The following is a 115343-nucleotide window of genomic DNA, read 5'->3' as shown; positions in this document are numbered from 1 at the left end:
AAAGATACCAATTGAATGAGTGCAATATCAGTATGCCCCAATTCATCACGTAATAATCCACTTTCTTCAAGTGGTAAATCCGGAACGATCAATCCGGCGATTCCACTAGCTTCACACTCCTCAACAAATTCTGTGATGCCCATTCTTAATATCGGATTCAAATACAGCATCAAGACAAGTGGCACTTTCACTTCATCGCGGAATAAACGAAGTTCTTTCAACACTTTGCGCAACGTCACGCCTTGCGCAAGTGCCCGTGCGCCTGCTTGCTGGATCACCGGTCCATCCGCCACCGGATCTGAAAATGGGATACCGAGTTCAATCGCGGTGACACCCGCTTGTTGCAGAAATAGGATCTGCTCTTTCAATGTACCGATGCCGCCGTCGCCTGCCATCATATAAGGGACAAATGCTTGATCGCCACGCTCGACACATGTACGAATCGCATTTTCCAACACCTTTTTAGTCATTGGTTACACCTCCAAGTGCATCCCGTACTGTCTGCACATCTTTATCGCCGCGTCCTGATAAACAAATGACGACGATTTCATCTTCTTGCATTTTCCCGGCCAGTTCAACAGCATAGTGTACAGCATGCGAACTTTCCAAAGCAGGAATGATCCCTTCCGTTTTTGCCAGTAACTGCAAACCTTCCAACGCACCTGCATCCGTGACGGAAGTATAGGTGACACGACCGATATCATGCAAATGGCAATGTTCAGGGCCGACCGCCGGATAGTCCAGGCCGGCTGAGATGGAGTGTGCTTCCTGGATGAATCCATCTTCATCTTGCAAAATATACATCTTCGCCCCGTGCAGAACCCCTTCTTTTCCTCCTGCAATCGCCGCGGCATGCAGCCCTGTTTCAATGCCGCTTCCTGCCGCTTCCACGCCGTACAAAGCGACACCCTCATCTTCTATGAACGGATGGAACATGCCAATCGAATTGCTCCCGCCGCCGATACAAGCGACAACCGCATCCGGCAATCTTCCTTCTTTCTCCATGATTTGCTTTCTCGTTTCCACGCCGATTACGCGTTGGAAATCACGGACGATTCTTGGGAATGGATGTGGACCGAGTGCCGAGCCTAAAATATAATGCGTGTCTTCCACATTGGCGACCCAATAGCGCAACGCTTCGTTGACCGCGTCTTTCAGTGTCCCTGCGCCTTGATCAACCGAAACGACCTTCGCCCCTAGCAATTCCATCCGGAAAACGTTCAATTCCTGCCTGCGTACATCTTCCTTGCCCATGAAAACGATGCATTCAAGGCCGAACAGCGCACAAGCCGTCGCTGTAGCCACACCATGCTGACCTGCCCCGGTTTCTGCTACGATTCTCTTTTTACCCATCCGCATAGCCAACAACGCCTGACCGATCGCATTATTGATTTTATGGGCACCGGTATGGTTCAAATCTTCGCGCTTCAAATAAATCTTCGCGCCACCCGCCGCCTTCGTTAAACGCTCTGCAAAAAAGAGTGCTGTTTCCCGTCCGACAAAATCCTTTAAATAGTATTCCACTTCTTCGTTGAAAGCCGGATCTGCAATCGCTTCCTCATATGCTGCTTCCAATTCGATCAATGCCGTCATCAATGTTTCCGGAACGAATTGCCCACCGAACTTGCCATAGCGTCCTGCCTTCTGCTCCACATTTTGCACCATCAGTTTTCCTCCTCTTTCACCGCTTGCACAAAGGCACGGATCAATTGCTCATCTTTTCGTCCATCCAGTTCCACACCACTCGAGACATCCACCATATAAGGCTTCACGCGCCGAATGGCCTCACCGACATTGTCCGGTTTCAATCCCCCCGCCAATATGACTTTATCCGTCGATACACCGGCACCGTTCATCAATTCCCAGTCAAACGTCAATCCGCTTCCGCCTCTAAATTCCGTCCCCGGCGTGTCGAATAAATAATAATCCGCCTCATATTGGCTGGCGCGTTCGACATCTTCAACGCTGCGAACCGATAATGCTTTAATGGAAGGTAGTCCGGCTTCTTGTATGAGTTCGGCATTTTCATCCCCATGTAATTGGACAAAGTCGAGCGGCACTTCCCGATAGGTCTGTTGCAATTCTTCGATCGACGCATTGACAAAGACACCAATTTTCTCCACATGAGAAGGAATATCTTTTGCCAATTCCTTTGCTTCCTGAATGGAGATGCGGCGCTTACTCGGTGCAAAAACAAATCCGATGGCATCCGCGCCTGCGTCCACCGCCACTTTCACATGTTGGGATTCCATCAATCCACAAATCTTCACTTTCGTCATTGGACTACCTCCGAAAATGTTACTTGCAAGGAGCGTAATGTTTCATCGGCATTTCCGCTGCGCATCAATGATTCCCCAACAAGAATCGCTTTTGCCCCGGCATTCGCTACGAATTGGGCATCTTCCGCTTCCCAAATCCCACTTTCACTAATCAACACCCGCTCTTCATGGAATGGGAAAAGGGCTGCAATTTCTTCTGTCTTTTTCAAATCCACTGTAAACGTACGAAGATCGCGGTTATTGACGCCGATCAGCTTGGCATCGATGGCCAATGCCCGTTGCAACTCCTCGACGTCATGCACTTCCACAAGCACTTCCAATCCAGATGCAGTAGCATAGGCATGGAGTTCCGCAAGTTCTTGATCAGAAAGTGCCGCCACGATGAGCAAGATGACAGAAGCACCGGCATGTTTAGCCCGGTCGATCTGCACTTGATGGATGATGAAATCTTTACACAGCAACGGGATGTCAACATGGTTCGCGACTGCCGCCAAATCATCGAATGAGCCTTTGAAGAAAGGCGTATCCGTCAGTACAGAGATGGCCGCCGCACCCGCGTTCACATAAATTTCTGCCTGTGCGACAGGATCGGCTCCTTCTGCGATCAACCCTTTGGAAGGCGATGCACGTTTGATTTCTGAAATGACTTGCAAATGTTCCGCCTCGTAAAATGTTTTAAACAAAGATGGGCGTGATACCGTTTCACTCCGCAAGTCGATGTTTTGTTCCAATAGACGCTCCACTTCTACTCGCTTCTCTGCGATGATCTTATCTAAAATCGTCATCTCGCCACCGCCTTCTGGTTGATTTTTTCACTAAATGCTACGACAGCCTCTAATTTCTGAAGCGCTTTTCCAGATAAAATGCAATCGGTCGCCCGTTTGATTCCTTCTTGAATCGTCGTCACATGGCCATTGGCGAACAAGCCAATCCCTGCATTGAAAGCGACCGTGTCGAAATGCGGGCCACGTTTCCCTTGGAAAATGGAGCGGATAATCGCAGCATTTTCTTTCGCATCTCCGCCGCGGATAGCAGATGCGGGAGCGTGATCAAGCCCGACTTCGTCCGCTGTCAAAGAGAACGGGATGAGGTCCCCTTTATCCAATAAAACAAACGTGTTTTGCCCCGCCAGTGATGCCTCATCCATTCCGCCCGCACCGGATACAACGATAGCGCGCTCCCTGCCAAGCATGCGCAGAACCGATGCATAATCCATGACAAAGTCCGGACGGTTAATGCCTGTAAATTGCGTTTTCAGCGGCAATGGATTAGTCAAAGGGCCGACAAGATTGAAAATGGTCGGCTTGCCGATTTGCTGACGGATGGCACCGATCCGTTTCATTTTCGGATGGACCTTTTGGGCAAATAAAAACGTGATACCTTCCTGATCAAGCATGGCCATCGATTCTTCCTCACTGAAATCGGCATGAATGCCAAGTGCTTCTAACACATCAGAACTGCCTGCCGCACTGGAGATTTTCCGATTGCCATGCTTGGCAACCGCCACTCCTGTACCAGCAAGGACAAAGGCAGATGCCGTACTGATATTAAAACTGTTGGAACCGTCCCCGCCTGTTCCACAGTTATCCATATAAACACCTTCCGGAACATCCAACTGCACCGCGTACGATTTCATGACATTAGCCAGTGCAGCCACTTCCTGCGCCGTCTCCCCTTTGCGGGAAAGCGCTACAAGAAAATCGATGATCTCCTGCGAATCCGTCCGTTCATCGAAGATGTACTTGGACGCTTCCAACATTTCTTCGTATAATAGGTGATTTTTCTTTTTCACTTTTTCGATGTATTTTCTCATCCTGATCTCTCCTCTGCTCTTCTAATCTACTTGCTTACTCGTCTTCTCGTTGCACAACTTCCAACAAGGAGCGTGCTTTGTTCGCCGTTTCCATATATTCCGCAGTTGGATCGGATGCTGCCACGATTCCTGCACCTGCCTGCACATAGGCTTTTCCGTCTTTCACGATCATCGTGCGGATCGTCAACGCAAAATCCATATTGCCGTTAAAACCGATATAACCGATCGCACCACCGTAAATACCTCGATCCATCTGCTCCAACTCATCAATCAATTTCATCGCCCGCTGTTTCGGCGTCCCACTCACCGTTCCTGCTGGAAGAACAGCCGTCAAGGCATCCAATGGGTGAAGAACCGGCAATAATTTCCCTTCCACTTCCGACACGAGATGCATGACATGTTCATAACGGACCACTTGCTTATAATTCCTCACCTGAACGGAATCTGTCTCACAAATGGTATTCATATCGTTGCGTCCCAATTCCACAAGCATGTCATGTTCTGCAAGCTCTTTCGGGTCTGCCAGCAATTCTTGTTCAAGCGCTGCATCTTCCGCGGCATCTTTCCCACGTCTTCGTGTCCCCGCAATCGGGTTGGTCATCACGGTGCCGTCCGATACACGGACTAAGCTTTCCGGTGACGTTCCCACGACGACATGATCATCAAATTCCATGTAATACATATAAGGGGATGGATTCTGCTTTCTCAACTTGCGATACAAGGAAAACGGATCGCCTTTGAAATCTGCAACCAACCTTCTAGACAATACGATTTGTTCGATTTCCCCCGCTTCAATATGGCGCTTCGCCTCTCGCACAAGCTCTTCAAATTGCTGTTGCGTCACGGGACAAGAATACTCGCCCAGTTCAATGCCACCGTCTTCTTTTTCCCGCCCAGTTAACAATTGATCAACGAATGCGTCCAAATCAGGCGTCTTTTGCACTTCACTGATTTCCGTATGCAAGATCGTCACTTCATTTAACACATGGTCAAACACGACAATCGTTTCATATATATTAAAATGGACTTCAGGGAATCCAAGATTGTCTTCTGAATGCTTAGCGTCGTCTCTTCCTGCCCCGTACCCGACATAGCCGACTGCCCCGCCCGTGAATGGAAAATCGAGGTCATCCGAAATCCGCGGCATCAGCCGTTTCAACAGAACAAACAGATCTCCCTCATGCTGATACGTCTTCCCCGTCTTAAAGATGTACTCCTCAATCTTGCCATCCTTGCCGCTATACGACTTCAACGGATCCATCCCGATGAACGAATAACGTCCCGACCCCTCATGCTTGGAGGAACTTTCCAGCAAAAACTTCCGTTTGCCCTGCATCTTTCTAAAAATCAAAATCGGGGTAAGCGAATCACCATTCAACTTCTTCACCGTCGTCCGTAAACTCTTCTGCTCTATACTCATCTCAACTCAACTCTCCTATTCTATGGGGAAAATAAAAAAGTCCCCTGCAAAAGGACATAGAAGTCCGATTGCAGAGGACGGAATTGACCGCGTTGCCACCTCTGATTGAAGCATTACTGCTTCCACTTAGCGTGCCGAATCATCAGCACTTCCCGTAACGTGGGATCTACGTCTGCCTTGAACCATCCAAAAAAGGTTCGAAACAGCTCTCATAAGCCCATTCACAAAGGTCGCGTATCAGTTTCCACCAACCACTGACTCTCTTAAAATCGCAAACCATTGCTACTCTTCTTATTCAACAATTTCTCAGCTATTCTCATCTCGTCTAAGCTCATCTGTTCCGTGGGCGGCACCGCTCCCGGTACCTCCTGCCCGTCTTCGAACATAAAAGTTGTTACTAGCATAGTACAAATAAAACCAATCGTCAACCTTTTCGGAATTAAATAAGTCTTTGGATTGGGTGAAGGTATGACAATTTGAGGAAGGGGATTGCCTTGCTTATGAGCGCGGAGGGGGATTGAATGAGCGCGAAGATTGAAGTTTGAGCGTTGGTGGGAGTTTTTGAGCATGCGGACCGCACTTTGAGCGTTCCGCGAACTTTTTGAGCGCGAAGATAATTATTGGCGTCCGCGATCTAGATATTGGCGTTAGTTCACAAGTTATTAGCGCTTGCAGGCAAATTATTGGCGCTTGCAGGCAAATTATTGGCGCTTGCAGGCAAATTATTGGCGCTTACCAATGAGTTATTGGCGAATCTACTATCAACGCGCTACAATGGAGGAAAGCAATTTCGCGGATAGGGTGACAACTCATGAGAATCAATAAATATTTAAGCGAAGCGGGTATCGTATCGCGGCGTGGCGCGGATAAATGGATTGAAGATGGGCGCGTTACGATCAATGGGCAACCCGCCGAACTCGGCAGCAAAGTCGAAGATGGTGACAATGTACAAGTCGACGGAAAACCGGTGAAAACGGAAGAGCAACTTGTCTACATCGCCCTCAACAAACCCGTTGGCATCACCAGCACAACAGAACGTCACATCGCAGGGAATGTCGTCGATTTCGTCAATCATCCCTTGCGCATTTTCCATATCGGTCGGCTCGATAAAGACTCAAATGGACTGCTCCTCTTAACGAACGACGGCGATATCGTCAATGAAATCCTGCGCGAAGAACACGGCCACGAAAAAGAATATATCGTCACCGTCGATCATCCGATCACGCAAACCTTCATCGACAAAATGGAATCCGGCGTCAAAATTTTAGGGACGGTCACCAAACCTTGTAAAGTGAAAAAGCTCGGTCCACGCACCTTCAACATCACTTTAACCCAAGGACTGAACCGTCAAATCCGCCGCATGTGCTCCGCCCTTGGCTATAACGTCCGCAAACTGCAACGGACCCGTATCCTCAATATCCATCTCGGCAATTTACCAATTGGTCAATGGCGCGACTTGACAGAGGAAGAACTTGCGGAACTGTTCCGGACACTGGATTATCAGCCAAAACGATAGCACAACAAAAACAGTACTGTGTCCAATTCATTGGACATGGTACTGTTTTTTCTCTAATACACAAATCGAAGCATTAACTAAAGTTGAATAGAATGAACTAGGGCTTGGTGATAACGCGATTTGGGAAGTTTAGTGGATTGGCACAATGACAACAAAGTTGTTTAAAAATCTAATTTTTATTCCGTAAGGTAGAGAAAGCACAAATGTTTAATGGAATTTGAATATGCTAAGTGCAATTAAGTATACTCCCTTTTCTTTTCTCTCTTTATTATCCTGAGATACTTTTCTAAATTGACTTATTCCTCGGCGCAAACCAACCAATTAAGGCAATACCGACTAATACTCCATAGAAAATCAAAGTCCAAGCTGTACTGTGTGGAAAGTTATGGTTTAAGACACCAATATCCTCATGAGCAAGGGTAATTACAGCAAGTTTGACACCGACCCAGGCAACAATTGCATATGCTGTTGTTTCCAATGCTGGACGTTTTTCAAGAAGTTGCACAAACCAAGTTGCTGCAAATTTAATTAAGACAAGGCCGGCAATACCTCCCAGAACAACAACAATGAACTGTCCTCCGTCCATACCACCGAAATTGCCTAGCGGTGAATCTGGAAGACCCAAGGCAAGTGCAACCGCAGCTAGTATCGAATCAATTGCAAAAGCAAGATCAGCTAATGCTATCTTCCCTACTGTGCTCCAGTAGCCTTTACCTGCCGATTCCTTTTCATCGTCCTTATGAATATTCTTATTGTCTTTTCCGAATCGTGCCCGAATGATATGCTTTAGCCCTAGGTAAAGAAGATAAGCTGCGCCTATTGCCTGTATCTGCCAGACATTCGCAATAAATGAAATGGCAAAAAGGGCAGCAAACCGGAAAGCAAAAGCCATAATGATTCCGTAATTGATAGCTCTTTTTTTCTGATCTTCGGGTAAATGCTTGGCTATAACTGCTAGTACAAGGGCATTGTCAGCCGATAACAATCCTTCTAATCCGATTAAAATTAACAATGTCCAAGCATACTCTAGCCATATTGACTCCATTCACCTCTCTCCTTTCTAAAGCTAAAAAATCAGGTAAAAGTTTTGTTAATAATAGAATTTCCCACTATTCCAAATGAATACCTAAAACCTCTCAAATCAAAATACTCCTTTAAAACTAACAAGCACTGTTAATTCTGTATAGCCACTGCAACATTAGCCCAAATAGGTTCCTCCCCAGTCTCCTCTATATGTTTTTAATATAAATATCCAGCTCAAGGATGGAGCCGCCGTTCATTCCAACCGAACATCCACAAGCGCCACTACGATGCCATCCACGACTTCATGAATCGATTCACTCAAATAATTATTGATCATAATCGAAAAGATTAGTGTTTCACCCTCTTTGGTTTCAATATACCCCGACAGCGCAGTTACTCCATTCAGCGCCCCTGTTTTCGCCCGGACATTGCCTGCGGCGGCTGTCCCTTTCATGCGGTTGCGCAATGTACCGCCGATTAGTCGCTCGTCATGGCCTGCGACTGGCAATGCTTGTAGAAAGGTCGGGTACCATGGTTTGGACCGCGCCACGTATAGCAAGTGGGTCACTTCGTTGGCTGTGACGAGGTTTTTATGAGACATACCTGATCCGTCGCGGAGCTGCATGTTTTTCGTATCCAGTCCCATGGACGCGAGTTGATTGTCCATGACGGCCAGTCCCTTTTCCCAACTGCCTGCGCCGCCCGGCAGACGCCCCATCTCTTTGACCAACACTTCCGCATGCCCATTGTTACTCAGTTTTATGAAGGGGATGAGTAATTCTTTCAATGGGATCGATGATTTATCTGCCACTAATACGGCGCCTTTCGGAACTGTGCTGCTCCCGACTTTCGAGGCAGGGGAAACAGCGATGCCTTGGTCTTCCAAGACATGTTTGAATACGTTAACGGCATAGTCCGTCGGTTCCCAAACCGATGACCAAGAACGAGCCTTAGATGCACCGATTGGGATGGTTCCCGATACAATCACGGTGTTCGTCCCATGCTGACGTTCCACTTGGATGTTCTTCTTTCCTTTTTTCGCTACGGTCTTCGTATTGTTGACGATTGTCAAATAGCTATTGGCAGGAACCATACGAATCTTGCCGGCTTGGCCCGATTTTTTGCCCGGCTGTACCTCGACGATCACTGTTCCCGCGTCATAGTCCTCATTTGGTGAAAGGGTCAGCGCAGATACTTGCGCACCCGTGTAAAAGGGTTCATCGGACCAATTCAAGTCTTGAGAAAGCCGTACTTGATCATACCAACTATCATCCCCAAAAATTTGACCATTGATTGTACGAACGCCCTTCGCCTTCAGCTCGGCAGCGAAGGCTTTCAAGTCTTTCATCATGAGCGTCGGATCCCCCAGCCCCTTCAAATAAAGATCGCCATCGAGCACGCCATTTTGAATCTTCCCATCCATATACAACTCTGTTTTAAATCGGTGATCCTCGCCAAGCGTTTCGAGCACCGCCGCTCCTGTGAATAGTTTCATGACGGATGCCGGATGGACGCGTGTATTGCCTTGATGCGCATAAATGACTTCCCCGCTTACTGCATGGCGCACACTTATCGCAGTAGTCGCGCCCTGTAATCTTGGATCCTTCAGCAACTTGTCTACTTCCGGGAATTCTTGAGTGTCAGAGAGAGGCTCAGGCAATGATTGTTCAAGTTCGGCAGAGACGGTAATCATCTCCTTGACGCTTGCTTCCTCTCCCTCCTGATTGAAGGCGATCATCATCCCTCCAACGAACACAATCATTCCAATAAGAATCCCTATTTGCCAAGCACGCCTTTGTTTCATTTCACGATCGTCTCCTTGTTTTTTCAGTATAGCGATTATCCTTGTATGTTTTCCGGTAAATAAATAAGGGGAATACATAGAGAAAGTGAGGTGTATTCCATGGTTCCTAAAGTTGCTGAAAACGATATTGCACGTGCCATCATTCAAGTTTTGAAAGAAGGAAAGCAAGATACCTTTCATGAAATCATAAAAGAATTGAAGCCATACGACATAGCCGTCCAATATAAATGTTTGCCCGTTAAACATCATCCCCTCTTTCTAGATTGGTTATCGATGGAGGAGTTGACAGGTCTATTACGTCATCTGTCGCGCGATGCACAACTGCATATCCTGCGCACAATCGATCCGAACCGGTCGACCGATATTTTGGAAATGATGAAAAACAATGATCTCGCCTTTCTATTATCGGGGTTGTCCAAAACTGAAATTGATGCCCTGATTTCGGAGATGAAACAAGACGAAATGACCGTCATCCGGCATATTATGGACTATCCACCGAAAACAGCAGGCAGGGCAATGACAAACCGTTATATTTGGGTCCACACTTCCTATACGGTGGAACGTGCGATAAAAAAACTAAAAAGCTTTGCGACACTCGCAACGTACTTAAATTATTTATATGTCATTGACGATGATAAAAAACTTGTAGGCGTCGTTTCCTATCGCGACCTGCTCCTGGCAGATCCTTTTGCGGGAATTGAAGACATCATGTCGCGCAATTTGATCCAAGTGAATGTGTTGACCAAACAGGAAGAAGTCGCAAAAGTAATCGGCCGCTACGATTATGTGTCCATTCCGGTTGTGGATGCGGATGGTGTTCTCCTTGGCATCGTCACGGTGGATGATGTGCTCGATATCGTTGTCCGGGAAGCGAACGAAGATATTGAAATGTTGCTCGCTTCCGGAAAAGAGATCGATTTTAAAACGAAGCCGACCGTCGCCACTTACCGTCGTCTGCCTTGGCTGATTCTGTTGCTGTTCATCGGTTTGATTTCCGGGAGCATCATTTCCCGTTTCGAAGCCACGCTTGAAACTGTCGTTGCGCTCGCCTTTTTCATGCCGATGATCGCTGGCATGACTGGCAACACCGGCACTCAATCACTCGCTGTTGTCGTTCGCGGTCTTGTCTCTGAAGACATGGATATGAAAAAGATGTTGAAACTATTATTTCGTGAGTTGCTGGTCGGTATAATGATCGGGCTCATCTGTGCCGTTCTTATTTTTATCATCGCCTTTATTTGGCAAGGCAGCTTTGTGCTTGGTCTCGTCGTGGGCGCCTCGCTCTTTGCCACCTTGATTATCGGAACATTGGCCGGAACGGTCATCCCGCTCATTTTGCATAAATTCAATGTGGATCCTGCCGTTGCATCCGGTCCACTTATTACAACCATCAACGATATTTTGTCGCTATTGATCTATTTCGGCATTGCCACGATGTTCATTTCAAAATTGATGTGAATGTTTTTCCAAAATAGCTTGCCCGAAAAAAAGTGGTTTGTATACGAATTTTTAAAACAAAGATGATCAATTACGCCTCGGCGTAATTGCGTCCAGATTTTTTTCGAGCTTGCTCGCATCTAGCTCCGGGCGCCAGGAGCTCGGGTCATGCAACCGTTGCTGCAGGACGCAGCGAACTTAGGTTGCCTTCTACTCTTCGTTCAGCGGGCGTTTGAACACCCACTAAACAGGAAACAAAACTGCATTCATCCCGACACCTATGGAGGTGGGAGTCTTCTGCTGAATGAAGATAAAGTGCTTCGCATGAATTTCATCATTCTGCGTAAGTTGTAGAAATGCCAATGATCCGATGGAAAAGGAGGATTTGCGATACGCGCAAGGGAGTATCACAATCAAAAAACGGTGAGCTTTGTACAACGGGGGATTGGTTTCGGAACTTGTCTTGCGATGGTCATTTCCTATACCGCCTACCAGTCTATTGGATGGGCAATCATCCATGGTTGTTTAGGTTGGCTTTACGTCATCTACTACTACCTTGTCCATGCACCCAGTCTATTTTAAAAATGAAAAAGAGCTGATACGACAATCTATGCCGTTTCAGCTCTTCCCATTCTTTTATACGAACTTTGCAACCCGGTCGCGCATGGAGCCATGTTGCATTAAATTTGTATGCCATGAAAAGGCTTTTTCCAGTACATGAGGTGTCTGACCGCCTCTTTCAAGTGCTTCGCTGTAATAGTCACGCAGTTGTTCACGATACATCGGGTGGGCGCAGTTTTCGATAATGAGACCTACGCGCTCACGTGGCGCCAATCCACGTAAATCCGCATATCCTTGCTCCGTGACGATGACATCGACGTCATGTTCCGTATGATCCACGTGGGAGACGAATGGAACGATACTCGAAATATCGCCGCCTTTGGCGATCGACTTCGTAACGAAGATGGCTAAACGTGCATTGCGGGCAAAATCTCCTGAGCCGCCGATGCCATTCATCATTTTTGTCCCGGTCACATGCGTTGAATTGACATTGCCGTAAATGTCCAGCTCAAGAGCTGTATTGATGGAAATCAAACCGAGACGACGGATGATTTCCGGATGATTCGAGATTTCCTGTGGACGCATGATCAGTTTATCCCGATACTGCTCGAAATGATTGAACACGCGGTCCATCTTCTCTTCCGATAAGGTAATGGATGCGCAAGAAGCAAAACGGACCTTCCCTGCGTCGATCAAATCGAATACCGCATCCTGCAATACTTCCGAATACACTTCCAAGTCCTCAAACTCCGAGTTCACCATGCCATGAAGCACCGCATTGGCAACGGAACCGATACCTGATTGCAAAGGTGCAAGGCGCTCTGTCAAACGCCCCGCCTGAATTTCCGTACGTAAAAACGCTAATAGATGCTGTGCCATAATCTCTGTTTCATGATCCGGTTCTTCAATGGTAGAGGGGGAATCCAATTGATGTGTAAAGACGATCCCTTTCACCTTTTCTACATCGACCGGAATACCAATTGTACCGATACGGTCATCCACTTTTGTAAGCGGGATCGGTCCGCGCTCCCCTTGTTTGCCCGGATCATACAGATCGTGAAGCCCTTCCAGTTGCGGCGGTTGCGCCGTATTGATCTCAATGATGATGGACTTCGCATGTTGGGCAAACGTCAAGGAGTTGCCAACAGATGTCGTGGGGATGACCATTCCGTCTTCCGTAATGGACACCGCTTCCAAAATGGCAAAGTCGATCGGTTCGATGACTTCTGCACGGATCAGCTCCGCTGTATGTGATAAGTGATGATCGACAAATAAATGATCCCCGTTATTAATTTTCGAACGCATCGTGCGATCTGCTTGGAAAGGCAGCCGCTTATGTACGATATCCGCTTCCGCAAACAGGCGGTCAATTTCCGACCCGAGAGATGCTCCTGTAAAGACGTTCACTTTGAAACGTTCTGTTTCCGCTCTTTTCACCAATGCCAATGGTACCGCTTTCGCATCACCTGCCCGTGTAAATCCGCTCAATCCCAATGTCATGCCATCTTCAATCCATGATGCTGCCTCTTCAGGGGAAACAACGACATCACGCAATTGATGATTTTTAATACGATCCAGTTGATTTGTCATCTATTTCACGCCCCTTTTTCATAACCTTAAGATAACTATAACTGAAGCGCTTACATAGAAGGGGATTTAGGGATTGGTCAAGAAAAAGCTCGATAAAGCAGGGATTTTGGCGAATAAAACAGCAATTTTCAGAATCCCAATAATTTACGGAAATAACTTGAATACGATTGGCTCACGGGTATTCGGGAACCGTCGTTCATTTCCAATACAAAAGTGGAGTGCGTGTCCGGATAGATTTCTTTAATATGATGGACATTGACGATAAAAGAACGGTGACAACGGACAAAAGCATCACGAGGCAATAAATATTCGAACTCTTGCAAAGTGTTTTTGTGCGTACCCGAAACGTCATCCGTCATGACATACGTTTTCCGTTCTTTCACTTCAATATAATGAACATCGGAAAAAGGAATCGGTTTCCAGCCATCTTGCGTCTTCACAGTCACAACCGATTTGCCGTCCGTGTAAGCGGGATAGATGGCCGTCACGCACCCGTCCACCTGTCCATCACTGTAAAAAGGGACAGCCATTCCATGATAAGGAATGCCGAAAACATCCCGATTGATAAATTCCGATACTTTCTGCCGATCCTTGATCGCCTTATGCGCAATCGTTCCCTCTTTCACTGGATCGCCCGGTCTGATCTTCAAGTCCACGCGCTTACTCGGGCGATAATAAAAATACGTTTCCTTATTCGATACAGCAATTGAAACTTCATCTGAAAACAATTCGCCCATCACATCCAACAGGGCATCGAGACTTAACATCGCCATCCGAATTTCTCCTTTACCAAACGTTTATTACCTTCATTATACTACAATGAAAAGAAAGCCCCAAAACAAGCAAAAGAAGACCCGTTTTCACAGGGTCTCCCTTCAACTTGTTTTCGCATCTGGTTCTGGCACTTTGGCAAGAAAAGCAATACCGATGATAAACAGGATAATGAGGCTGAATACGCCGTATGCGGAATTCCCCGTCAAATGGGCGGTCACCCCTAATAGCAATGGACCCATGACCGATGCAAACTTCCCAAAAATATTATAAAAACCAAAAAACTCATTCGCTTTTTCCTTCGGTACAAGTCTCGCAAAATAGGAACGGCTAAGCGCCTGAATACCGCCTTGCGACGTTGCCACCAGCATCGCCAACACCCAAAAGTCCATCGTCGTTTTCATGAAAAAAGCGTAAATACAGACAATCATATAGACAAATATACCGACGTATAACATCTTTTTACCCGTGAACTTCTGCGCCAGTTTCCCATAAATGATCGCAAATGGCGCCGCCACGACTTGAGTGACGAACAAGATGATGAGAAGATTGGTTGAGCTAATCCCTAAATCCGTTCCATACGCTGTCGACATCGAAATGATCGTCCCAACGCCATCAATATAAAAGAAATAAGCAATTAGAAATAAAAACACAGTCCGGTATTTGCGGATTTCCCGAAACGTTCCACCAAGCCGTCTAAAGCTGCCGACCAACAATTGCGGTTCCCGTTTAACGCCATGAAGTTGATGCACATTTTTCAGCATCGGAACCGTGAACGAAAACCACCAAATCGCTGTAATGACAAAAGCCAATTTACTAGCCATCGATGTCGCAAGGGGGATCACCCCTTTTCCTGCCAATAAAATGATGGCGATACTGATAATGAACGGAATTGTACTCCCGATATACCCGAGCCCAAAACCGCGGGCGGAAATATGGTCCATCCGTTCCTCAGGCGTTACATCAACAAGAAAAGCATCGTAAAATATATTTGCCCCATGGAAACCGACAGCCGTAATCGTATAAATGATCAATAAAGCCAACCAATTATCGCCTGGAACAAACGCTAAAGAAAGGGTCGCTAGTGAGCCCAATAAGAAAAAGAATAAGAAAAACTTCTTTTTCAACCCTTCATAATCCGCTATCGTTCCTAAAATAGGCCCGATCATCGCCAAGATGAATGTCGCAATGGCGACCGTATATCCTAAATACGCTGTTGAGTTCGACAGACTGACACCAGCTTCTGTCGCAACCGCTTTGTAGTACAGCGGGAAAACGGCAGTCGTGATGATGATGGAATAAGCCGAATTCGCCCAATCATAGAACATCCAGCTATTTTCCGCACTGCTGTACTTCTTCATTGCCCCACCTCCAACTTTACTTTTCTATAGTGTACAGTACAAACCATCGAAATATTTATAAAGAATGTCCCATTTCCTCTCAATTGTTCTTTTCGAGAAAATAAAAGATTTTCCCTTTATTTCCTCTTGAAATCGATTCCTCCCTCATAATTGGTTGTTGGAATTCACAAAAAAGAGGAATTAATAAAAAATGTTTCACGTGGAACAAAAAAGCGTGAGGAGCTCGTTCGAACTCACCACGCTTAGACAGTATTATAACTCCTGATAATCCCGCTGATATTTGCCACCGTCTTTGACGTCTGAATGGTATAGTGCCTTCAATGCAAAGCTTTTTTCCAAATCATGTTCCTTCATGATCTGTTTCAGCTTTTTCGTCAGTTCCGCATCGTTTTTCACCAGTTGTTCCATCTTCGGCTTCGAGTATTGCATACTTCATCGCCTCCCTTCATACTCTATCTGTCTCTCCAGTATAACACCGATTCACCCTCAACCATTCCTTTCAGATTTGATATACTAATCGGTACAACAAGATTGGAATTGAGGTGACATCATGTATAAGACCATTGGAATTCTCGCGCATGTGGACGCAGGGAAAACGACTTTTTCAGAGCAATTGCTTTATCATACGAACAGCATCCGGCAGCGTGGACGCGTCGATCATAAAGATACTTTTCTCGATCATCACGCCATCGAAAAACAGAGAGGCATTACTGTCTTTGCAGAGCAAGCGGTGATTTCCTATAACGGGTCCACCTATACCCTTATCGATACACCGGGCCACGTCGACTTTTCCCCGGAGATGGAAAGGGCCATCCAAGTGATGGACTATGCTGTGCTGATCATCAGTGCCGTGGACGGCGTAGAAGGGCATACGGAAACCGTCTGGCAGTTGCTGCGCAAACACCAAGTCCCGACCTTTTTCTTTATCAATAAAACCGACCGGGAAGGCACGGATATCAAGAACATCCTCTCCGAAATGCGTACCCAATTATCGGCAGACATTTTTGACTTTACGTCCTCTTTTACTGAAGAAGTCATTGAATTTATCGCAGAACGGGATGAAGAACTTCTTGAAACCTATATGGAATCCGGCTTTGAGCAGGCGCTTTGGCTAAAAACGTTGAAAACGATGATACACGACAACAAAGTTTTTGCCTGTACTAGCGGTTCCGCACTAAAAGACATCGGTGTCATGGACTTCTTTGAAATGCTAGACCAATTGACGGAGACCACTTATAACGAAACGGACGACTTTGCTGCACGGGTATACAAAATACGGCATGACGATAATGGCAAGCGAATCACATTCCTCAAGGCCCTCAGCGGGACGCTACGTGTGCGGGAGGAAGTGCTTTACGGAGGGAAGTCCGAAAAAATCACACAGATTCGAGTCTACAGTGGCAATAAGTACAAAGCCGTGGAACAGGTTCATGCGGGGGAACTATTTGCGGTAACCGGCCTGACCGAAGCGTCCATAGGAGATGGCATCGGGTCCCTTCAGGAACAAGCTATCTTTAACTTGATTCCCACGTTGAAATCGAAAGTCGTCTTTGATCCGTCGCTCCATGTCAAAGATGTGTTAAGTTGCTTCAGACATTTGGATGCGGAAGACCCCTCTTTACGCGTTTATTGGGACGAACACTTTCAGGAAATCCACGTCCATGTTATGGGCGTCATCCAACTGGAAGTGTTGCAAGAGGTCGTGAAAGAACGTTTTCAAATGGACGTGGCCTTTGAGGATCCTAAAATACTCTATAAGGAGACGATTGGAACTCCCGTAATCGGCTACGGCCATTTTGAACCGCTCAAACATTACGCGGAAGTCCATTTGAAAATAGAGCCGGGCGAACGGAATAGCGGCATCACCTTTGAAAATGCCTGCCATGCGAATGATCTTTCCATCGGCCATCAAAATTTAGTTCGCACACATCTATTTGAGCGTGATCATCATGGTTTATTGACCGGGTCGGCCCTCACCGACGTGAAAATCACCTTGCTGACAGGACGAGGACATAACGAACATACAGCTGGCGGTGACTTCCGTGAAGCAACATACCGTGCCTTACGACAAGGACTGGAACAAGCGGAAAACATCCTGCTTGAACCGTATTATGATTTTAAAATCAAAGTCGCGACCGAACAGATTGGCCGTGTCCTATCCGATATCCAACAGGCATCCGGAAACTTCGGACCTCCTGAAACGGTTGGAGATACGGTCATTATTAGTGGCAAGGTGCCCGTCGCCACCTTCATGAACTACAGTACGACATTTGCCTCCTTCACCCATGGCAAAGGAGCTCTCAGCCTCCTCTTCGGCGGATACGACCGTTGCCATAACGAGGAACAAATTATCGAGGAAATCGGTTACGACAAAGACGCGGATCCTGAATACACATCGACATCCATCTTCTGCGCCAAAGGAAAAGGCTATGCCGTTCCTTGGCAAGAAGCCGAACAAGCCATGCATTGCTAAAAAACGTTTTAAAGAACAAACACCCCCGCAAACCTACTGATCTATTCAGCTACGTTCCAAGTTGAACGTAGTTTTTTCTTTTTCCCCTTAAAAACTCTTGATATAAAACTAAACTTCTTTTTAACCTTGAAACTTTCCACAAGCGGAAATATAAAGTATAATTAGTATTAATGGCATAAACAAATTACCCAAAATAAACATTTATGCCTATATCTTATTGATTAATTACACACTTGTCCAAATTTCACTAATAATACTTTTGACCCTCCCGACAATTCGATTACTCTATAATATAAAGCTTACTTGTAAGAAAGGAATTGTTCATTTGTGTTGACCGACCTTAAAAATATTTCACCGATTGCTGCTTTGCTGGAGGAGAATTTCTGTCTGTCCATCACCGATTGTAATGGCATCATCACATATGTCAATCAACCCTTTTGCGAGCTATCCCAATATAGTGAAGAGGAGTTGATCGGGCAGCATTACGGAATGTTGAACCCGGAATACACCGCCAAAAGCTTTGTGGAAGAAATGCAGCAAGAACTTGCCGAAGACAGAGTATGGCAACAGCAAATCAAAAGCTTTGCCAAAGATGGCTCTCCTTACTGGGTGCAAGCAACTATTTTCCCTACCTATGATGAAGACGGGACAATCACTCAGTATGTCTCCCTTGATATCGATATTACTTCCAAAATCCAAACGACCCAAAAATATGAAAAGACACTGGAAACACTTCGGAATATAGAAAATGCACTCGATCAATCCTCTGTTGTCGCCATCACGAACCAGAGAGGGATCATTACGTATGTAAACGATAAGTTTTGTGAGCTGTCCCAGTATTCTGCAGAAGAGCTGATCGGCCAGACACACCAAATTGTCAATTCCGGGTTCCATCCAAAGTCCTTTTTCAAAAACATGTGGAAAACGATTGGGAACGGAGGCATTTGGCAGGGGGATATAAAAAACCGGGCAAAAGACGGCTCGGATTATTGGGTAAACACAACCATTGTCCCCTTCCTCAACAAAAAGGGGAAGCCTTTCCAATACATTGCTATCCGAACCGATATCACCGACCGTATAGATGCAGAAAAGTCTCTTGAAATCGCTTTGAAAAACGATTTCCGTCAAACAGTAAAAAACTTGCAAAATATTATATTCACCTATACAACCGATGACGATGGGAATTTCATGTTTACGTTAATTGAAGGGAAAACAGCGGAAAAAATCGGACTTACTGATGATCTGGTCACCCTCAACCAACTTCAGCATGCGTTCGAAAAGGATGAATTCAAAAAGTTAGAAAGGCATTTCAGACGCAGTATGCTTGGGGAAGAAGTGCAATTTGAGCTCAAACACTCATCCGACACCTACCTTCTCTACTTATCCCCGATTTTTGACAATGGGACTGTTGTAGAAGTTGTAGGAACAGCAACCGATATTACGCAGCGTAAAGAAGCGGAAGAGCTTGTGAAACATATGGCTTACTATGACTATTTGACGGGTTTGCCGAATCGACGTCTTTTTCAAATGAAAACCAATGAAGCGATTGAACAAGCGCAAAAGAATGACGAATCTTTCGCCTTGCTATTCATCGATCTGGATCGGTTTAAAAATGTCAACGATACGATGGGACATGCAGTCGGCGATGAATTATTGAAAGTAGTCGGCCAAAGATTGAAAGACTGTATTCAGGAAGAGGATATTGTTGCTAGGCTTGGCGGCGATGAGTTTGTCATTCTGTTGGCCTCGAAGCCAATTGCCGAAATCGAAGCAATCGCGACATGTATTCTTGAAGAGATCTCCCGCTCTTTCCATTTCAAAAATCTGGATGTTTTCGTCACGCCGAGTATCGGGATCAGCATCTTCCCTGACGATGGGCAGGATTACGATACATTAATGACGAAAGCAGACACAGCTATGTACTTGGCGAAGGAAAATGGGAATCGGACCTTTCAATTTTTCACACAAGAAATCAACCATAGCTTAGTCGAAAAAAAGACGTTGGAGACAGAGCTCCGACAAGCCCTTCTGTCCAATCAATTTATGCTCCATTACCAACCGCAAATCGATATGGCGACGGGGCATATTACAGGACTCGAAGCGCTGATCCGTTGGGTCCATCCGACAAAAGGGATGATTTCCCCTGCGCAATTCATTCCGCTTGCGGAAGAGTCTGGGCTCATCATCCCACTTGGGCAATGGGTACTCGAAACCGCTTGCGTCCAAGTCAAAAAATGGCTTGATGAAGGTCTGCCGCCTATCCAAATCAGTGTCAATGTCTCGCCTTACCAATTCAAACAGACCGCGTTTGTAACGATGGTGACAGAAACGTTGGCGCAATCCGGATTACCTGCTCATCATCTCAACTTGGAAATCACCGAAAGCATGACATTCGATACCCAACATTGCCAGTCGATTCTTCAACAATTGCGCGAGATCGGCATCAATGTCAGTATCGATGATTTCGGAACCGGCTATTCTTCACTGAGCTACTTAAGCAAATTGCCGCTCACACATGTCAAAATTGACGGGGCATTTATCCAAGGATTGGACAAGAGGAATGGCGCAATCGTCAAAACCATTATTACACTCGCCAAAAACTTGGACTTGAATGTCATTGCGGAAGGCGTCGAAACAGAAGAACAAGCCCGCTTCCTACAAAGCCTTCACTGCGATGAAGCACAAGGCTATTTGTATTCCAAACCGCTGAATCCAGAGCAGACAGAAGAACTGCTTCAACAAGCCAACAAGCTGTTCAGTCGTATTTAATCATTGAATCTCAAAAGGCGTCCTCGATCCAAAGGACGCCTTTTGATTATAAACGGAACACTAAAAAAATCTCATTGTTATTCTCTTCATAAGAGCCGGGTATGGTCACCCCTTTTATCAGTTCAAAAGGGGTGCGCATGTCTAAAAACTCGATATACTCACTCGTCGGATAATACAAAATGACATCAACCGAGCGCGGATGCTGTTCAACGGATTGCAAAATGGACTGGACAACCTTTGTGAAAACCTGCAGGGAAAACGGATTAAAGAAATAAAATCGATTATCTCCTTCTTCCACCCCATATTGCTCCGCCAAACAATGCTCAAAACGGATGGTCCCGTTCTTCCTTTTCGCTTTGCGCATATAACTGGCTTGGTTTTCAAGCGCTTCCTGATACAATTGTCCACTCATTTCAATACCGGTGATCGATACTTGAAAACGGTCATGCAAGTAAAACGCCAAGCGCCCTTTCCCGCAACCGAAATCGACTACACTATCTGTTGTCGTTAATTCGTATTCCGTAAAAAAGACATTCAACGCTTCATAAGGCGTAGCTTCGTATCGATTATAATGGGATGACTGATGTTGCCATTCCCTCATCCCAGTCGTTTGGATACGCAACTGCCGATCATAGTCTCTTTCCTCCATCAAAGTCCCTCCCCGCCCCTAGTATAACTTTTCTGATGCCAAAATCAATCACGCCTCGGCGTGATTGCGTCCAGATTTTGAATTGCGAATCGAACAGCGAAGGGTTCGATTTGCCGTATTTCTGCGATCTTTGCAGAAATTAAGGCACTTTCCTTTCAGGACGTCGCGCACTTAGACTGCACTCCATTATTCATTTAGCGGGCGTTTGAACACCCGCTGAACAGGAAGTCAAAATGCATTCATCTCGCCACCTATGGAGGTGGGAGTCTTCTATAGCTGACGCTTCGCTTTCAGTACAAAAACATTTGCTGAATGAAGATAAAAAAAACAGGCAGTTCCAGCACCCATTACGGTTTGCCAAACTGCCTGTTTTACTATTCGAATGACGGATTTACGCCATTTTTTCAACTGATTCCAAAGGTTTCTTTCCTGTTTCTGTACCAAAACGGCCTTCCCATTTTGACATGACAACTGTCGCCAATGCGTTACCAAGTACGTTGACAACTGTACGACCCATATCAAGGAGTCGGTCGACACCAGCGATGAATGCAAGGCCTTCAAGTGGAATACCGACAGTACCCAATGTCGCCAATAGGACGACGAAGGAAACGCCCGGTACACCTGCGATACCGTTAGATGTAATCATCAGTACCAATACAAGTGTCACTTGCTCCATGATGCTCAAGTCGATCCCGTACATTTGCGCGATGAAAATCGCCGCAAGCGCCTGATACAATGTGGAACCGTCCAAGTTAAAGGAATAGCCCGTTGGAACAACAAAAGCCACAATATCTTTCGGAGAACCGAATTTCTCCATCTTTTCCATCAACTTTGGCAGAACCGATTCTGAACTCGATGTAGAATAAGCTAGAATCAATTCTTCTTTCAATTCCTTAATGATAGCGAAAATGCTTGAACCAACCATCTTCGCGATTCCACCAAGTACAACAACAACGAAGAAAATCATTGTCGCATACACAAGAATCATCAATTTACCAAGCGGTATTAAAGAAGATAGACCAAATTTTGAAACAGTTACACCGATAAGACCGAAAACGCCAATCGGTGCGAACTTCATGATAAAGTTCGTAACCCAGAACATCGCATCCGCCGTTCCTTGGAAAAACGCAAGGACCGGTTTTCCTCTTTCACCGACCGCTGCAACACCTAATCCGAATACAACGGAGAAGAAGATGACTGCAAGCATATCTGCATTTGCCATCGATTGGATGACGTTGCTCGGTACGATACCGACAAGAACATCCATGAAAGTTTCATTTTGCTTACTTTCAGCCGTCCCAACATACGAATTGATATCCGTTTTCGTAAGTTGTGACATGTCCACGCCTTCGCCCGGCTTGAAAATGTTCGCCGCGGATAAACCGACAATGATGGCAACAAGGGAAACGATTTGGAAGTAAATCATCGTCTTACCGCCAAGTTTACCTAACTGCTTTAAATCACCTGTACCTGCGACTCCCACGATAAGTGAGGATACAATAATCGGTACAACGATCATTTTAATCATGTTCAAGAAGATCGTGCCGAGCGGTTGTAGATACGTTTCTATATGAGGATTTCCGTAAAATATTGCTCCGACAATGATCCCTAAAATTAATCCGACAAGGATCTGATACGCCAAAGGAATTCTAAATTTCTTTTTCATCAAATAAGCTCCCTTCTTCACGACTATTGAAAGCGTTTACTCAAAATACGAATTAGCTTGTAATCAATAGTCTAAGGTGAACCTATCGAATCCGACGGAAACCGACAAATCGAAAATAAAATAATTTTTTTCGTGAAAGATTTGAAATAGTACTAACTCACGCCTTATTATAGTTTTCCATCGTTTCAAGGTAAAGCACTTGCAAAAACTTTTTACTATTCACTTTCACTTTGATCGGCAACTCGTCATTTTCTTCCATCTGTTTCATACGGCTCCGGATTTCTTGAAAATCAAAATAACGAGGGGCATAATACTCAAACTCCGGGTTTGTATAGTCAATGACCCCTAACGCAGCCAAGTTATTAATCGCCGTCAAGATCAAACGGCGAATCCGCTGTTCAATCGCCTTGCTTTCCTTCAGTACTTCCGTCTCCGCTTCTTTTGTTTGACGCGCGACCGCTTCATATAGTTCCTTCAATGAAGGTAATTGTTCAACATTGTTTGTGCGATGGATCAAGAGCTCCATCATCGTTAGGACGTCTTCACTCCCCGCCTCACCGGCAATGCCCATCGCATTCAAGATCGGCAATACAATCTCCTTAACACTACGCTTCCGTTGCGTCGTTTCCACAGATTCAAAGTGGGCCAAAGATTGCCGGATCGCCATGATGGAGTCTTTCAAACGGTATTGCTCTGCCACTTTTTTCAAAATGCTACGTACCTCAATTCGATTGATCGGCTTATGGATGAAAAACTCGATGCCTTTTTCATACGCTTCGCCCACCATCTCTTTATTGACAACTTGGGAAATCATGATGAACTGCCCTTCAAACCCTTGAAGCCTTAATTGTTCAATCGTTTCAATCCCATCTAGCTCAGGCATCAATAAATCGATCAACACAACATCGGGATTCGTTGAAGTGATACGTTGAAGCGATTGCACACCGCTTTCCGCCTCCCCGATCACGTCTCCGAGGTTCCCTTCCGTTATAATTTTCTCCAACATTTTACGACTTGCAGCATCATCGTCTACTATAAAATAACGCAGATTCCTTCAACTCACTTCCGAATATTGTTCGTCGGGATTTGGATGATGAACAACGTCCCCGTAGGCAAGGCTTCAATAGCCACTTGCCCTTCCAACTGTGAGACGATTTCTTGGACATGTGAAAGGCCAATGCCCGTCGCCGCCACTCCCGCATGATTAAATTTAGTCGTATAGCCCGGTTCAAAAATGAGGGCCCGGTCATCTTCCGGAATCCCTTCCCCTGTATCTTCAACCTCAAAATAGAGCATGTCCGATTTCTCAAATACATTGAACGAAATGCTCCCCTTCTTCGGAATGGCTTCCACCGCATTCGCAGTAATATTGTTCAACAAGGCGAGCAGGGGGATTTGTTGGTCCGTTTCAAATTGCTGGGACAACGATAGTTGAAAATGGATATTTTTCTGTAACAGCTCACTGTACTTCTTATTGGCGGAGATCACCAATTCCAGCACATCCGACAAATAAAATATATCGTTTCTTTTTGGATTTGTCAGTTTGGATAAACCGGAGTAAATCCGCTGGGAATCCTTTTTCACTTCATGGATCTCCTGCGCAATAAGCAAGGCTTGTGTACTCAATTCACGCAAATTTTCCTTCTTTAACTTTCGATACAGTTCATGGCTCGATGCAGTGATTTGTTCAATATGATTCATCGACTTTTGCAGATACAATGTCTCCGCATACAATTCAGAGCCGATTCCAAGCAATTCCTGCATTTGTCTTTTTTGTTCCGAAACGGTTATCGTACTATATAATCCAACAACAAAGTAGGAACGTAATATGGCTACCCCACTCACCAATGCCCAGTCCCGAAACCCCACATTTTCCGAATGGGAAATTAAAGAGCGAAACAAGTACTCTGAACCATTACCGATAAACTCAAACAACGCGGCCCATGCACCCAAAAGAAGTGGATACGTCTTCACCTTTTCCACCTGTATACACTTCAGCCCTAATGCAAAGACAAAATAGAATAAAAATGCAGGGGAATGATTACTAAATGACTCAAATAATTGCCCTCCAAAGAGCAGTAGATCTTCAATTAGGCGAATACTGACGACCGTTACCCCCGTGACAAATCCCGTTAAGATCAAAGATGCCGGAGGACGTACTAAAATAAGCAGAAAGAATGTAATACTCCCTAGTCCGAAACGGAATGCATCCCCGTTAAACGGTACGACTTTGATCTCACTGGCAATGGCAGTCAACAGAGCCGTTAAGATGAGGGTGACACCATCCGTTTTATAAAAATTGCCGTTCATTCGTTTTTCCATCGATTTTCCCTCACAGTCGTTCCGTTAGACATTCCTGTAGCACAACGGCTTGGTTATGCCGAACGTCCTTAGCTCCGTAGACGAGTGTCACAATCTTTCCGTCCGTTCGAACCATTGCTTGCAATCGTTCGAGCTGCTCGATTTTCGTTGGATCCAGCTGTAATTCCTGCTTATATTTCTTTGTGAACTCTTCGAATTTATCCGGCTCATGATTGAACCATTTGCGCAAATCATTCGATGGTGCTATCTCTTTCATCCAATGATCGATTTTTAAAGATTCTTTTGACATCCCCCTTGGCCAGAGCCGGTCGACAAGAATCCGAACTCCATCATCGCTTGAAGCATCATCGTATGCACGCTTAATACGGATAGACATCCCCTCCACTCCTTCCTCCACTTTATCGTATCAAATGATTGAGTCGCCTCGCATCTACAATCCCCCTTCAATCAGTTCCACGAATTTTGTGGATGCCGGCGAAAGAGGGACGGTTTTTAAATAACAGACGCCTATGCTTCTCGGTGGGATTTTTTCAAGAGTCTGCACTTCCCGCAACAACCCGTTTGTTAAAAATGGTTGGGAAAATTCCTTTGTGACACAGGCGACGCCTAAGTTGATTTTAGCAAAGTCCAACAATAACTCATGCGAACCTAATTCAAATTCAGGCGCAATCTGAATCCCCTTCGACTGAAGATAGTCCTCGACATATCTTCTGGAATTCGAATTGGATTCCAAAAAGATTAGCGGCAATTTGACCAACTCTTGTAAGCTGATCGGTTTGGCCAATATCTTTTTAAAGCGCTCGCCGTAAACGAAAATATCCTGGATTTCAAAACAAGGTCGGAGTTCCAATGTCGGATCATCGATGGGCAAATTACAAATGGCAATATCAACGCCGCCCGATTTCAAAATGGCACACAGTTCAGATGTCGTCCCATTGGCAATCGTAAATTTGATATTCGGATAACGCGTGTGAAAGGCCTCCAGATAGGGTAATAAAAAATAGCGGGATATCGTGTCACCTACACCGATTTTCAATTCGCCAACCGTTAAATTTTTAAATTCCGAAATTTTTTCTTCCCCAACACCTATTAAATTCATGGCGGAATTCACATACTCATACAACAGGCTTCCTTCATCGGTCAGCGATACGCCTTTCGGTGTCCGGATAAACAGGCGTGTGTCCAGTTCCTTTTCCAATTGCATGATGGATTGACTCACTGCCGGCTGTGTTAAAAACAGCTCCTTTGCCGCCCTTGAAAAGCTTTCATTTTTCGCAACTGTACAAAAAACATGATACAAATCCAATTTACTAACCATATAACCACCCCTTATACCCGGCATTTGAACTATTAATTTTACTTATACCATGACCACGTTGTATAGTACAAGAAGATACTTCCGGATACCGGGTGAGAACCTGGTACCTGAGACAATAAGGAGCGATTAGATTGGAAAGAGTTGTGGGTACCGTCGTAAGAGGACTTCGCTGTCCCATCATCAACGAAGGCGATAATATTGAACAAATCGTTTTGGATAGTGTACTAAAAGCTTCGGAAGTGGAAGGCTTTACGATAAATGATCGAGATATTGTGACGTTAACCGAGTCAATCGTCGCACGTGCTCAAGGGAATTATGCAACCATCGACCATATTGCAAAAGATATTAAATCCAAATTCGGTGACGATACAATCGGTGTCATCTTCCCGATTTTGAGCCGGAACCGTTTTGCCAACTGCCTTCGCGGCATCGCAAAAGGGGCAAAGAAAATCGTCATCATGTTGAGCTACCCTTCTGACGAAGTCGGCAACCACTTGATCAGCTTAGATTTACTCGATGAAAAAGGCATCAATCCTTGGACGGACGTATTGACAGAAGATGAGTTCCGCCAACACTTCGGTTACCAAAAGCACACATTCACAGGCGTGGACTACATTGATTACTACAAATCATTGGTGGAAGAGTTCGGTGTGGAGTGTGAATTTGTCTTCTCCCAAAAACCGAAAACCATTTTAAAATATACCAAAAATGTGTTAACTTGCGACATTCACACACGTTTCCGGACAAAACGCATTCTGGAAGAGAACGGTGCTGAAAAAGTCTATACATTGGATGATGTATTATCCGAATCAATCGACGGCAGTGGCTATAACGAGGAATACGGCCTTCTCGGTTCCAACAAGTCCACAGAAGATGGCGTCAAGCTTTTCCCACGTAACTGTCAGCCGATCGTCGATAATATCCAACAATTGTTGAAAGAAAAGACAGGTAAAAACGTGGAAGTCATGGTCTATGGCGATGGCGCATTCAAAGACCCTGTCGGGAAAATCTGGGAACTTGCAGACCCTGTCGTATCACCAGCTTACACAGCAGGCCTCGACGGTACACCGAACGAAGTGAAGTTAAAGTATCTTGCCGATAATAATTTTGCGGATCTACGAGGCGAAGAACTGCAAAAAGCGATCTCCCAATTCATCAACGAAAAAGAGGAAGACCTCGTCGGTTCAATGGAAGCCCAAGGAACAACTCCTCGGAAACTAACAGATCTGATCGGCTCCCTCTCTGATTTAACATCAGGAAGCGGAGACAAAGGTACACCGATCGTCTACATCCAAGGTTATTTCGATAACTACTCTAAGTAATCATAAAAAAGCAATGCTCGCTTACGCTGGCATTGCTTTTTTTGTATTCAAATTCGAGTAATCAGCGTACTCACAATAAATATCGGCGCCAATCACATGGATATCAGCGCTTGCGAACCAGTTATCGGCGCTTATTGGCAACTTATCAGCGAATCAGGACTTTAGACCCTCAAATAATTATGCCTTCTTCACAAACTCCGATTTTAGTTTCATCGCCCCGAAACCGTCAATTTTACAATCAATATCATGATCTCCGTCCACTAGACGGATCCCTTTCACCTTGGTCCCCACTTTAACGACAGACGAACTTCCTTTCACTTTCAAATCTTTAATGACCGTAACCGTATCTCCATCGTTCAAGACATTGCCATTCGCATCCTTCACCACTTTAACCTCTTCTACATCTTCCGCTTCGGATCCCAATGTCCACTCATACGCACACTCAGGGCAAACCAACAGATTCCCATCCTCATACGTATACTCCGAATTACATTTCGGGCAATTTGGCAAACTCGACATGATTTTTTCCTCCACTCGTAATAATCATTTTATAGTAAAAATAAGGCTCTATATCCGTCTCTATACTAGCATGTCCTACCCGAATGATAAACACCATCCCTACGACAAAAACCCTTCATGCTTTGAAGGGTTTTGACATCCAGAATAATCCTGGTAATTATTGAAGCAGTAGCAATCGGGGGGAAGCGATAAAGCAAGCTTCATTACACTTATGGAATGTACTGGGGATTTTTCAATTCAAAGGGGCGTTAAATCACTGTCAATAATTCCACGGCTTCTAAAATTAGCGGAGTACCAGCCGAGAGTGTGCCGTCAACACCATTGAAGGTCAATTCAGTTGCGGAAACTGTATACGCATCACCCTCTTGTAACACACCGTTAATATAGAGATTATAGTAACCGTTTGCGATGATCGGAAAAGCTGTCACCGCTGTTCCAGTGTCATCCAAAAAGTCAGTCGCAGCAACTGTTGTCCCATCTGTGATCACTAATGGAGCGTCCAAGACATTAAAAAACCTTGCAGAGTTACCCGAAACATTTACATTAATATTAATAAGCGAAAGTGCCATTTGTCTCACCTCCTTTCAGTTATCATCACAGTAGATGCCAAATACTCGTCAAATGACAGGGCTGTCCACCCTTTGATTTCACAACTTTGCCGTCGTGAAGCCCAATGATTCCACAATTATCGGTGTCCCTGCGCGAATGATGCCATTCGCCGGGTTGATCGTTAAAGCGTTGGAGTTCGCCTGGTAAAACCCTCCCTCTTGGATGACCCCATTAATGTGTAGATTGACGTAACCATTTGGGCTAAAAATCGTAAATTCATCTACTTGGTCTTCATTGTCATCATAAAAAAGAGTAGCAGGGATGGTTGCCCCATTCGCCAGATCAATTGAAGTTTGTGGAATATAAAAATATCGGTTTACAATTGGCACAATGGTCATTTCAGGGATGGGAGCGGGAGGAAGTGGATTGGGATCAGGATTAGGGGGAACCATCGTGTAAGGCCCGTATCTATTTCGAATTTCACAACTTTTCACTTCAGTAATCTTTTTTCTTTTACAGCGGGTATTTTTACACATGTATATCACCTCCATAACCATAAGATATGCGAAAGCTTTGTTGATGGATTAGCCTGATATCTCTAGCTGATTGTTTATATTTTTCTAAACATACCAGCCTATACATCGATCGCACACTGTTATATAGTAAAATGAGGTGATGTTATGAATACAAAGATATATGTAAACAAAGCAAAATTCGTTGCAGGGATGACAATGAAAGATGTTGCCGAACCTGAAAACAATAATATGGCCCTTCACGTTTGTGACAATCCCGACGATGTAGTGGAAAACCGGAAAAAATTAGCGGCTTCTTTACATTGTGAACTCGATCGCTTCGTTTGTGCTCAACAAACCCATAGTGACCATTTCTACAAAGTGACGCTTGCGGATAAAGGGCGGGGCGCTACCCGACTGGAAACGGCCATTGCGGATACAGATGCCCTGTACACGTATGAACCGGATATAGTCCTCTGCAGCTTTACCGCAGATTGCGTCCCGGTCATTTTTTACAATGAAGTGAATGGCCTTATCGGTGTCATCCATTCCGGCTGGCAAGGGACCGTCAAAGAAATTACCCGGAAGTTCTTTGATCATTTGATCCACGTGGAACAATGCAATCCTAGCGATTTTCATGTCCAACTCGGCGCGGCTCTCAGTCAGGACAAATTCGAAGTTGACGAAGACGTCTATTTGAAATTCCAAGCGCTCGGCTATGCGGATGATTTCATGTATTACAAACACCAAACCGGAAAATACCATATTGATAATCAGCTGACCGTCAAACAACAATGTCAATTGGCGGGCATCCCACCCGAACAGATTACGATTGACACAACCTGTACCTTTAAAAGTGCAGAAGGCTTCTCCTATCGGGAAGACAAGCGGAGCGGAAGGCATTTGAGTTTTATTATGCAAAAAGGTATCTGATCCTATTTTTAGGACCAGACACCTTTTTTAATTTTGAAATTTTTCGTAGTATACGATGTCTTCTTTAGCCACATGTTTTTTCGGCGCTGGGATTTCGGCAGGATATCCAAGCCCGATGATTGCCACGATACGGCGGTCTTCCGGTATTCCTAGCGCATCCCGTACATGACTTTCACGGCGTTCGGATTCTGCTTCGTCTTCAGCATGGTACACCGCACCGAATGCGGCTCCTAACTCTTTCTCCACGGCACTCAGCCAAATAAACCCGCAAGCAATAGATGCATCCTGTAACCAATATTTACTGACAGCCGGACGTCCCGTGACGACAATGGCCGCGGCAGCTTCTGTTAACCATGGCATAAACGGCGTCGTTTTAGCTAAATGAACCAGCATCTCCCTGTTTTTAACGACAATGAACTCCCTCGAAGGAAGATTATTCCCCGCCGGTGACAAATAAGCGGACTCGATAATTTCTTCTAAAAGATTGTCGGGTATTTCCTTTGCTTGATAGTTTGTAATCTCTCTTCTTTGCCGGATCGCATCTGAAACAAACATACTCTGGACTCCCTTCCGAATTAACTATTAATTCAATTATATCATATCCCACTTCCTGCTCACGTTGGGTTTTCACATTGCTCTGATTTCTACAGCTATACTTGTTTGGCAAATGAAAAAGCATATCGCCTTAGCAGATGATATGCTCTACATATTTTTTCTTATTGCAGATTGTCCTCTTGGTGCAAGAATGCTCCAAGACAAAAGCTTAATGTTCCCGATTCACAGTATAGTCCAGTAAATGTTTTAAAAAGTTCGTATGAGGCTGTATCTCTTGCAGTATGTCCATTGCATGACAGTAATGTTCCCACATCGCTTTCTTGGCACCGTTAATGCCAAGGAGGGACACAAAAGTTGAATTGTTATTTTCGAGATCTTTTCCAATCGGCTTTCCAAGTAATGTCCGATCTCCTTCAACATCGAGCAAATCATCTTTAATCTGAAAAGCAATGCCGGCATGATAGGCAAATCTTTTCAAGGCGTTCATTTCCGATTCTTGTCTACCCGCTAGAATGGCGGGCATGACGAGGGCAGCTTCGAATGCAATTCCAGTTTTGTAAAAGCACATCGTATTCAATTCTTCCACTGTCAGTTGTTTTCCTTTGGAGTCCAAGTCCATCAGCTGACCCTGACACATTTCCGCCGTCTTTCCAGCCGAGTAGCGAACTAATTGAAGCACAGTTTTTGATTCGAACTGTGCAAGAGAGGCTTGTTCCTCAACTGCCTTCTGCGTCAGATAGAGACCTGTTAATTCTGCTGTGGCTGAATTATACAATCGGTGTAATGTTGAACGCCCCCTACGAATGGGCGCATTGTCCTGGGATGGTAGATCGTCGAAGATGAGAGATGCCGTATGCATATATTCCAAGGATTTCAGAAGCGGCACAATTGCTGATTCATCTAATCCATATTCGTTAACGCCCATAAACCACGTCATGATCGGTCGGAGTCGCTTTCCATCACCCGTCAGGCTATAATTTGCAGCCTCATTTATGGAAGAAATAGCATTGATTTTAGGGATGTGTAGGACATCATTGATCTGTTTGCGGGCAATTCCGATGGTATCTAAGAATTCTTCCCGGTCTTTCTGTTCTTCTTTCAAATTAGAGACGATATGATCGCGAAGCAGTTTATCGAAAAAGTCTACATCATCCGATTTTCGGACCATCTGTTGGATAAGCCGATCGAACTTCGGATCTCCAGAAGCAAATAGCTCCATCACTTCGTTATATCTTTCTTTTCCTAGCCGTTTTTTAAATCGTTTCAGACCGTTTATCGCACGATCTAAAATCACCTCGCATGTTTTAGCATCTGACTGATAGACGTTATGCATCAGATTGGAGATGACTGTCCAATATAATTCAAAAGGATTGATAAGATCCTGGCACTTATCATGGTATTTCATGTAATACGTATAGGGTGTCACCGCACCTGCCTCTAGGTCCTCAAACATATCCGCAAAATCATCGGCGAGCTGGTTGTAAATCCCATAAAAGAATGCTCGGTTATCAAATTCCTCATCCTCTGGAGCACTGAGGACTGTGCGGACAATCAATCGTGAAGAAGCGGCTTTCAAAATGACAGGGATGTACAGCTCTTCATTGGTGTAATTTGCGTTCGATAGATTCTTTATACGATCCACTTCCTGGGATTGAAAAAACACATAGCTCTGCTCGAAGAACTTTTCGTTCGTTTCTTGTTGCAGATGGTGTTTAATCGTCGAAAAGGCGTCACGAAGTTCCGAATGAATAAATTGAATCAGCTCTTTGTTACGTCCAGTCCATGCTGCTAATTCCGGCACAGATCCTGTCGTAAGGACTGTACGTATCAAATCGGTGTATTGTTTTTTCTCTTCATCAGATAAAACGTCCGAATCCAGCAAATCGTCGATAAAAGGATAGGTCAAACCATAGGAATAGCCAAGCCTTATCGCTTCATCCAGTTTCCGGGTCCGCTCCTCAGGCGATATTTCATCGCCCATCTCTTCAATCTGATTCATGATGACCCCGGCAATGATTTTTATCAATTTTCGTTTGGCTTCCTCAGCATCCATCCCATTTGGAATATTGGAGGAAACCGTCTTCAGTTTGTCGACCAACCAGATCATGGTCAATTCAACGCCATCCTTCTGAGCCATGCGATACAACCCGGCCATGCTGAACATCTCCGATTTTCCCGCAGCGGAATCGAGCAGTTGTGTTTTTAACTCGTCAACTACATCCTGGATCCTGTTTTGAGTCTTAGGTGAATTCAAGTCTTTTCCTAAATCCCTCATGAAAATATAGGAAATACTGCGATCCAAATAATTATCTAATTTTCCGGTGTAATCCAGCCATTGAATATAATTGTGATACCCCTTAAAATCAGGTTTGCCCTTCCCACGCGAAAAAAGGGATAAGAATGGGTGGCGGATATGATTCTGTTTCCAAGCTCGTATATCTTGTGTGATGGTAGTAACATAGGTCTTGTTCGTAAGCTGCACAGCGAGCGATTGAAAATAATCTGCGGCCTTCTTCTCAGCCGATCGATAACAGGCATCGGCATTTTTTAATAAAACCTCATTCATACTACACCTACTTTACGTCCTCTAAATTTATAGTCCAAACTTGTTTGCCAAGTACTTTATTTTATACCTCCCAATAATGTATTCCAAAAATAACATGTCTATCGCCTAAAAGCTAAATTTTATACTGCAGGAATTGCAAATAAGGCTTGCCTCAGTGTTTACTGATGCAAGCCCTTCTTGTAGATAAGCACCCTTTTATTGTTTCCAAAAGGATGCTTGTTAACGAGTTTACAGATCTTCCCCTTATAATGAAATCGCTCCCGTCAGTAAAGCGACTGCAATCATGATAGCACATGTGCCCAACGCCCATTTCAAGATGAACTTCTGATGGTCCCCAAAGTCGACTTTGGCCATTCCAACCAGCAGATGCGTGGAAGCGATCAACGGACTCATGGCATGGATCGGTTGTCCAAGCACTGATGCCCGTGCAATTTCCACTGGATCGACACCGTATGCCGCTGCCGTTTGGGCGATAATCGGCACGATTCCGAAATAATATGGATCGTTTGCCATTACGTAGGTCAATGGAATACTGGTAATGGCTGTAATAAGCGCAAAAGAAGAGCCAAGCTGTTCAGGAATAATAGAAATGAGACTATTGGCCATTTCATCTACCATCTGTGTGCCTGAAAGAATTCCTGTAAACACACCTGACGCGAAAATCAAGGCCACGACCATGACCACACTATCAGCGTGAGCCGCAAGCACTTTCTTCTGCAATTCCAAATTGGAATAATTGATCAATAAAGCCAATGCAAATGCCATCATAAACAAGATCGATAATGGAAGGATCCCTACGACAAGTGCAACGACGAGCGAAAGCGTTAACAAAAAGTTAAACCAAATGAGGCGAGGACGCTTTAAGTCCAATTCGGCCGTCGCGGCTAATTCTTGTTGTTGCACTACATGTCGCGACATATCGATATCAAGGATTCCCAATCGTTTACGCTCTTTCATTCCCAAAATATAGGCCGTCAATAAAACCCACGCAAGACCCGCCACCATAATCGGTACAAGTGGAAGGAATACTTCATTGGCATCCAGGTTCAACGCACTGATGGCCCTTGCTGTCGGACCTCCCCATGGAAGCATATTCATCACCCCGAACGCCATCATGGACACGCATGTCAGAATGAGCGGGTTCATACCTAGACGGAGATAGAGCGGTAACATTGCAGATATGGTTATAATATAAGTGGTCGTCCCATCCCCATCCAAAGCTACGAGACCTGCAAGCACCGTTGTTCCGAGTACCACCTTCAAAGGATCCCCTTTGACAATCTTCAAGATTTTAGAAATGAGCGGATCAAACAAACCTGCCTCAATCATGATTCCAAAATACAGAACAGCAAACATTAACATAATTCCTGTTGGTGCAACACCGAGCAAGCCATCCATAATCATCGGACCTAGCTCTTTTCCAAATCCTCCAATCACAGCAAACACGAGCGGGATGACAATTAACGCCAACAAAGCCGACATCTTTCTTGTCACAATGACAAAGATAAAACAGATCATCATGATAAAACCTAATAAAGCAATCATTCCATTCTCCCCCCCAAACAAACTGAATCCGCTTACACACCTCTTATTTAAATTTGGGATTCGACGATTGAATCCCAAATTCTGAGCTAGTACGCTATGACTTATCCCAACAATTGCCGGACCACTTTTTGCATAATGCCGCCATGTTGGTAGTAGTCTACATCGACAACATTATCAAGACGGACAATGACTTCAAAGGTAAACTCCGTTCCGTCTTCCCTTTCCGCTTTCATTTTGATCGTCTCGCCTGGCTGAATCTGATTGGACAAACCTACTGTATGGAAAGTTTCTCTCCCTGTAATGCCTAAAGACTGTGCATTTTCGCCATTGGCAAATTGGAGCGGCAATACACCCATTCCGACTAAATTACTCCGGTGAATCCGTTCAAAACTTTCTGCAATGACCGCTTTGACGCCTAGGAGCTGTACACCTTTCGCGGCCCAGTCCCTTGAACTGCCCGTTCCATACTCTTTGCCAGCGATAATGAGAAGCGGTGTTGCATCTTCCTTATATTTGGAAGAAGCTTCGTACATCGATACGATTTCATCGACAGGTAAATAATTTGTCACGCCGCCTTCCGATCCAGGCACAAGCTTGTTGCGAATCCGGAGATTGGCCAATGCACCGCGAATCATCACATGGTGGTTACCTCGCCGCGAAGGATAGGAGTTGAAGTTCTTCGGATCGATTCCTTTCTCGCTTAAATACTTTCCGGCCATACTTCTCGCTGTAATGACCCCCGACGGGGAAAGATGATCCGTTGTGACTGAGTCGCCTAGAAACGCCAACACTCTCGCTTTTTCAATATCTGTGATAGACGAAGCATTTTCCGTCAAGCCTTGTAAAAAGGGAGGTTGCTGAACGTACGTGGAAGCATCATCCCATTCGAATAACTGACCTTGAGGGATGCTGATCTCGTTCCAACTTTCATTGGCCCCATATACTTCTTCATAACGATTTTTAAAAAGTTCGGGACGGATGACATCCGTGATCCATTGCTGTACCTCAGCAGATGAAGGCCAAATATCACGTAAAAACACCGGTTTGTTGTCGTGATCAAACCCAATCGGTTCAGCCGCAAAGTCAATATTCACAGTACCTGCCAGCGCATAGGCTACGACAAGTGGTGGTGATGCTAAATAATTTGCTTTGATTTCCGGATGGACGCGCCCTTCAAAATTCCGGTTGCCTGAAAGTACACTTGCTACGGTCAAATCATGCTGCTCAATCGCCTCGCTAATTTCAGAAGGTAGCGGACCTGAATTCCCGATACACGTTGCGCACCCATACCCTGCCACATGGAATCCGAGTTGCTCCAAGTAGTTCAACAGACCAGACTCCTTTAAATAGTCTGTCACAACACGCGATCCGGGTGTCAGTGAACTTTTGACGAATGAAGGCTTTTTCAACCCTTTGTCCACCGCATTCCTTGCCAATAATCCAGCCATCATTAACACGGTTGGATTGGATGTATTGGTACAGCTTGTAATGGCTGCCAGTACAACCGAGCCATTCCCAATCTGCGATTTTTCACCATTGTGATGGACGATAGTCGCTTCTGTTTTCAGCTGTTCATCAGAAAGACCATAGCCTCCTTCTGCGATTGGTTGACGGATAATCGCATTGTAGGCTTTCTTCATATCCCTCAAATCGATCCGATCTTGTGGACGTTTCGGTCCCGCAAGCGAAGCAGTGACTGTTGATAGATCCAATTCGACGATTTCCGGATAATCCGGCGCCGGACTCGTTTCTTCCATGAACATCCCTTGTGCTTTGTAATACGTTTCAATGACATTCAAATGCTCTTCGCTTCGACCGATCGATCGTAAATACTTGATCGTTTCGCGATCAACCGGGAAGAATCCCATCGTCGCGCCATACTCGGGCGCCATATTCGCAACTGCCGCCCGGTCAGCCACACTCATGGAATGGACACCTGGCCCATAAAACTCCACAAACTTGCCAACCACGCCATATTCCCTAAGCTTATTCGTAATCGTTAACGCCAAATCGGTTGCCGTCACTCCTTCTGGCAGCGCACCGGTCAATTTGAACCCCAGTACTTCCGGCACGACGAAATATAAAGGCTGCCCAAGCATCGCAGCTTCCGCCTCGATTCCGCCCACTCCCCAAGCGACGATGCCAAGCCCATTGATCATCGTCGTATGCGAATCCGTCCCGACAAGGGAATCCGGAAATAGCATAGTTTGACCATCCACTTCTTTTGTCGTGACGACGGATGATAAATACTCCATATTGATTTGGTGCATAATACCGGTCGCCGGTGGAACGACTTGCAAATTGTCAAACGCTTCCTGTGCCCAACGTAGAAAACGGAACCGTTCCCGATTGCGTTCCATATTCAATTTCTCATTCAATTCCATCGCTTCTGGGCTTCCATAAAAGTCCACAGCAACAGAATGGTCGGCAACGAGATCCACCGGGATGAGTGGATTGACTTTTGAAATGTCCCCGCCCTTTTCATGGATCGTTTCACGCATGGCTGCCAAATCGACAATAGCCGGTAATCCCGTCGTGTCATGCAACAGAATACGGGTCGGTTTAAAAGGAACCTCTTCATTTTGGTTGCGTTCTATCGTCCAGTTGGCCAGTTTTTGAATATGCTCCATCGTGATAGCGCTCCCATCATATTTGCGAATAGCCGCTTCCAGCAGAACTTTGATTGAATAGGGCAATTTTTTTATTGTTTCACGGTCTGCCGCCGTTTCAATTGGATAATACACATATTCTTTATCGTTAATCGTGATTGTGAAATTCGTATTTGCAATACCTGTAGTCATGTTGTTGCCCCCTTACTTGACGAAAATGATCTACTCTTAGCGTAATATAATTTCCATCATTCGAAAAATAGGGTTATGGCATAGTGGATGATACCTATTTTGAATGGGACTTTCTAAAAACCTCTTTGTATGATAGGCTTTGGATAAAAAATTTGGGCGGGTGGAATGGATATGGACGAAAGGGATTGGCTGATCATTCATACGCTTTACCATGAAAAAAACATTACGAACACGGGAAAGGCCCTGTATATTTCCCAGCCAACACTTACAAAACGCTTGCAACAAATTGAAACGGAATTAGGTGTAAAAGTGGTCAACCGTGGGGTGAAAGGGGTTCAATTTACCCCTGAAGGCGAATACTTGGCGAAACGGGCCGCGGAACTGTTGGACACATTCCGCGAGATTAAGGAAGACGTCGACAATTTCAATGATTATATCGCTGGCACACTGCGCTTAGGGGTCTCCAATTTCATCAGCAAATATCAGCTTCCGGGATGGCTAACCGCATTTGAAAAACAATATCCCGACGTCGAATTCCAAGTAGAAACCGGCTACAGCAAACAGATCAATCAGCTCACTTACAATCAAGATATCCATATCGGTTTTATAAGGGGAGATTACAATTGGCCAGGGGAGAAGGAGTTGCTTTTTGAAGAGGAACTTTGCATCGCTTCGATTCATCCAATCAATTTGGAAGATTTGCCGAACCTCCCAAGAATCGATTACCAAACCGACTCGCTTTACAAACATTTAACCGATAATTGGTGGGCAGAACGCTATGCACAGCCACCGCTCGTCAGGGTGACGATCGACCGCGGGGATACATGCAAGGAAATGGTCTTAAGCGGGCTTGGCTATGCCATCCTTCCGTCTCTCTTTTTAGAAGACGTTCCGCATGTGCACCAAATTCCATTGCAAACAAAAGAAGGCCTACCCCTCACGCAAAAAACATGGATGATTTATTACAAAGACGCCGAAAAACTGAACGTTGTAAGGGCATTTGTTGACTTTATCAAACAGTTGGCGTAAAAAAAGACAGGCTTTTTCATGTCCTGTCCCAGATTGTAGACAAAGTTGATTTTTACTTTGTCTACAATCTTTTTTGTTTTAAAGTAAAAGTAATTAAAATCTTGAGGTGACGAGGATGCTTACGAAACATAATTCCATTCAAAGAGATCAAATTGAAATGATCGCATTAGACGAACTTATGCCAGCGAACCATTTGGTTCGTAAAATGGAAGCAGCGATTGATTTTTCTTTTATTTATGACTTGGTGAAAGATATGTATTCAGAGGTAGATCGCCCAGGTATAGATCCGGTTATTTTAATTAAACTCACCCTGATTCAATACACCTTCGGTATTCGTTCAATGCGTAAAACGATCGAAGAAATTGAAACGAACATGGCCTATCGTTGGTTCTTAGGCTATGGCTTCCACGATAAAGTGCCATACTTCTCGACGTTCGGAAAAAACTACGAGCGTCGTTTTAAAGAGACAGATCTATTTGAAGAGATATTCTATCGTATATTAAAGACAGCTGCTGAGAAAAAATTGATTAGTGCAGAACATGTTTTTATTGATTCTACACATGTGAAAGCGAGTGCGAATAAGCGCAAATTTGAAAAGATGGTTGTTCACGTACTTATCAAGAACGCCTGCAGGAAGAGATTAATCAAGATCGAGAAGATCATGGAAAAAAGCCTTTCCCACCGGATAAGTTTGATAAGGAAGAATCGAAGGAAATTAAAGAAAGCACAACCGACCCAGGGAGTGGTTACTATGTCAAAGATGAACGTACAAAACAGTTCGCCTATTCATTTCATGCGGCTTCAGACCGTAATGGTTTTATACTTGGCACGATTGTAACACCAGGTAACGTACACGATAGTCATATCTTAGAGCCATTAGTTGAAACAGTAACCGAAAAAGTTGGAAAACCCACAGCTGTTGCCGCAGACGCAGCTTACAAAACACCTGCAATTACGAGTTACTTATTTGGTCATGAAATTACACCTGCCCTGCCATACACACGACCACGCACGAAGGAAGGATTCTTCCGAAAACATGAATACGTTTATGATGAATACTTCGATTGTTACCTTTGCCCAGCGGGCGAAATTTTGAACTATTCCACCACGAATAAAGAGGGATACCGTGAGTACAAATCTCCCAAACACATTTGTGCGACGTGTCCTTTTTTAACGCAATGTACCGAGAGTAAAAATCATCAAAAAGTGGTGACACGTCATATTTGGCAAGAATACGTGGAAGAGGCGGACCATCTTCGTCATCACAAAGATGTAAAACCAATTTATGCGAAACGCAAAGAAACGATTGAACGTGTATTCGCAGATGCAAAAGAAAAGCATGGCATGCGTTGGACAACGTTAAGGGGACTTAAAAAACTGTCGATGCAGGCGACGCTTACTTTTGCTGCCATGAATTTAAAAAAGATGGCCAACTGGACTTGGAAAAGTCCAGAAATGGCTTAATATAATGGCCTCGAAGAGGCCTAACCTCCAGTCATTTGAGGAGGTTTTTAAAGAAATTAAGAAAAGGGCTTCGGAATTTTTCATTCCGAAGCCCTTTTGTCGACAATCTGAGACAGGCTTTTTTGAAGCCTGTCCATTTTTTTATGATAAGAACTTATCCAAATACGCGATGACTTCTTCCTTTTTCCCGGATACTTTCTCGGCTCTTGCCTGATCTTTCAACTCTTTATCCACTGCTTTTTCCAATACTTCCTCTTCAATTGCACGTGGGATTACTACAACGCCATCCGCATCGCCGACAATGAGATCGCCCGGATGAATCGTTACCCCACCGCAAGAAATCGGTATATTGATGGCACCTTCCCCTGCTTTGCCACTTGCAGCAATAGTCGTCCCTTTGCAGAAAACCGGATAATCCAATTTTTTGGCCCCGATAATATCACGGATGACCCCATCTGCAATTACTCCTTTAATGCCGAGTGTTTGAGCCATGCCGAGGATAAAGTCACCCGCAATCGCCCGGTACGTATCCCCTTTCGCATCAATCACCAGCACATCGCCGGGCTGCGCTTCCCGAATCGCTTTAAGAACGACAAGGTTATCCCCGACAGGCATTTTCACTGTAAATGCACGACCGGCGACCCGATACTCTTCCTTTAACGGTTTAATCGCTGCATCCAAGTTATTCAGACCCTCTAACGCATCCGAAATACAAGTTGTTGGAACCTCTTGAAAACGATCTACAATGCTCATTCTGCCTCTCCCCCATGAATGGTACTTTTTATGTTTACATTCAGCTTAGCAGGTATCCAACTTTACTAAAAATAGCGATCCTTCATCATGATTGATTCCAAATAGGAATGGTCTACTGTAAACCAGACTCTGCTTAAACATGCCTACTTACTGAATTTCACAAAAAAAGTAGTGCCTTCAGATCCTGTCTGCATTTCAATTTTCGCTTGATGACGGGCGGCAATGGCATAGCAGATGCCTAATCCTAAACCGGTACCATGGTCTTTTGTCGTGTAAAACGGGGTTCCTATCTTCTCGATGATTTCGGAACGGATTCCTTCTCCTTGATCTTGCACAGCAAGAACGACACAATTCTCATCCTCTTTATACGTACGGATCGTCAGCACTTGTCCTTTGCACATCGCGTCGAGTCCGTTGCGGTAGAGATTGATGATCAGTTGCCGGATTTCATTGCGATTTAACAGTAATTCCGGAATGTCATGCAGATCGAAGTGAACCGTTTTGTTTTGATTACGTGTATCGATTTCGATTAGAGGTGCGATTTCTTGAATAATTGAATTCAAATCGTACATTTGTAAATCGGAAGTTTTGGTATTCCCTATGGAAAGAAATTCGGTAATGATTGAATTGGCACGATCCAATTCTTCGATGAGCAACTCAAAAAGCCCATCATGTTTTTCATATTTGCCTTCTTGTTTTAACAACTGTAAAAAACCCCGCACGGTGGTCATCGGATTTCGGATCTCATGACTGATACCTGCCGCCATCTGCCCGATTAAATCCAAATTGGACAGCCTTTTCAGCTCTTCTTCATACTTCCTTTTTTCAGTTACATTTTTAAACAGGCAGCAAATTCCCTCGTCATACGGGTACACCATTGCCTCATACCAATAATCATCATAGGCAGATGGCGCTTCAAATTGGATCGCAATCCGCTCTGTCATCGCGCGGTGAAATTCTTCATACATCACGGTCCCTACACTCTTCGGCAATACTTCCCATATATTTTTGCCCAATACGTCTTCTCTAGTTCTATTTGCAGGTAAGTATTGATGTTGATTGATGTAAACAAATTTCCACTCTTTGTTCAATGCAAAGAAGCCATCCGTGATACTTTCAATGACATTCGTAACCTTTTCATTAGCAGCGGCGAGTTCCTTTGTCCGCTCTTCCACCATACTTTCCAGTTGCTCCATATTCTTGGCGTTCCGAATGGCGACTGCCGCCATATTCACATACGCTTCCACACTTTGAATTTCCAATGGCGTTAAGTTCATTGGTATAGCATAATCGAATAAAAAAGCTAACCCGAATAACTCTTCTCCATACGAAATCGGCAGTGCTAATAAGGAGTTAATCTTAAATGCTTCCATTGATCTCGGATCGGGGCGATGATCCTTTGTAGTGTCAGGAATATAGATCGTTTTTTTCGTTTCAACCACTTCTTTGGCCAGTAAGTCCCGCTCCAAATCGATGACTTGCATATCGAGCGTTTCGCCGTTGATCACATCCGGTTTTCCGACAAACCCTCTAAATGTCCCATTTTTCTCTGGTAAATAAATTCCAACTGCATCACATTGCACGATCTCTTCGGATATGGCCGTTGTCACATGCTGCAACACTTCACGTAGGTCTAACTTCGTATTAATTATTTTTGTTAGATTTGCAAGCCTCGAATATCTCGTCTGTTCATTTAACATAGACATGGCCTCCCATTATAGGCATGTTGATCGTACCAACTACTCTACTAATTCTTCTGGAAGCAGCGTAAATCCTTCAATCATCGTATCTTCTTCCACTTCGATCAAGATACAACGTTTGCCGTTGACCGTGACTTGCCGCACATATCTTAAGTCCTGTGGGCTAATCGTAATATTCGCCACTTTCGTTTCAATTTTGATGGACTTGGATGTGTAGCTCGGAACGACGTGGCTGGCCTTCATTTCATAGTTTTTGTCCTCAATCACTTTCTGAAATGCTCTTTCTACTTTTGCCGTGTCCACGTCTTTCACGCCACTTGCTTTCAATACCCGTTCCACTTCTTTTGTATCCAAAGTGGGTAGACTTTCCTCTTCTTCTTGCTCTTCTTCCACCACTAACATGCTATTGATTTCATCATAGACATTGGCAAGGGTCCTTGTATTTACTTCTTCCCCAACGACTTCTTTGACAATCTCCTCAAAGACGGCCTTATCATCTTCGGCAGTCATGATCTCTTCGCCGTCCAGCACATTCTCGATAAAATGGTAATTCGGCTTGTTCGCTTTACCTGCCGCATACAAAATATGATTGACGTCTGCCGCGTTATCCGTGAAGCAAGGGAATAAAAACCCGCCAATCGGAGACGTTAAATTGATAATCGGATCAATCAAATCATGCGCCTTATATTGCTTTTCATTGAAATCAAAGACAAGGGACCGCTTTGGTAAATCAGTCTGATTTACACTGCAGAGAATGAAGGGGTTCTTGTACACTTCGTCCCGATCGGCGACTTCCTCTTCCTCGCTATGCCTTTTGGTCGGTTTAAAATAATTCCCGCGAATAAATGTCACAACGATGTCCTTTTCATATTGCACATCCTGCACCATCTTCCCGGCAATGCGCTGCATATTCGCTTTCCACTCTTCCACTTCACCCGTCTGCAGACCATCATATAAAAGCTGCTGGGTATGATCCGCTTGTTCCTCCGTTTGGCGCTTGAACTTCACTTCAAACAACTTTATATCCAATTTTCCACCTAACACTTTTTTGAAGTTGTTAAGGAACAGCTCCTGTTGCTCCCGTTCCAACATGGAAAACGGCTGGCCTTCCTCGTGATAGATCTCACTACTTTCCTGCCGAATATATACTTTGTATATATCCGAAATCTTCATCAAATCCGTCTCTACCTTAAATTGCTTGCGAATCGCCGCAATGGCCTTTTTATTCATTTCCACTTCCAACTCCCTGACTAGTAGTTATCATCTATATCCATTCAAAAATGCTTATTCTATACGTAAAAGAGAGTGTCCAAAGCAACGTTCAGCTTGGACACTCTCTTATTATAACAATGAGATGAATGATACGCAGTCGGCATCGCTAATTATTTCCCGTCACAGGGAACTTGGCTTACAATAAAGGAAATAAAGCGATAACTGTAGAAATGAGGGATTCCTATGATGTGCGGGTCAAAGTGTTTCCTTGTGGAAATGGAACTGGAAGGAACAAAGAAAATCAAGCAAGTCACCGCAAGAAACGCCGTGGGTGCCCGAAAAGTCATTCGAGGTGAATTCGGAGCAACAGTGGCAATTTTGTCGGTGAAAAAAGAGAAACGGCATTCTTAATCTGAAATCTTCCCTAATTACCACGATATCTTCTGAATAAATGGCTATTCCTTGAACTACTCCCACTTATAGAAGAAGTGGGAGATTCCTGCGAACACCAGACAAACGCCTAGTTATTTTAGCAGGCTCTACCCGTAGTCCCTACGGTGAGAACTTGAAAGTTTTGTACGTTGAACTCAACCGTCTAACGTACTGCTTGGTTTTCACTTTTCGGCTAGACGGGGCGATTGGAACGTTGAAGATTTTACGTGACAGACGTATTTCCTGTCACAACCTCGTATCTTCAGTTTTCAAAGAGCAATCTGTACAAGTTCATTATAGCACATATGTTCTAATTGTGCGACACTTTTAGCTATTGCTAACCGACATTCATCTCCCGCTTATCGTTGGGCTACACCCTGCACACGATTGAAGTGGGAGTCTTCTGTCGGATAAAGATAAAGCATCCTAAAACTTATGGGATAGCCTTTTATTTATTTGATTTTATACATGATTTCGATCATTATCACACTTCTGCCAACTCCAAAATCTCTTGCTTAAACTAAGTATATACCTTACAATCAATTGAATAAAAATACGCTACCTTTAACACTTTGTATCGTAATAAGGGAGTTTATGACATGCAACAGGACAAGCTAGAACATCAAGATTCACATAAAGGAAAGAAAACTTTCGATATTAACGCATTTGTCTTACTTTTCTTTGTCGTCGTCATTTCCATGATTTTGACATACATCATGCCGGCTGGTGAATACGAGCGACTCGAAAAAGACGGACGGACAGTGGTCGTCCCTGATTCATTTGAGCTGATCGAGCAATCTCCAGTTGGCTTCTTTCATATTTTCACAAGTATTCATGCCGGCATGATCAATGGTGCCGGAATTATTTTCTTTGTTTTAATCGTTGGGGGTGCTTTTGGGATATTAAAAGCAACAGGCGCCTTGGATGCATTAATTGGTAATTTAACAAGTAAACTGGCCAATAAAGAATTATTGCTTATTCCTGTTATTATGCTATTTTTTGCGGTAGCTGGTACTTTGATGGGATTGGCCGAAGAAACCATCGTCTATATTGCCATCATTACCCCATTAGCGATTGCATTAGGATTAGATGCCATTGTTGGGTATGCCATTGTGTCACTTGGCGCAACGATCGGGTTTATGAGCGCCGTGTTAAACCCATTTAATGTGGGAGTTGCACAAAGTATTGCCGAATTGCCTACATTTTCAGGCATGGGGCTCAGATTAATTCTATTCGTTACGCTTTACATTGCCGGTGTCCTGTACGTTTACCGCTATGCCCAAAAATTGAAAGCCAATCCTGAGCTAAAGTTTTTAGGAAACTTTCAAGAAGGAACAAAAGTTGAATTCCAAACCAATACAAAGCTATCCACTCGGCATAAATGGGTGCTGACTACTTTTTTATTCAACTTTGTCTTTTTGATCATTGGTGTCGTTAAATTTGGATGGTATATCACCGAAATTGCAGCCTTATTCCTCCTCTTTGGCATTCTGATCGGGATTGTGGGTAAGCTAAAACCGAATGAAATTGCAGATCGCTTCATCGATGGAACAAAAGAGGTCATCAGCGGTGCACTCATCATCGGTTTTGCGCAGGCCATTCTAATTGTGTTCCAGGATGGAAAACTGGTTGATTCTATTTTATATTTCTCTGCCAGTTTTCTAAGTCAGCTTTCACCGATCTTGAACGCCATCGGTATGTTTTTCTTACAACTTTTCCTGAACTTCCTCGTCCCATCAGGAAGCGGACAAGCAGCGCTTACGATGCCGATCATGGCACCTTTGGCCGATCTCGTTGGCGTGACAAGACAGACCGCAGTACTCGCATTCCAGCTCGGAGACGGCATATCCAATTCCATTTTCCCGACATCCGGTGTTTTGCTTGCCGGACTTGCGGTTGCCGGTATTCCTTTTACCAAATGGATTAAATGGGTGCTCCCTTTTATATTCATTCAAATCGTGATCAGTATTGTTTTCTTAATTATTGCGCAGGCCATTCAATATGGTCCTTTTTAAAAAATGTTTTTCGGAGGCTTTACGATGTTTCAAACAAAACTTGTAGATACAGATTTAATCGCTTGGACAATTGAGCAGCGCAGGCATTTCCATATGCATCCTGAATTATCAGGACAAGAATATGAAACGGCTGCTTATGTAAAAGAAAAACTAGCCGAATTCGGTATCCCTGTCGATCAAAAATATTCCGCACCAAATGTTATAGCTTATTTTAAAGGCACTGAAGGAACTAAAACGATCGCACTGAGAGCGGATATGGACGCCCTTCCCCTTCATGAAGAAGGCGACAAGCCTTATCTGTCAACCGTACCGGGCGTTATGCACGGTTGCGGTCATGACGGGCACACAGCGACTTTATTGGCGGTAGCCAAATGGATGAGCATGCATCCACAAGCTGTCAAAAACAATATCGTCTTTATCTTCCAAAGTTCTGAAGAAGCCTCACCCAGCGGAGCCAAACAATTGGTCAAAGAAGGGGTTTTGGACGGCGTCGACGCCATCTATGGCATCCATTATATGTCCGATGTCCCCCTTGGCAAAATTGGGTTTGCAACAGGCTATGCCATGGCTTCCAGTGATGACTTTGACATCACGATTGAAGGTAAAGGCGGTCATGCTGGCTACCCACACGATTCCGTTGATCCGATTTATATCGCAACCCATCTGATCCAGGCATTCCAATCGATTGTCAGCCGAAATTTAAATCCTTTGCATGCAGGTGTCATTTCTTTTGGGGGCATGCAAGCCGGCAATTCCTATAACGTCATTCCTCATTCAGTGACAATGCAAGGAACCATTCGAGCCTTGACGTTCGAAGGAGCCGAACTTATGAATGAAAAAACAGCACAGCTCACGGAATCCATTTGTGCTAGCTTTGGTGCAAAAGGACATTATCACTTTATCGAAGGTACACCGCCGCTCTACAATCACCCTGAAGCATGTGAATTTGCAAAAGGGGTTATCGAGCAAACCTTCGGTGACGATGTATTCTTGCCTTTAAATCCCGTGATGGGCGCAGAAGACTATGCCTTTTATTTAAAAGAAAAAACAGGGGCATTCATTAACGTTGGTATGCAAAGCGAAATTAGCGCATACCCTCATCATCATCCAAAGTTCGATCTAGACGAAAAAGCCATTCCTGCCGGCATTGAACTTATGATTCAATTGGCTTTGAATGCATGAAAAAGAAAACAGGAGAACGCCTTGCATACTTGGCGTTCTCCTGTTTTTTGTTTAGACGACCGGATCCCGGAGGACTGTTCTCGCTGACTACTCCTCCACGATTCGATTGACTTCGTTCAATTGTTGCTTCATCGAGTCCAACTGCTCTTTGTTTAATTGAATGTTATCCTTTTGCTCCCCGTGTTGCTCTGCATTGGAAAACGCCTTTTCCGCACGCGCGATGGAGTTGAATGCATGCTCAACTGCCATCTCTTCTGGATGTGACATCGCTTGCTTCACGGAACGGTTTGCCTTTTCGACGGAGTTGCTTAAAAAAGTATTCGGATTATCCTTTTTCCAACTCATTTCTGAACGCTTCGCCATGTATGCCTCTTCCCTTTCTGTAAATAAGATAAGTTACGGCGAGCTTAGTATTGTAAATTATCTTAAAAGTATGCGCAGACTGCTGTCCATTTGTCATCATATGTTTATAAATAACTAAGAAGTGGTATACATAGAAGGTAATTTACAAAGGAGGCAACTACATGACAAGACAATGGAATTTTATTATCGGCAAAAAACTGATTACCATTTATGACAAGGATGAGCACTTAGCCGAAAAAAAGGCTTATGCTTTATACAAAGAACTTCAGAATGAAGTAAGCTAAAAACACCAGCCATTCAAGGGGCTGGTGTTTTTTTATGCAAACTAAAATTTCAAGACTATTCATGCATAAAAAAATTCCTTATAATTATATTTGGTAGTCCTGTCCAAATCCTTAACTAAAAGGCGCTATCTCATGGGCAAGGATTACATAGAATCCGCGTATTATCATCTTGTTAGGGTTTAGTAGCAAGGGGGTCTTTTAATGAAATTAAACAAAGGTATTTTACTTGTATTAATAGGCGCTTCTTTTTTTGGCTTCACACCGATATTTGCAAAATTAGGATTTAGTTACGGCTATTCACTTGGACAAATCAATATCGTTCAAATGATCATCTCATTTGTTTTATTATGGTCTTTAGCGCTCATTAAGCGCTCCCGTTTTGATGGGCTGACAAAGAAAAATGTGCTTCAAATTATGATGACCGGTTGTTTTGTCGGTTTAACCAGTATTTTTTATTATGGTTCGTTGCAATATTTACCTGCATCATTGGCCATCATTTTATTGTTTCAATTTGTTTGGATCGGCATTCTGTTGGAATGGATCTTCAATAAAATCAAACCTGCGCCGATCACCGTATTGTCCATCCTTCTCATTTTAGTGGGGGTCTTTTTTTCTTCAAATATTTTAAATGGAGAAATCCAAGGTCTGCCTCTGAAAGGGATCATTTTTGGGATTTTATCCGCATTCACGTATGCAGGATTTATTTTTTTCAGCGGCAAGGTCGCTGTCAACGTGAATCCATGGATTCGAAGTTCGTTCATGGCAACGGGGTCGACCATTTTAGTGCTGATCCTATTCATGCGCGATATCCCGACTGTACTACCTTTGGAGAATACGTTGTTAACGACTGCGATGGGGGTTTCTCTATTTGGGGCAGTGCTTCCACCCTTATTTTTTGCCGCAGGTGCACCTTTAATTTCGGGCGGAATTGCCAATATATTAACATCCATTGAATTACCGATCGCCATCGTTTCGGCCAGCATCATTTTGTCGGAAACGGTAACGCCTCTGCAGTGGTTCGGCACCGCCATTATACTGGCGGCGATTGCCTTTAATGAAGTCGGTTCAAACCTTTTCCGAATACGAAGGCATTCCAATCCCTCAACCAAACCATAAGCCATCACGTCCACGCGTGATGGCTCTATTGATCGGTTACTGCTGTGCGATTTGAATCAGGTTGCCACATGTATCGTCGAAGACTGCCAGTGTCATTTCGCCCATTGTAGTGGGCTCCATCGTAAACTTCACGCCGAGTTCCCGTAATCGTTTATACTCCGCTTGAATATCCGCCACGCCAAACATCGTTGCGGGGATGCCTTCGGAAAATATCTTCTGTTGATACTCCTTGGCGGCTGGGTGTTGATTCGGTTCAAGCAATAGCTCAGTACCTTCCGGATCATCCGGAGATACAAGCGTGATCCACCTGAATTCTCCCATAGGAACGTCATGCTTTTTAACGAAGCCTAACGTTTTCGAATAAAATCCCAATGCCTTGTCCTGATCGTCTACGAATAGACTCGTCACAATGATTTTCATACCGCTTTTCCTCCTCATCAAACTGGCGTTGCATCACAGGCTTCACCATTCAAACAAATTGTATGAGTGTTTTGGTCATTATAAAATCTATTTGTTCTTCATCCCCCATATAAAAAGAGTGCGCTCCCGTTTGAACAAACCCCATTTTCTCATAAAACGCAATGGCATTTTCATTTTTTTCCCACACGCCTAACCAAATTTTCTTCTTATTATTTTCCGCTGCAATTTCCAGCGCTTTATGGAGTAGATATTTGCCAAGCCCATGTTTTTGAAACGCGCTCTTTATATAAATTCTTTCAATTTCAAATGACTCATCCCCCATTTCTTCGGACTGCGCATCCTCCATATTAACCTTTAAGTAACCAGCCAATTCATTATTAACATAAACAAAAAAGAATTGCGAAGCAGTCGTTAATAATTCCTTTTCTAATTGTTTAAAGTCAAATGCCCTTTCCAAATACGCCTTCATATTTTCGGGTGAATTTTGATGCTTAAATGTCTCATCGAAAGTTTCATAACTAATTTTCTGAAGGTCTGGCAAATCTTCGAGAGTACACTTTTTTATCGTTGTCGTCATGTTATACGTCGCTCCTTTAGCCGGTCAATAATCTCGCTTGTTCCCCTTTTTCACGTGTTCCCAATCTTTTTCAACATTCTTTCTGACTCTTTGCAGCAGATGAAAAACGGTTTCGATTTCACTTTCAGAAAACCCTTCTAATGCCACGCTATTGGAATGATCATTTTCTCTCTTGATATAGGGATAAATATTTTCCCCTTTCTCTGTTGCAAAGAGTTTCTTAATTTTTTTATTGTGTTCATCCTCTCTCTTTTCAATCAACCCATTCCTTTCAAGTTTTTTAATCGCATGAGCTGTTGTTGTCCGATCTACTTTGATCAACTCAGCTAACTTTCCTTGAATGATGCCTGGGTTTTCACAAATTCGCACAAGGTATAAATACTGCCCTTTTGTCAGATCATATTCTTGAAATTCTATATTACTGATCGAATCCAATGCCCTCGCTATCATTCCAATTTCACGTAGAATTTCCTTCATAAGCGCATCTCCACCCATTTGTTATATTCACAAATACTTATTGATTATTATAAACCATTTTGTTGTATTTACAACAAAAATTAACCACAAAAATCTATGGAATTGGTCGTGTAAAACGGCTATTGAAGAGCAGCCCGAATCAATTCCACCCCTACACCCTCATCCTTTCCTATACAAAAAGCTTCCAGCCGATAGACAAGGGCTAGAAGCTTTTTTGTATTATATCGTAGATTGTTCATCTGGAAACAGTCATTCCAGTAACTCACTTGAACAAGTTGATGGTCGCGATAATGATTGGCGCGCTAAATACAACGTCAATCAGAAATGCACCGACAATTGGCACGACCAAGAACGCCGTGCGAGAAGGACCATACTTGCTCACCGTTGCTGACATGTTCGCCATTGCGTTCGGTGTTGCACCCAGCCCATGACCTAAGAATCCGGAGATCATGACAGCCGCATCGTAGTCCTTGCCAAGCATTCTGAACATCACAAAGATGGCATACAAGACGATGACGATCACTTGAATGAGTATAATGCCGATGAGCGGTAGAGCGAGATCTGCAACTTCCCACAGCTTGATGCTCATCAGTGCCATCGAGAGAAAGATTGCAAGCGAAATGTCACCGATTAAGTTGATTTCCTTCATGTTCACCGTGCCTTTTATAAATCGGTCGGCAAGATTCCGGACAATGACCGCCACGAACATCGCCCCGATATAGGACGGCAGGACGAAGCCGGTCACATTCGTAAACAAATCACCAAGATACGTTCCCACTGCCATGGAGAACGTGATGAGGGCGACCTGGATCATGAACGAACGCTCTTGAATCGGCTTCTCATCTTTCTCTACATACTCCTCTATTTCACCCGATGCCGGCTTTAAGTCGTGTTTCTTAATCAGATACCGCGCAACTGGGCCGCCCGTAAGGCTACCGCAAATTAGACCAAGTGTGGCAGCAGCCATGCCAATCGTCAAAGCTGAGGAAACGCCCAAGCCTTCAATCGTCTGTCCATATGCTGCAGCACCGCCATGTCCTCCGTTCATCGAAACTGCTCCGGCCATGACACCCAACAGTGGGTCAATTCCAAACAATTGAGCAAACGAAACGCCAATGACGTTCTGTAAGAACACCGTGACGCCACATAAAAGCAAGTAGATGACTAAGAGCTTCCCACCCAGTTTAATGAGCTTGAAGCTTGCCCCTAGGCCAACCGTCGTAAAGAAGGCGATCATGAACAGCGACTGCAAAGATGTATCCAATTTAATCTCGACAATCCCCGTCGTTTTCAACACGAGCGCTAAAATGGCAAATATCAAACCGCCGACGACAGGCGCCGGTATCAGGAACCGGTTAAGGAATCCGATCCGGTTTACCAATGCCATTCCCAGCAGATAGAGAGCTACTGCAAGAAACAAAGTTGTAATCTGGTTGAGTTCAATCATATATCTTCACCTTTCTAAAAAACCTTTACCACTTCATTAATGAAGTTCCCCTCAGACGAACCGTTCAACCTTTTTCATCAAGATCTTGGCTCACCTTAAAATAATAACGGTGCACAAGGAAACTATTCTCATACTCCAACAATAAATCCTAGTATTCACACGGTAAAAATTCGATATATCTTAGTAAACGCTTTCATGACTAGTAAACAATGTTATCTTTTCATTTTAAGGGAGACTTACTAAATCCGACAAAATCCGACATTTCCAGTTATATTAAAAAAAAAACTGTGAATTTCACTCTTTTGTTCAACTTGATTTGATAATTTACATAATACAAAAGACTAAACCACCTAAATCGTTATCTTATCAACGTTCTAGGTGGTCTTCATTACCTACAGATTGCATCTAAATAAGAGTGGAATTTCTACTTTTATTTTACAATGACTTCATTCGCTACCATTTCTTCACTTTCCAAGTTTACTGGATCAGGTTTAACAACGAACTGACTAATTAGAGTGGCAATCATGAAGAAAGCCATAATGACATATAACATCATGTCATACGATTGTGTCTTTTCTAGAATAAACGTGCTGAGCTGGTTGCCTGTCAGTCCTGCGAATGCCCAAGCAGACAAAGCTAACCCATGTACAGTCGAAATACTATTTAAACTGAAGCGGTCAGCCAATAATGGCGGTAAAGAAGAAAAACCTCCGCCGTACCCTGCATTGACGACACAAAGTAAAAGTATAATCAGGATCGCGCTGGAGTTATTAATTCCATCAAGCACAACGGTTAATAGAAGAGCTGTAATCGATGAGATGAAAATGATTTTATAGATGGAGTTACGGTCTTGTAATCGGTCGCCCCATGAAGAGAAAAGGATGCGGCCGCCGGCATTAAAAACAGCTGTCAACGAACTGACTAAACCAATCGCCCCAAACCCAATGAACGCTAAAATACCTTTTTCTTGGGATATTAAAGCCAATCCGCATGTAATATTAATATAAAACATCAGCCAAATGCCGATAAATGTTTTATTAGTTAACACCTTTCTATAACTGAAGCTCGTGCTTTGTACACTTTCTTCTTCATACCCGGCTGGCTTCTTTAATAACAAATGGCCAATCAACATCATCACCAAATAGATACCTGCTAACAGATAAAACATGGTATAGATATTTGTTGCGTTTACTAAATTTCCATCACTATTTCTTGCTCCAAGTAGGGATTCCATTAAGGGACTGGCAATTACCTTCGCTAAGCCAAAACCCGCAACAGCAAAGCCGGTTGCCAACCCTTTTTGCTTCCCAAACCAAAGCATCAATGTTTTAACCGGTGTTAAATAACCGATCCCCAATCCAATCCCCATCACAATCCCATAGGAAATATAAATACCGATCAATGACTTTTGATAAATAAAGAAGCCCGTTCCTGCCATCCCAACGACAAAAAATAAAGCCGCCAGCTGGGAGGACTTCTGAATATCTTTCTCAACAAATCTTCCGCCAAAAGCCGCAGACATACCAAGGACAAAAATAGCTAAACTAAATGCCCACTCCACTTCACCAATCGGTTTTCCGATGTAAGAGGCAATATCGTTCTTGAACAATGACCAACAATAAACTGTACCAATACTACAGTGAATGAATAACGCCGGAATAACAGCACGTATCCACTTATTCTCTAATTTCCTCACGTGATAACTCCTTTTTCATATTCGATCCAAGCAAAAAGGCGAATGTTATTATAAACAATTTATATATGGTTCGATTTTAAATCAAAAACAAACATAATTCCAGTTAATCATCTAAATAAATCATTCCATTTACGAAAATTAATGAAGTTATCCTATTTCATCTTTGCACATAAAAGCATAGGAATATTGAATGATAAATATATGATAAAGGCCAAAAACCCTCTCTTTGATTAACGAGAGGGTTTTTGACCTGTACTATTCGCATATAATCACTATCATGCAAAACTGAAAGTTGTTCACTAACTTACGATACCTAACGGCTATGTCCAATCTCACTTATTCCTTTTCCATATACTAAAAAAGGAGGTGAGAAAGTGAATAATGATATGTATAACTCTTCACGCAGGGATGAAACAAAATTAGGTCCAGCACATCAAGAGTGCATTGACCGTGCCTATCGTGTTCCTATATTTTTAAGTACGACAACGCATTTAAATGACAAGCAACGAAGGTTTCTCAACCGGCTCATTTTAGAAATTGAGAATGCATTGCTTTTTCCGCGTACATTGCCTTTAAGTGAAAGTTATCCCGAAGCTATTTTAACGGATATTCGTCGCTTAGTTTCTTCAAGCTATGGGATGTTGGCCGTAAACCTTCGCCGTTTTAAAGTTCAGACCGTTGAGCTTAATGAACAAACTACCCCGCCAACACCTTTACCAACAACTCCCGTCTGGCAAGGGTCCGTTTATTCACAAGTGGAACCTTCAATGGCTTATCAATTCGGCCTCCCCTTATTATTAGTAAGGGAAGAAGATACTGACGCAAATAATGGCATTTGGGCTGGCGGCATTGCTCCACTCAACCTCTTTATCGTTTGGCATTCCGATACGCAAACGGTCGATCAATTTTTTAAAACACCTGAATGGAGATCCGCCTTTGCCAATTGGTGTGCACAAGTAAGAAATGCTTTTTACATTCAGACCGAGCCTACTTTCAAGTATAGATGCGACTGATCATCAACCAACATTTTACTGATATGAGACCTGGCGCTAAGTATAGTGACAGGTCTCATATCAGCCATATAATATCGGCCTCATTTTTTAATCTGCTTGATCAGTTTTTTATTCCCTTTGTTCAAGATATTTTCATAATCTATATATTCATAAATATCATCTGTAATGTCGCCACTGAACTTTGCCAGTTCTTCAATCGTTAAATCCTCTATCGCCTTTCCTTCCTCTTCACAATAAATGATTAGCTTTCCAACGATTTCATGGGCATCCCTAAACGCCGTTCCTTTACTCACTAAATAGTCGGCGACTTCAGTGGCATTCAAGAATCCCGCTTTAATGGCCGCTTTCATATTTTCTTCTTTCACATGCAATGTTTCGATCATTTTCGACATGATTTCAAGACAATCGATCACAGTATCAATGGCATCGAAAAACTGTTCTTTGTCTTCTTGCATGTCTTTGTTATAAGTAAGCGGCAAACCTTTCAATGTCGTCAAAAAGGCAAAAAGAGAACCATATACTCTGCCCGTCTTCCCTCTGATCAGTTCAGCTGCATCCGGGTTCTTCTTTTGCGGCATGATGCTGCTACCTGTTGAGTATGCTTCATCCATTTCAATGAAACGGAACTCTTGGCTGCTCCAAAGAATAAGTTCCTCACTTAGCCGGCTCATATGCATCATCATAATTGAAAAGTTGGACATAAGCTCAAGTAAATAATCCCGATCACTGACTCCATCTAAATAGTTGTCGACTGATTTGGAAAATCCTAAAAGATCAGTTGTTATTTGGCGGTCGATGTTATGCGTAGTACCTGCCAATGCACCGCAGCCTAACGGATTTTCATCCAAAATAGTAATGGCATTTTGGACTCTCTTTTTATCTCGGCTGAACATTTGGACATACGCACCGAGATGATGGCTGAATGTGACAACTTGTGCCCGTTGCAAATGAGTATACCCAGGCATGATTACATTATTGTTCGTCGCTTTTTTATTCAACGAATCAATCAATTGCTGTAGAGAATTTACTACTTCTCCGGCTTTATTTTTTGCATACAGTCTCATATCTACTGCCACTTGATCGTTTCTACTTCTAGCCGTATGAAGTTTCTTGCCTGTGTCACCAATTCTTTTCGTTAAATTCATTTCCACAAAAGAATGGATATCTTCATATCCACCTTCCACTTTCAATTCGCCCGACTCGATATCATTCAGAATCGATTCAAGACCACTAATCAGCGTTTCTCCTTCAGCGTCTGTCAATAATCCACATTCCTGAAGCATTTTCACATGTGCAATACTTCCTGTAATATCTTCACGATAGAGTCTATTGTCCACCGGTAAAGATGTATTGAATTTCTCCATGATTTCATCTTCACGTTCAGTGAATCGGCCACCCCAAAGTTTCACTTATACTTCAACCCTTTCGTCATGCTTTTTTGAGTGTATTTTAGACAACAAGAAAATAGTTATAATGAGTATCCCTATTGTTAGGATTACAGTAAATGCGCTTCCTGTAATCCCTGCTATAACATACCCGATGAACGCAATAGTTGCGTTCAGGACTGCATATGGAAACTGTGTTTTCACGTGGTCAATATGATCAGCCCCGGCCCCTGTCGATGACAAGATTGTCGTATCGGAAATGGGTGAACTATGGTCACCGAATATACCGCCCGATAGAACTGCTCCTATGCAAACTAATAGATGAGCGTCCAGACCTACTGCCATAGGAATGGCAATCGGAAGCATGATTGCAAATGTTCCCCATGATGTTCCGGCTGCAAGCGCCATCCCAGAACCGACTAAGAATAAAATTGCAGGAACGATGAAGGCTGGTACATTTCCTTTCATGGCTTCCACGATAAATTCTGCCGTTCCCATTTCATTGATAACTTTTCCGAGTGACCATGCAAGAACAAGCGTCACTGCGACATACACCATTTTCTGCATCCCAGTCGTATAGATATCAATCACTTCGCCAAACTTTTTGACTTTGTAAAAAATCATTAAGATGAGAATCGTTAATGCGGCAAATAAATAGGCGGCGCTTAAAGAAACTCTAAAATCATTTCCAGGTACCGGTTCAAATGGGAACCCGAACGAAATTAATAAGCCGAATAAAGTAATAAACAATACCAATAATGGTAGCCAAATTAATATGGCTCTTCCATTAGTAGTGGTCTCCTCCTCACTTTCCAATTTTCTAAGAGGCTTTGATGAAGGCCAATATAACTGACCTGTCTGCTGTACTCTTCTTTCCGCCCGTGCCATCGGTCCAAAGTCAAGTTTTGTAAGAGCCACAAGTGGCACCATCGAAACCGCCAATATAGCATAGAACTGAAATGGAATAACTTGAATAAGCGTACTGAATTCAGACGTATGGATATTCAGCAATTCAAACTCATTTTTGATAAGTCCCATTATGTACACGCCCCATCCAATGAATGGAACTAAAACCGCAACAGGAGATGACGTTGAGTCAATAATCCACGCAAGTTTTTCCCTGGAAATTTTCGCCTTATCAAAAATCTTTTCAAAAATTGGCCCTACAATTAGTGGAGTTCCCAAATCGGAGAAAAAGATGATAATCCCACCAAACCACGCTGATATTTGTGCTTTAGCACGGGTATTAATACGTTTTATCGCATTCGTAGCAAGCGCTGCCCCTCCGCCCGATTTTTCCATAAGCGCTACAAATCCGCCAATAAAGAATAATAAAGCCAACACCGCAGCATTATAACCATCCGCTACTTGAGGAAATATGTAGTTCCCAATCACTTCCATTGTTGCTTCGAGGGGACGACCCCCTACAAGAATGAGGACTCCAATATAAACGCCCGAGAATAATGAGACAATCACATTTTTTGTAACAATCGCAAGAACAACTGCAATAATAGGCGGAATTAAAGATATCACACCCATATGATCCACAGAACCAACCTCCCTTTCAAAAATAATAAGCCATTTTATGACACAACTCTTTATATAAGGGTATATACATAATCTTTACCCTATAAATGATTGTACTTAACGCCTTTTCGATAGGCAAGAACTATTTAAACTTTTAGTTAACTTTATTTCCACAGCAATTTCATAACTGCTATTTTAATTATGAAGAGGATTAGTTAGATTGCCTTGATAGGATTACAACAATCCTATCAAGGCAATCTAACTCACAAAAAAAAGCTGTTAGAGAAACTCTCTATACAGCCTTACTTCATTTTATTTAATGGATTCGTTAATTTATAAACACGTCTTGGTCTTCCTCTTGTAGCGGACTCTTCCATACCTATCCATTCAGCCAACCCCACTTCACATAACCTTTCTATAAAGCGTCTTGTATTTCTTTCATCCTTGGATAGTTGACTGGATACATCTTTGACTGTAAAATCCTTTAATCCTGTATTCCTTGTGAAAGCAAAAATTTCAATATAAAATTTCATATTTATTTTCTCGTTTTTAAGTTTGGCAATAAAATTTTCATCATTAAAGTATGGAAAGTCGGCAACTTCTAAATGCTTGCTATTCACTTCCACAACTTCACCATTTTCTCGGGCAATAATGATAGAGCCAAATTTCTCTTTGGATTGCTTGAGTGCATGATTGGCATTGAATTCTGCAGAATAAATCGTTTCTCCAAATCCAATGCCTACTCCTACCTGCAATCCGGATTCCAAAACCAAATTGTTTACAGTCTCTTCAATGCTGTGTAGTTCCCGTTCACTGTCTCCACGCGAACTAAATATTAAATATCTTCCAAGCCCTTTTTCAATGAGTGAGCCATTCAAAGATTCACTTAAATTGATTAAAATCTCCTTAAATTTCAGCTCCAAATATTGCAATTGATACGTTTGCTTTGGACTTTTGAAGTGATCTTCCAAATGAGCCATTTCAAATAGTTGAACAGCAACTTGAGATCCCTTAAAGTAAAAAGTCTTTATCTTTTCAGACAGGATATTTAATGTATGACGAATTTCAATATCACTCGTCGAAATTCTAAATGCAGGGATCTCTGCTTCTTTAAGCTGTAAATACACTTCTTCGAAGCAAGTGATTGCTCCTTTCGTCTTGCCCATTCTCCATAATTGACTATGAAATTCAACTAACTCTTTGGTGGAAGTTTCTTCAGAAAAAGTCTTTACATACATATTTTCAGTTTTTATATTAAGTTGATACAAAGCGCTCTCCAAATGGCTTTTGGATATCTCGTCTATACTTAAATAATCTGTAAAAGAACCAATATCATGCGCAAACTCCAATAACCCTTTATAAATTCCAGCCTCGGTATGATCAATATAAATTTTATTTTCTTTATTCTCTACTGACCGACAAGCTATATTGTAGGCAATCCTTCCTGAGAAAATCCATAGGTCTACCTTGTTGTCATTGTGTTTCACAATCTTTTCTGTTTCTTTCACTACTTTATACGGATACGATAAAAAAATTACATCCAATTCAAATTCCCGTGCAATATATATAATTCTATCCACAGTCGACTGCGGCCCAATGATTCCTACTCTAAACACGGACAAACACCCCCTACCTTTGACCTTATTTTTTCATATGTAACTTTCTACAAATTTCTATTCCCTATTATACTAAATTGAATAGGGCATCTCCCAAAATCTTATAGAGTATAAAGTAGCTTTCATGTTCCCCTGATTTTCCATAGGAACTTGGTTATAATGAAAGTATAAAAAATAACAGGGTGATACTTATGGTTGGAATGGGATATCGGACAATTAAGACTGCAATCGGGGCAGGGTTGGCAATTTGGATTACGAGTTTATTTGACATGGAGTTTGGATCATTTGCAGCCATCATCGTCATTATGTGTATTGAGAAGACAAAGAAAAAGACCTTACTCTCCATCCAGAAGAAATTTTTCGCCTCTCTATTATCTTTACTACTTGGCTCCGTCTGTTTTGAGGTATTAGGCTATCATCCCATTATCTTAACGCTCTTCATCTTATTGCTTGTCCCAGCCCTTGTAAAATTACGTATTCAGGAAGGTCTTGTGACAAGTATCGTTGTCATTTTGCATATTTACGCAGTGAAGGAAGCCAACTTAGCAAACTTATTGAATGAACTCTATATCATTTTCATCGGAATCGGAATCGCCTTACTCGTAAATAGCATTATGCCGAGCTTTAAGAAGGAAATTGAAAAGTACAAAATAGAAATTGAACATAAATTCAGCGTTATCCTACATCAGTTCTCTACATTTTTAAAAGATAGTGAGCAACAGTGGGATGGAAAAGAATTAGTCGAAGTGGAAAATATCCTGAATCAGGCTAAAAATATTGCGATACAAGATGTAGAAAATCATCTGTTACGCAAGGAAAATAAAGATTATTATTATCTCGAAATGCGAGAAGATCAACTGAAAATCCTCAAACAGATGGCAGTCATCCTCAGCATCATTTCTTCGTCAGTGTTAGATGTCAAACAAAGAGGAATGCTCGCTACTATCTTTCTGGATATCAGTCAACATGTTGATTCAGGAGATACTACCATTGCATTGCAGCAATTAGAGGAATACGAAGAGTCCATACGGGAAACGGAATTACCGAAGACTAGAGAAGAATTTGAAATCAGAGCCAATCTCTATTATTTAAATTTCGAGATTAAGAACTACTTAATTATCAAGAAAAATATCTTTAATAGAATGACCACGACGGGGACAGAGTTCACGGCTTCCTAAGCCAAGGAACCTGTCCCCGTTTCTATTCATTCATCCGGCGTTGTAACTTTTACACCTTGTTCTGCAAACACTTTTTGAGCAGCTTTTAAGGCATTGAGAACACTCGGGAATCCTGTATACGGGATGAGATGCATGATGCAACCTACTATCTCTTCTGGTTTCAAACCAACACTAAGCCCCGTTTTGATATGCATCTCAATCTGCGGTTTTCCTTGGGCAACAAGGGCTGTAATGGTTGTAAGAACTTTTTGCTTGTTATCCAATCCCGGACGTGAATAAATGTCGCCGAAAGCAAATTCAACAACATATTTGCTTAAATCAGGCGCAATATCTTTAAATCCTTCTCCAATGTCCATGAAGCCAGTCGGATTTTCATCACTTGATGATGTAAGTTCCTTTATCTTCTCTAAACCTTGTTGATAACGATCTTTTGCCATTTTAAAATCCTCCTTGTTTTAACGTCCCCTTGCGTAGAATTGACGATGAAGTTGATATACTTGCTCCGCTAGTTCAGGAACAGGTCCATCTATTATGGTATCACGAATAACATATTGAATGGCTAGATTCCGAACGCGCGACGGAGCAACCCCCATTTCACTCAACCATTGTGCTAACTGTTGAGACGAACTTGCATAAACGATTCGGCCTAAACCAACCCAACCGTGAGCTGCAGCGCACATCGGGCAATGTTCGCCGGAGGTATATACGGTCGCCTTGCTTCTTTCTTCTGGTGCCATGTTAGTCGCTGCCCAGCGCGCTATCGCAAATTCAGGGTGTTGGGTATGATCGCCGCCTGCCACGTGGTTATGATCTTCAAAAAGCACCTCTCCATCGGCCGAAACCAGTACGGAACCAAATGGCTCATCACCTTTCTCCAGAGCAGTTTGTGCTAATTCAACACAACGTCGCAAGTGCTTCAAATCTGTATCATTTATCATATTTGCATCCTCCCCCATTTGTATTCAATTACGCCTTGGCGTAATTGCGTCCAGATTTTGAATTGAGCAAGGCTCAATTAACTCCTTTCAAAATCTGTGACATCCGCCGGAGGCTTAACTTGAATCAGCAAGGATTTTGAACCCCCTCTGATTGAAATTCATTCTGACATTCACCCCGCCACTTATGGAAGTCGGGGACTTCTGCTGAATCAAGTTAAAAGCCGAGACGCACGAGCACCTGTTTCATTCTTCAAGAACAATCGCCTCTTTAAACATCTTGCTTTGTAGATACGATAATTTTTTCGCCATCACTTCAGGAGAATCTTTGAAATCCTGCTGAATCCAATACATAAAGAAGCCAAGGGTTCCATATGTCATGAAATGGTTTAATGCAGGAATTTCAATTTCAGTTGTCTCACCTAGTCTTAGCTCGGTGCTAGATACTTGTACTAGGCATTCACAAAATTGATTTTGCGATCCTGGAACAACTTCTCCTTTTAAAATGAGGGAAAAAACGAATTGATTTTGATAGATAAATTCAAAAAGAGGGAGATGCCGGTGCTCATTAGCTGACGAAAAGCGCTCTAAATTTTGATAGCCTTTACGAAAGTAAGTGATTAAGTCATTTAAATAATCATCAAATATCGCAGCTAATAAAGCGTGTAAATCCCTATAATGCGAATAAAAGGTGACGCGGTTACATTGAGCATATTGCGCTACCTCCGTAATGGAGAGCTCGTTTAACTCCTTTTCTTTCAACAATTCCAATAACGCATGCTTTAATTTTTTTTGTGTCCTCATGGTCCGTCGATCTTCGTTTTTTGTCATAGGTAATGGTTATCCCCCCTTTATTAAAAAATAGACATATTAATTATGACATCAATCTTTTTATTGGACAACTCCTGTATTATCTGTTAATTTACATATGTAGTTTATTTTATTATACAACCATAGTTTTTCTAGGAGGAATAAAACATGGCTCGTTTAGACGGTAAAATTGCAATTATCACTGGTGCTGCTCAAGGGATGGGCGCATCACATGCACGGAAATTTATCGAAGAGGGCGCGAAAGTCGTTTTAACAGACTTAAATGATGAAAAAGGAAATGCCCTTGCAGCAGAACTTGGTGAAAACGCTTTGTTCGTCAAACACAATGTCACAAGTGCTGATGATTGGACAACGGTCGTAGCCGAAACAGAAAAAACCTTTGGTCCAGTAAATGTTTTAGTCAACAACGCTGGGATTACTATGGCAAAATCAATATTAGAGGTAACAGAAGAAGAATACCGCCGTATCGTCGAGATTAATCAAGTTTCCGTATTTTTAGGTATGAAGTCCGTTATCCCATCCATGCAAAAAGCCGGCGGTGGTTCCATCGTCAATATTTCATCAATGAATGGAATTGTTGCTGGTGCCATCGGTTATACAGATACAAAATTCGCCGTTCGTGGTATGACAAAAGCAGCTGCAATCGAAGGCGCTCATTACGGAATTCGTGTAAACTCTATTCACCCGGGAGTTATCGCAACCCCAATGGTTGTTCAAGAAGATACAAAAGCGGCAGTAGAAGAATTCTCTAAACATATTCCTTTAAAACGTGTTGCACAACCAGAAGAAGTTTCAAGCTTAGTGGTTTACTTAGCCTCAGACGATTCAAGCTATTCAACAGGAGCTGAATTCATTGTTGATGGCGGCTTAACAGCTATGTAATGCAAGCATCACTTAGGAGGATGTTTAGAATGGGTAAATTACAAGATAAAGTAGTTATTATTACTGGTGGTGCTGGTGGTATCGGCAGTGGGATGGCGAAAGCGATGGTAAAAGAAGGCGCAATCGTAACTATCGTAGACCTAAATGAAGGAACCGGTAAAGAAATGCAAAAGGAATTGCAAGCCTTTTCTCCACAATCAATGTTCCTTCAGGCTGATTTAATGGATCGAGAAAATCTTGGCCAAATTATTAAAACAGTTGTTGATAAATACGGTAAATTAGATGTTTTAGTAAATAATGCTCATGCTTCTAAACAAATAACAATAGAAGAAACAACACAAGCAGATTTAGATCTATCATTTGGTACTGGATTTTATCCGACATTTTATTTAATGCAAGCTGCTCTGCCATACTTGAAGGAATCCAAAGGAAATATCATTAACTTTGCATCTGGTGCGGGTCTTGAGGGACATGAAACACAAGCAGCTTATGCAGCTGCTAAAGAAGCGATTCGTGGGGTATCACGTGTAGCAGCAAACGAATGGGGCAGATTCGGTATTAATGTAAACATAATCAGTCCACTCGCTAACTCTCTAGGTGTACAGGCATGGGCTAAAGCACAGCCTGAATACTACGAAAGCGTTAAAAGTAAAATTCCAATGGGCCGTTTTGGTGATGTAGAAAATGATATCGGGCGTGTTGCCGTATTCTTAGCTTCTGAGGATTCTCAATATATTACTGGTCAAACAATCATGGTTGACGGCGGTTCAATAATGCTTCACTAATATTGAACGTACAAAAGGCTTCTCATAAGCCCGGACTGCTTATGAGAAGCCTAAATCTTTACTATAATTTTTTGTTAATCTTCCTTTTTCCTGAAGAAAGTTTTACTTCGTGGGCTTAAACTGATCATCTAGAGACCGGGCCATAAACACAGCAAAATGTTGACGTGATATCGTACTATTTGGCTTAAATTGATCATTGGTATAACCAGTCGTAATATTATTTAATATCAATGCAGAAACATAGTCATGAGCCCAATACTCTTTTGGAACGTCCTTAAAATCGGTCGGATGGGTTCCTTGTAAATCATAAGCTGACACTAAGATTGCAGCCGCATGTGCACGGGTTAAGTTTCCGTTCGGATCAAAATACCTCTTGCCTTGCGCATTTGTTTTACCGTTGATGATACCTAATTCAGCAGCTTTGGCAATCTCCTCATATCCATGATCACCAGGTGAAACATCAACAAATCCCGGGTCGATGACGTCGGAAAAGTCGACAATACCCTTTTCTTTAAAAATCATTTGTATCGCTTGTAAGCGTGTAATTGGATTATTTGGTTTAAATGTTCCGTCCGGATAACCTTTAATAATTCCTTTGTCTGCCAAATACATAATTTCATCAACATATGAACTTACATCTTTAAACGTTGGCTTTTCCTCAACATCCATTTCAAAATTAGGCGTTGTTTTAGGTAGCGTTCTAGCATTGGTTGCTTGTTCAAATGAATAGGCGATATCCAATAGTGACTGTTCACTGTATGCCAATCCCAAGAAAGAGATCCCAACAGGTAGTTCTTCCTTCGTGGCACCGGCAGGAACCGTAATTTCAGGGAACCCTGTAGCCGACGCTATATAACCCGCGGCATACGTATCATAGGCTTCGCATACGTAGGTCGGATCTTCCTGATCGAATCTTGGAGATGCAGGACATGACATTGTTGGGAAAACAATGGCATCCAAGTTTTCCTTTTCCATTATGGATTGCACTTCATCACGAGCTTTAGGTATAGCTTGTGTTACTAACTGATTGTATTCTGGCGTGTCTTTAAATGGAGCTTGTTTCAAATTCGTTTTTAGCCCTTCCAGACCCGCAGGATTAACTGGTGTTGCTGAATTCAAAACTTCTGGCAATTCACTGATTTTGATGATTTCTTCTAGCGTTTTTGGCTGACTTTCTGGGAACTGTGTTAAATACTTCTCCAATTGAACCTTAAAATTTGCTTCGTTAATCGGCCCAATAATAGGTGTCCACAAATACTGTGTCGTCTCTGAGAAAGATACAGGGATAATTTCCGTCCCCATTTCCTCCATTTTCTTCAAGGCCTCATTCGTAATCGAATCCACTTCAGCGTTATCTCCAAAAAAGTCAACAGCTACTCCAATTCTTGCATTTTTCAGGGCCGTATTGTCTAAAGACTTACTATAATCTTCAACAATATGTTCCTTTGCGGCTAGTGTTTGTTCATCCTTCTCATCGACTCCAGCCATGAAACTCAATGCGATGGCTACATCTTCTACAGACCTAGCCATTGGACCAGGTGTATCGAAATTTAACGAGGACGGAACGACTCCATCCCGACTTATTAAACCGAGCGTTGGTCTGATCCCGACTAACCCCGTAACATGAGAGGGTCCTCTAACAGATCCAGATGTATCCGTCCCTAATCCAAATACACCGAAGTTTGCTGTGACTGCCGCAGCAGTTCCACTGCTGGAACCGGAAGCATCACGTCGAAGGTTGTAAGGATTCAAAGTTAAACCGCCCAAAGAGCTATAGCCTAATCGTCCATATGATGCTGCGAACTCTGACATATTTGTTTTTCCAATGATAATGGCTCCTGCATCCTTCAGTTTCTGAATGATAAAAGCATCTTTTTCAGGATAAGCTTCCTTTAGTGCAACAGAACCTGCTGTTGTAGGCATTCCTTTTACGTCAAAATTATCTTTAACAACGATTGGAATACCATGTAGTACACTTCTTGCACCTTTACTTTGTCTCTCTGCGTCCAATTGCTTTGCAATCTCTATCGCTTCTTCATTCATGTTAATAAACGAATTAATCGTAGGGCCTTGCTTGTCATATGCTTTTATACGTTCTAGATAATACATAACCAACTGCTCAGAAGTAATTTGATTGCTTTCCAAAGCATCCGAAATTTCTTTAATACTCTTTTCAAATGGATCAAATTTGGTTTCTTCTGCAGAAACACTTGCCATTGGAAGCACGAATATTACTGCCATAAGGGCTACCAAGGTTATAACACGATTTACTACTTTCAACATGATGTTTCCTCCCTGCTCAAAATCTAATGCAACATAAAATTTTTCTTTTACAATTTAAATTGCTGAATGGCTACTTCCAATTCATTTGACATCCTAGCTAACTCTTGAGAAACCAATGAAACCTCTTCCATTGAAGCACTCATTTCTTCGGAGGATGCCGCGACGTTTTGGGAATAATTATTGACTTCAATACTCGTTTTTGAAACTTCTTCTATATGACCTACCACTTCAGCTATATGATTCTTCATGTTTTCCATTGCTTTGCTGACCTCGGTTATTTTTATTGTGCCAGCGAGAATGGAATCCTTAATTTCTCCAAATGCTTTCCCGCTTTCATTCACGAGTTTCATTCCTTCTTTTGCCGAACTTACCCCTAGATTTACAAGCCCCATCGAATCTTCAATGCCATCTTCAATATCTTGAATAATTTCATTGATCTGCAATGCTGAGTTGCTGGATTGCTCTGCGAGTTTTCGAACTTCATCCGCCACTACCGCAAATCCCTTTCCATGTTCACCAGCTCTTGCCGCTTCAATTGCAGCATTCAAAGCTAATAAATTCGTTTGTTCCGAAATGGACTGTATGATTAAGCTGATTTGTCTAATTTCATTTGATTTTTCATTTAACATGCTAATTTTCTCAGCAGAAGAACTTACATTTTTATCAATTTCAACCATTTGATTTACAGTTTGTTTAACGACATCACTACCCTGTTTAGCAGTTTCCGTTGAATAATGGATGGAATTACTTACATTGCCCATGCTCACTGTCACGTCATCAACATGCTTAAACACTTCATTGATAATACCTACCGCATTTTTCATAGCAGCATCCTGTTCATCTGTTCCAGTTGCAACAAGTTGGATTGATTCGGATATTTCATTGGAGACTGTTTGATTTTCAATCGAAGATGCTGCAAGCTCCTCAGATGTCGCAGATAATTGTTGAGATTCCTGCGAAATTTTTTGGATTGTTTCTTTTAAACTGTTAGACATCGTATTGAAATTCTCGGCCATATCACCGATTTCATCATTCACCTTTACCGTGATTTGTTGAGTCAAATCACCATTTGACATCGCTAAAGACAAATCACTAATCTTATTAATTCTCTTCGTTATACGTAGACTCATAAGAATAGAAGCGATTACAGCTAAAACCGCAAAAATCCCACCTATAACAAATATCATTGTACGTATGAAAATCGCCGTACTTAAAATTTCATCCTTCTGTATGACAGCAATATACTTCCAACCATCTATATCTGATGTAATTGTGTTTAATACATAGTCTTCTCCGTCTAGCTTAGTTTCAAATGTGCCATCTTTGCTTAAATCTGTTAATGAGGGGATGTTTAGATTAGAAATTGGTTGGAAGTTCAAATTAGGGTCTTTTGGATGTGCAAGAATCGTTCCATCTTCTTGTGCGAGAATGACATAACCATTTTTACCTATACTGATTTCCTTAATAATGTCTGTTAAGCCTTCCAGACTTACATCTAAACCGAGCACGCCTGTTTGTTTTCCGTCTTTTTCAATCGATACTACATTACTTACTATAATTCCTTCTATACCAGTTGCCTCATAGGCGCTTGTTAATTTTACTTCTCCTGGTTCTTCAATAGCCGTGGTATACCAAGGACGATCACTTGGGTCGAAACCAGCTGGCACGGGCCCCTCGGGATATTGGACATAACCTCCATCCGATGTCCCCATATAAACATAAGAGGCTTTAGGATGACTATCACTAAATTGAGAAAACACATCAAAAATGGCTTTCTCCTTATCCCCGTTTTTTGAAGGGGTCATATCAATTGAGCCTTCTCCTGCTACATCTTTATAGGAAGTAATACTTGAATCGGCATTTAAAACGGAAGGATCATTGGCCAATAATTTGACATTTTCCCTAATCGTTTCAAAGTATAGTGAAATCCCATTGTCCACCTGTTTAATTTCTTTCTCGCTGAAACTGATGTAATCATCCTTAGTTTTTTTACTAACTGTGTTATTAACTAAGACTCCAATAAAAACAATTGGTACTAGTGATAGAAGTAAAGAGAAAACTAATAACTTTGCTTTGAACGAAATCCTTTTCATATTCTTTTTTACAATCCTTTCTAACTATGTCTTTTCGCCAAATTCATTCCAGACCGTTTTAAACACTCAAAAAGCTATTCTATTTAAATAGAATAGCCAAAGGATTTATATATATTAATACATAAATTTGGTAACCAGGCGATCATTGTTTAGATTGAGGACTTTTAATTAATCCCTAAACTTTAGACCCTAGGCTTTGCGTCCTGCCCTTTCAGAACAGTTTGCCTTTAACTTCTATAGTTTTATTTAAAATTACACTCACTTATAATCTCATGTAACTCTACAAACTTCAAGACTTATTTACCAGTACTTACTGATATTGTATGAAAAATGGATCACACTTACAATATCGAACTGGTATTAAAGTTCTTTTCAGCAACTGTGTAAAAAGACTTGTATAAACGAAGTCAAAAATATGACTTCACGTTAGATATTGATTGACTTTGGCGACATTATCCGGCGTTAGGCTGATACTATCGTTCTACGATAAACCTGAAATATAAAAAGTACATCATAATTGTAACGGGTTCGGTTGATGGGGAGAAAACAAGAAAACGTAACCCAATTAACAACTGAATGGACAGTAGAAAAAGCAATAAAAATGCCCAGGCTTTTATGCCTGAGCATTTTTATTATTCAACAATTGCGTCCTATTCTTTAATTAATGGCTTGTAGCAGGTAATAAAGCTATACTCCATACAATTAAAATGAATGAAGTAGTCAACCAAAAAGTATTAGTGGCAGTCGGCTGTTCATTTTTAATTTTCTTTATCACTTCAACAAGGTTAAGACAAAAAATAATACCTAAGATAGGCATACCAAAAATACCTATATATGCAAGCATAAATAAAAAGATATCCAATTAATATTCCCCTCCGATAGAAACCAGTTATTACAACAAACTGGCGCGTTTGTTGAATAAGCCGTCTTCTTATATCTCTATTTTAGCACAAAATCATTTACTCCCTTCAGTGTTTTCAGTCACTTCTAAAACATTCTTTCAACTTCCAATTAACAAACCTATTAACATCGCAATTAACAGAGGCACATAAATTTATGTACTGTTGTTAATTGGTTTACCAATTGTATTGTTATTTTCTATTGATAATTACTTTAAATATTGGTATAACAACAAAAATAGGGACACAATTCAAGTGTGAATGGTGTCCCCATTTGCTATGCACTTTAACGTTTTCTCTCCGCGTACCGAACCCGTCATCATAATTGATGTGCTTTTTATAATTCGGCTTACATTTTCATTTCACAAACAGGACTCGTTTGCAGAAGAATCGTCTTCGTGAAAATCAATCAAGCTCGTTATTTTTTTAACCTGGACTATCCCCATCTATAGCAGGTTCGCAAAAAAGTCCGCCAACAGTAAGATTAGTGATGCTCCTAATGTGGAGGCGATTTGACAGAATGCCATTAATTCCATTCTTCTAGCTGCCGCCAGAACGGAAACATCACCAGTGCCTCCCATACTAATCATGCCTAATCCTGCCGTAATGGAAGCTTCAATCGGATAAATACCAACTAACTTGCCAATAAAACCAGTCATCAACATCACGCCAATGACAGTAATTCCAACGATAAGAACGAATTCAAGGGTAAACGCCTCAATGATTACATTAAGGTCAGTAAATGTAATTCCAATCCCAACTAATAATGCATAAGTCCAGTTTTTCAAGACGAAATGAAACCATGAAACTGCTGCATCTACCAAAAATTTCGGGAGAATGTTCGTTATTTTAAAAATCGCAATCAGAAGGATCATCAATGCAAAAGGATGAAGTGGAATAAGTTTTCCCAACAAGGTAGCGATGGTTAAAAACAGCAATCCAGCAATCAAGCCGATTCCTAACTGGCTGATACTGTAATCCGTTTCTTTCTGTTTTTCGTATTGAAACCCTGGGATCATCACCCCGTTACCTGTTAACTTCGGGAACTTGTTTCCAAGGCCGTTTAATACGCTCGCAAGTACAATCGCAAATAAATTACCTAAAGCAATCGCCGGAACGAGAAGCGAAATATAATAACTAGGATCATTGCCTAACACGTCAGAATATAATTGAGACATCGGCACTCCGCCCAGCCCCATGCCGCCTCCCATTAGCGGGAGTACAATAATGAGAACCGTTTGGATAAAGCCGTCCCCGATTAAGAAGCCCATGGTTCCCCCGATGACGATGGCAGTCGCCACCCCCACAAGCAGAGGAATCGCAAAGCGGGTTCCTGCTTTCACCAAAACTTTTGAATCGATACTAAGAATACTACCCGTTATTAATCCAGCAATGTATAAATTTAAAAAGCCACCCACTTGCATGAAATCGGTAATCATGAGCGTCGTTTCCTCGGGTATCCAGTTCATATGCTTCAAAAAAGCAGAGCCAAAAATAGCTACAATTGCTCCCCCACCAAGGTAACTTCGTAAAATCGGCGTTCGATCGCCAATCCAGCCAAAAAACTCTCCCAGAACCATCATAATCAGGAGAGCCCCAACTATTCCCGCAGGTAAATTTCCTGTGTACATGGCAAATAGTGTGATGACAACAATCAGCAAAAACCAGCCGATTGGAATATTAAAAATCGTTAATTTTGTGTTGTTTATTTTTTCTAACTCTTCTCGATGTGACATTTTTCTCCTCTTCTCTTCTAGGCTGCACTAAACTCATATAATTCATAATTTTAATATAGTATAATAATAGGGTCAATGCGAATGAATATTCCAATGATTCCATATTATTTGTTTCCTCTGTGAATCATAGACATTTAATTTTAAACCGTTAAAATTATCTTAAGAAACATTTTATGGTGAACGTTGATAGTAATGGATGACGAGGAGGAAAAAAATGAAGAATAATAAACTTGCAGTTATTGGCGTCGGACATGTTGGTTCTTATGTACTCGCCGACGCGATGAAAACGGATCTTTTTTCTGAGATTGTTGTAATTGATAAAGATAAAGATGTAGCTTTTGGAGAAGCCCTTGATCAGGCCCATGCAACAGCCCTTACCTATATGGCTAACACGAATGTGTATGCTGGTGATTATCAGGATGTAAAAGATGCAGATATCATTATTATTGCCGCGGGACCAAGTGTCATCATCACTGATAAAAACGCAAAACCGGACAGAGCGTTACTTGCAGAAGTAAATGCGGACGTCATACGTGAAGTCATGGAGGGCATTACAACATACACGAAAGATGCCATTATCATTCTAATTACAAATCCGTTGGATACGATTGTTTATATTGCCGAAAATGAGTTTGGATATCCGAAGGGGCGTCTATTCGGAACAGGGACGATGCTTGATTCCGCCCGTTTACGCCATGCGGTAGCATCTAATTATAATATTGACCCGAAAAGTGTCACAGGTTATATGATGGGGGAACATGGAATGACGGCATTCCCGGTCTTCAGCCGTTTAAACGTTCAAGGTTTCGGGGAAAAAGAATTGGACATCCATTTTCAGGGGAAAGAGGCACTCAATCGAGAGGTATTTGGACAAAAAGTTGTAGATACTGCTTACGATGTGATTACGAGTAAAGGATGGACCAATGCAGCCATTGCTCAAGCAGCAATTACGTTAGCAAAGGCGGTACTATTGGATGAGCGAAGTGTTTACCCAGTCTGTACTACACTAAATGGCCAGTACGGCTATGAAGGAGACGTTGCATTCAGCATGCCGTGCATTATTGGTAAAAACGGTGTAGAACAGCAGCTGGAAATCGAGTTGGATGAAGAAGAAATGAAGCTATTACACAAATCCGCTCAATATATACAAGAAACGATGAGAATAGCGGGAACTGGAAAAGACAAAAGAGTGAAGTCAAGCTAAATAACGTCTTATTGAATGCAAAGTTGAAGAAGTAAGTACATAGGGACAGGTTCATTCATACGATGGACCTGTCCTGTAATTATTGCAAAAAACTCCACCGTGTCCACAACTTTCTTGCCTCTATTTATGATACGGTTCACCGTTTTGTGGAAAAATGAGGGTTTTACTCTTCAATATAACAGTTCTTAACAGGCCAGTAATTTCCCCTTATTACGCGGAAAAGCCTAAAGATTAGTTGGAAGTGATTGTTCGTTTTATTTCATTGCCAGTTGATTGTGCTGAATTAAATTAAATATATTTATCTTTCAATTGATCGCTGCCAATCCCACCAGCCACCATTAAAATTAGTGGTAAAAAATTGGTGATAGCTTTTGGTAAACCTTCTAGTATAAGAATATTCGTTCCCCAAAAATGATTTAATGCGATAATGACTATTTTTGACACTAATAAAAAAGCACCTAATAAAAACACACTATCGAATAAAACTTTCCACTTTGGATACGCCAATTGCTTACTATCTTGAATTACTTTCTCTTTCAACACTTCATCACTCCTTAATAGTTCATCTATCGTAATACCAAATAAATCACTCAGATCGATGATTACCTCAATATTTGGATAGTTTTTTCCGGTCTCCCATTTTGAAACAGACTGACGACTAACATGAATTTTTTCAGCAAGCTCTGCTTGTGACCATCCTTTTTTTTCTCTTTCTCTTTTTAATCGTTCACTAAAAATCATATTTCTCATCGCCTTTCCTTACAATTTCAGTATTAAACAAGTGAGTAGATGAAGTAAAGCTAGTTCTAGGTGCACCAATGCGCAACCTCCAGTTGCCAACCTATATATTGATGACATTCAGCATTTTATCGTAATATTGCATATTTCTATTTTTAATACATACTGTTTATGGGCTTTTTAGAATTCAATGATAGAAAATAAAGGAGACTGGGTACGTCCAATCTCCTTCTCGTTTATGAAAAACTATATATCAATCCAATAAAATGATTTAAACAAATAAACCCGACTTATCTCCATTGACTGCACTAGATTCCATTTTGACTCCAAACTTCATTTACTTGTGGTACGGTTCCCCCTTCATAATCCTGAAAGCTCGATAGATCTGTTCCAACAAAATCAGCTTCATCATCTGGTGCGGAAAGGTCATTTTCGAAAAGGACAAGTATTCGTCTGCCCGTTTCATCACACTGCCATGCAGGCCGAGTGATCCGCCGATGACGAATGCCACTTTGCTGCGCCCGTATGTCATCAACGACTCCAAATCCTCAGCTAATTCTTCCGATGTCTTCATCTTCCCTTCAATGGCAAGAGCAATGACATAAACATCCGCCCCGATTTTAGCCAAAATCCGATCGGCTTCTTTTTTCTTCACAATTTCCATATCCGCTTCACTTAACGATTCTGGAGCTTTTTCGTCTGCAACTTCAACGAGATTGACTTTGGCGTAAGGCCCAAGGCGTTTGACGAACTCATCGATCCCCATTTTCAAGTACTTTTCTTTCAGTTTACCTACCGTCACAATTGTAATATTCACATGTTGTCCACCTTTACGTCCTATTTACAAACAAGTTGTCCACATAAGTTATGCACATATCCACATAATTTTCTATATATTGTGGCGGTTTATTCATTTGCCACTATATATAATGCTAGCTCCTCACAATAGGTACACCGTGTGGATAACTTTTCTTCTTCCGTGTTCTCTTTCATGATCGGGAAATTCTTTTCTTCCGCAACAAATACGTCAAGTGCTTGATTTATATGGGTTTCACAACTATAAATTTTCATTTTATTCTCCTTTTTCTTTTACACAAAGTTATTCACAAATATTCAAACTTATCCACAAAGCGTGAAAACATATGAAAAGCAGGTAGGTTAGCAATGATTCGCTATTCTACCTGCTGTGGATAAGTTTCTTGTTAACAATGTTTACACATTGTCCTTTTAGAATGAATTGCCATCCCTTAATTCCATTTCAATTTCGAGTAATTTCCCCTCTCGGTATACTTTCATTTGCATCGTATCGCCCACTTCTTTTTCATTGTACAGATGTTTACGTAATGTGACCATGTCTCCGATCTTCTCCTCATCCATTTCGACAATGACATCGTACTTTTTTACACCTGCAAGTTCAGCCGCTGAATTACGCATCACTTCTGTGACGACAACCCCGTCTTTCACTTCGGCTGGAATTTTCAACATTTGCTGTTGTTGGTGGGAGGGAATACTTCTCAGATCGAGTAATGTGACACCCATCGTCGGACGATTCACTGTGCCCGTCGTTTCGAGATGCTCGATGATCGGTTTTGCCAAGTTCATCGGAATGGCAAGTCCAATCCCTTCGACAATCGCTTCTGAAATCTTCATGGAATTGATACCGATCAGCTGTCCTGAAAGGTTAATAAGGGCTCCGCCTGAGTTCCCCGGGTTAATGGCTGCATCGGTTTGCAACACGTCTGCCTGCCAGTCGATCGTTCCGTTATTGTCAAAATCGATCGGGATCGAACGATCTTTTCCCGATACAACGCCTACAGTCACCGAACCAGAGAAACCAAGTCCAAGTGGATTACCAATGGCAATCACGGTTTCCCCGCGTTTTAAGGCGTCCGAATCGCCAAACTCAGCAACGGACGTCACATTGGCAGAATCGATTTCAATGACGGCCAGGTCTGTCCACATATCGCTTCCTACAAGTGTCCCTTTCGTTTTCGTACCATCGTCGAATGTGATTTCCAATTCCTGCGCTCCTTCAACGACGTGGTAATTGGTGACGATAAACGCTTTGTCGCCTTCTTTTTTGTAGATAACGCCGGAACCTGTACCCGTCTCCCTCGTCGTTTCAGAAGTCGACCAAAAATCACGGACCGTCTGTAAATTCGTCACACCGACAACTGCATCGGCCACTTTTTCCACGGTTTCCGTAATATCCGTCGTAACATCAAATGAAATCTGTTCGGTTTGAAAATGTCCGTTCTCATTTGAATCCCCATCTCCGACTTGCTTGCCGGACGGTCCCGTTAGACTTGACATCAGTAGCCACACGACAAGCCCTCCAACGATTGCACCAAGAAGACTCGGTAAAAAACCGCTTTTTCGTTTTGGACTTGGCGGCTTATACTCTGTCCGTGTATTGGTCGGCGTTTCATTTTCCGGTATCAGTGGCTTTTGTTCCCGATCTTCAGGTCGGTTGAATTCATCCATAAACCTCTCCCTTTCCTTTCCATCAATTACGCCTCGGCGTAATTGCGTCCAGATTTTGAATCGAGCTTGAGGCCAACAGGATGTTGGTCATGCAACCGTTGCCAATCGAACAGCGAAGGGTTCGATTGGCCGTATTTCTGTGTCCTTTGCAGAAATTAAGGCACTTTCTTTCAGGACGCGGCGAACTTAGGTTGCCTTCCTTAACTCCCTTCAAAATCTGTGACATCCGCCGGAGGCTTTATCTTCGTTCAGCCCGCTGAATGAAGATAAATGCTCTACTTAACATTACCCATATTCCGCATTTTCAACTGCGTATTCCCAAAGAAAAAAATTAAACCCCTTGCCGCTTAGCAAGGGGTTATCCTCTCTTTCAAACTGTGACAAGTTCCGTCGGCTGTTCGGCGTCAGTGTCATGTAAATGGACATATTCGCCCGTCATGATGCCACACGTTTGCAATGTTTGTGTAACGCTCATCCTTGCGAGATCTTTCATATTATTATCTTTGCTCAAATGCGATAAATAAATATGCGTTTCCTTCTGTTCAACGACTTCACTCATCGCCACCGCTGCATCTTCATTCGACACATGCCCCACATCGCTAAGAATCCGTCGCTTGACGGACCATGGATAACGGCCCATTTGCAACATGCTGACATCATGATTGCTTTCGAATACAAACGAATCGGCACCGCGGATATGCCCTTTCATCCGATCACTGACATAACCTGTATCCGTAATGACGACAAGCTTCCGCCCATTTTCATGGAAAGCATAAAACATCGGGTCCGCTGCATCATGTGAAACGGCAAATGACTGGACGTCGAGTGAACCGAATGATTTCACCGTTTCCATATCGAACTGAAACCGCTGATCGAGCGGAATAGTCCCGACAAGCCCGTCCATCGCTTGCCATGTCTTCTCATTTGCATAAATCGGCAGTCCATACTTCCGGGCAACAACGCCAATTCCTTTTATGTGGTCGCTATGTTCATGCGTTACAAAAATTCCATCGAGCTCTTTCATGGACCGATTGATACCGGCCATCAAACTTTCCATCTTCTTAGCACTGAATCCAGCGTCGACGAGAAAAGAATGCTCGTCATTTTCTATATAAATCGCATTGCCGGTACTGCCGCTTGCGAGTACGCTAAAACGCATTGTTAAAACCTCTCATTCATTGTCCTCATCCTCATCCGATGACTCCGTCTGAAACTCTATCATTTTACCTTCAATCGCATTGATAAAATAATCTTCCACCTTGCCATCCTTCAATTTTACACGAACATGCCATGTCGGGGCAAACACTTGCGTTTCCGTCACTTGGACAAACGTCGAATAACCGAGTGTCATTTGTTGAAGGCTGGAATCTTGCGGTAAATAGCCTCGTGAATACAGATTCCCCAACACCTCAATCGGTGAAATCAAGTCTTTCTTCCGGTTAAAACTATCGAATTCATCAAACATGCTTTGCTCGTAATACGTCACTTCTCCATCACGGTTCATAAAGACGGTTAGCATCGCTTTGCGGCTAAAGTAGATTGGATTATCCTTCACTTTTTGAAAAAATAGCGCCCGCCGTTCTTCTTCATCTACATCCCATAAGACGTAATCCGAACCGAACAACACATGCTTGGATAAGAACTCCGTGAAATCATAGTCCCCTTTTGCATTCATCACACTGACGGGCTCTTTCAAGATGGATTTGATGCGTGTTTCGTCCTCGATGATCGGTTCTTGATTGTCAAGAGCGTCCAGTTGCTCCTTTGTGAACTTCTTGGACTTGGCCGATAAGTAGGAGGGATCATTAATATAAGGTGGCAATTCACTATAGGTGATATTGTCCATCTTTAACAAGTCTTCTGTTGAGGTTTTCCCCATCACCTGTACATTTTGTTCGTCCATGAGCCGATTGAAATAGAAAGAATAAAGGAAAACATTCAAAATGGAAAATACGATGATAAATATCGTTTTTGTTTTATTCCAATCCAATCAGGCCACCTCCCAATGCACTAGGCGAGAAACGGCTCCAATTTCCTTTCGCCAGGTAAAACCATGACGGTTCCATGATCAACAAACCCCGTTCCATGTCATATTTCATAAAATATCCGAGGGCAATTTCTTCGACCGTATCGAAGTTGATCATATCGGAGTCCTTCAGTCTATTGGCAACGTCTAAACCTGACGGTAACTGTTGCGGTTCCGATTTAATAGCGTCGTCCCACGTGTAGTAATAGTAAGGTCTCGCATAACCGATGATTCCCTGCTTTCCCCACTTTTGTACAATTTCTGTTGTTGATGAAGAGTCCGTATAAACAGGAAGACCGTGCAGAAATAATCGGAACCGCACTGTACGGGATGCCGGATCCATATAGGTATAGCGGTATTCATTTGTCCATCCGCTATGTTCATTCACATAATAGATTGCTTTCTCCAACAACTCCGATGGAATGGCTAATTCATCGTCTTCATTGACAAGATAGACGTAATCCAGCTTCTTTTTATCCGTATGCACTTTCATCAATTCATAATTATCTCCGTACTCCTCTACATTGGAGGACAGTTGACTGCGTCGAACGGCACTCGGATCGCTGAACAACGCATCACGAAATTGGCTAGGCCTAACTTCTTCTTGGAAATACGTATTCTTCCTTGCTTCCACAGCTCCAGTTGGCACGACGATATAAGGTGAGCCCCCTGGATTCACTTCACTGTACTCTTCGAATTCCTGTCCCCTTGCCAAGATGGTACGTTCAAATTCCTCATAGTCCCTTACTTGCGCTTTTGCACTGTACATCGTTTTGTTCATTTTACTTATAAATAGAATATCCAAATACGTATGAGAAGCATTCCAATCAATGACAAGCCGATCAAAAGAGATTTCAGGGACACTCAACATATTCTCATCCATGTAGAGCACCGTATCATAAATCGTCAACGGCACTTCTCCATGGTAATACAATGTAAACCGGTTCGGTTTCCTTAACAAGGCTCCCAATTCTTCTGCACCGAAATTCTGATTAACAAGTGAGATGTCTGTAATTTTCCAATCGGTGATTTTGTCGATAATCATATCGATCTCTTTTGGATTCACTGTGCCTCTCAGACTGTCGTTAAAATTAAAGACAGTCTTATATGGTTTGATGATGTGATCAATCGATTCTTTATTGGCAATGGCAATACTATCAGTTGTCGGTGATTGATCAATCGTTTCGTAACGCGGAGAGTACGTCCAAATGGAAAACGTGAACGTGATACTTAAGGCTATCAGTAGGAGAAGTATGATGGATTTGACCGTTTCAATATGTTTCAATCCCATTCACCCTCCTCTTGATGTTCAATCGGTAATGTAAAGTAGATCGTCGTTCCTTTACCTTCTTCGCTCTCTGCCCATATGTCGCCGCCATGCGCCATGATCATTTCACGGGCAATCGCAAGACCAAGGCCCGTACCGCCCAAAGCACGTGAGCGCGCTCGATCGGCCCGGTAGAACCGTTCAAATATACGCTTGACATTGGCTTTCGGTATCCCCATCCCCTCATCGGAGATCATCACTTGAATCTGATCGTCGGACTGCGTGACACTAAAGCAGATTTCCCCGCCGTCCGGTGAATACTTCATGGCATTCGATATGATATTATCAATTACCTGTGTCATCTTGTCCGTATCAATTTCCACAAAAAAGTCTTCATTGGAAAGCAGACGATTGAATTTGACATCCTGTGATTTCGAGAACTCAAAGCGATCGATAATTGAGTCGAAGAAGTCGTTGAATTCTACCCATTCCAAGTTCAGATCGTAATCCTCGCTATCCATTCGCGATAATTTCAATAGATCATTGACGAGGCGGATCATCCGCTCCGTCTCCGTTTGTGTCACATGCAGAAAGGATGGTGCAATCTCCTTATCCTGCCAAGCCCCATCGGCAAGGGCCTCCAAATAGCTACGCATTGTCGTCAATGGCGTGCGCAGTTCATGTGAAACGTTGGAGACGAACTCCCGTCTCTCCATATCGATTTTTTCCTGTTCTGTATTGTCATGTAAAACAACGATGAGACCATTGACAAAGCCCGTTTCACGTTGCGTGACAGAGAAATTGGCGCGCAAAATTGCAGGCTGCTCATCAGTACTGAAATCTAAGGCGATCGACTCCTTCAGTTGGATCAAGTCTTCAAAGGCATACTCCTGCTCCACGCTAAGAATACTCGTAATCGGTCGATTCAATACGAGATCCCTTGTCAATCTTAACATGGCAAGAGCAGAATCGTTGATAAGACTAACGCGACCTTTTCGATCGGTCGCAATGACTCCGTCTGTCATATTCTCCAAAACAGAAGCTAGTTTGCGCCTTTCGCTTTCTGTCGTCGACTGAGATTCCTGCAATTGGTTCGTCAAATGGTTGAAGGCGATTGCCAACTGACCAATTTCATCATTTCCATAAACACGTACTTTACGAGAAAAATCCCCTTTTGCCATCGTTTGTGCCTGACGTCGCATATCCGAAATCGGTCTTGTCATCGTCTGGGCGATAAAGATGCCAATGATGATTGTAATCGTCAATGAAACGGCTACGCCGCCCGCCAGAATTTGGTTGATCTCTTCAATCTGCTCATACACTTTTTCAATATTAGATTTGACATAGATGGCTCCAATAACTTTGTTCTCCGAGATGATTGGCGTCACCAATATCCATATCCGTTTCATCGAGTCAAGGTAAATAGCATCATCCGGTGACTCCGACATAATGGATTTTCTTACGAGATCATCAGGAAAACGTTGACCGACCATCGAGCCATTTTCCATGGCTGATGTCGCAAGAATCGTATATTTTGTATCGACAACCCGGATTTCACTGATGTCATCCGATGTAACGCTGGAAAGGACAGTACGGAGCCTCGTTGAAAGTGAGGGTTCATCCACGTCCTTTAACATCTCTTCCCGCACGCTGAACTCAGCCAAATTCATTCGATCTATAATCGATGTCGTGAAGTTTTCTTTCAATGTATCTTCAAGCCTTTGGGCAAAGTAGAACCCGATAATTTGCATGGCAATGAGGATAAGCATCACGTTTATGAGTACAAATTTAAGATGAATCGACCGGAAAAGACCGACTTTTTGCATGATGATTACTCCTGTTCCGGATCCCGTAAATAATAACCAACGCCACGGCGCGTGACAATCCACGCTGGATGGCTCGGTGTATCTTCAATCTTCTCGCGCAGCCGTCTGATGGTAACATCCACCGTCCGGACATCTCCAAAATAATCATAGCCCCAAACAGTCTGCAACAGATGTTCACGCGTCATCACTTGCCCAATATGCTTCGCAAGATAATGAAGCAATTCAAACTCACGATGCGTCAATTCGATCGTTTCATCACGTTTCAATACGAGATAGGCATCCGGTTGTATGATCAGACTACCTACTTCAATATTATTCGTCGTCACTTCCTGCTCATCCGAGACTGTTTTCAACTGTCTGCGTAAATTGGCTTTCACACGGGCAATCAGTTCGCGGGTACCAAATGGTTTGGTAACATAATCATCCGCGCCCAGTTCCAACCCTAACACTTTATCAATTTCAGAGTCTTTCGCCGTAAGCATGATAATGGGAAAGTCATACTTTTTACGAACCTCTCGACAGACTTCCATACCATCCCGTTTCGGAAGCATAATATCCAACAACATAATGTCTGGCTTGACTTCTTCCACTTTTTCAAGCGCTTCTTCCCCATCATAAGCACAAAATACTTGAAAGCCCTCTTTTTTTAAATTGAATTCCAATATATCTGCAATCGGTTTTTCATCGTCTACTACAAGGATTGTTTTACTTTGCATATTCTCTATCCTTTCCCGCCTTTATAGCGCCACAATACATTTTCTTTAACTCTATCACGCTTCCAAGCGATTCGCAAAACCACAACAATTCATTTCCCGGGAAATAAATTTCCGAATCTTGTCGAAACATGGGTATATACGCACACATAACCGCTATTTATACAGAAGATCACTTAACCCTTCGGCTCTAAACATTGCTACCAAAAAGCAAAAAGGACGATACAACAGTGTACCGTCCCGGATGCATTTATTTGCTTACTACAGATAATGGATTAATATTTTTTCCATTTTTTATCACTTCAAAATGAAGATGAACACCAGTCGAACGGCCTGTTGAACCCATGACCCCTATTTTTGCTCCTTGTGGGACAGTTTGTCCAACTTTCACATTCGTCGAAGCAAGATGGGCATATAATGTTTCATAACCGTTGTTATGCTTAATGACAATGTGGTTCCCGTAAGTGCTATGTCGACTTACTTTAGTGACCACTCCATTGTCAGCCGCTAAAATGGTGCGGGATGATGGGCGGGCAATGTCAATCCCTTGATGCACTCTTCCCCATCTGACGCCCATCTGACTCGATACGTATCCACCGACTGTAGGCCATACAAATGTGCCTGTGCCTCTGGAAGGCATCACCTTTGTTCCTACGACCAACACTTTGTCAGTCGGTTCAACAAGGATCTTTTCGTCGATGACATCACTACCTACTGTTTGGCCATTGCGTTTTCGGATGTATTTCGTAACGACCTTTTCGCCATCCGATCCTTTTTGGGTCACTTTCTTTTCGCCTTTAAACATCGAGCTATCTTTTTCTGTAATCTTTTTATGTTTAATCGTTTGCTTATTTTTCGCTTCGTAATGGACTTCCACTTCAACATAAGGTTCTGTGACGGTCACATTCAATTCGTCTCCAAGTTGGAGAAGGGTGTTGACTGTATAACCCGGATTGAGCTCAAGCAATTTGGCTGTCGTCATCTGATGCGCAGACGCAATTCCGCCTAAGACATCCCCGGATTGAATGGTATATTTCTTTTCTTCCAACGTGCCTTTGTTTAGTAGGACTAAAGCTTCTTTTACCGTTCTCACTTCCGCTGGAGACGTGCTCCCCGTCTCTGCTTTCATCTCGCCGCTAAACAGAATATCGAGGATACGGGTTTCACCCTCCTTCAAAGGGGGGATTGTAGTTGTAGAGGACATGCGATCTTCGAATTCGTCAAGCTCTTGTTCCGTTACATTTTGCAGTTTCAATTGGCGAATCACTTCATCGTAGGCGTCTTGGTCTTTGACATAGAATGCCAGTTTGTCGTCAATGACAACGCCAGTTGCCTCTGCTTCCACAGATAACAGTTCATGAAGTTTTTCAAGTACGGGTTCGTCTTCCGTTTCAGCTGCGAAGACCAATTCCGGAATGACGGACAAGTCCGTGCCAATTGATAAGGAGAGATTTCCATATTCGGAGGCCGCTTGTTGTAGCTCTTGTTCTTTCAATTCCTCTATTTTTTCCTTGTCGGAAATGGCGCCTACATATTCACCTTCTGAATAGATATGGAAAACAGTAGAAAGGCCTGAGCCTTGTAATGTATTTGCAAAACCTGTTTGTATGCCGATGGCTATTAACAACAAAGTACTAATCAAGATGATGTTAACCTTTGTGAAAGGTTTTATGAACATAGGGGAAGTACGCTCTTTCCCTCTATTATTCATGCCTTTGAAAAACATGTTTGTACTCCTTCCGTATTTCGACCGGAAAACCAGTAGTTAGTCAAGATATGCTCTATTTTTCACACCTCTCTAATTTAACATATTTTTTTCGTCTCTTGTATACTTAGAGTCCTTTGTAATACATTTGTATAATTGCATCCAATTATTCTTATATATCACCATTTAATGGATACTTACTGAGAAGTTATACCCTTTGGGATAGAATGTAAAAAGACCTCTTATCAAACGATAATTCCATTTGATAAGAGGTCTTTTGAAATGCATTGCTTGAAGTCTAAGCTCCTGCTGGTGGTTGGTGTTGACTCCAGTCGATGTTGACGAATTTATTGTATTCTTTCGCAAATGCGAGCGAGACAGTACCAGTTGGACCGTTCCGTTGTTTTGCGATAATGATTTCAATGATATTCTGATTTTCGGTCTCTTTATCATAATAATCTTCCCGATAAAGGAACGAAACAATATCCGCGTCTTGCTCGATACTCCCGGATTCCCGAAGGTCGGACATCATCGGACGCTTATCCTGACGTTGCTCAACACCACGAGAAAGCTGGGAAAGTGCAATGACAGGTACTTTTAATTCCCTTGCCAGTCCTTTCAATGAACGAGAAATTTCCGATACTTCCTGCTGCCTATTTTCACCAGCACGTCCACTCCCTGAAATTAGCTGTAAATAGTCGATGATGATCATGCCCAGACCATGCTCTTGTTGGAGACGACGGCATTTGGAGCGAATTTCATTGACCCGGATACCGGAAGAATCGTCGATAAAAATCCCCGCATTCGATAGACTGCCCATCGCCATTGTCAGTTTGCGCCAATCTTCCGCTTCAAGCGCACCGGTCCGCAACACTTGGGCATCGATATTCCCTTCCGCACAAAGCATCCGCATGACGAGCTGGTCCGCCCCCATCTCCAAACTGAAGATGGCTACATTCTCATCGGTTTTCGTGGCCACATTTTGTGCCACATTCAATGCGAACGCCGTCTTACCGACGGAAGGACGGGCAGCTAGGATAATTAAGTCATTGCGCTGAAAACCGGCTGTCATCTTGTCCAAATCACGAAACCCTGTTGGAATACCTGTAATATCGCCTTTCCGAGTATGGAGAAGCTCGATATTGTCATAGGTTTCGACAAGGACGTCCTTAATATGACGGAAGTCACCGGCATTTTTCCGGTTGGAAACTTCCATCATCTTCTTTTCTGCTTCAGATAATAAGGCTTCCACTTCATCTTCCCGCGCATAGCCGTCTTCCACGATCGATGTCGCCACACGAATTAGACGGCGTAATAGTGCCTTCTCTTCTACAATCCGTGCGTAAAATGCGATATTAGCGGCTGTTGGGACGGCGTTGGCAAGTTCCGTCAAATATGAAATACCTCCGACATCTTCTAACTCTTTTTTAGCCGAAAGTTCTTCTGTAACGGTGACAACGTCAATAGCCTGCCCTTTGTCGCTTAGACTGATCATCGTATCAAAGATCTTCTGATGCGCAATCCTGTAGAAGTCTTCCGGAATGAGAAGCTCCGCCGCCGTAATCAATGCCTGCGGTTCAAGGAAAATTGCCCCGATGACCGACTGTTCAGCTTCGTTATTATGTGGGGGGACGCGATCGAACGTCTGGTCCATCTTTCTATCTCCTTATCTTTCTTCTGTTACATGCACTTTCAACGTAGCCGTTACTTCAGGGTGGATTTTAATTGGAACATTTGTATATCCGAGTGTCCGGATGGCATCTGCGAGTTCCATTTTCCGACGATCCACTTTAATGCCTTTCGTTTTGTGCAATGCTTCTGCAATTTGTTTTGTTGTGATCGAACCGAATAAGCGTCCACCTTCACCGGACTTTGCAGTCATTTCAACCGTGATTTCATCGAGCTGCGCTTTCAGCTTTTTCGCTTCTGCTAATTCTTCTGCTGCATCTTTTTCAGCGCGTTTCTTTTGGCCTTCCAATTTACTCATATTCCCGGGCGTTGCTTCCACCGCCAAATTGTTTTTGAGTAAGAAGTTTTGCGCGTAACCAACAGATACTTCTTTCACTTCCCCTTTTTTACCCTTACCTTTTACGTCTTGCAAAAAAATTACTTTCATGATGAATTTCCCCTTTCCATTCTTGTCTCTAATACTGATTTTAACATGTCCTCGGCTTCTTGAACGGTTTCAACCTCCAACTGGCAGGCTGCATTTGTCAAATGCCCTCCCCCGCCAAGTTCTTCCATAACAAGCTGGACATTCAAATCACCAAGAGAACGGGCACTGATTCCGATTTTACCGTCCTCCCGAGGTGCAATGACAAAGGACGCTACAATGCCCTGCATCGTCAATAAAATATCTGCCGTTTGTGCAATCAGTACCGGGCCATAGGTAACTTGATCCTGCCCTTTGGCAATCGCAATCCCGCCTTCCAATACCTCGACGGTCTCAATCAATTTCGAACGGGCAATATACGTCTTAATATCCTCTTTTAATAATCGTTGAACGAGAACGGTATCTGCTCCGTACGTCCTTAAATACGATGCCGCTTCAAATGTTCGAGCTCCTGTCCGCAAAGTGAAGCTTTTCGTATCGACAATGATACCAGCTAATAATGCGGTCGATTCAAGCATCGTCAGCTTCTCGTTCTTCGGCTGGTACTCGAGCAATTCCGTAACAAGCTCCGCAGTAGAGGAAGCATAAGGTTCCATATAGACAAGCATCGTATTATTGATAAATTCTTCGCCTCGCCTATGGTGATCGATGACGACCACTTTTTCAGCCTTTTCAAGCACACGTTCATCAATGACCATACTTGGCTTATGCGTATCCACAATGATGACAAGTGAACGTTCTGTCATTAAAGGCAGCGCGTCATCCGGTTGGATGAATTGGCTTGCAAGCGTGACATCGCGATCAATTTCATCCATTAAACGCGTGACGCTGCCATCCAGTTCATTGAAATTGATGACGATGTAGCCTTCAATATTGTTCATACGGGCCATTTTCCGAACCCCGATAGCAGCGCCAATTGCATCCATATCCGGCATTTTATGTCCCATGATAAAAACTTTATCACTGCTTTGAATCAAATCACGTAGTGCGTGAGAGATGACCCTTGCCCGAACTCGTGTCCTTTTTTCAACTGGATTGGTCTTTCCGCCATAAAATTTCAATTTACCATCATGTCGTTTGATGGCCACCTGATCGCCGCCGCGTCCGAGGACAAGGTCAAGGCTGGATTGTGCCAGTTCACCCAGCTCCGTCAGCGAAGTGGAGCCTGTTCCTACACCGATACTCAGAGTCAACGCGGTGCTCTGCTCGGCTGTCTTTTCCCGAATATCATCCAAAATCGAGAATTTTGTCTTCTCCAAATCAGCCAAAGTCGCTTCATTAAAGACTGCAAGGAAACGGTCAGAAGCAATTCTCTTAACGAAGATGCCATTTTCCGTTCCCCAACGATTGACAAGTGACGTCACCAACGAATTCAGCTGACTTCTTGTCTGATCATCCATCGCTTGGGAAAGTTCATCATAATTATCGACAAGCATGATGCCCAATACTGTACGGTCTGCATAATACAGCGACTCGATCTCCACTTGCTCTGTCACATCAAATAAGTAAATCAACTTCTCTTCCGCTTTATAAATGGCTTTGTACGTCCGTTCTCCGACTGTAATAAATGGATCAACGGCTTTAGTCCCTTTCACAATTGTGCGGAATTGCCCGGAGAGATTAAATAATTCATCACCAATGAGAGACTCTGCACCAAACACTTTCATGGCAAACGGATTTGCCCATTCAACCATATTCTTTTCATTAACGAGAAGGATGGCAATCGGCAATTCATGAAAAGCCTCTTCCCCAGCTTTTTTCACCCGAAAGGCGAGTGTTTCAATATGATTTTCCGTTTCGACATACGTACGTTCTTCTATCTTCCATGCAATTCCTACTGTCACTACAAATACAATTGTAAAAACAAGCCCGATCCAAAAAAAGGACATCAGAAGGAGAGCTGACGCTACTAGACCTAAGAGCGACAATAGAAGTAATGGATAACGAATTGCCCTTTTCCGAAAAAATGATGTCATTGTTCCACCCTCCTATCTGCTCTTGTCTTTGCTAATCCAGGCACGGATATTGACGCCTGCATCCAGCACCCCGAGTAATGTCGTCACCGGATGGAGAAATAACGCAAATAATGTTCCAACGACCGTGACTGCTTTCGGCAACTTCGTTTCATGCAAATAGAAATGAATTAGTGCAATCCCTTGCAATAGGAAAAGCGTCCTTAAAATAATCGTTGCATTGACACAGATCAGATACAAATCGGTTCCCGGCTCCATGGCAACCGTCATATTCAGGAGCAGGACCACTCCATATGCCAAAACAGTAATGACAGGCAATTTCATATTCCGGAATGGCGGAAACTTCGGTACTTCATGCCCCAATCGTTTAGCAAAAAACAAATTCGGGATTAATGTAATAAAAGCAAATAAAAAACAAGTCAAGATAAAAGCAGCGGGAACTGTATGTTCATAAAACGTGAACAATTCTTCCGTCATCTCATTATAACTCGCTGGAAGCGTCCCATACGTCCCCATGAAAGAGGCAAATTGTTTTTGCGACTCCCGCATCATTGTGAAGAGTTGTTCCACAAAATTGATGTTGAATAATAAGACTGCCCCTACATACGTAATAATAGAAGTAACGATATACATGAGGGCCAACCCCATGAACAAATACAATTTCGATCTCCCTGCTTTAATCATCTCCGCAATCATCCAGCCCGCCAGCCCAAATACGAAGGCAAAAGGAAGGAGAGCGATGCCCCCAATCAAAAGGGACACAATCATGCCAGCCCCTGTCACAAGAATGGTCGACGCACGATCATACCTTAATCCATATAATATGATAGGCAATGGAATAAGGAACATCGTAATCGTACCTATAGGCGGTACATACAAAATAATCGCCAGCAAAATAGCGAATAAGGCGATCATCATTGCACCATATGTAATTTTTCTCGGATCGTCTTTCATCATCTAGATTCCTCCGGTCTAGCGCTGGACAATTTGATATGCCCATCGCTTTCAGAACTAACGATACAAAATAGAGCGCTTCTGTAATTGTATCACGATTTATGTATTTAACAAAAAGGAACGCATGTACTGTTATGGTTGAGAATTGGGGGCTATTTTCTTATAGGCTTGCTTGAAGAAATGTTTTTTGAGAAGGTAGGGGCTTTTGAGTGCTTGGTAATTGCTTTGATCACTTGGAGAATACTTTGAGCGCTTGTAACTTGCTTTGATCACTTGGAGACATCTTTGAGCGCTTGCAACTTGCTTTGATCGCTTGGAAACATCTTTGAGCGCTTGCGACTTGCTTTGATCACTTGGAGACAGTTTTGGGCACTTGCAACTTGCTTTGATCACTTGGAGAATACTTTGGGCGCTTGCGACTCACTTTGATCACTTGGTGACATCTTTGTGCGCTTAGTCCTCGGATTGATCACTTAGAGCCTGTGTTTGATCATCAATCAAACCACTTAACAACAAATTTTGCCAATAAAAAAATCGCCTCCTTGTAGGGTTGTCCCAATGCAAGGAGGCGATCTATAAATCAAATTATCTTTCTTCCGCGCTGAACGGAAGAAGTGCCATGATGCGTGAGCGTTTGATCGCAAGTGTCAGTTTACGCTGATACTTCGCGCTAGTGCCCGTTACACGGCGAGGCAAGATTTTTCCGCGCTCAGAAATGAATTTCTTAAGTAGGTCTGTATCTTTATAATCGATATGCGTAATGTTGTTGGATGTGAAATAACAAACTTTACGACGTCTTTTACCTCCACGACGTGGTGCCATATGTGTTTCCCTCCTTACTTAATCGTCATGACGAGATCTTAGAACGGCAGGTCGTCGTCCGATACTTCAATCGGACCTCCGCCCATCGAAAACGGATCGTCGTCAGTACGTGTATAGTTTTGTTGATTCGGTTGTTGGTATTGTTGATTTGGCTGCTGATTCTGATAGCCCGGTTGTCCTCCTTGCTGAGCACCGTAGGACGGCGCACCGTAAGAAGATCCGGACCTATTGTCGGCATTCGCATTACGCGGCTCAAGAAACTGTGTGCTATCTGCTACAACTTCAGTTGTATAGACACGTTTTCCGTCTTGTCCTTCGAAGCTGCCCGTCTGGATACGGCCATCCACTCCGACAAGACTTCCTTTTCTCAAGAAGTTCGCGATATTTTCAGCCTGTTTTCTCCAAGCGACACAACTGATGAAATCAGCTTCCCTTTCGCCTGATGCGCTTTGGAAAGCCCGGTTCACCGCTAACGTGAAACGTGTGACAGCAATACCGGTTTGTGTATATTTCAGCTCTGGATCTTTTGTCAATCGCCCTACTAAAACAACTCGGTTAATCATCAGAATTCAACCTCCCTCATCATTTTGTAGATGTCATTTGTCGTTCATTTTATATTGATTAAGCATCAAGACGAACAGCCATATGACGAAGGATATCTTCGTTGATGTTCGCAAGACGTGTAAACTCATCGATCGCTTCAGCACCAGCATTTACTTTTACAAGCTGGTAGAAACCTTCACGCAAGTCGTCGATTTCGTAAGCAAGACGGCGCTTGCCCCACTCTTTCGACTCGATGATTTCCGCACCTTTAGAAGTAAGGACCTCATCAAAACGTTGGATCAACGCTTTTTTAGCTTCATCTTCTACCGTTGGGCGGATGATGTACATGATTTCGTACTTTCTCATCTTCAGTCACCTCCTTATGGACTTTGGCCCTGCTGATTGCAGCGGGCAAGGAGTAAGTAATTGTATTACTCACATCAATACATATTAGCATAACTACGTTAAACTTTCAACCATTATCTTGTATACTATATGGATAGAGGTGATTTTGTTGAATGAATTTCTCGAGCCCGACAAAGTGATTGAAATTGATTTACCTGCAGTAGCAAAGAGAAGTCTCGTCTTGACGTTCCTTTCCGGCCTTCTTTTATTCATTATGAAGGTAGTCATTGAAAAAGAGGTCACGTTCACATTTTCGTTATGGACAGTCATTTTTTTCGTAGTCGGTTATGTTGTATTAATTATTTTACACGAGTTTTTTCATTTGCTCGGCTTTCGTATTTTTGGTGGAGTGCCTTGGAAACGTATGGTCGTCGGTGTCAATTTAAAAATGGGTATTGCTTATGCGACAACTGATCAGCTTATGACGAACCGTGCCATCCGGAAAGCTTTGCTTCTCCCTTTTTGGACGACAGGCATCGTACCCGCCCTAATCGGATTGACCATTGGAAATGGTTTGCTCATCAGTTTGGCAGCATTGTTAATCGGCGGTGCTGCCGGAGATTTCGCCATGTATAAGGAATTGCGCAAATTGCCCGATGACTGGCTTGTCAAAGATGATCCTGAATTGCCCAGGCTTTATGTCTATGCATCGCAGAAATTGGTTAGTTAATAAAAAAAGTCGCGTCGGCTTTGAAACCGATGCGACTTTTTCATTTATTATACGTTGAAACGGAATAGCATAACGTCTCCGTCTTTTACAACATATTCTTTACCTTCCAAACGGACTTTCCCCGCTTCTTTTGCTGCAGCCATTGAGCCTGATTCGACCAGTGCGTCATAGGCAACCGTTTCTGCACGGATGAATCCGCGCTCGAAATCGGTATGGATGATGCCGGCACATTGCGGTGCTTTCATCCCTTTCCGGAATGTCCAAGCTCTTACTTCCTGCACGCCTGCTGTGAAATAGGTCGCAAGGCCAAGCAAATTGTAAGCTGCTTTGATCAGTTGATCAAGGCCTGACTCTTGAATGCCCAGTTCTTCGAGGAACATTGCTTTTTCTTCATCTTCAAGTTCAGCCATCTCTTCTTCGATTTTGGCACAAACGACGATGACTTGCGCGTTATCTTTTTCAGCGAATTCACGGACGGCTTGTACGTATTCATTGTTGTCCGCATCCGCAATTTCATCTTCCGAAACGTTCGCTACGTAGAGCATCGGTTTAATCGTCAAAAGATGCATCCCTTTGATAAGGTTGTATTCTTCTTCCGCAAACTCGATGGAACGTGCCGGTTGTTCGTTTTCAAATGCTTCTTTCAGTTTCAGGAGTACCGGCTCTTCCGCCATTGCCTCCTTGTCTTTCTGTTTGGCCATTTTGGAAACGCGCGTCAACCTTTTTTCCACGCTTTCCATGTCGGCAAGGATCAATTCAAGATTGATGACTTCAATATCGTCAATCGGATTCACTTTGCCGGAAACATGCGTAATATTCTCGTCAGCAAAACAACGGACGACTTGACAGATGGCATCCACTTCACGAATATGCGATAGGAATTTATTCCCAAGTCCTTCCCCTTTGCTTGCCCCTTCAACAATCCCTGCAATATCTGTAAATTCGAATGCAGTTGGCACTGTTTTCTTAGGTGTTACAAGTTCCGTCAATTTTTCAAGTCTTTCATCCGGTACCTCTACGATGCCGACATTCGGGTCAATCGTACAGAACGGATAGTTCGCTGCCTCGGCCCCCGCTTTGGTAATTGCATTGAATAGCGTCGATTTCCCTACGTTCGGAAGACCGACAATTCCAGCTGTTAACGCCATTCATTCCACAACCTCTCATTTATATGTCCACTCATTAATTCCGTATACAACTCTTCCATTATAAGGACATCAGTCCCAGATGTCCATTCGTGCTTAAGATTCCGCTTGGACGATCACTTTCTTCATCTTTTTCGTAAATTCGTTGCGCGGGATCATGACACTATGTCCGCATCCTTCGCATTTAATGCGGATATCCGCCCCCATGCGAATGATTTTCCAAGCATTTGTACCACATGGATGCTGTTTTTTCATCTCGACAACGTCATTCAATCCAAAGACTTTCCCTTCCATTTTCACGCACATCCTTTCTGATCTATTCCATTTAGACATTGCTGAACGATTTTGTGATCAAAGTCGGGTATGGAATCTCGATGCCTTCCTGCTCCAAATACTTCTTTACGCCAATACCGATTGTTCTTGCACTGTCAAAATGACGCATCGGTTTCGTTTCAGCAATAATGCGTATGATGACTTCCGTTTCCGTGAAATTCTGAGCTCCTATCAACTTCGGGTGATTGATAAAATCATCATTCTCCTTACCTAATGAAGTCAAATAGCTTTCAATAAGCTTTTCTGTCTTCTCAACACCCACTTCAAAAGGAATCGTCACATCGACAATCGCCAACGAGTTTTCCATGGAATAATTGACAACTTGACTGATTGTTCCATTCGGTAAAATGGAGACCTCTCCTGTGAAACTTTTGATTTTCGTCGTACGTAAACCGATTTCTTCCACAATCCCTTCCGCCGTGCCAATTTTCACATAGTCCCCGACGGAAAACTGATTTTCAAAGATAATGAAAAAACCAGTGATGACATCTTTCACAAGGCTTTGCGCACCAAACCCGACCGCAAGACCAAGCACTCCCGCTCCGGCTAACAATCCCCTCACATCAATTGAAAACTCAGCCAGAACTGCCATGATTGCAGAAAAATAGACGACATAAGCCAATGTATTTTCCAACAGCTTCAACAACGTTTGTTCGCGGCGCTCAGAATGGCCCAAAGGCACCCTCATTTTCACTTTAAACACACGTCGGATAATCATTTTTCCCACTCTAACAACGATAGCTGCCAATATAACAATCACTAGAATCCGAAAAGCTGTCGTCCCGATCATTTCCCATGTCTCTTGACTGAATAAGAATTTCTCCGCCTTTTCAACCTGTTCCTTTAAACTCGGATCTTCTGTTTTTGCTAAATCCACTTTTGCCCACCTTCCGTATAATTACGACGATTCATGCGTATATTGAGTCATACATCATACTAATGAAATGGAGTTTTTCTCATGCGAACTGCACTTCCTACCACTTATGATTACCGTATCCATTATAAAGAAACCGGTGTCGTTTGGAAATTAAGTTCACTATTCCTTCAACACATTCCATTTGCATCGCATGAACTCATTTTCTACTGCATTGGAACCGATCGTTCTACTGGAGACGCACTTGGGCCTTTAACCGGCTCTCATCTTACCGAATCTCCTTTATTCCCTTTTCCCGTTATCGGGACATTGGAAAACCCATTGCATGCCCTCAATTTACAACAACAAATTGAAGAAACACGACATTCTTCTCCAACAGCTTTCATCGTAGCCATCGATGCATGCCTAGGACAAGGAAGCTCTGTTGGCCAATTGCTGTTCCATAGTGGACCGATTCATCCCGGGAAAGCAGTCGGCAAAAAATTGCCTCCTGTTGGCGATGTATCCATTAAAGGAATTGTCAACATAGCCGGCTTCATGGAACATGCTGTTCTTCAAAGTACACGACTGCATCTTCCATTTGAGATGAGCCGAATTGTAGCCCGTGCGCTGCAACTTGCTTACAGTCGAACACGATCAAATAATATGGATAATCGTCACCACAAGTCCCACAACTAAAATGCCCGGTATTAAATTGGCGACCCGTATTTTAGTCAGTCCAATCAGATTTAGCCCTATGGCTAAAATCATCAATCCGCCAGTCGCGGTCATTTCTGTGATGAAGAAATTCAACAATTCATCTGGAATGAAGCGACTGATCTGTGTAGAAAATAGCGTAATGATTCCTTGGTATAGAAATACAGGTAAGGCTGCGAAAGCGACGCCGATTCCAAGTGTTGAACTTAAAATGATCGCTGTAAATCCATCAATGATTCCCTTCATGACTAGGACATCATGATCATTTCTAAGTCCACTGTCGATTGCTCCGATTATCGCCATTGAACCGACGACGAAAATGAGTGTTGCTGTCACAAACCCTTGCGCAATACCAGGCCCTTTCCGATTGACTGGCATTTTCCTTTCAATCCATTGTCCAAGAGCATTCACTTTCTGATCCAGATCTATCCATTCGCCAATAATTGCACCAAGCACGATGCTAATAATGACAATCAACACCTGTGTGCTCTCGAATGTCATTTGAATGCCAATAACAGCTACGGCAAGCCCGATTCCATACATAACCGTTTCCTTCATCCGCTCCGGTATATTATGTAAAAAACGCCCGATAAACGCCCCTATTATAATTAAGATGGCATTCACAATCGTTCCGAATAATACCATGCCATCACCTCGATCTACTTGCCCCAACATGAAGCAAGTTAAAAATAATACCTATTTTGCTGTAAGAGCAAAATAGGTATTTACTTATTCATTCAATAACTCCAATATACGTTCAAGATCATCCTCAGAGAAAAACTCGATTTCGATCTTCCCTTTATTCTTTGCTTTTTTTATCGTCACATTTGTCCCGAAATAGTCTCGTAAATTCGCTTCCCTTTCCGCTAAAAACAAATCGGGCTTCTTCTCTTTTTTTGTTTCACGTGGAACATCTTCATTCAACTTTTGTACTAATTTTTCAAGCTGACGGACATTTAACCCGTCCTTTAAAACCTGTTCCGCGAGTAAAGCAATTTTTTCTTTTTTACGCAATCCTAGCAACGTTCTGCCATGCCCCATTGACAGCTTACCTTCAGAAATATAGTTTCGAACTTTTTCAGGTAATGTTAGTAAACGGACATGATTCGCAATATGTGGGCGGCTTTTACCTAACCTGAAGGCAAGTTGTTCTTGCGTCAATTTCAAGTTTTCCATCAAACTATGGTACGCTTCCGCTTCTTCAATCGGCGTCAAATCTTCGCGTTGCAAGTTTTCAAGGATTGCCAGCTCCATTGTTTCTTCATCCGTCAAACTGCGCACAACTGCCGGAATTTCATCCAGGCCTGCCAGTTGTGCCGCCCTGAAACGTCTTTCACCAACGACGATTTCATAAGTTGTACCTTTCTTTCGTAAAATGATCGGTTGAAGAATTCCGTGCTCTTTTATGGAAGCGCTCAGTTCTTGAATGGCTACTTCATCAAATATTTTTCGAGGTTGGTATGGATTTGCTTTAATGCTTTTCACATGAATTTTTTCGACAGACTCTGCTTTGGACAGTGACTCCCCAGGAAATAAGGCATTCAAACCTTTTCCGAGACCCCTACTCATTGTGCACCACTTCCTTTGCCAACTCTAAATAGACTTCCGCCCCCCGAGACCTTGCATCATATATAATGATCGGTTCTCCATGACTTGGAGCCTCACTCAGCCGTACATTCCGTGGAATAATTGTTCTGTACACTTTATCTTGAAAATACTTTTTCACTTCATCAATCACTTGGATACCTAAATTTGTCCTCGCATCGAACATTGTGAGCAAAACGCCATCGATCGTCAAATATTCATTCAAATGCTTTTGTACGAGCCGAATTGTACTGAGTAGCTGACTCAATCCTTCCAATGCGTAATATTCGCATTGCACCGGAATCAGGATCGAATCGGATGCCGTCAACGCATTGATCGTCAATAACCCGAGCGATGGTGGACAATCGATAATGATATAATCATACCGATCCTTCACTTCCTGGATGGCATGTTTCATCCTCACTTCTCTTGAAATCGTTGAAACAAGTTCAATTTCTGCACCGGCTAACGAAATCGTGGCTGGTATAATGTCCAAGTTCTCCACTTTCGTCTTCCGGATCACTTCATGGACATCAGCGTCATCAATCAAAATATCGTAGATGCATTTTTGAACGTCACCTTTGTTCACGCCGACCCCACTTGTTGCATTCCCTTGTGGATCTGTATCAATTAAAAGGACTTTTTTGCCTATATGGGCAAGGCAAGCACTTAGATTGACGGATGTTGTTGTTTTACCGACGCCTCCCTTTTGGTTAGCGACCGCTATTATTCTACTCAAAACTTCCACCCGCTTTCACTTCTTCTGAAAAGGATAAGATCTCAAACTATCGTTAAATTCTGATATTCGTAATTTCTATTCAGTTATATCGGACAACTTCTAGTTTATCAAAAAATAAGGATGTTGTGGAGAGTTATGTATAGGAAACAACGCTTCCATCGTCTCACAACACATTCTATATTTTTATGCGTATGTGAAAAAAACTCCTGCTTCAAAGCAAGAGTTTCAAATTATTTCTTTTTCGGTATTTTAACCGTGATCGTATAAAAATCTTCAGCGTCTTCTTCTTCTGTTTTGACATCGATTCCACTTTTAGTAACGAGAACAAGTGATTGTCGGATCGTATTGAGCGCAATTCGGACATCTTTGCTGACCGACTTCCTTTTTGGCGCTCTCTTTTTCTCTTTGACGACTTCTTCTTCCGGGTTCAGTAATTGTTCGATTCTTGCTTCAAGCTGCTTGACATTTAACTGCTCCTCAATGATTTCCTGATGCAGTTTTTGTTGCAATTCATCATCTTTGATAGGGATAAGTGCTCTCGCATGTCTTTCAGAAATTTCTTTGCGTAAGATTGCATCTTTTATCGTTTCAGGAAGTTTGAGTAAGCGCAGCTTATTCGCTACAGTCGACTGACCCTTTCCGAGCCTTTGTGCCAATGCTTCCTGTGTCAATCCGTGAAGTTCCAATAGTTTTTCATAGGCATAGGCTTCTTCTATCGCCGTCAATTCTTCTCGTTGTAAGTTTTCTATCAATGCAATGGACGCGGTTTCTTTATCATCAAGTTCTCGAATAATTGAAGGCACTTCTGCCCAACCCAATTTTTTCATCGCACGATATCGGCGTTCCCCCGCGATGATTTCATAGGAATCCGTGTCAACACTTCGAATGACAATCGGTTGGATGACACCATGGGTATGGATCGTCCTTGCAAGTTCCTCAATTTTTTCTTCCGAGAATACTGTTCGCGGTTGGTATTTATTCGGTCTAATCTCTTCTATTTTGACTTGTACAATTTTTTCGTGATGATTCGCTTCACTTGCTAGTGGATCAACTTCTTTCTCTCCACCTCCAAAAAAACGTGAAAAAGGACTTTTCATTCCCGGCACCACCTTTTCAAGACTGCTTCCTAATTTCATTCATCATGTATCCGCTAGGTCCATTGTTCCACGTGGAACAGTTTTTGAAAGGAGTTAATCACCCAAAAACATTGGGCGCCCGAGACTAAGCACGAGCTTTGCCCAATTCAAAATCTAGATGCACTTATACAGTGGCATAAGTAATTAGATTGGTGACTTATTCGGAACACCAGGTTTTCTAGGATACTTTTTAGGTGTGTTTTTCTCCTTATCAAAAACAAAGATACTCCGTTCACTATTCTCAATCGGCAACGTGAATGAATGCTCCTCTTTAATGACGGCACCGAGAACGGAAAGCGCTTTTTTTGCATCTGCCAATTCATCTTCGGCAGCTGCTCCTTTCATGGAAATGAAGATTCCACCTTTTTTGACGAGTGGAACACATAATTCCGCAAGCACAGAAAGACGTGCCACTGCACGCGCAGTAACAATATCAAATTTTTCCCGATACGCTGCATTTTGACCGAATTCTTCCGCACGATTATGGACAAAATGCACGTTTTCCAACTGTAACGCAGTCGCAAGATGTTCGAGAAAACCGATTCGTTTATTCAATGAGTCTACAATTGTCACATGAAGTTCTGGAAAACAGATTTTCAATGGAATACTTGGGAAACCAGCCCCTGCCCCTACATCACAAATGGTTTTGGGACCATTTAAGTCAACGTAAAAAGCAGCAGTAATCGAATCATAGAAATGTTTTAAATAGACGGACGGTGCATCTGTGATCGCCGTCAGATTCATCTTTTCATTCCATTCTACCAGAAGTTCAAAATACTGTCTGAATTGTTCTTGTTGTTTGTCACTTAATTCAATTCCATGTTCTTTCAATCCTAGGATAAACTGCTCCTCATTCAATCAATATCTCCTCCAAATTTAGAAAAGCGTAAGTGGCCGGTTAGATGCGATAGGCATAAGACAGACCGGAAATACGATGTTTTTTGTCGTATAGCCGGAATGACTTATGACCCGAGTATCTGACACCTAAGACCGGACAATAGAAAAGCGTAAGGCGCCGTTTAGCCCCGACAGGCACAAGGCAATTTGCGAGGAGGCGTACTTTAGTCCCCACGGCCAAATGACTTGTGACCCTGAAGGGCTGACGCCTGAAGCCTAGACAATAGAAAAGCGTATAGTTAAAAAACTGATGCGGACACGAAATCCGCATCAGCTTAAACCGCCTTAGCCTGATATTTTTGCAATTCTACCTTGCTCGATATACACAAGGAGAATGGAAATATCGGCAGGATTAACGCCTGATATACGAGATGCCTGCGCGATGGACAATGGTCTTACTTCGCTCAGCATCATTTTCGCCTCTGTTGCAATACCTGAAATGGCATGATAATCAATGTCTTCCGGTATCTTTTTGTTTTCCATCTTCTTCATCTTTTCGACTTGTTGCATGGATTTTTCAATATAACCTTCATATTTGATGAAAATCTCCACTTGCTCTTCCACTTCTGCGGATAGCTTTTCCGTTGGCGGGACAATCCGTTCAATTTGATCGTATTTCATTTCCGGACGTTTGAGAAGATCAGCCGCTTTCATCGGTTCTCTTATTTCCGTGCCTTCGGTTTCACGAATGATTTCCTGAACCTGTTCGTTAGGCTTGATCGTTACTTGACGCAATCTGTCGACTTCTTCTTCGATCTGTTGTTTTTTGATCACATAAGCCTGATAGCGTTCTTCACTGATAAGCCCAAGTTCATGGCCAATTTCCGTTAAACGGAGGTCTGCGTTATCATGGCGCAATAACAATCGATACTCCGCACGTGATGTCAGCAATCTGTACGGCTCACTTGTTCCTTTTGTCACAAGGTCATCAATCAAGACACCGATATAGGCATCTGCGCGTCCTAGAATGCATTCTTCTTTTCCAAGTACACGTGCTGCTGCGTTAATACCAGCCATAATGCCTTGTGCTGCCGCCTCTTCGTAACCAGATGTACCGTTCAGTTGACCTGCAGTATACAAATTACGAATTTTTTTCGTTTCAAGTGTCGGCCATAATTGCGTTGGGACAATCGCATCATACTCAATTGCATAACCTGCACGCATCATTTCCGCTTTTTCAAGACCTGGCACACTTTCGATCAGTCTTTTCTGTACATGTTCAGGCAAGCTTGTCGATAGCCCTTGAACATAGACTTCTTTCGTATTCCGTCCTTCAGGTTCAAGGAAGATCTGATGGCGTGATTTGTCGGCAAAGCGAACAATCTTATCTTCAATGGACGGACAATAACGCGGTCCTTTTCCTTTGATCATGCCGGAATACATCGGCGACAAATGAAGGTTTTCATTAATAATTTCATGTGTTTTTGGAGAAGTATAAGTTAGCCAACAAGGCAATTGATCCATGATGAACTCCGTCGTTTCATAACTGAACGCCCGTGGAACATCATCTCCCGGTTGGATTTCCGTTTTGCTGTAATCGATCGTATTACTATTAATACGTGGAGGTGTACCTGTTTTAAAACGGACCATGTCAAATCCAAGCTCACGGATACTATCCGCCAATCGAATGGACGGCATTTGGTTATTCGGTCCACTGGAATATTTCAAATCACCGATGATGATTTCACCGCGTAGGAACGTACCTGTCGTCACGATGACTGTTTTCGCATGGTATATGGCCCCTACTTGTGTAATCACTCCGGTCACTTCATCATTTTCAACAATCAATTCTTCCACGACACCTTGATGGAGCGTCAAGTTTTCTTGCTCTTCCAGAAGTCGTTTCATTTCTTGCTGGTAAAGGACTTTATCGGCTTGCGCGCGAAGTGCCCGTACAGCCGGTCCTTTTCCTGTATTCAACATCCGCATTTGGATATGTGTTTTATCAATTACTTTCCCCATCGCACCGCCCAGTGCGTCAATTTCCCGCACGACAATCCCTTTGGCTGGGCCGCCAAGCGATGGATTACAAGGCATGAAAGCAATCATGTCAAGATTCATCGTGAGTACAAGTGTCGATGCTCCCATCTTGGCTGCCGCCAACGCCGCCTCTACGCCGGCATGTCCGGCACCAATGACAATTACATCGAACGTGCCTGCTTCGTATTTGGGCATGTTCTTTTCCTTCTTTCTATCATAAATTTTCCAAGGACACATCATTTATTTTCCGAGGCAAAATTGTGCGAACAACTGGTTGATCAAACTTTCTTGGACAGTATCCCCGATAATTTCACCGAGGATCTCCCATGTTCGTGTGACATCGATCTGAATCATATCGACCGGAACGCCGGCTTCGGCCGCGCCAATCGCATCTTCAATCGCTGCCCGTGCATGATGCAACAAGGCAATATGTCTTGCATTTGAAACATATGTGAAGTCGCCAGCTTCGAGGTTTCCTTCGAAAAAGAGTCCGGCGATCGCTTCTTCCAATTCATCCACCCCTTCGTCTTTCAGCAGGGATGTTGTGACGACCCTGCCATTTCCGGCAAGTTCCTTCACTTTTTGCATATCTATTTTTTGCGGAAGATCGGTTTTATTGATCACGACGATCATATCCATTCCCGACACCGCTTCAAAAAGTCTTTCGTCCTCTATTGTAAGTGCTTCTGAGCCATTAAGCACGAGTAAAATCAAATCGGCTTCCTTCAATACCTGTCTAGACCTTTCAACACCGATCCGTTCCACGATATCTTCCGTTTCCCGGATTCCAGCCGTGTCGACAAGACGAAGTGGCACGCCACGTACATTGACGTACTCCTCAATAATATCACGTGTCGTCCCCGCAATGTCTGTGACAATTGCTTTATTTTCCTGCACGAGGCTATTCAATAAGGAAGATTTGCCTACGTTCGGCCTTCCAATAATAACGGTAGATAGCCCTTCTCGCAATATTTTTCCTTGCGAAGAGGTCTGTAATAACTTGTCGATTTCATCCCGCACCCATGTGCCTTTTTCAATCATGAGTGGAATGGTCACTTCCTCGACATCATCATACTCTGGGTAATCGATGTTTACTTCGACTTGTGCCAACGTTTCAAGAAGTGCCTGTCTCAGTTCTCCAATGAGCCTTGATAGCTTTCCTTCCATTTGGTTCAGTGCGACATTCATCGCCCGGTCCGTTTTAGCACGTATCAGATCCATGACTGCCTCTGCTTGCGATAAATCGACCCGCCCATTCAAAAAGGCACGTTTTGTAAATTCGCCTGGTTCCGCAAGACGAGCCCCTTCTTTCAATACAAGTTGGAGCACGCGATTGACAGCGACAAGACCTCCGTGACAATTCACTTCGACAACATCTTCACGCGTGAATGTCTTCGGCGCTTTCATCAACGAGACCATGACCTCTTCAACGATTTCTCCAGTAGCGGGATCTGCTAAATGTCCGTAATGGATCGTATGCGAAGGTTCTTTAGCCAGCTTTTTCCCCGACGGCGAACGAAAAATGCGATCCGCGATTTGGATTGCTTCGTCCCCGCTGAGCCTGACGATAGCGATTGCACCTTCTCCCATTGGAGTAGAAATTGCAGCTATTGTATCAACATGCACGTTCTTCACCTTCCTGACTTAGTTACTCACATGTGGATAACCCATTTCAGACATGACTATCTAACATAATATAGTAACACAAAACGGCAAATCATCCTAGTGTCGGAATCTTGAATTTGTGGATAAGTTTTGTACTGTTTTGTGGGACAATGGAAGACAAGCCTCCATAGAAGAGCATAGAATTTTCAAGTGGGAACTGAAACGACAAAAAACCGCAAAGACGATTTCATCTTTGCGGTTTTAACTTGATTAAAGTTTAACGAACAGCTTCGATAATAAGATATCTGAACGGATCGGACCCTTCCGAATACGTTTCAATATCCAAGCGATTGGATAATGCATGGTGGATGACTTTTCTTTCGTAAGCCGGCATCGGTTCGAGCTGTACTTTCCGACCGGTGCGGACTGCTTTATCCGCCATCCGTTCGGCCAGTTGTTCCAACGATTGTTCACGTCTTTCTCGATAGTCTCCTACATCAATCCGCACCACTTTAAACTGCGCTGTCGATTTGTTGGCGATCAGCTGCGCCAATTGCTGAAGGGCGTTCAACGTCTGTCCCCTTTTTCCTATCAACATTGCGGCTTTGGAACTTTCCAATTGAAAATGAACGTATTTTCCATCCATTGTTTGTTGTATTTGGAGATCATCAATCCCCATACCGGTTGCAATTCCTTGTAAATAATTTGCTGTTTCTTGGATAGCTGCTTCATCGGATAAACCTTCCACCTGAAGTTCCTCTCGCTCCACAACTGTCTCGTCCGGGACGTTTTCCATTTCGGTTTTCAACGTCGGTTCCGGTTCCTCGCCAATTTCAATTTTTTCGTTCAGCGAGTCAGGGACGGAAGGTTGCTCCACAGATAAGACGGTTACGGTCACTTCAGCCTCTTTTGCACCAAAACCGAGAAATCCTTTTTTCCCTTGATCGATTACTTCGACTTCCACTTCTTCACGCGTTACGCCGAGTGCTTCTAATGCTGATGCGATCGCCAGTTCAACTGTGGCTCCCCTTCTCGTCATCCTTGTCATTTTCTTTTCCCTCCTACTTTTACAGGTACCTCTTCTTTTTTCTTGAATGGTTTGTAAATGAAGATATTTTGGATGATTGAAATGATATTACCGATTACCCAGTACAATGCAAGTGCTGCCGGTAAGAATGAACCGAAAATCATGATCATAAACGGCATGACATACATCATAGCTTTCATTTGAGGATTGTCCATCGCCGGGCCTGTCCGAAGTACGACGAATTGCATAATACCTGCTAGCACCGCAAGTGTAATACTTGGCGCCGCCAGTTCGAACCAGAGGAATTTACCGATATCATAAGTGACATTCATCCGGCTGATGGCGTGATAGAAACCGAACAAGATCGGCATCTGGATCAATACAGGCAAACAACCTGCTGCCGGGTTGATCTTTCTCTCAGTCATGAGTTTCTGCATTTCTTCCCGATACTTTTGCTGCGTCACGGCATCTTTCGATTTATACTTCTCTTTCAATGCTTTTAGTTCAGGTTGGATCTCCTGCATCCGCTTCGAACTTTTCGTTTGTTGAATCATCAATGGAAGCAAGACAAGTCGGATGATGATCGTTACCGCGACAATCCCCCATCCATACGTACCGAGTACATCTTTAAAATACGTGATTAAAGATACTAATGGCCAAACGATAAAGCGATTCCAAAATCCTTCGCTGTCTTCATAGATCGGTTCATTAAACTCCGAACAGCCAGCAAGAAAAACCGACACGATCGTCAGCATCAGCAACAATGCCCATTTCTTTTTCAAATTGGTTCCCCCAAATCTTTAGCTTCTTCCTACTATAATAGAGGCCGAAAATGAACATCTATCCATCGCTTCGATCCTATTAATAGTAAGGACTTTTTCAATCAGTGGTTACAGTTTATCATTTTACTTTGTAACCTTCTACTTCTTCACGACCCGCGCAATGCGCAAGACATGTTGCAAGCTTTTTTTCGTTTCATGAAAATCAAGACTGGCCGCCTGATGTCTGGCGATGATGACATAATCCATATCCTGGCGCAATTCTTCCTTCACTTCCAAGAAAGATTGCCGTAAATACCGTTTAATGCGATTTCGGGTGACTGCATTCCCTATTTTCTTGCTGACCGATAAACCGATACGAAATTCTGTTTGTGCTTCTTTCCGATAGGTATACACGACGAATTGCCGATTCGCTACCGATTTTCCCTTTTTAAAAACCAACTGGAATTCATCATTTTTCTTGATTCGTTGGCGTTTATTCATTCCATGCACCTGCTCCATCACTTTGATTTTTACCTTTCCATCAAACACTGATGATACCTCGGCATCATTGTATCCATAGGAAATACTTTCATTCAGCGATTATTCATAGAATGAAAATAAAAAAAGACCACTGAGGTGTCAGTGGCCTTATGCTGAAAGCACTTTTCTTCCTTTGCGTCGACGAGCTGCAAGAACTCTACGTCCGCTTTTCGTGCTCATTCTTGCACGGAAGCCGTGAACTTTACTACGTTTACGTTTATTTGGTTGGAATGTACGTTTCATCGTTGAAGACACCTCCTGCATGATTGTCTGTTTACTACATGACAGTCTTGAATAGTATATCGGGCTTACCTAGTAAATGTCAACCTTTTTATGTTCATTCGTCAGAAGACTTTCACTCCTATAGATCAATCCCATTTTACTTTCCGTTTAAGATTTTGTAAAGATCCATTCCCTCTTCTTCGACAATTCCCCCCTTCAAATTCTATTTTTCGGTTATCCACATTTTTTTCATTTTACATCCACGGTCGCTGTGCATGTCCAATTTCGGATTTTAAATTATACACATCCCTTATCTACATCTTTTTCACATACCAAAGCCTGTGGATAAGCCATTCATCCACAGGTATTGGCTCTGTGGATAAACTTCAAGAACCCTTGTAATCTATATCATTTCCTGTTACAATGAATTAGATTTTGTTTGTGCACACAATTTTATATTAAATCCGTTATCCACAATTGTTGATAGGTTGTGGATAATTTTTTCAACATTTTTGTATAATTGTTATCCACACGAGTGGAAACTGTGTATAATACATATCCTCGGACTTTTTATTTTGGCGGAAAAGGAGGCACACGTTTGGAACACTTAGAAGAATTATGGGGAGAAGTATTGTCGAAAGTTGAACAGAAGATTTCCAAACCCAGCTTTGAAACTTGGCTCAAATCGACAAAGCTCATATCCTATGGCGATGAAAACGTAACGATCGCCGCGCCCAATTCATTTGCAAAAGATTGGCTTGAAAATCATTATGTACATCTCATTACGGGCATTTTATCTGAACTGACCGGCGAAGATCGGATCATCCAATTCATCGTCCCAAAGGATATGGAAGAGAATGATTTTACGTTGCCGAAACCAGCAGTCAAACCTGTAGAAAATACACCTGCAACATCAACATCCGGAATGCTCAATCCTAAATATACTTTCGATACATTTGTCATCGGATCTGGTAACCGCTTTGCCCATGCAGCATCGCTTGCCGTCGCAGAAGCACCAGCTCAAGCCTATAATCCATTGTTCATCTATGGAGGCGTCGGTCTCGGGAAAACCCACTTGATGCATGCAATCGGCCACTATGTCACCGAACAGAATCCGACAGCGAAAGTCGTCTATCTGTCATCGGAAAAATTTACGAACGAATTCATTAACTCCATTCGTGATAATAAAGCCGTGGAGTTCCGCAATCGTTATCGGAACGTAGACGTGCTCTTAATAGATGATATTCAATTCCTTGCTGGGAAAGAACAAACACAAGAAGAATTTTTCCATACCTTCAATACGCTTCATGAGGAATCTAAGCAAATTGTCATTTCAAGTGACCGTCCGCCAAAAGAGATTCCTACTCTTGAAGACAGGCTCAGATCCCGTTTCGAATGGGGGCTTATTACAGATATCGCCCCTCCCGACCTGGAAACGCGCATTGCCATTTTGCGTAAAAAAGCGAAGGCAGATGGGCTTATTGATATCCCGAACGAGGTCATGCTATACATTGCGAACCAAATCGACTCGAATATACGGGAACTCGAGGGAGCATTGATCCGTGTCGTTGCGTATTCTTCCCTTGTCAATATGGACATCAATACGGATCTGGCTGCTGAAGCACTGAAAGATATCATCCCAAATTCCAGACCGCGCACTGTGACAATTTTAGACATTCAAAAAGCGGTTGGTGAACATTTCAATGTTCGATTAGAAGACTTTGCGGCGAAGAAAAGGACTCGTTCCATCGCATTTCCTCGCCAAATTGCCATGTACTTATCCAGGGAACTGACGGATTCTTCACTCCCTAAAATTGGATCGGAATTTGGCGGTCGGGATCACTCAACCGTTATTCATGCGCATGAAAAAATCACAAAAATGTTGAAAGACGATCAAGCCCTTCAACAAGATGTGCAAGATATAAAAACTGCACTTGGCAGAGGATGACCTGTGTATAACTTAGAATAACTGGTGCACACTCGTAAACAAGTTATGCACATGTGGAGAATCTACTAAAACCTAAGAAAAATCTAGTTATCCACTTTTCCACAGCCCCTACTACTATTACTACTATATTTTTAAAAACATTAATATATATATAAGCGAGGGTATAGCATGAAATTTGAAATTATGAGAGACAGATTGCTGGATGGAATAAATGACGTGATGAAAGCAATTAGTCAAAAAGTGGCGATTCCCATTTTGACAGGGATAAAAATTGAGGTGAATGAAAAAGGACTTACGATGACCGGAAGTGACTCAGATATAACAATCTGTACATTCATCCCAGCTGAAGACAATGGGGAACAAATTATAAAAGTAGCCGAAAAAGGAAACATCGTTTTACAAGCAAAGGTATTTAGCGAAATCGCTCGGAAATTGCCGACAAACGAAGTGACGATTGAAGTTGTAAACGGTTTGCAAACCCATATCCAATCTGGGAAATCTGAATTCCATCTCATCGGTTCCGATGCGGAAGATTATCCAGTTCTCCCAGATGTGAAAGATGATTATTTATTTTCACTGCCATCCGATCTGATGAAATCAATTATTCGTGAAACGGTCTTTGCAGTTTCTCAACAAGAGACGCGACCGATTTTGACAGGCGTCCATTGGGAAGCAAAAGATGGCGGCCTTTCTTGTGTTGCGACAGATAGCCACCGATTAGCGCGAAGATTGACGGTTCCAGAAGACATGCCTGATATGCCCTTCAGCATCGTCATTCCCGGAAAAAGCTTACAAGAACTAAATAAGATTTTGCCGGATAACAGCGAATCTGTGGATATTGTCATCGCAGATCAGCAAGTTCTATTCAAAACGCGCAATGTTTTGTTCTATTCTCGCTTATTGGAAGGAAATTACCCGGATACTTCCCGCCTCATTCCGTCCGAATACAAAACGTCCATTGTGGTGAATGGGAAAAATTTATTGCAAGCGATTGATCGAGCATCTCTTCTTGCACGTGAAGAACGCAACAACATCGTTCGTTTTTCCGCAGATGACAGCAAAATGATTGAAATCTCTTCCAACTCACCTGAAGTTGGTAAAGTTGAGGAGTTACTAGAAGCCACTGATCTATCAGGAGAAGACCTGAAAATCTCCTTCAGTGCAAAATATATGATGGATGCATTGAAAGCAATCGACGGACAGGACGTCTCCATCCACTTCACAGGAGCCATGCGCCCATTCATTTTACAAGCCGTCGACGACGACACAATTTTACAACTGATACTACCGGTTAGAACCTATTGAATTCGACAAGGATAGTCATACAAAATGGCTATCCTTTTTACTTACTGTCGAAATTCAGCTAAAATAGAGGGATACACTAACTTGTGAAGGGTTGAAGACAAATGGAAACTCTGGCAATCGATACAGAATTCATTACGCTTGGCCAACTGTTGAAAATGACCAATGTCATCAGTTCCGGTGGCATGGCGAAGTGGTTCCTTGAAGAACATACCGTCACTGTCAATGGTGAAGCAGAACAACGTCGAGGAAAAAAACTACGTCACGGGGATATTATCCATATTCCAGATATTGGTGAGTTTAAAATAAACGCAATACAAGACGGTCAATCGGATGTATATTGAGCGTCTTGCATTAACGGATTACCGTAATTACGAAACGCTGGATTTAACATTTTCCCCTGAAATAAACGTGTTCATTGGCGAAAATGCGCAAGGCAAGACGAATGTTATGGAATCGATCTATGTCCTTTCCATGGCGAAATCGCATCGAACATCAAATGATCGCGAATTGATACGCTGGGAAAAAGATTATGGTAAAATAGAAGGGGACATCCAACGGAAATACGGACGGCTACCGTTAGAATTGGTCATATCGAAAAAAGGCAAAAAAGCGCGTGTCAACCACCTGGAGCAAAATCGCTTGAGTCTTTACATCGGTCAATTGAACGTTGTCATGTTCGCTCCGGAAGATTTAAATCTTGTAAAAGGGAGTCCACAAGTACGCAGACGTTTCTTAGACATGGAAATCGGTCAAATTTCGCCGACTTATTTACATGATCTTTTAACATTTCAGAAGATATTAAAACAGCGCAATGCAATTTTAAAAGATAATCGTGGCAAATTAGATCTGAATGATGTCATGTTTGACGTATATACAGAGCAGTATATTCAAGTGGCAGTACAAATTATTCGTAAACGTTTTTACTTCATGGAGCTTTTACAAAAATGGGCAGAACCGATCCATAAAGGTATTTCCAGAGGAATTGAAGAGCTGAAAGTATCTTATGGAACTTTAAAAGAACTGGAATCCGGGCAGACTGTGGAACAGATGGAGTCGATCCTCGGTCAACGATTACGGGAAGTGCGGCGTCGCGAACTTGAGCGTGGCATGACTTTACTCGGCCCGCATCGCGATGACCTCCACTTTTTTGTGAACGGTTATGATATCCAGACTTACGGTTCGCAGGGACAGCAGCGGACGACGGCTCTGTCCCTTAAACTTGCTGAAATCGAACTTGTGAAGCAAGAAGTCGGGGAAACGCCTATTCTTCTTTTGGATGATGTCTTGTCTGAATTGGACGACTACCGGCAATCCCATCTCCTGAACACGATCCAAGGCCAAGTACAGACGTTTGTGACGACAACGAATATTGCCGGTATCGATCATGAGACGATCCGGCAGGCGTCGATATACGAAGTGACGGCAGGAAAAGTAGTTCAAAAAGAACTTTGAGAAAGTTGTCAAATTACATTCCTTCTTCGCGAAATAGCGGAAGAATGGAAGTTGAATGTTGGACGTTCAGAAAGGAAAGGTGAACAGTTTGGCAATGGAAGAGAAAGATATGCAGACGGCCTATGATGCAAGTCAAATCCAGGTGCTGGAAGGATTGGAGGCTGTCCGCAAACGTCCCGGTATGTATATTGGGACGACAAGTTCAAGAGGGCTTCACCATCTCGTATGGGAAATCGTCGACAACAGTATCGATGAAGCGCTCGCTGGCCATTGCGATCACATCGAAGTGATCATTGAGAAAGATAACTGGATCCGTGTCGATGATAACGGTCGGGGAATCCCTGTTGGCATCCAAGAAGCAACAGGTCGTCCTGCTGTTGAAGTTATCATGACTGTCCTGCATGCCGGTGGAAAGTTCGGCGGCGGCGGTTACAAAGTATCGGGCGGGTTACACGGAGTAGGTGCGTCCGTTGTCAATGCTTTATCCGAAGCAACGGAAGTATCCGTTAAACGGGATGGTGCCATTCACTTTATCGAGTTCCAACGGGGCGATGTAGTGAAAGAACTGGCTGTCATTGGTGAAACCGATGAAACGGGAACGAGTATCCGTTTCAAAGCGGATCCGGAAATTTTTACGGAAACGACGGTCTACGAATATGACATATTAGCACATCGTTTACGTGAACTGGCTTACTTGAACCGGGGGCTCCGGATTTCCATCACGGATGAACGAGACGAAGAACAACGTACGGACACCTTTTATTACGAAGGCGGCATTAAATCATATGTCGAGCATTTGAATCAAAACAAAGAACCGATTCACGAGGAACCTATTTTCATCGAAGGTGAAAAGGACGGCATCTCAATTGAAATTGCGATGCAATATAATAGCGGCTACGCGGAAAACCTATTTTCATTTGCCAATAATATCAACACATATGAAGGCGGAACACATGAATCCGGCTTTAAAACCGCGTTGACACGCGTCATCAACGACTATGCGCGAAAAAACGGGGCTTTGAAAGAATCAGATCCTAATCTGACTGGCGATGACGTACGAGAAGGATTGACGGCAATCATCTCAATCAAGCATCCAGATCCGCAGTTTGAGGGGCAAACGAAAACGAAACTTGGGAACTCTGAAGTGAGTACCATTACGAATTCGTTGTTTTCCGAAGGCTTTCAACGTTTCTTGCTAGAAAATCCAACGACTGCAAAACAAATTATCGACAAGAGTCTGATGGCGGCACGTGCGCGACTGGCGGCGAAAAATGCCCGGGAATTTACGCGTAGAAAATCCGCACTCGAAGTGTCCAGTCTTCCAGGTAAACTAGCGGACTGCTCATCCCGGGATCCATCCATCAGTGAATTGTATATCGTTGAAGGAGACTCGGCGGGTGGATCGGCAAAAAGCGGACGGGATCGTCATTTCCAAGCAATTCTTCCGCTTCGTGGGAAAATATTGAATGTCGAAAAGGCACGACTTGACCGGATTTTAGGTAATGCTGAAATCCGTGCAATGATCACCGCTCTCGGTACAGGTATCGGAGAAGAATTCACGCTTGAAAAAGCACGTTATCATAAACTGGTTATTATGACCGATGCCGATGTCGATGGAGCACATATCCGAACATTGCTATTGACGTTTTTCTTCCGTTTCATGAGACCGCTCATAGAAGCGGGTTATGTATACATCGCTCAACCGCCGCTTTACCGAGTGAAACAGGGTAAACGCGAAGAGTACTGCTACAAAGAGGAAGAACTTGAAGAAATCATGAGTCGGATGTCGGCTGTTCCGAAACCGGTCATTACCCGGTATAAAGGGCTCGGGGAAATGGATGCCGAGCAACTTTGGGAGACAACAATGGATCCGGAACAGCGGACGTTGTTGCAGGTCAATCTCGAAGATGCATTTGACGCGGATGCTACATTTGAACAGTTGATGGGTGACGAAGTGGAACCACGTCGAAAGTTCATCGAAGAAAACGCAATGTATGTAAAAAATATAGATACTTGATATAGATTCATTTTTAAGGAATTCAAAAAGGTCCGACTGATTGGCAAGACCATGTATTTCGCGACTTTTTTGAATTTCTTTCTTCATGATTGTTAAGCTGAAAGGAGTAAACAACATGGCTGATATGCCGAAACGCGGTGTCCAAGGGATCAACATTAGTACGGAAATGAGAACTTCATTCCTCGACTATGCGATGAGTGTCATCGTTTCCCGTGCTCTTCCCGATGTAAGAGATGGTTTGAAACCGGTACACCGCCGAATTCTGTATGCAATGCAGGATCTCGGAAATACCGCAGACAAACCACATAAAAAATCCGCACGTATTGTCGGAGACGTAATTGGTAAGTATCACCCACACGGGGATAGTGCTGTTTACGATACGATGGTACGGATGGCACAGGATTTTAACTACCGCTACATGCTTGTCGATGGTCATGGGAATTTCGGTTCCGTTGACGGTGACGGTGCTGCTGCGATGCGTTATACGGAATCACGTATGTCACGGATTGCAATGGAACTTTTACGCGATATCAACAAAGATACAATTGACTATCAGGATAACTATGATGGACAAGAAAGAGAGCCGATCGTTCTCCCAAGCCGTTATCCGAACTTACTCGTTAACGGAACATCCGGCATTGCAGTCGGAATGGCTACTAATATACCCCCTCATCATCTTGGTGAAACAATAGACGCTGTCCTTGCACTTGCCGATAATTCAGCCATTACAACAGAAGAGCTTATGGAGATCATTCCAGGACCGGATTTCCCGACTGGTGGAATCATCCTTGGCCGAAGCGGTATTCGAAGAGCGTATGAGACAGGCCGTGGCTCTATCATCGTTCGTGGTAAAGTTGAAATTGAACAACAGTCGAACGGTAAAGAGACGATTATTGTCACTGAACTACCTTATCAAGTGAACAAAGCCCGTTTGGTCGAGAAAATTGCAGAACTTGTACGTGATAAGAAAATCGAAGGAATTACGCACTTAGCAGATGAATCAGATCGTAACGGAATGCGAATTGTCATCGAAGTACGCCGTGATGCAAATGCCAATGTCCTCTTAAATAATTTATACAAACAAACGGCCTTACAATCGAGCTTCGGTATCAATATGCTTGCACTTGTAGACGGTCAACCGAAGATTCTCGCATTGAAAGAGATTTTATATCATTATCTTGAACACCAAAAAGTCGTCATTCGTAGACGGACACAATATGATTTGAAAAAAGCCGAGGACCGTGCACATATTTTAGAAGGTCTACGGATTGCGCTTGATCATATCGATGAAATTATCGCGTTAATTCGTGCTTCCAAAACGACGGACGAAGCAAAAACGGGCTTGATTGACCGCTTTAACTTATCCGAGCGTCAAGCACAGGCAATCCTTGACATGCGTTTACAACGTTTGACGGGATTAGAACGAGAGAAAATCGAGGAAGAATATAATGAGCTGCAAGCGCTTATTGCAGAACTGCGTGCAATTCTTGCAGATGAAGAGAAATTGGTCCAGATCATCCGTGAAGAGTTGCTAGAAGTGAAAGAACGTTACGCGGACGATCGCAGAACGGAAATCACTACAGGCGGCGCGGAAATGATCGAAGATGAAGACCTTATACCGGTCGAGAATTCGGTATTAACGCTTACACATAACGGATATATTAAACGTCTGCCTGCAAGCACCTACCGTAGCCAACGCCGCGGCGGCCGAGGGATACAAGGAATGGGGACGAATGAGGATGATTTCGTTGAGCATCTCTTGAATACGTCGACACATGATACAATCTTGTTCTTTACAAGCCGAGGTAGAGTATTTAAGACGAAAGGGTATCAAGTACCTGAATTCAATCGGACTGCTAAGGGCTTACCAATCGTCAACTTATTAGGCGTTGAAAAAGACGAAAAAGTGACCGCAATGATTCCAGTTGGAGAGTTTGAGGCGGAGAAATATTTATTCTTCGCAACACGCGACGGAATCGTCAAACGTACACCGGTTGCCGAGTTCGGCAATATCAGATCAAATGGACTGATTGCATTGACACTCCGTGGCGATGATGAGCTCATTGGCGTCAAAATGACAACTGGTGACCAAAATATCGCTATCGGTACAAGAGATGGCATGTTGATCAAGTTCAATGAAACCGACATTCGTTCCATGGGACGTATAGCCGGTGGCGTGAGAGGTATCCGACTCCGTGAAGGCGACATTGCTGTAGGAATGGATACGGTTAATGAAGGTGATGAAATCCTCGTCGTTACGGAAAAAGGGTTTGGTAAACGTACCCCTGAAGAGGAGTACCGTATTCAATCACGTGGCGGCTATGGTTTGAAAACATTGCATGTAACGGACCGGAACGGTTTACTCGTTGCAATGAAGACAGTTGATGGCACTGAAGACCTCATGCTGATCACGATCCATGGCATCTTGATCCGTATGGCGATCGAAGATATTTCGGTCATCGGGCGTAGCACACAAGGTGTCCGTCTAATCCGGCTTGGGGAAGACGAAACGGTGGCAACAGTGGCAAAGGTGGAAAAAGAAGTTGAGGAAGATGACGAAGAAGATGAAACTGACGACTTATCTATCGATGGAGAAGAAGTCACTTCCGAAGACGATTAAAAAACGTAAAAAGACTATTGAACGGCAAGTTGTCGTTCAATAGTCTTTTTTATTGCTCGGGAAATAATGTACGTTTGAACCTTGTCTATTTTCCTCAAATACTCTCAAATGGATGGTGTTTTAGAGTATGATAGAAGGAACATGAAGGTGAAAGTGAGGGACTTTGATGACTGACGTCTATATTAAAACAAGTGATCTACGCCCGGGAATTGTTCTTAGTGAAAATGTATTCGTAAATACGAACCATGCAATCATTAGAAAAAACACGGTCCTTTTACCAGAGCATCTTGAAGTATTGAACGTCTTCGGTGTAAGAGAAGTGAAAATAGAAGAGCAGAGTGTCGTAAAAAGGGAAGAAGATCTAGAGGTGGAAGACGGCGAGGTCAATCCTGACCAGGTTCTCACCAGCATACCTTTAAAGCAAACCGATTTAAAAACAGCGTATAGGCAAGCTGTTGAGAAGTACAAAAAGGAGTTTATCGGATGGCGGGCCGGAACGAAACCAGATGTTGCAAAAGTACGATCAATACTTCTACCTGTACTGGAAGATTTCGTCAAACAAAAAAGAATGTTAAACCTATTAAATGACATAACAAATCCAAAAGATTACTTATACCATCATTCAATTGCAGTCGGTGTATTAGCTTCGGCAATTAGTATGCAAATGGGCCATCCGAAAGGCCAAGCATTGCAACTAGGACTTGCCGGTGCACTTGCAGATTGTGGAATGGCCAAAATTGATGCTGCAATTACTGATAAATCGGCATTCCTTACAAAAGAAGAATTTAATGAAGTGAAAAAGCATGCCATTTATAGTTTTCAGATGGTCCAAGATACTCCTTTGTTACGCCAAGAAATGAAATTGGCCATTTTCCAACATCATGAGCGTCTTGACGGCAGCGGTTATCCAAAGGGGAGTAAAATGGACCAGATTACGGTCTTTGCACAGATCTTGGCGGTTGCCGACGTCTTCCATGCAATGACTTCCGAGCGGTTATACAGATCGAAGGAATCTCCCTTTAAAGTAATTGAAATGATTAAGGAAGAGGAGTTTGGCAAATTTGATTTAAAGGTTGTCCAAGCATTACATGATTTAGTCGGAAACTTATCTATTGGAATGAAAGTAAAATTGACGAACGGCGAAACAGGCGAAATCATATTTATCCACCGTGATGCAAGATTACGTCCGATGATAAAAAAAGAGGACGGAACAACCCTCGATCTCACAATAAATCGACGCATTGCTGTGGAAAAGGTGTTGGACTAATTACATTCGCTTCATAAGTACTGTGCACTGTGCGAAGTGGGTTAAGCACTTCGCACAGTTTTTAGAAAGAAAATGAAAATAAGTATTGCATTTAAAAAGAGTAGCTGGTATAGTAATAAACGTTGCACTTCTGGTTTACAAAACAACAACAAAAGAAATTAAAAAAGTTGTTGACATCGAATCAGCAAGGTGATAAGATATAAGAGTTGCTGCTGAAACGAAGTGGTGATATGAACCTTGAAAACTGAACAGCAAAACGTTAACAAATACAGTTTGTTGAACCAACTCTGTTGGGGACACAAACACAAACGAATCTTCGGATTCAAAGTCAGCAAGAAATGAGCTATT

103 protein-coding genes, 1 pseudogene, 1 riboswitch and 1 other annotated feature (1 of these 106 running past the window's edge) are annotated in these 115343 nt (G+C 42.9%); of the genes and pseudogenes, 28 read left to right on the top strand and 76 right to left on the bottom strand.

Annotated features, from left to right (window positions below; translation table 11 throughout):
* The 6 genes in view from trpA to trpE are tightly spaced (at most 34 nt apart) and all read right to left on the bottom strand, a layout consistent with a single transcriptional unit that may run on beyond the window.
* Positions 1 to 470 carry the 5' portion of a tryptophan synthase subunit alpha gene (trpA, locus tag MHZ95_RS07875; protein ID WP_239390073.1) on the bottom strand. The gene continues 319 nt to the left of window position 1, outside the view, so the window shows 470 of its 789 coding nt (coding positions 1-470); its start codon is at positions 468 to 470; its stop codon lies off the left edge, out of view.
* Positions 463 to 1665 (bottom strand): tryptophan synthase subunit beta, encoded by a 1203-nt coding sequence (gene trpB / locus MHZ95_RS07870; RefSeq protein WP_239390072.1) that lies wholly within the window; start codon positions 1663 to 1665, stop codon positions 463 to 465. The genes trpA and trpB overlap by 8 nt, the downstream gene beginning before the upstream one ends.
* A complete protein-coding gene (locus MHZ95_RS07865; protein ID WP_239390071.1) occupies positions 1665 to 2279 on the bottom strand; it encodes a phosphoribosylanthranilate isomerase in 615 nt (204 codons plus the stop codon). The genes trpB and MHZ95_RS07865 overlap by 1 nt, the downstream gene beginning before the upstream one ends.
* Entirely contained in the window at positions 2276 to 3064 is a 789-nt protein-coding gene (trpC, locus tag MHZ95_RS07860; protein WP_239390070.1) for an indole-3-glycerol phosphate synthase TrpC, read from the bottom strand. Before trpC ends, MHZ95_RS07865 begins: the two co-directional genes overlap by 4 nt.
* The gene (gene trpD, locus MHZ95_RS07855) at positions 3061 to 4092 is read right to left on the bottom strand and encodes an anthranilate phosphoribosyltransferase (protein ID WP_239390069.1); all 1032 of its coding nucleotides are present in this window, start codon (positions 4090 to 4092) and stop codon (positions 3061 to 3063) included. The genes trpC and trpD overlap by 4 nt, the downstream gene beginning before the upstream one ends.
* 34 nt (positions 4093 to 4126) lie before the next feature.
* The gene (gene trpE, locus MHZ95_RS07850; protein WP_239390068.1) at positions 4127 to 5512 is read right to left on the bottom strand and encodes an anthranilate synthase component I; all 1386 of its coding nucleotides are present in this window, start codon (positions 5510 to 5512) and stop codon (positions 4127 to 4129) included.
* Between the two features lie 70 nt (positions 5513 to 5582).
* Positions 5583 to 5820 (bottom strand) — a binding site (T-box leader).
* Between the two features lie 333 nt (positions 5821 to 6153).
* Here trpE and MHZ95_RS07845 point away from each other — a divergent pair.
* A complete protein-coding gene (locus tag MHZ95_RS07845; protein ID WP_239390067.1) occupies positions 6154 to 6312 on the top strand; it encodes a hypothetical protein in 159 nt (52 codons plus the stop codon).
* Positions 6313 to 6323: 11 nt separating this feature from the next.
* Entirely contained in the window at positions 6324 to 7028 is a 705-nt protein-coding gene (rluF, locus tag MHZ95_RS07840; protein ID WP_239390066.1) for a 23S rRNA pseudouridine(2604) synthase RluF, read from the top strand.
* 286 nt (positions 7029 to 7314) lie between these two features.
* Here rluF and MHZ95_RS07835 read toward each other — a convergent pair whose 3' ends face one another.
* Positions 7315 to 8073, bottom strand: coding sequence for a TerC family protein (locus MHZ95_RS07835; protein WP_239390065.1), 759 nt, complete (start codon positions 8071 to 8073; stop codon positions 7315 to 7317).
* 231 nt (positions 8074 to 8304) lie between these two features.
* The gene (gene dacB / locus MHZ95_RS07830) at positions 8305 to 9855 is read right to left on the bottom strand and encodes a D-alanyl-D-alanine carboxypeptidase/D-alanyl-D-alanine endopeptidase (protein WP_239390064.1); all 1551 of its coding nucleotides are present in this window, start codon (positions 9853 to 9855) and stop codon (positions 8305 to 8307) included.
* A 99-nt stretch (positions 9856 to 9954) separates the two neighbouring features.
* Between dacB and mgtE the strand changes: the two genes are divergently transcribed.
* Positions 9955 to 11313 carry a magnesium transporter gene (gene mgtE / locus MHZ95_RS07825; RefSeq protein WP_239390063.1) on the top strand — a complete coding sequence of 453 codons (1359 nt, stop codon included), beginning with the start codon at positions 9955 to 9957 and terminating at the stop codon, positions 11311 to 11313.
* 615 nt (positions 11314 to 11928) lie between these two features.
* Here mgtE and MHZ95_RS07820 read toward each other — a convergent pair.
* From MHZ95_RS07820 to MHZ95_RS07805, 4 genes are all read right to left on the bottom strand, one after another.
* Positions 11929 to 13443: a succinyl-CoA:acetate CoA-transferase ScpC gene (locus tag MHZ95_RS07820; protein WP_239390062.1), complete on the bottom strand. Its 1515-nt coding sequence runs from the start codon at positions 13441 to 13443 to the stop codon at positions 11929 to 11931.
* Positions 13444 to 13571: 128 nt separating this feature from the next.
* Positions 13572 to 14216, bottom strand: a complete 645-nt coding sequence (locus MHZ95_RS07815; RefSeq protein ID WP_239390061.1) for a LytTR family DNA-binding domain-containing protein — start codon at positions 14214 to 14216, stop codon at positions 13572 to 13574.
* Between the two features lie 102 nt (positions 14217 to 14318).
* Positions 14319 to 15575, bottom strand: coding sequence for an MFS transporter (locus MHZ95_RS07810; protein ID WP_239390060.1), 1257 nt, complete (start codon positions 15573 to 15575; stop codon positions 14319 to 14321).
* A gap of 252 nt (positions 15576 to 15827) precedes the next feature.
* Positions 15828 to 16004 (bottom strand): hypothetical protein, encoded by a 177-nt coding sequence (locus tag MHZ95_RS07805; protein ID WP_239390059.1) that lies wholly within the window; start codon positions 16002 to 16004, stop codon positions 15828 to 15830.
* Between the two features lie 121 nt (positions 16005 to 16125).
* Here MHZ95_RS07805 and MHZ95_RS07800 point away from each other — a divergent pair, with 121 nt between their 5' ends.
* Together MHZ95_RS07800 and MHZ95_RS07795 are read left to right on the top strand one after the other, a co-directional pair.
* A complete protein-coding gene (locus MHZ95_RS07800; protein ID WP_239390058.1) occupies positions 16126 to 18048 on the top strand; it encodes a GTP-binding protein in 1923 nt (640 codons plus the stop codon).
* Between the two features lie 327 nt (positions 18049 to 18375).
* Positions 18376 to 20817 carry a sensor domain-containing protein gene (locus MHZ95_RS07795; RefSeq protein ID WP_239390057.1) on the top strand — a complete coding sequence of 814 codons (2442 nt, stop codon included), beginning with the start codon at positions 18376 to 18378 and terminating at the stop codon, positions 20815 to 20817.
* Between the two features lie 46 nt (positions 20818 to 20863).
* On the opposite strand, the gene MHZ95_RS07790 is transcribed toward MHZ95_RS07795, so the two are convergent.
* From MHZ95_RS07790 to MHZ95_RS07765, 6 genes are all read right to left on the bottom strand, one after another.
* Positions 20864 to 21466 (bottom strand): class I SAM-dependent methyltransferase, encoded by a 603-nt coding sequence (locus tag MHZ95_RS07790; RefSeq protein ID WP_239390056.1) that lies wholly within the window; start codon positions 21464 to 21466, stop codon positions 20864 to 20866.
* A gap of 391 nt (positions 21467 to 21857) precedes the next feature.
* Positions 21858 to 23132, bottom strand: coding sequence for a cation:dicarboxylate symporter family transporter (locus MHZ95_RS07785; RefSeq protein ID WP_239390055.1), 1275 nt, complete (start codon positions 23130 to 23132; stop codon positions 21858 to 21860).
* 157 nt (positions 23133 to 23289) lie between these two features.
* Positions 23290 to 24180 (bottom strand): response regulator, encoded by an 891-nt coding sequence (locus MHZ95_RS07780; RefSeq protein ID WP_239390281.1) that lies wholly within the window; start codon positions 24178 to 24180, stop codon positions 23290 to 23292.
* Between the two features lie 11 nt (positions 24181 to 24191).
* Complete coding sequence (locus tag MHZ95_RS07775) at positions 24192 to 25454, bottom strand: sensor histidine kinase (protein ID WP_239390054.1); 1263 nt, start codon at positions 25452 to 25454, stop codon at positions 24192 to 24194.
* A 10-nt stretch (positions 25455 to 25464) separates the two neighbouring features.
* Positions 25465 to 25830 carry a DUF488 domain-containing protein gene (locus MHZ95_RS07770; RefSeq protein WP_239390053.1) on the bottom strand — a complete coding sequence of 122 codons (366 nt, stop codon included), beginning with the start codon at positions 25828 to 25830 and terminating at the stop codon, positions 25465 to 25467.
* 54 nt (positions 25831 to 25884) lie between these two features.
* Entirely contained in the window at positions 25885 to 26772 is an 888-nt protein-coding gene (locus MHZ95_RS07765) for a LysR family transcriptional regulator (protein WP_239390052.1), read from the bottom strand.
* Between the two features lie 131 nt (positions 26773 to 26903).
* On the opposite strand from MHZ95_RS07765, the gene MHZ95_RS07760 reads away from it, so the two are divergent.
* Positions 26904 to 28094 (top strand): coenzyme F420-0:L-glutamate ligase, encoded by a 1191-nt coding sequence (locus MHZ95_RS07760; RefSeq protein ID WP_239390051.1) that lies wholly within the window; start codon positions 26904 to 26906, stop codon positions 28092 to 28094.
* Positions 28095 to 28271: 177 nt separating this feature from the next.
* Here MHZ95_RS07760 and MHZ95_RS07755 read toward each other — a convergent pair whose 3' ends face one another.
* The 3 genes from MHZ95_RS07755 to MHZ95_RS07745 all read right to left on the bottom strand — a co-directional run bounded on the left by MHZ95_RS07755 (position 28272) and on the right by MHZ95_RS07745 (position 29698).
* Positions 28272 to 28613, bottom strand: coding sequence for a zinc ribbon domain-containing protein YjdM (locus MHZ95_RS07755; protein WP_239390050.1), 342 nt, complete (start codon positions 28611 to 28613; stop codon positions 28272 to 28274).
* Positions 28614 to 28861: 248 nt separating this feature from the next.
* Positions 28862 to 29182 carry a DUF4183 domain-containing protein gene (locus tag MHZ95_RS07750; RefSeq protein WP_239390049.1) on the bottom strand — a complete coding sequence of 107 codons (321 nt, stop codon included), beginning with the start codon at positions 29180 to 29182 and terminating at the stop codon, positions 28862 to 28864.
* Positions 29183 to 29260: 78 nt separating this feature from the next.
* Positions 29261 to 29698 carry a DUF4183 domain-containing protein gene (locus MHZ95_RS07745; RefSeq protein WP_239390048.1) on the bottom strand — a complete coding sequence of 146 codons (438 nt, stop codon included), beginning with the start codon at positions 29696 to 29698 and terminating at the stop codon, positions 29261 to 29263.
* A gap of 144 nt (positions 29699 to 29842) precedes the next feature.
* Between MHZ95_RS07745 and pgeF the strand changes: the two genes are divergently transcribed.
* On the top strand, positions 29843 to 30607 hold the full coding sequence (pgeF, locus tag MHZ95_RS07740) for a peptidoglycan editing factor PgeF (RefSeq protein WP_239390047.1): 765 nt from the start codon (positions 29843 to 29845) through the stop codon (positions 30605 to 30607).
* Positions 30608 to 30634: 27 nt separating this feature from the next.
* Here the strand turns inward: pgeF and MHZ95_RS07735 are convergent, their stop codons facing one another.
* From MHZ95_RS07735 to acnA, 4 genes are all read right to left on the bottom strand, one after another.
* Positions 30635 to 31162, bottom strand: coding sequence for a nitroreductase family protein (locus MHZ95_RS07735; protein WP_239390046.1), 528 nt, complete (start codon positions 31160 to 31162; stop codon positions 30635 to 30637).
* Between the two features lie 208 nt (positions 31163 to 31370).
* Positions 31371 to 33728 carry a polyprenyl synthetase family protein gene (locus MHZ95_RS07730; protein ID WP_239390045.1) on the bottom strand — a complete coding sequence of 786 codons (2358 nt, stop codon included), beginning with the start codon at positions 33726 to 33728 and terminating at the stop codon, positions 31371 to 31373.
* A gap of 243 nt (positions 33729 to 33971) precedes the next feature.
* Positions 33972 to 35273: a CitMHS family transporter gene (locus tag MHZ95_RS07725; RefSeq protein WP_239390044.1), complete on the bottom strand. Its 1302-nt coding sequence runs from the start codon at positions 35271 to 35273 to the stop codon at positions 33972 to 33974.
* A gap of 101 nt (positions 35274 to 35374) precedes the next feature.
* Positions 35375 to 38074 carry an aconitate hydratase AcnA gene (gene acnA, locus MHZ95_RS07720; protein ID WP_239390043.1) on the bottom strand — a complete coding sequence of 900 codons (2700 nt, stop codon included), beginning with the start codon at positions 38072 to 38074 and terminating at the stop codon, positions 35375 to 35377.
* A gap of 171 nt (positions 38075 to 38245) precedes the next feature.
* On the opposite strand from acnA, the gene MHZ95_RS07715 reads away from it, so the two are divergent.
* Both MHZ95_RS07715 and MHZ95_RS07710 read left to right on the top strand, forming a co-directional pair.
* The gene (locus tag MHZ95_RS07715; RefSeq protein WP_239390042.1) at positions 38246 to 39103 is read left to right on the top strand and encodes a LysR family transcriptional regulator; all 858 of its coding nucleotides are present in this window, start codon (positions 38246 to 38248) and stop codon (positions 39101 to 39103) included.
* A 115-nt stretch (positions 39104 to 39218) separates the two neighbouring features.
* Positions 39219 to 40567: pseudogene (locus MHZ95_RS07710) on the top strand (IS1182 family transposase).
* A 141-nt stretch (positions 40568 to 40708) separates the two neighbouring features.
* Here the strand turns inward: MHZ95_RS07710 and MHZ95_RS07705 are convergent.
* The 3 genes from MHZ95_RS07705 to MHZ95_RS07695 all read right to left on the bottom strand — a co-directional run bounded on the left by MHZ95_RS07705 (position 40709) and on the right by MHZ95_RS07695 (position 44250).
* Positions 40709 to 41320: an RraA family protein gene (locus MHZ95_RS07705; protein WP_239390041.1), complete on the bottom strand. Its 612-nt coding sequence runs from the start codon at positions 41318 to 41320 to the stop codon at positions 40709 to 40711.
* Between the two features lie 143 nt (positions 41321 to 41463).
* Positions 41464 to 43020 (bottom strand): GAF domain-containing sensor histidine kinase, encoded by a 1557-nt coding sequence (locus MHZ95_RS07700; RefSeq protein WP_239390040.1) that lies wholly within the window; start codon positions 43018 to 43020, stop codon positions 41464 to 41466.
* Positions 43021 to 43059: 39 nt separating this feature from the next.
* Positions 43060 to 44250: a DUF4317 domain-containing protein gene (locus MHZ95_RS07695; RefSeq protein ID WP_239390280.1), complete on the bottom strand. Its 1191-nt coding sequence runs from the start codon at positions 44248 to 44250 to the stop codon at positions 43060 to 43062.
* 225 nt (positions 44251 to 44475) lie between these two features.
* Between MHZ95_RS07695 and MHZ95_RS07690 the strand changes: the two genes are divergently transcribed.
* The 3 genes from MHZ95_RS07690 (at position 44476) to MHZ95_RS07680 (ending at position 47861) form a co-directional block, all read left to right on the top strand.
* Entirely contained in the window at positions 44476 to 44643 is a 168-nt protein-coding gene (locus tag MHZ95_RS07690) for a hypothetical protein (RefSeq protein WP_239390039.1), read from the top strand.
* 620 nt (positions 44644 to 45263) lie between these two features.
* On the top strand, positions 45264 to 46679 hold the full coding sequence (locus tag MHZ95_RS07685; protein ID WP_239390038.1) for a YfcC family protein: 1416 nt from the start codon (positions 45264 to 45266) through the stop codon (positions 46677 to 46679).
* A 24-nt stretch (positions 46680 to 46703) separates the two neighbouring features.
* Positions 46704 to 47861, top strand: coding sequence for a M20 metallopeptidase family protein (locus MHZ95_RS07680; protein WP_239390037.1), 1158 nt, complete (start codon positions 46704 to 46706; stop codon positions 47859 to 47861).
* 87 nt (positions 47862 to 47948) lie between these two features.
* On the opposite strand, the gene MHZ95_RS07675 is transcribed toward MHZ95_RS07680, so the two are convergent.
* Positions 47949 to 48224 carry a DUF2564 family protein gene (locus MHZ95_RS07675; protein ID WP_239390036.1) on the bottom strand — a complete coding sequence of 92 codons (276 nt, stop codon included), beginning with the start codon at positions 48222 to 48224 and terminating at the stop codon, positions 47949 to 47951.
* A 161-nt stretch (positions 48225 to 48385) separates the two neighbouring features.
* On the opposite strand from MHZ95_RS07675, the gene MHZ95_RS20860 reads away from it, so the two are divergent.
* On the top strand, positions 48386 to 48508 hold the full coding sequence (locus MHZ95_RS20860) for a hypothetical protein (RefSeq protein ID WP_255726657.1): 123 nt from the start codon (positions 48386 to 48388) through the stop codon (positions 48506 to 48508).
* Between the two features lie 201 nt (positions 48509 to 48709).
* A complete protein-coding gene (locus tag MHZ95_RS07670; protein ID WP_239390035.1) occupies positions 48710 to 49624 on the top strand; it encodes an EamA family transporter in 915 nt (304 codons plus the stop codon).
* Between the two features lie 36 nt (positions 49625 to 49660).
* Here MHZ95_RS07670 and MHZ95_RS07665 read toward each other — a convergent pair whose 3' ends face one another.
* From MHZ95_RS07665 to MHZ95_RS07645, 5 genes are all read right to left on the bottom strand, one after another.
* Positions 49661 to 50044 (bottom strand): VOC family protein, encoded by a 384-nt coding sequence (locus tag MHZ95_RS07665; protein ID WP_239390034.1) that lies wholly within the window; start codon positions 50042 to 50044, stop codon positions 49661 to 49663.
* Between the two features lie 49 nt (positions 50045 to 50093).
* Complete coding sequence (paiA, locus tag MHZ95_RS07660) at positions 50094 to 50621, bottom strand: spermidine/spermine N(1)-acetyltransferase (RefSeq protein WP_239390033.1); 528 nt, start codon at positions 50619 to 50621, stop codon at positions 50094 to 50096.
* Between the two features lie 24 nt (positions 50622 to 50645).
* Entirely contained in the window at positions 50646 to 51098 is a 453-nt protein-coding gene (locus MHZ95_RS07655; protein ID WP_239390032.1) for a MarR family winged helix-turn-helix transcriptional regulator, read from the bottom strand.
* Positions 51099 to 51360: 262 nt separating this feature from the next.
* Positions 51361 to 52545 (bottom strand): sodium/glutamate symporter, encoded by a 1185-nt coding sequence (gltS, locus tag MHZ95_RS07650; RefSeq protein ID WP_239390031.1) that lies wholly within the window; start codon positions 52543 to 52545, stop codon positions 51361 to 51363.
* Positions 52546 to 52975: 430 nt separating this feature from the next.
* Entirely contained in the window at positions 52976 to 54241 is a 1266-nt protein-coding gene (locus MHZ95_RS07645; RefSeq protein ID WP_239390030.1) for an OFA family MFS transporter, read from the bottom strand.
* 386 nt (positions 54242 to 54627) lie between these two features.
* On the opposite strand from MHZ95_RS07645, the gene MHZ95_RS07640 reads away from it, so the two are divergent.
* A complete protein-coding gene (locus MHZ95_RS07640) occupies positions 54628 to 55254 on the top strand; it encodes a hypothetical protein (protein ID WP_255726676.1) in 627 nt (208 codons plus the stop codon).
* 80 nt (positions 55255 to 55334) lie between these two features.
* Here MHZ95_RS07640 and argH read toward each other — a convergent pair whose 3' ends face one another.
* The 3 genes from argH to MHZ95_RS07625 all read right to left on the bottom strand — a co-directional run bounded on the left by argH (position 55335) and on the right by MHZ95_RS07625 (position 59782).
* Positions 55335 to 56663, bottom strand: a complete 1329-nt coding sequence (argH, locus tag MHZ95_RS07635; RefSeq protein ID WP_239390028.1) for an argininosuccinate lyase — start codon at positions 56661 to 56663, stop codon at positions 55335 to 55337.
* On the bottom strand, positions 56664 to 58178 hold the full coding sequence (locus MHZ95_RS07630) for a Na+/H+ antiporter NhaC family protein (RefSeq protein WP_239390279.1): 1515 nt from the start codon (positions 58176 to 58178) through the stop codon (positions 56664 to 56666).
* Positions 58179 to 58468: 290 nt separating this feature from the next.
* Positions 58469 to 59782: a helix-turn-helix domain-containing protein gene (locus MHZ95_RS07625; RefSeq protein WP_239390027.1), complete on the bottom strand. Its 1314-nt coding sequence runs from the start codon at positions 59780 to 59782 to the stop codon at positions 58469 to 58471.
* Between the two features lie 191 nt (positions 59783 to 59973).
* Here MHZ95_RS07625 and MHZ95_RS07620 point away from each other — a divergent pair, with 191 nt between their 5' ends.
* Positions 59974 to 60960 carry an aromatic acid exporter family protein gene (locus MHZ95_RS07620; RefSeq protein ID WP_239390026.1) on the top strand — a complete coding sequence of 329 codons (987 nt, stop codon included), beginning with the start codon at positions 59974 to 59976 and terminating at the stop codon, positions 60958 to 60960.
* Positions 60961 to 60986: 26 nt separating this feature from the next.
* Here the strand turns inward: MHZ95_RS07620 and MHZ95_RS07615 are convergent, their stop codons facing one another.
* The 3 genes from MHZ95_RS07615 to MHZ95_RS07605 all read right to left on the bottom strand — a co-directional run bounded on the left by MHZ95_RS07615 (position 60987) and on the right by MHZ95_RS07605 (position 62726).
* Positions 60987 to 61397 (bottom strand): carboxymuconolactone decarboxylase family protein, encoded by a 411-nt coding sequence (locus MHZ95_RS07615; protein ID WP_239390025.1) that lies wholly within the window; start codon positions 61395 to 61397, stop codon positions 60987 to 60989.
* Positions 61398 to 61415: 18 nt separating this feature from the next.
* Positions 61416 to 61898, bottom strand: coding sequence for a nucleoside deaminase (locus MHZ95_RS07610; protein ID WP_239390024.1), 483 nt, complete (start codon positions 61896 to 61898; stop codon positions 61416 to 61418).
* Between the two features lie 243 nt (positions 61899 to 62141).
* Positions 62142 to 62726 carry a TetR/AcrR family transcriptional regulator gene (locus MHZ95_RS07605; RefSeq protein ID WP_239390023.1) on the bottom strand — a complete coding sequence of 195 codons (585 nt, stop codon included), beginning with the start codon at positions 62724 to 62726 and terminating at the stop codon, positions 62142 to 62144.
* Between the two features lie 147 nt (positions 62727 to 62873).
* Here MHZ95_RS07605 and MHZ95_RS07600 point away from each other — a divergent pair, with 147 nt between their 5' ends.
* The gene (locus tag MHZ95_RS07600) at positions 62874 to 63608 is read left to right on the top strand and encodes a glucose 1-dehydrogenase (RefSeq protein WP_239390022.1); all 735 of its coding nucleotides are present in this window, start codon (positions 62874 to 62876) and stop codon (positions 63606 to 63608) included.
* Between the two features lie 29 nt (positions 63609 to 63637).
* Positions 63638 to 64393, top strand: coding sequence for an SDR family NAD(P)-dependent oxidoreductase (locus tag MHZ95_RS07595; RefSeq protein ID WP_239390021.1), 756 nt, complete (start codon positions 63638 to 63640; stop codon positions 64391 to 64393).
* Positions 64394 to 64495: 102 nt separating this feature from the next.
* Here MHZ95_RS07595 and MHZ95_RS07590 read toward each other — a convergent pair whose 3' ends face one another.
* The 4 genes from MHZ95_RS07590 to MHZ95_RS07575 all read right to left on the bottom strand — a co-directional run bounded on the left by MHZ95_RS07590 (position 64496) and on the right by MHZ95_RS07575 (position 71404).
* Entirely contained in the window at positions 64496 to 66676 is a 2181-nt protein-coding gene (locus MHZ95_RS07590; protein WP_239390020.1) for an amidase family protein, read from the bottom strand.
* A gap of 47 nt (positions 66677 to 66723) precedes the next feature.
* Positions 66724 to 68769, bottom strand: a complete 2046-nt coding sequence (locus MHZ95_RS07585) for a methyl-accepting chemotaxis protein (protein ID WP_239390019.1) — start codon at positions 68767 to 68769, stop codon at positions 66724 to 66726.
* A gap of 126 nt (positions 68770 to 68895) precedes the next feature.
* Positions 68896 to 69005, bottom strand: a riboswitch (cyclic di-GMP riboswitch).
* A gap of 425 nt (positions 69006 to 69430) precedes the next feature.
* Positions 69431 to 69631, bottom strand: a complete 201-nt coding sequence (locus MHZ95_RS07580) for a hypothetical protein (protein ID WP_239390018.1) — start codon at positions 69629 to 69631, stop codon at positions 69431 to 69433.
* A 483-nt stretch (positions 69632 to 70114) separates the two neighbouring features.
* The gene (locus MHZ95_RS07575) at positions 70115 to 71404 is read right to left on the bottom strand and encodes a 2-hydroxycarboxylate transporter family protein (RefSeq protein WP_239390017.1); all 1290 of its coding nucleotides are present in this window, start codon (positions 71402 to 71404) and stop codon (positions 70115 to 70117) included.
* 214 nt (positions 71405 to 71618) lie between these two features.
* Between MHZ95_RS07575 and MHZ95_RS07570 the strand changes: the two genes are divergently transcribed.
* On the top strand, positions 71619 to 72608 hold the full coding sequence (locus MHZ95_RS07570; protein ID WP_239390016.1) for an L-lactate dehydrogenase: 990 nt from the start codon (positions 71619 to 71621) through the stop codon (positions 72606 to 72608).
* Between the two features lie 288 nt (positions 72609 to 72896).
* On the opposite strand, the gene MHZ95_RS07565 is transcribed toward MHZ95_RS07570, so the two are convergent.
* The 17 genes from MHZ95_RS07565 to rpsF form a co-directional block, all read right to left on the bottom strand.
* Entirely contained in the window at positions 72897 to 73349 is a 453-nt protein-coding gene (locus tag MHZ95_RS07565) for a helix-turn-helix domain-containing protein (RefSeq protein WP_239390278.1), read from the bottom strand.
* A gap of 334 nt (positions 73350 to 73683) precedes the next feature.
* The gene (rlmH, locus tag MHZ95_RS07560) at positions 73684 to 74163 is read right to left on the bottom strand and encodes a 23S rRNA (pseudouridine(1915)-N(3))-methyltransferase RlmH (RefSeq protein WP_239390015.1); all 480 of its coding nucleotides are present in this window, start codon (positions 74161 to 74163) and stop codon (positions 73684 to 73686) included.
* Positions 74164 to 74252: 89 nt separating this feature from the next.
* Positions 74253 to 74417, bottom strand: coding sequence for a CxxH/CxxC protein (locus MHZ95_RS07555; protein WP_239390014.1), 165 nt, complete (start codon positions 74415 to 74417; stop codon positions 74253 to 74255).
* 156 nt (positions 74418 to 74573) lie between these two features.
* Positions 74574 to 75830 (bottom strand): S1C family serine protease, encoded by a 1257-nt coding sequence (locus tag MHZ95_RS07550; protein ID WP_239390013.1) that lies wholly within the window; start codon positions 75828 to 75830, stop codon positions 74574 to 74576.
* Between the two features lie 370 nt (positions 75831 to 76200).
* Positions 76201 to 76989 carry an MBL fold metallo-hydrolase gene (locus MHZ95_RS07545; protein WP_239390012.1) on the bottom strand — a complete coding sequence of 263 codons (789 nt, stop codon included), beginning with the start codon at positions 76987 to 76989 and terminating at the stop codon, positions 76201 to 76203.
* A gap of 12 nt (positions 76990 to 77001) precedes the next feature.
* A complete protein-coding gene (locus MHZ95_RS07540) occupies positions 77002 to 77820 on the bottom strand; it encodes a two-component system regulatory protein YycI (protein ID WP_239390011.1) in 819 nt (272 codons plus the stop codon).
* Entirely contained in the window at positions 77807 to 79147 is a 1341-nt protein-coding gene (locus tag MHZ95_RS07535; protein WP_239390010.1) for a YycH family regulatory protein, read from the bottom strand. The genes MHZ95_RS07540 and MHZ95_RS07535 overlap by 14 nt, the downstream gene beginning before the upstream one ends.
* Positions 79138 to 80949 carry a cell wall metabolism sensor histidine kinase WalK gene (walK, locus tag MHZ95_RS07530; RefSeq protein ID WP_239390009.1) on the bottom strand — a complete coding sequence of 604 codons (1812 nt, stop codon included), beginning with the start codon at positions 80947 to 80949 and terminating at the stop codon, positions 79138 to 79140. The genes MHZ95_RS07535 and walK overlap by 10 nt, the downstream gene beginning before the upstream one ends.
* Before the next feature lie 5 nt (positions 80950 to 80954).
* A complete protein-coding gene (gene yycF, locus MHZ95_RS07525; RefSeq protein ID WP_239390008.1) occupies positions 80955 to 81665 on the bottom strand; it encodes a response regulator YycF in 711 nt (236 codons plus the stop codon).
* Positions 81666 to 81912: 247 nt separating this feature from the next.
* Positions 81913 to 83388 carry a M23 family metallopeptidase gene (locus MHZ95_RS07520; RefSeq protein WP_239390007.1) on the bottom strand — a complete coding sequence of 492 codons (1476 nt, stop codon included), beginning with the start codon at positions 83386 to 83388 and terminating at the stop codon, positions 81913 to 81915.
* 277 nt (positions 83389 to 83665) lie between these two features.
* Positions 83666 to 85021 carry a replicative DNA helicase gene (dnaB, locus tag MHZ95_RS07515; protein ID WP_239390006.1) on the bottom strand — a complete coding sequence of 452 codons (1356 nt, stop codon included), beginning with the start codon at positions 85019 to 85021 and terminating at the stop codon, positions 83666 to 83668.
* A 12-nt stretch (positions 85022 to 85033) separates the two neighbouring features.
* On the bottom strand, positions 85034 to 85483 hold the full coding sequence (gene rplI / locus MHZ95_RS07510) for a 50S ribosomal protein L9 (RefSeq protein WP_239390005.1): 450 nt from the start codon (positions 85481 to 85483) through the stop codon (positions 85034 to 85036).
* On the bottom strand, positions 85480 to 87456 hold the full coding sequence (locus MHZ95_RS07505) for a DHH family phosphoesterase (protein ID WP_239390004.1): 1977 nt from the start codon (positions 87454 to 87456) through the stop codon (positions 85480 to 85482). Before MHZ95_RS07505 ends, rplI begins: the two co-directional genes overlap by 4 nt.
* Positions 87457 to 87468: 12 nt before the next feature.
* A complete protein-coding gene (locus MHZ95_RS07500; protein WP_239390003.1) occupies positions 87469 to 88410 on the bottom strand; it encodes a YybS family protein in 942 nt (313 codons plus the stop codon).
* Positions 88411 to 88992: 582 nt separating this feature from the next.
* Positions 88993 to 89229 carry a 30S ribosomal protein S18 gene (gene rpsR / locus MHZ95_RS07495; RefSeq protein ID WP_239390002.1) on the bottom strand — a complete coding sequence of 79 codons (237 nt, stop codon included), beginning with the start codon at positions 89227 to 89229 and terminating at the stop codon, positions 88993 to 88995.
* A 38-nt stretch (positions 89230 to 89267) separates the two neighbouring features.
* Entirely contained in the window at positions 89268 to 89792 is a 525-nt protein-coding gene (gene ssb, locus MHZ95_RS07490; RefSeq protein ID WP_239390001.1) for a single-stranded DNA-binding protein, read from the bottom strand.
* A gap of 58 nt (positions 89793 to 89850) precedes the next feature.
* Positions 89851 to 90138, bottom strand: a complete 288-nt coding sequence (gene rpsF, locus MHZ95_RS07485; RefSeq protein ID WP_239390000.1) for a 30S ribosomal protein S6 — start codon at positions 90136 to 90138, stop codon at positions 89851 to 89853.
* A gap of 139 nt (positions 90139 to 90277) precedes the next feature.
* Here rpsF and MHZ95_RS07480 point away from each other — a divergent pair, with 139 nt between their 5' ends.
* Positions 90278 to 90847, top strand: coding sequence for a DUF3267 domain-containing protein (locus tag MHZ95_RS07480; protein ID WP_370642946.1), 570 nt, complete (start codon positions 90278 to 90280; stop codon positions 90845 to 90847).
* Positions 90848 to 90894: 47 nt separating this feature from the next.
* On the opposite strand, the gene ychF is transcribed toward MHZ95_RS07480, so the two are convergent.
* From ychF to MHZ95_RS07465, 3 genes are all read right to left on the bottom strand, one after another.
* The gene (gene ychF, locus MHZ95_RS07475) at positions 90895 to 91995 is read right to left on the bottom strand and encodes a redox-regulated ATPase YchF (RefSeq protein WP_239389998.1); all 1101 of its coding nucleotides are present in this window, start codon (positions 91993 to 91995) and stop codon (positions 90895 to 90897) included.
* Positions 91996 to 92088: 93 nt separating this feature from the next.
* Positions 92089 to 92286, bottom strand: coding sequence for a DUF951 domain-containing protein (locus MHZ95_RS07470; RefSeq protein WP_239389997.1), 198 nt, complete (start codon positions 92284 to 92286; stop codon positions 92089 to 92091).
* A gap of 31 nt (positions 92287 to 92317) precedes the next feature.
* On the bottom strand, positions 92318 to 93202 hold the full coding sequence (locus tag MHZ95_RS07465; protein ID WP_239389996.1) for a mechanosensitive ion channel family protein: 885 nt from the start codon (positions 93200 to 93202) through the stop codon (positions 92318 to 92320).
* An 81-nt stretch (positions 93203 to 93283) separates the two neighbouring features.
* Here MHZ95_RS07465 and yyaC point away from each other — a divergent pair, with 81 nt between their 5' ends.
* Positions 93284 to 93877 (top strand): spore protease YyaC, encoded by a 594-nt coding sequence (yyaC, locus tag MHZ95_RS07460; RefSeq protein WP_239389995.1) that lies wholly within the window; start codon positions 93284 to 93286, stop codon positions 93875 to 93877.
* On the opposite strand, the gene MHZ95_RS07455 is transcribed toward yyaC, so the two are convergent.
* The 11 genes from MHZ95_RS07455 to rpmH form a co-directional block, all read right to left on the bottom strand.
* Positions 93836 to 94540, bottom strand: a complete 705-nt coding sequence (locus MHZ95_RS07455; RefSeq protein WP_239389994.1) for a DUF554 domain-containing protein — start codon at positions 94538 to 94540, stop codon at positions 93836 to 93838. The genes yyaC and MHZ95_RS07455 overlap by 42 nt on opposite strands.
* Positions 94541 to 94624: 84 nt before the next feature.
* The gene (locus MHZ95_RS07450) at positions 94625 to 95464 is read right to left on the bottom strand and encodes a ParB/RepB/Spo0J family partition protein (protein WP_239389993.1); all 840 of its coding nucleotides are present in this window, start codon (positions 95462 to 95464) and stop codon (positions 94625 to 94627) included.
* Positions 95457 to 96218, bottom strand: coding sequence for a ParA family protein (locus MHZ95_RS07445; protein WP_239389992.1), 762 nt, complete (start codon positions 96216 to 96218; stop codon positions 95457 to 95459). Before MHZ95_RS07445 ends, MHZ95_RS07450 begins: the two co-directional genes overlap by 8 nt.
* A 230-nt stretch (positions 96219 to 96448) precedes the next feature.
* Positions 96449 to 97315, bottom strand: coding sequence for a nucleoid occlusion protein (noc, locus tag MHZ95_RS07440; RefSeq protein WP_239389991.1), 867 nt, complete (start codon positions 97313 to 97315; stop codon positions 96449 to 96451).
* Positions 97316 to 97498: 183 nt separating this feature from the next.
* Entirely contained in the window at positions 97499 to 98212 is a 714-nt protein-coding gene (gene rsmG, locus MHZ95_RS07435) for a 16S rRNA (guanine(527)-N(7))-methyltransferase RsmG (RefSeq protein WP_239389990.1), read from the bottom strand.
* Positions 98213 to 98536: 324 nt separating this feature from the next.
* On the bottom strand, positions 98537 to 100426 hold the full coding sequence (gene mnmG / locus MHZ95_RS07430) for a tRNA uridine-5-carboxymethylaminomethyl(34) synthesis enzyme MnmG (RefSeq protein WP_239389989.1): 1890 nt from the start codon (positions 100424 to 100426) through the stop codon (positions 98537 to 98539).
* A gap of 45 nt (positions 100427 to 100471) precedes the next feature.
* Complete coding sequence (mnmE, locus tag MHZ95_RS07425) at positions 100472 to 101857, bottom strand: tRNA uridine-5-carboxymethylaminomethyl(34) synthesis GTPase MnmE (protein WP_239389988.1); 1386 nt, start codon at positions 101855 to 101857, stop codon at positions 100472 to 100474.
* 256 nt (positions 101858 to 102113) lie between these two features.
* Entirely contained in the window at positions 102114 to 102884 is a 771-nt protein-coding gene (gene jag / locus MHZ95_RS07420) for an RNA-binding cell elongation regulator Jag/EloR (protein ID WP_239389987.1), read from the bottom strand.
* A complete protein-coding gene (yidC, locus tag MHZ95_RS07415; protein WP_239389986.1) occupies positions 102881 to 103645 on the bottom strand; it encodes a membrane protein insertase YidC in 765 nt (254 codons plus the stop codon). The genes jag and yidC overlap by 4 nt, the downstream gene beginning before the upstream one ends.
* A 138-nt stretch (positions 103646 to 103783) precedes the next feature.
* On the bottom strand, positions 103784 to 104125 hold the full coding sequence (gene rnpA / locus MHZ95_RS07410) for a ribonuclease P protein component (protein ID WP_239389985.1): 342 nt from the start codon (positions 104123 to 104125) through the stop codon (positions 103784 to 103786).
* Positions 104126 to 104272: 147 nt separating this feature from the next.
* The gene (gene rpmH / locus MHZ95_RS07405; protein WP_239389984.1) at positions 104273 to 104407 is read right to left on the bottom strand and encodes a 50S ribosomal protein L34; all 135 of its coding nucleotides are present in this window, start codon (positions 104405 to 104407) and stop codon (positions 104273 to 104275) included.
* Positions 104408 to 104984: 577 nt separating this feature from the next.
* Here rpmH and dnaA point away from each other — a divergent pair.
* From dnaA to MHZ95_RS07370, 7 genes are all read left to right on the top strand, one after another.
* Entirely contained in the window at positions 104985 to 106334 is a 1350-nt protein-coding gene (gene dnaA / locus MHZ95_RS07400; protein WP_239389983.1) for a chromosomal replication initiator protein DnaA, read from the top strand.
* Positions 106335 to 106502: 168 nt separating this feature from the next.
* Positions 106503 to 107639 (top strand): DNA polymerase III subunit beta, encoded by a 1137-nt coding sequence (gene dnaN, locus MHZ95_RS07395; protein ID WP_239389982.1) that lies wholly within the window; start codon positions 106503 to 106505, stop codon positions 107637 to 107639.
* 101 nt (positions 107640 to 107740) lie between these two features.
* On the top strand, positions 107741 to 107980 hold the full coding sequence (yaaA, locus tag MHZ95_RS07390) for a S4 domain-containing protein YaaA (protein WP_239389981.1): 240 nt from the start codon (positions 107741 to 107743) through the stop codon (positions 107978 to 107980).
* Positions 107970 to 109091: a DNA replication/repair protein RecF gene (recF, locus tag MHZ95_RS07385; protein WP_239389980.1), complete on the top strand. Its 1122-nt coding sequence runs from the start codon at positions 107970 to 107972 to the stop codon at positions 109089 to 109091. Before yaaA ends, recF begins: the two co-directional genes overlap by 11 nt.
* A gap of 94 nt (positions 109092 to 109185) precedes the next feature.
* The gene (gyrB, locus tag MHZ95_RS07380) at positions 109186 to 111108 is read left to right on the top strand and encodes a DNA topoisomerase (ATP-hydrolyzing) subunit B (RefSeq protein ID WP_239390277.1); all 1923 of its coding nucleotides are present in this window, start codon (positions 109186 to 109188) and stop codon (positions 111106 to 111108) included.
* A gap of 115 nt (positions 111109 to 111223) precedes the next feature.
* Positions 111224 to 113728, top strand: a complete 2505-nt coding sequence (gene gyrA, locus MHZ95_RS07375) for a DNA gyrase subunit A (protein ID WP_239389979.1) — start codon at positions 111224 to 111226, stop codon at positions 113726 to 113728.
* A 166-nt stretch (positions 113729 to 113894) separates the two neighbouring features.
* Positions 113895 to 114995 (top strand): HD-GYP domain-containing protein, encoded by a 1101-nt coding sequence (locus tag MHZ95_RS07370; protein WP_239389978.1) that lies wholly within the window; start codon positions 113895 to 113897, stop codon positions 114993 to 114995.
* A 135-nt stretch (positions 114996 to 115130) separates the two neighbouring features.
* Here MHZ95_RS07370 and MHZ95_RS07365 read toward each other — a convergent pair.
* Positions 115131 to 115343: hypothetical protein (locus tag MHZ95_RS07365; RefSeq protein WP_239389977.1), on the bottom strand; the 213-nt coding region annotated here is incomplete at its 5' end.

The sequence above is a fragment of the Sporosarcina sp. ACRSM genome (genome assembly GCF_022346545.1).
Taxonomy (GTDB): Bacteria; Bacillota; Bacilli; order Bacillales_A; family Planococcaceae; genus Sporosarcina.
Note: the sequence above shows the minus strand (reverse complement) of the source record. Positions and strands in the feature narration are given on the sequence as shown.

Bases quoted from the DNA above. Each gene is read 5' to 3' on its own strand.
- trpB (WP_239390072.1), bottom strand. From the start codon at position 1,665: ATGGTGCAAAATGTGGAGCAGAAGGCAGGACGCTATGGCAAGTTCGGT.
- MHZ95_RS07865 (WP_239390071.1), bottom strand. From the start codon at position 2,279: ATGACGAAAGTGAAGATTTGTGGATTGATGGAATCCCAACATGTGAAA.
- trpC (WP_239390070.1), bottom strand. From the start codon at position 3,064: ATGACGATTTTAGATAAGATCATCGCAGAGAAGCGAGTAGAAGTGGAG.
- trpD (WP_239390069.1), bottom strand. From the start codon at position 4,092: ATGAGAAAATACATCGAAAAAGTGAAAAAGAAAAATCACCTATTATAC.
- trpE (WP_239390068.1), bottom strand. From the start codon at position 5,512: ATGAGTATAGAGCAGAAGAGTTTACGGACGACGGTGAAGAAGTTGAAT.
- rluF (WP_239390066.1), top strand. From the start codon at position 6,324: ATGAGAATCAATAAATATTTAAGCGAAGCGGGTATCGTATCGCGGCGT.
- MHZ95_RS07835 (WP_239390065.1), bottom strand. From the start codon at position 8,073: ATGGAGTCAATATGGCTAGAGTATGCTTGGACATTGTTAATTTTAATC.
- dacB (WP_239390064.1), bottom strand. From the start codon at position 9,855: ATGAAACAAAGGCGTGCTTGGCAAATAGGGATTCTTATTGGAATGATT.
- mgtE (WP_239390063.1), top strand. From the start codon at position 9,955: ATGGTTCCTAAAGTTGCTGAAAACGATATTGCACGTGCCATCATTCAA.
- MHZ95_RS07820 (WP_239390062.1), bottom strand. From the start codon at position 13,443: ATGACAAATCAACTGGATCGTATTAAAAATCATCAATTGCGTGATGTC.
- MHZ95_RS07815 (WP_239390061.1), bottom strand. From the start codon at position 14,216: ATGGCGATGTTAAGTCTCGATGCCCTGTTGGATGTGATGGGCGAATTG.
- MHZ95_RS07810 (WP_239390060.1), bottom strand. From the start codon at position 15,575: ATGAAGAAGTACAGCAGTGCGGAAAATAGCTGGATGTTCTATGATTGG.
- MHZ95_RS07805 (WP_239390059.1), bottom strand. From the start codon at position 16,004: ATGCAATACTCGAAGCCGAAGATGGAACAACTGGTGAAAAACGATGCG.
- MHZ95_RS07800 (WP_239390058.1), top strand. From the start codon at position 16,126: ATGTATAAGACCATTGGAATTCTCGCGCATGTGGACGCAGGGAAAACG.
- MHZ95_RS07790 (WP_239390056.1), bottom strand. From the start codon at position 21,466: ATGGAGGAAAGAGACTATGATCGGCAGTTGCGTATCCAAACGACTGGG.
- MHZ95_RS07785 (WP_239390055.1), bottom strand. From the start codon at position 23,132: ATGAAAAAGAAATTTAGAATTCCTTTGGCGTATCAGATCCTTGTCGGA.
- MHZ95_RS07775 (WP_239390054.1), bottom strand. From the start codon at position 25,454: ATGGAAAAACGAATGAACGGCAATTTTTATAAAACGGATGGTGTCACC.
- MHZ95_RS07770 (WP_239390053.1), bottom strand. From the start codon at position 25,830: ATGTCTATCCGTATTAAGCGTGCATACGATGATGCTTCAAGCGATGAT.
- MHZ95_RS07765 (WP_239390052.1), bottom strand. From the start codon at position 26,772: ATGGTTAGTAAATTGGATTTGTATCATGTTTTTTGTACAGTTGCGAAA.
- MHZ95_RS07755 (WP_239390050.1), bottom strand. From the start codon at position 28,613: ATGTCGAGTTTGCCAAATTGCCCGAAATGTAATTCGGAGTATACGTAT.
- MHZ95_RS07750 (WP_239390049.1), bottom strand. From the start codon at position 29,182: ATGGCACTTTCGCTTATTAATATTAATGTAAATGTTTCGGGTAACTCT.
- MHZ95_RS07745 (WP_239390048.1), bottom strand. From the start codon at position 29,698: ATGTGTAAAAATACCCGCTGTAAAAGAAAAAAGATTACTGAAGTGAAA.
- pgeF (WP_239390047.1), top strand. From the start codon at position 29,843: ATGAATACAAAGATATATGTAAACAAAGCAAAATTCGTTGCAGGGATG.
- MHZ95_RS07735 (WP_239390046.1), bottom strand. From the start codon at position 31,162: ATGTTTGTTTCAGATGCGATCCGGCAAAGAAGAGAGATTACAAACTAT.
- MHZ95_RS07730 (WP_239390045.1), bottom strand. From the start codon at position 33,728: ATGAATGAGGTTTTATTAAAAAATGCCGATGCCTGTTATCGATCGGCT.
- MHZ95_RS07725 (WP_239390044.1), bottom strand. From the start codon at position 35,273: ATGATTGCTTTATTAGGTTTTATCATGATGATCTGTTTTATCTTTGTC.
- acnA (WP_239390043.1), bottom strand. From the start codon at position 38,074: ATGACTACAGGTATTGCAAATACGAATTTCACAATCACGATTAACGAT.
- MHZ95_RS07715 (WP_239390042.1), top strand. From the start codon at position 38,246: ATGGACGAAAGGGATTGGCTGATCATTCATACGCTTTACCATGAAAAA.
- MHZ95_RS07705 (WP_239390041.1), bottom strand. From the start codon at position 41,320: ATGAGCATTGTAGATCGTTTTCAAGAGGTTCCAACAACTTGTATTTCG.
- MHZ95_RS07700 (WP_239390040.1), bottom strand. From the start codon at position 43,020: ATGTTAAATGAACAGACGAGATATTCGAGGCTTGCAAATCTAACAAAA.
- MHZ95_RS07695 (WP_239390280.1), bottom strand. From the start codon at position 44,250: ATGAATAAAAAGGCCATTGCGGCGATTCGCAAGCAATTTAAGGTAGAG.
- MHZ95_RS07690 (WP_239390039.1), top strand. From the start codon at position 44,476: ATGATGTGCGGGTCAAAGTGTTTCCTTGTGGAAATGGAACTGGAAGGA.
- MHZ95_RS07685 (WP_239390038.1), top strand. From the start codon at position 45,264: ATGCAACAGGACAAGCTAGAACATCAAGATTCACATAAAGGAAAGAAA.
- MHZ95_RS07680 (WP_239390037.1), top strand. From the start codon at position 46,704: ATGTTTCAAACAAAACTTGTAGATACAGATTTAATCGCTTGGACAATT.
- MHZ95_RS07675 (WP_239390036.1), bottom strand. From the start codon at position 48,224: ATGGCGAAGCGTTCAGAAATGAGTTGGAAAAAGGATAATCCGAATACT.
- MHZ95_RS20860 (WP_255726657.1), top strand. From the start codon at position 48,386: ATGACAAGACAATGGAATTTTATTATCGGCAAAAAACTGATTACCATT.
- MHZ95_RS07670 (WP_239390035.1), top strand. From the start codon at position 48,710: ATGAAATTAAACAAAGGTATTTTACTTGTATTAATAGGCGCTTCTTTT.
- MHZ95_RS07665 (WP_239390034.1), bottom strand. From the start codon at position 50,044: ATGAAAATCATTGTGACGAGTCTATTCGTAGACGATCAGGACAAGGCA.
- paiA (WP_239390033.1), bottom strand. From the start codon at position 50,621: ATGACGACAACGATAAAAAAGTGTACTCTCGAAGATTTGCCAGACCTT.
- MHZ95_RS07655 (WP_239390032.1), bottom strand. From the start codon at position 51,098: ATGAAGGAAATTCTACGTGAAATTGGAATGATAGCGAGGGCATTGGAT.
- gltS (WP_239390031.1), bottom strand. From the start codon at position 52,545: ATGATTGAACTCAACCAGATTACAACTTTGTTTCTTGCAGTAGCTCTC.
- MHZ95_RS07640 (WP_255726676.1), top strand. From the start codon at position 54,628: ATGTATAACTCTTCACGCAGGGATGAAACAAAATTAGGTCCAGCACAT.
- MHZ95_RS07630 (WP_239390279.1), bottom strand. From the start codon at position 58,178: ATGGGTGTGATATCTTTAATTCCGCCTATTATTGCAGTTGTTCTTGCG.
- MHZ95_RS07620 (WP_239390026.1), top strand. From the start codon at position 59,974: ATGGTTGGAATGGGATATCGGACAATTAAGACTGCAATCGGGGCAGGG.
- MHZ95_RS07615 (WP_239390025.1), bottom strand. From the start codon at position 61,397: ATGGCAAAAGATCGTTATCAACAAGGTTTAGAGAAGATAAAGGAACTT.
- MHZ95_RS07610 (WP_239390024.1), bottom strand. From the start codon at position 61,898: ATGATAAATGATACAGATTTGAAGCACTTGCGACGTTGTGTTGAATTA.
- MHZ95_RS07605 (WP_239390023.1), bottom strand. From the start codon at position 62,726: ATGACAAAAAACGAAGATCGACGGACCATGAGGACACAAAAAAAATTA.
- MHZ95_RS07600 (WP_239390022.1), top strand. From the start codon at position 62,874: ATGGCTCGTTTAGACGGTAAAATTGCAATTATCACTGGTGCTGCTCAA.
- MHZ95_RS07595 (WP_239390021.1), top strand. From the start codon at position 63,638: ATGGGTAAATTACAAGATAAAGTAGTTATTATTACTGGTGGTGCTGGT.
- MHZ95_RS07590 (WP_239390020.1), bottom strand. From the start codon at position 66,676: ATGTTGAAAGTAGTAAATCGTGTTATAACCTTGGTAGCCCTTATGGCA.
- MHZ95_RS07585 (WP_239390019.1), bottom strand. From the start codon at position 68,769: ATGAAAAGGATTTCGTTCAAAGCAAAGTTATTAGTTTTCTCTTTACTT.
- MHZ95_RS07575 (WP_239390017.1), bottom strand. From the start codon at position 71,404: ATGTCACATCGAGAAGAGTTAGAAAAAATAAACAACACAAAATTAACG.
- MHZ95_RS07570 (WP_239390016.1), top strand. From the start codon at position 71,619: ATGAAGAATAATAAACTTGCAGTTATTGGCGTCGGACATGTTGGTTCT.
- MHZ95_RS07565 (WP_239390278.1), bottom strand. From the start codon at position 73,349: ATGATTTTTAGTGAACGATTAAAAAGAGAAAGAGAAAAAAAAGGATGG.
- MHZ95_RS07555 (WP_239390014.1), bottom strand. From the start codon at position 74,417: ATGAAAATTTATAGTTGTGAAACCCATATAAATCAAGCACTTGACGTA.
- MHZ95_RS07550 (WP_239390013.1), bottom strand. From the start codon at position 75,830: ATGGATGAATTCAACCGACCTGAAGATCGGGAACAAAAGCCACTGATA.
- MHZ95_RS07545 (WP_239390012.1), bottom strand. From the start codon at position 76,989: ATGCGTTTTAGCGTACTCGCAAGCGGCAGTACCGGCAATGCGATTTAT.
- MHZ95_RS07535 (WP_239390010.1), bottom strand. From the start codon at position 79,147: ATGGGATTGAAACATATTGAAACGGTCAAATCCATCATACTTCTCCTA.
- walK (WP_239390009.1), bottom strand. From the start codon at position 80,949: ATGCAAAAAGTCGGTCTTTTCCGGTCGATTCATCTTAAATTTGTACTC.
- yycF (WP_239390008.1), bottom strand. From the start codon at position 81,665: ATGCAAAGTAAAACAATCCTTGTAGTAGACGATGAAAAACCGATTGCA.
- MHZ95_RS07520 (WP_239390007.1), bottom strand. From the start codon at position 83,388: ATGTTTTTCAAAGGCATGAATAATAGAGGGAAAGAGCGTACTTCCCCT.
- dnaB (WP_239390006.1), bottom strand. From the start codon at position 85,021: ATGGACCAGACGTTCGATCGCGTCCCCCCACATAATAACGAAGCTGAA.
- rplI (WP_239390005.1), bottom strand. From the start codon at position 85,483: ATGAAAGTAATTTTTTTGCAAGACGTAAAAGGTAAGGGTAAAAAAGGG.
- MHZ95_RS07505 (WP_239390004.1), bottom strand. From the start codon at position 87,456: ATGACATCATTTTTTCGGAAAAGGGCAATTCGTTATCCATTACTTCTA.
- MHZ95_RS07500 (WP_239390003.1), bottom strand. From the start codon at position 88,410: ATGATGAAAGACGATCCGAGAAAAATTACATATGGTGCAATGATGATC.
- rpsR (WP_239390002.1), bottom strand. From the start codon at position 89,229: ATGGCACCACGTCGTGGAGGTAAAAGACGTCGTAAAGTTTGTTATTTC.
- ssb (WP_239390001.1), bottom strand. From the start codon at position 89,792: ATGATTAACCGAGTTGTTTTAGTAGGGCGATTGACAAAAGATCCAGAG.
- rpsF (WP_239390000.1), bottom strand. From the start codon at position 90,138: ATGAGAAAGTACGAAATCATGTACATCATCCGCCCAACGGTAGAAGAT.
- ychF (WP_239389998.1), bottom strand. From the start codon at position 91,995: ATGGCGTTAACAGCTGGAATTGTCGGTCTTCCGAACGTAGGGAAATCG.
- MHZ95_RS07470 (WP_239389997.1), bottom strand. From the start codon at position 92,286: ATGGAAGGGAAAGTCTTTGGATTGAATGACGTTGTCGAGATGAAAAAA.
- yyaC (WP_239389995.1), top strand. From the start codon at position 93,284: ATGCGAACTGCACTTCCTACCACTTATGATTACCGTATCCATTATAAA.
- MHZ95_RS07455 (WP_239389994.1), bottom strand. From the start codon at position 94,540: ATGGTATTATTCGGAACGATTGTGAATGCCATCTTAATTATAATAGGG.
- MHZ95_RS07450 (WP_239389993.1), bottom strand. From the start codon at position 95,464: ATGAGTAGGGGTCTCGGAAAAGGTTTGAATGCCTTATTTCCTGGGGAG.
- noc (WP_239389991.1), bottom strand. From the start codon at position 97,315: ATGAAAAGTCCTTTTTCACGTTTTTTTGGAGGTGGAGAGAAAGAAGTT.
- mnmG (WP_239389989.1), bottom strand. From the start codon at position 100,426: ATGCCCAAATACGAAGCAGGCACGTTCGATGTAATTGTCATTGGTGCC.
- jag (WP_239389987.1), bottom strand. From the start codon at position 102,884: ATGACAAGGATGACGAGAAGGGGAGCCACAGTTGAACTGGCGATCGCA.
- rnpA (WP_239389985.1), bottom strand. From the start codon at position 104,125: ATGAATAAACGCCAACGAATCAAGAAAAATGATGAATTCCAGTTGGTT.
- rpmH (WP_239389984.1), bottom strand. From the start codon at position 104,407: ATGAAACGTACATTCCAACCAAATAAACGTAAACGTAGTAAAGTTCAC.
- dnaN (WP_239389982.1), top strand. From the start codon at position 106,503: ATGAAATTTGAAATTATGAGAGACAGATTGCTGGATGGAATAAATGAC.
- yaaA (WP_239389981.1), top strand. From the start codon at position 107,741: ATGGAAACTCTGGCAATCGATACAGAATTCATTACGCTTGGCCAACTG.
- recF (WP_239389980.1), top strand. From the start codon at position 107,970: ATGTATATTGAGCGTCTTGCATTAACGGATTACCGTAATTACGAAACG.
- gyrB (WP_239390277.1), top strand. From the start codon at position 109,186: ATGGAAGAGAAAGATATGCAGACGGCCTATGATGCAAGTCAAATCCAG.
- gyrA (WP_239389979.1), top strand. From the start codon at position 111,224: ATGGCTGATATGCCGAAACGCGGTGTCCAAGGGATCAACATTAGTACG.
- MHZ95_RS07370 (WP_239389978.1), top strand. From the start codon at position 113,895: ATGACTGACGTCTATATTAAAACAAGTGATCTACGCCCGGGAATTGTT.